Here is an 88,862-nt window from a genome sequence, read left to right as displayed (position 1 = left end):
ATCGCTGCCCGGCGGGACAGGCGCTGACGCATCGCACCACGACCGAACAGCAGGGCCTCCAGATGCGGCGCTATTGGACGAACGCCTGCAAGGCCTGCGCCCTCAAAAGCCGTTGCACCACGGGGCAGGAGCGACGGGTTTCGCGTTGGGAGCACGAACATCTGGTCGAAGCCTCAAATGCCCGACGCCGTAGCCCCGCCGCTCCTATGAGTGTGCGTCGCTCAACGGTCGAGCACCCGTTCGGCACAATCAAGTCCTGGACAGGGCCCTGCCATTTCCTGACACGGCGGCTGAGTGGCGTGGGCACGGAAATGGCGCTGAACGTGCTCGCCTACAACATCAAGCGCATCATCACCTTGGTCGGGGTCAAGGGACTGATGGCGGCAATTCCAGGGTAGATCGGGCCAGCATGGGCTTCCACCGACGGTCAGCTGCGGTTCAAGGCGACTTTTCGAGCCCCCAGACAGGTCCACCACCAAGTTTACGGCCAATCCGAGCTGAAGTCACATCGGCTGTCAAAATCACGCCAGTCGCGGTTCTGATCGCTGAGTTTCCACACAGCCTCCGCCCTTCGCGTCGGTCACCCTAATTGACCCGGCATAGTTGCGTAGCCTCTCGCGAGGCGCACAAGCCCCGCATCCGCCAACGCCCTCTGCAACGCCTTGGCCTCCTTCCAGTCCGCATTGAGCCAGACCTCAATCTCCTCCGCCGTGGTCAGGATCACCGGCATGGCCTTCGGGTGGACACGCTTCACCACGGCATTCGGCTCGGTGGTCAGGAACCCGAACAACTTATGCTCGCCGGGCCGTGGGGTCCGGCCCGATCCGCGCGTCCCGTGCCATGTCGTGCAGATCCCAGCGAAGACGAACAGCGGCTGCATCTCATCCAGTGCGAACCAGCACAGCGGTTTGCGCTTGGTCACGGGATCAGGGGTCTGGCCATATTCCGAGAAGGCAGTCGCAGGGATCACGCAGCGGTTCTCGGGTCCCAGCCAGCGCCGCCAATGTGGGCTTTCGGTATTGCGGATGTTGGTGATGCCGGTGTCGGGCGCATCCGGGGTCTTCAGGAATTGTGGCGGAGTGGGCATGCCCCAGATCATCCGCGACAGTTCCCGACCGTCCTTCGTCTGCCGGACGACCGGTGCCGGACGATCGGGGTAGACGTCGAGGTCGGCCTCCAGATTACCAGCGACGTCATGGGTGATCCGCACGAAGTCGCGGATCGCCTGCTGATTGGTGGTCAGGTTGTAAAGATTGCAGATGGCGCGGCCTCCCTCATGTCCTGACCATAGACTATGGCACACCCCCTGCCCCGGCCAGATCATGATTTCCGCCCGGCGGTTGACTCACGGCCCCGTCAGGAACAAAACAGGAACTATGATTCCCCGTCCCCAACTGGCAAAACCCCCTGCCCCATCATGACCGACATCGTTCCCCGCCCCACCGTTGCGGCGCTCCGCGCCCGCATTGCCCATCTGGAGGGCGCAGAGACGCATGCGCGCGAGGTGCTGCCCTTCGGCGTTGACATGCTTGACCGCCGGATGCCGCAGGGTGGCCTGGCGCTGGGTTGCCTGCATGAGGTCGCGGGCGGCGGCGCCGGAGCGGTAGACGGCGCGGCGGCGGCCTGCTTTGCCGCCGGTATTGCGGCCCGGCTGCCGGGGCCAGTGCTGTGGTGCGTGACCCAGGCCGATCTCTTTGCCCCTGGGCTGGAACAGGCGGGCCTCTCGCCCGACCGGGTGATCTATGTCGAGGCCGGCGACGATACCGCCGTGCTGGCCTGCATGGAGGAAGGGCTGCGCCATGGTGGTTTGGGCGCTGTGATCGCTGACGTAGCGCGGCTGTCGATGACCGCCTCGCGGCGCCTGCATCTGGCAGCCAAGGCCTCGGGCACCACCGGCATCGCTCTGCGGCGGTGGCGGCGGCAGGCGGATGCCAGCGATTTCGGCCAGCCCACGGCGGCGATGACGCGGTGGCGGGTCTCGGTGCTGCCCTCGGCCTCCCTGCCGGTTCCAGGCGTCGGACGGCCCCGCTGGCTGATCGAGCTGATCCGGGCGCGGGCGGGAGAGTCCTTCGATCTCGAGCTGGAGGGTTGCGATGGCACGGGTCATCTCGGTCTGCCTGCCGATGTGGCCGATCGACCGGCGGCAGCGGCAGGCAGACAGCACGCCCTCGGCTGATGCACCGCTGATCCTGGCGGGCCGGGTCGGCAACCGCCGGGTGGTCACCGCCGCCTGCGAGGTGGCCATGGGTCTCGGTCTGCCCATCGGCATGCCGGTCAGCAAGGCGCAGGCGCTGGTTCCTGATCTGCGCATCGAGCCCGCCGACCCCCGCGCCGACCTTGAGGCGCTGGAGCGGCTGGGTCTGTGGCTCTTGCAGCGCATTGCGCCCATCGTGGCCGTCGATCCGCCGGACGGGGTGGTGATCGATGTCACCGGCGCGGATCATCTGCACGGCGGCGAGGAGGCCCTGCTGGAGATGCTGCTGGGTCGCCTGACCCTGTCGGGGATCACCGCGCGCCTCGCCATTGCCGATACCTGGGGTGCCGCTCATGCACTCGCCCGCTTCCATGGCGAGAGCGCAGCCTGCATCGCCCTGCCCGGTTCCACCGAGGCGGTCCTGTCGCCCCTGCCCCTCGCAGCTCTGAGACTGCCACCTGCCATCGTGGCGGGGCTGCAGGATCTGGGCTTCGCCACCATCGGCGATCTGCTGGACACACCCCGCGCGCCGCTGACCATGCGCTTCGGCCCGGAGCTGTGCCGCAGGCTGGATCAAGCCCTGGGCGAGATGGCCGAGCCGATCTATCCCCTGCGCCCCGCCGGCCTGATCGAGGCGCGCCGTAGTTTCGCCGAACCCATTGGCGCCGCAGAGACTATCGCCCGCTATATCGGCAAGCTGGTCGTCGACCTCTGCAGGGCGCTGGAAACCCGGGGTGAGGGGGCGCGTCGGCTGGACCTGCTCTGCTGGCGGGTCGACAATCGGATCGAGACGGTCCGCGTGGGGCTGGCTGTGGCCCAACGCGACCCCAAGCGCCTGACCCGGCTCCTCTGCGACAAGATCCCCGGCATCGATCCGGGCTTCGGTATCGAGATCATGACCTTGACGGCCACCCTGGCCGAGCCGCTGGTCCCCCGGCAGGCCAGCAGCCTGCTGGAGCGGGCACCGCCCGACATCTCGGATCTTGTCGACATGCTGGCCAACCGGGTCGGCCATCGTTCGGTCTATCGCCTCAGCCCGGTGGCCAGCGATGTGCCGGAACGCTCGGTGGCGCGCATCGCCGCGCTGTCGCCGGATCAGGGCTTAGGTTGGCCGGGGCACTGGCCCCGCCCCTCGCGCCTGCTGCCCCGGCCCGAGCCGATCGACACCATGGCGCTGCTGCCCGACCATCCGCCGAACTGGATCTCCTGGCGCGGCATCCGGCACCGGGTCCGCCGCGCCGACGGGCCGGAGCGGATCTTCGGGGAATGGTGGAAGCGCGATACCGAGGCCCGGGCGGTGCGGGACTATTTCCGCATCGAGGACGAGGCCGGGCAGCGCTTCTGGATCTTCCGGGCCGGCGACGGCGAGGATGCCACCACCGGCTCGCATCGCTGGTTCATCCACGGGGTGTTCGGATGAGCTATACCGAGCTGCAGGTCACCTCGCAATTCTCGTTCCTGCGCGGGGCGTCCTCGGCCGAGGAGCTGTTCGCCACAGCCGCCCTGCTGGGCATCCGCACCATGGCGGTGACCGACAGGAACAGCCTCGCCGGCATCGTGCGGGCGCATGAGGCCGCCAAGGAGACCGGCGTGCGGCTGATCGTCGGCTGTCGGCTGGACCTGCGCTGCGGGATGTCGGTGCTGGTCTATCCCACCGACCGCCCGGCCTGGTCGCGGCTCTGCCGGCTCCTGTCCATCGGCAAGGCCCGGGCGGGCAAGGGCAGCTGCCATCTGGACTGGCCCGATCTGCAGGCCCATGCCGAGGGCCTTCTTGCCATCCTGATCCCCGACACGGCGGATGATACCTGCGCCCTGCGCCTGCGCCGGTTGCGGGACACGTTCGGCGACCGGGCGTATCTGGCCCTGACGCTGCGCCGTCGCCCCAACGACCAGCTGCGCCTGCACCAGCTGTCGACCCTCGCCGCCGGGCTGGGCGTGGCCACGGTGATCACCAACGACGTGCTGTTCCATGTCCCCGACCGCCGCATCCTGCAGGACGTGGTCACCGCCATCCGCCACACCACCACCGTCGATGCCCTCGGGTTTCGCCGCGAGCGCCATGCCGACCGCTACCTCAAAGCCCCCGCCGAGATGGCGCGCCTCTTCCCCCGCCATCCCGAGGCTTTGGCCCAGACCCAACAGATCGCCGACCGCTGCCGCTTCTCGCTGGACGAGCTGCGCTATCAATACCCCGAGGAACGCGACGACCCGGCGCTGACGCCCCAGCAGACGCTGGAGGCGCTGACCTGGGCGGGGGCGGTTGACCGCTATCCCGAGGGCCTGCCCGACAGCGTCCGGGCCGCGCTGCACCACGAGCTGCGGCTGATCGCCCGGCTGGATTACGCCCCCTACTTCCTGACGGTGAACAGCATCGTCCGCTTCGCCCGCTCGCGCGGCATCCTCTGTCAGGGCCGCGGCTCGGCGGCGAACTCGGCGGTCTGCTACGTGCTGGGCATCACCTCCATCGATCCGGGCCGCAACGACCTCCTGTTCGAACGCTTCATCAGCGAGGAACGCCGCGAGCCGCCCGACATCGACGTGGACTTCGAGCACGAGCGCCGCGAGGAGGTCATCCAGTGGGTCTACCGAACGTATGGCCGCAGCCATGCCGCGCTGACCGCCGTGGTCATCCGCTATCGCTCCAAGGGCGCCCTGCGCGACGTCGGCAAGGCCCTTGGCCTGCCCGAGGATCTGATCCGCGCCATCTCTGGTCAGATCTGGTCCTGGGGCGAGGAGGGCATCACCGACGATCAGCTCCGTGAGCTGGGCCTGAACCCCGCCGACCGCCGGTTGCGGCTGCTGCTGGATCTGGCCTCGCAGCTGCGCGGCGCGCCCCGGCATCTGTCCCAGCATCCGGGCGGGTTCGTCCTGACCCATGACCGCCTCGATGATCTGGTCCCCATCGAACCCGCCGCCATGGCCGACCGGCAGATCATCGAATGGGACAAGGACGATATCGACGCGCTGAAGTTCATGAAGGTCGATGTGCTGGCGCTTGGCATGCTGACCTGCATGCGCCGGGGGCTGGACCTGATCGCGGCGCACAAGGGCATCCGCTACGATCTGGCCACCATCCCGGCCGAGGATCCGCGCACCTATGCGATGATCCGCAAGGCCGACACGCTCGGCACCTTCCAGATCGAAAGCCGAGCGCAGATGTCGATGCTGCCACGCCTGAAGCCGCGCACCTATTACGATCTGGTGGTGCAGGTGGCCATCGTCCGCCCCGGCCCGATCCAGGGCGACATGGTCCACCCCTATCTGCGCCGCCGGGCCGGGCAGGAGTCGGTCCATTACCCCACCCCGGAACTGGAGAAGGTGTTGGGCAAGACCCTCGGCGTGCCGCTCTTCCAGGAGCAGGCCATGCGGGTGGCCATCGAATGCGCGGGCTTCACGCCCGGAGAGGCCGACATGCTGCGCAAATCCATGGCCACCTTCAAGATGACCGGCGGGGTCTCGAAGTTCCGCGACAAGCTGGTCGAGGGCATGGTCGACCGCGGCTACGATCGCGCGTTCGCCGAGCGCACCTTCCGCCAGCTGGAGGGCTTCGGCAGCTACGGCTTTCCCGAAAGCCACGCCGCCAGCTTCGCGCTGATCGCCTATGCCTCGGCCTGGCTCAAGTGCTGGCATCCCGACGCCTTCTGCGCCGCCCTGCTGAACAGCCAGCCGATGGGGTTCTACGCCCCGGCGCAGATCGTCCGCGACGCGCGCGATCATGGCGTCGAGGTCCGCCCGGTTTGCATCGCCACCTCAGACTGGGACTGCACGCTGGAGCCGGTGGGCGACCCCGGCGATGACCGCTTCGCCGTCCGCCTCGGGTTGCGCATGGTTAAGGGGCTGGCCGAGGCCCACGCAGGGGTCATTCTCGCCGCCCGTGCCACCCGGCCCTTCGCCAACGTCGCCGATCTCTGCCGCCGCGCAGGGGCGCCGATGGCTGCCCTGACTCGCATCGCCGAGGCCGACGGGTTCCTGCCCGCCTTCGGCCTTGCCAGGCGGGAAGCGATCTGGGCCATCAAGGGCCTGCGCAACGACGACCTGCCACTGTTCGCCGCGGTGGAGCAGGATGCACCCGCCCCCATGGGACATGATGACACGTCTTCAGCCCATGACGATGTCGCCCACGAGGATCGCGGCCTGCGTCCCGCCTCATCGCCCACGCCCCATGTCGAGCCCACCGTCACGCTGCGCCCAATGGCCGCCGGGCGCGAGGTGGTCGAGGACTACGGCCACACCGGTCTGACCCTGCGCCGCCACCCGGTCTCCTTCCTGCGCGCCAGTCTCACCACCCGGCGCATCCGCACCTGCGCCGAGGCCATGGCCGCCCCGAACCGCCGCTGGACCGAGATCGCCGGACTGGTCCTCGTCCGCCAGCGTCCCGGTTCGGCCAAGGGCACCATGTTCATCACCCTGGAGGATGAGACCGGCATCGCCAATCTCGTCGTCTGGCCGAAGGTCTTCGAGACCCACCGCCGTGTCATCTTGTCGGCTGGGATGATCGCCGCCGCTGGCCGCGTCCAGCGCGACGGCGACGTCGTGCATCTGGTTGTTTATCGCCTCACCGACTTGTCGGCAGAACTCGCCAGCATCGGTCAGCGGGGCGACGCTTTCCCCCTGCCCCATGGTCGCGGAGACGAGTTTCATCGCGGCGCACCTCCTGCGGATACGCGGGTCCGGGACGCCGATGGCGCTCAAAACGTGATGCCGAAAACGCCACGTCCCCGCGAAATCTACATCCCGGACCTGCGCATCGATGCAATCAAGATGAAGACCCGGGACTTTCGGTGAAGCGTCGACAGACCCGTCCCGTTCTAGAATTGTGGGACCGAGGAAGGAAAGACCTCACTCAGTTCAGTATCTCAGGACAGTCGAGGTCAGATCTTTTGCGATGCCTCGATAAAGAGCGGCGATATCGAGTTAAACTGGACTTTTGCTCTCCCCATTGATCGGTATTGGATGTTATCGAACGCCCAATATAACAATATTGGATGCAACGGCGATGAACGCAACCTGGGAAGAAGCTGTGAAGTACGCGCGTGAGCGTCTAGATGAGGCCCTTGCCGACATCTCGGAAATCGAGAGCATCATGACCAGACACGATATGGACGTCCTTAGGATACTCGCTCGTCTAGGTCAGCTTTGCGCGTCAGATAAGTCTTGGGTCGCCGAAGCTCAAAGGATCGGCGATCTTGTTGCCGAAGGTTTCGCCCATGCGTTCAGAAGAGGGCTGTCGCCTTCCGACAATCCGAGAGACGGAGCCGGTCCTTACATCGGTTATCTCCTGGAAATACTTTCAGCCTCCGCGCGGGACCCAGCCGCCTTTGATGCCATGCGGTTCCATGCAGCCAATTTACTATCTTCCAACATCCCACACTGTTATGAACTAAAAATATTTACAACGGGCGTTTTAAGAGATGAAATCGTTCGTCCCTCCGGCGGCAGGCGCAAACTTCATAAAGCCCGAGATGCAATTTTTCACGCGATCATCAGCGATCTGGCTGACCATTTTGCTGTAAGGCCTACTAAAAACCGTGCGTCGTCTGGGCATATAAGCGCTTGCGACATTCTGGCTGAAGCAATGCCAAGCAAGGCCAATCTACCAAAAAGTTACAGCGCTCTCGAACGCATCTGGTTTCACGGTGAGAAAGCTTGGGAGCGCGAGTTTGCCGACTAAGAATCGGACATGCTTTGACAGGTTATTGCATATGCCATTCGTGCATCGCTCAGCGGCGAAACTCGCAGCAAACGCTGTTCTCAATCTTTCGGGGCACTTTCAAATACAGATCCATGACGGACGCCAGCGGTGATGAGGCAGGACATCGAGCAATCAGAAGCGGTAGGTGCGAACCTCAGTGGAAACCCTGTACATCAAATACACGGGCCCAGATATTGATGTACGACTGCCGTTGATCACTCCGGCACCTTCCACCGTGTTCCAACACGATGCGAAAGGAGTTGAAGATGGCCGAAGAAATCTGGCGGTTGCCTCGCGTAGCGGCGACGATCGGCATGGGCCGCTCATGGATATACCTGGCAGTACAGGAAGGCCGGTTTCCGATGCCGATCCGGATTGGAAGCAGGGCGATTGGCTGGAAAAGCAGCGATGTACTGGCATGGCTGGATAGTCGCCAGCGGAGGGCGCTGTGATGAAGCATCACCTGCAGCCGAAAGCCCTTACCGCAGAAAATATAGAAATAGGTAACGAGACGACGAATTTTGCTACTTGCACCGAACAGTCTTCAGAAGGGCAAAAACTGACCATGCTGGTGCCTGCTAATCGGCAGGCGCGGCGCACGGTACCGGGGAACACTTTAGCAACCGATTGGGCCCATGCTGTGCCGATCCTGCGCTCGACGCAACGGATGCTTTTGCTGGTACTCGCGCGTCATTCGGACCGATATGGCGTCAGCTGGTGTAGCCAAAAAACGCTCGCTGCCGAGTCCGGCTGCTGCGACCGTACAGTCCGCCATCTTCTCAAAGAGTTTGAAGTCCGCGGTCTTGTTCGCCGTGTCGGGCGCCTGAGCTCACAAGGCGCGCAGATCACGGACGTGGTCATAATCGTAGGCTGGCCTGACAGAACACTTATTCCCCACACAGGTCATCCGAACCCTCGGATCACATTGAAGGAGACACGCGAGACGCGGTTTCAGTCAGCAGTGAACCGCGCTCGGGCGCGGACGCAGTTTCCGGGGGGGCCGGAAGTGGCGCCCTACCAGAACAAAGACAATCTAAATACTACTACTACGGCTCAGTTGGATGAAACCCTGGCATCCTGCTTCGACGCGCTTGGGCCTTGGGCTACTGCGGAGAACAGACAGTACCTTTCAGACGATCTTCAAACCCTGCAGAGCTGGAGAGACAAGGGCATCGATTTGCAACTGCACATTCTCCCGGTGCTTGCCGAGAAAGCAAAGATCCATGGAAAAATCCCGCTATTGCGGACCTGGCGGTACTTCGAAGTTTTGATCGGCAGGGCTGTGAACACCAGGCAACCGAACGCCAAGAGCGAGCCTATCGAGGCAAAACGCATACCGGTTAAGGCAGCAGATCGGGAGAACGCGTGTCAGAAGGCCGATGCGCAGCTGCCGATAAACACGCCGGCCCAAGTGCAAAGTTCGGCCCCACAACCGGAGATCCCCTATCCCGCCAGAGGGAAGGAACAGTCCGAGCTCGCGAAGGCGCTCGCTGCGCTTGCGGCAAACCGCAAGCTGCGCGTCCGAGAAGGGGAGGTGTAGCCCGTGCAAATAATGGCTGAAGTCAAGGAAGCGGTGAGCAGCCGACCTCCGATATGCCCCGCCTCCTTGGGTCCTTCCAGCGCGGTTCCGTATGCGGTGGGCTTAGTCCCGCAAAATCTCCAGTTCGACGCAAAAAATCGGGGTTTCCACCTGGGGTTTCCACTTGGGGTTTCCAGGTTTCCACCCCTTGGTGGGCTGCGCTTGCCCCGTCGTTTCGTCGCGCATGTCGGGGGAGCATCCTGACATGACCCGAGGCTCCAACCCCCTGCCGCCGGGCAGGATGACGGCGGCCGAGCGTCGGCAGGAACTGTGCGCCTTGTTGGCGCTGGGCGTGATCCGGGTCCGACTGCGCTCCAGCGACTTTCAGGAGACAGTTCGTCATCACGATGATCTGGCAACTACACATCCGGGCAAAACAGAGCGGAAGTAACCACCATGAACCTGGAGAGGGCAGAAATGACCAACATCGATCCCATCCCCGCACGACTGGCCTTTCTCAAGGCCGCCTCCACCATCGAACTTAAACAGCAGTGGCGCGACCTGTTCGAGACCGCGCCGCCGCCGTTCAACCGTCGCTATCTCGAGAGCCGTCTGGCCTATCGCATTCAGGAACTGGCCTACGGCGGACTGAAGCCAGAGACCCTTCGGCGGCTCGAACAGCTGGGCGAGGATCTGGATGGCGGGAACCGCAAGAAAAGCAGGATCCGGACCGACCTGATGCCCATTGCCGGCACGCGCCTGATCCGCGAGTGGCAGGGCACCGAACAGGTCGTCACCGTGACGCAGGACGGTTTCGAATGGCAGGGCCGACCCTACAGGTCCATCTCCGCCCTCGCCCGCGCCATCACCGGCACGCGCTGGAACGGCTGGGTGTTCTTCGGGCTCAAGAACCATCGGAGCCGGGCATGAACAAACCTGTCATCCGCAAGCTGCGCTGCGCAATCTACACGCGCAAATCTTCCGAGGAGGGTCTGGAGCAGGAGTTCAACTCCCTCCACGCCCAGCGCGAGGCCTGCGAGGCCTATATCGCCTCCCAGCGCTCCGAGGGCTGGGTTCTGGTGCGCGATCAGTACGACGATGGCGGCATCTCCGGCGGCACGCTGGAGCGCCCTGCCCTGCAGCGCCTCATGGCCGACGTTGAGGACGGGTTGGTCGATGTGGTGGTGGTCTACAAGATCGACCGGTTGTCGCGGGCCCTGATGGACTTTTCCCGGCTGGTCGAGGTCTTCGACCGCAACGGGGTGACCTTCGTGTCCGTGACCCAGTCCTTCAACACCACCACCTCTATGGGTCGGCTGACCCTGAACATTCTGCTGAGCTTCGCGCAGTTCGAGCGCGAGGTGACCGCCGAACGGATCCGCGACAAGTTCCGGTCCAGCCGCATGAAGGGGATGTGGATGGGAGGCAACCCGCCGCTGGGTTACGAGGTCAAGGACCGCAAGCTGATCGTCAACGAGGAGGATGCCGCCCATGTGCGCTGGATGTTTGCGCGCTTCCTCGAGATCGGCTCGGCCACCGAATTGGCGCGGGAGGTCGACGTCCGCGGCATCCGCACCAGACGGGGCAACCGGATCGACAAAAAGTCGATCTATCGGATCCTGAACAACCGCGCCTATCTGGGCGAGGCGGTTCACAAGGGGACCAGCTATCCGGGCGAGCATGCCGCCATCATCGATATGGCGACCTGGGACAAGGTGCGCGCCACCCTCACCGACAGCCCGCGCATCCGTGCCGCCCGCACCCGGGCGCAGACCCCTGCCCTGCTGAAGGGGCTGATCTACGGGCCGGACGGCGCCGCCTTCTCGCCCAGCCACACCCGCAAGGGCGGCAGGCTCTACCGCTACTATGTCAGCCAGACGGTGCTGAAGCAGGGCGCAGGGTCCTGCCCCGTCGGCCGCGTGCCTGCCGGTGACATCGAGGCTGCCGTCATCGACCAGCTGCGCGCGGTGTTCCGCCAGCCGGAGATCATCGCCGGCACCTGGAAGGCAGCCCGGGATCAGGATCCTGCACAGCACGCAGGCGTCAGCGAGGCCGATGTGCGCATGGCGCTGGGACAGCTTGATCCGCTTTGGGACGAACTGTTCCCGGCCGAGCAGGCGCGTATCGCCGCGCTGCTGGTCGAGCGCGTCGACATCGCCCCCGAGGGGCTGAAACTCCGCCTTCGGATCGACGGACTCAGCGGTCTTGCGCAGGAAATGCTGGCGACCGACATGGAGTGTGCCGCATGACCTGTACCGTGCCCGCCCCAGCCTCGGAGACGATGACCTTGCAGCTGCCGTTCCGCCTGGTGAAGCGTGGCGGGCGCAAGGAGATCCTGCTGCCAGCGGAGGCACCGCAGGGCCGCCGGAGCGACAGCACCCTCGTCAAGGCGCTGGGCCGTGCCTTTCGCTGGAAGCGCCTGCTGGAGACGGGCGAGTTCGCGACCATCGGAGAGTTGGCCGCGCACGAGCGCATCGCCCATTCCTACATGACCCGGGTGCTGCGGCTGACGCTCCTTGCCCCGGACATCGTCGAGGCCATCCTGAACGGCCAGCAGGGCCCAGAGATGACGCTTCCCCGGGCGCTGGAGCCGTTTCCGGCAGACTGGGCTGCTCAGCGGTCGCACTGGCGTGCAGGGCTGCCATAGCGGCAGGCCCAGCGTTTTCCCCATACCGTCTGCCGGGAAATGACTTCCCACGCAGATGTCCCACGATCTTCGAGGACCGTCGGCACCGCCATTCAGGCGGGTGATGCCCTTCGGCCTTGTGGATGCTCGCCTCTAACCAAACCAAACTGGAGAAATTTGATGACCAGAATACCAAACTTTCCATGGATGAACCCCGATAATACAGGAAAAATGATCCGAAAATATGACCTGCACCTTTTCGGCTGCTTGCATGTTCTGGCAGACATCGCCACGCCCGACGGTGAGATTGCCTACGGCGACGCCGTAGATCGCTTTGCCAACACTCCCGAAGTTGATCAGCAGAAGGCGATCCAGTTCATTTCTCGTCTGCTGGATGCCGGCTGGGTAATTCAGAAAGGTGAGACGCTGTCCATTGTAGGCTATGGAAGCAAAACGCCGCCCGATTACACCCGCTCACGGACAGATTAAAAACGGGAGTTGCTCTACCGGAGCGATCTGCTGACGACCAGGCCGCGCTCACAGGCGGCGCGGCCTGGCATGTCAATGGGCTTCCACCATAGTAATGCCAGTGCAGGGTCTGTCCTCGGGTGGATCCGGTTGATGACCGGCACGTCGGGCCAAGCATTACGCCGTCGGCACCGTCCCCCCATCAATCACATATTCAGTCCCGGTGATGGACGCGGCGCGGTGGGACGCCAGAAAAGCGATCAGGTTGGCAATTTCGGCCGGCTTCGACGGGCGGCCGATGGGAATACCGCCGAGGCTGTCCATGATGATCCGGCGTCCTCCATCCAGATCGGTGCCCGCATCGGCCGCCACGCGTTCGGCCAACCGGACCGAGGCCTCGGTCTCGATCCAGCCCGGGGCCACGCGGACCACGCGCACGCCCTTGGGCGAGACCTCCTTGGACAGGCTCTTGCTGTAGACCGACAGCGCGGCCTTGGTGCTCGCATAGGCGGTGGTCGCCTCGGGCAGCGGCAGGCGGGCCTGGATCGAGGTGACGTGGATCACCACGCCCGATCCCTGCGCGATCATGCCGGGCACCAGCGCGCGGTCCAAGCGAAGGGCGGGCATAAGGTTCAGGGCCAGCTCGGCCTGCCATTCCGCATCGCCCAAGGCCGCAAAGCCGCCACCGGGGGCGGAAGAGCCGCCCAGCATGTGGACGATGATGTCGGTGCCGCCCATCCGGTCCTGCACGGCCTTGGCGACGGTGTCGCATCCCTCGGGCGTCGTCAGGTCGGCGGCAACGAACAGCGCCTCCGGCAGATCGACGGGCTTGCGGGCCGTGGTCAGCACCTGCGCGCCAAGCTGGCGGAACAGCGCCACCGTGGCCGCGCCCGCGCCCTGCGTGCCGCCGGCGATCAGGGCGCGCTTGCCCTGCAGCGTCAGGAACTCCGGCATCATCCGATCTCCAGATCGGTGATGCGGTCGTGGGCCAACCCGAAGGTGAAGGTCAGCACCGCCGGGCTGCCGGGGAAATCGCCGGTCACGGTCGCCCGGACGATGGTCTTTCCACGAGCATGCTCCAGGCCGATCGGCTTTGCATGGTGGCGATACTTGGCCTTGGCGGCCAGCCACCAGTCGCGGATCGCTTGCGGGCCGCGATGGTCGTGGCCCTCGTCATGGACGATGGCATCGGGGGCGAAGACGGCGGCAAGGGCGTCGCCATCCTGTGGTGCGCGGGCGGTGAAAAAGGTCTGGATGGGATGGGGCAATTGCATGGGATCGGTCCTTTCGCGTCTGATGGCATCACCATAGCGCTGGACCGCCATGCGGATAATCAGGATAAACCGGCATCAGGTGATGACAGGATCGGGACAATGGACAACGGGCTGATGAGGCTGGAGGCGGTGCTGGCCATCGCGCGGCGCGGATCGTTCCGGGCGGCGGCGTTAGACATGGGCATGTCCACCACCGCCCTGTCGCACAGCATCGCGCGACTGGAGGCATCCCTCGGCGTGCGCCTGTTCAACCGCACCACGCGCAGCGTCTCGCTGAGCGATGCCGGGCGCGCCTTTGTTGACCGCATCGCCCCCGCCGTGGCCGAGATCCGCGGGGCGATGGAGGTGGTGCAGTCGCAGCGCCAGACGCCATCGGGTCTGCTGCGCATCAACGCCTCGGTCCAGGCGGGACGAGAGATCGCGCCGCTGGTCCTGTCCTTCCTGCGCCGATACCCCGACATGGCAGTCGATCTGGTCACCGAGGGGCGTCTGGTCGATATCGTGGCCGAGGGGTTTGATCTGGGCCTCCGCCCCGCCGATCTGGTGCCCCGCGATATGATCGCGCTGCCCTTGGGCAAACCGCAGCGCTATGCGGTCGTCGCCTCTCCGAACTGGGTCGCGGCCCATGGCGCGCCCCAGACCCCTGCGGACCTGCCGCTGAGGGATTGCCTCCGCGTGCGCCTGCCGAACGGCGCGCTGTTCCGCTGGATGTTCGAGCGGGCCGGAGAGGTGGTGCAGATCGAGGCGCAGGGCCGCCTGACCCTGGACGAAGCCGCCATCGCCCGCATGGCCGTCCTCGACGGCGCCGGCATCGGGTTCTTCATCGAGCAGGACGTGGCGGGTGACATTGCCGCCGGGCGCCTGACCCGCCTGCTGGACGACTGGACGCCGCCCCGCCCGGGCTTCAGCCTGTATTACCCCGGCAGGCGCAACCCGTCGGCGGGATTTGCGGCGTTCTTGAGGATGGTCAGAGATGCCGCCGCACAGGGTGCGACAATCGAAAAATAAGTTAAAGAAAGGCCCATCTCGGCCACTCAGGAGCGCAGCGACGCCGCAAAGCGGCTTTCGCAGACCGGCCATTTATCCATAGCGCCGCCAAAACTTGCCCCCACGGTCTGACAATGGCACTTATTGAGGCAACAGTTCAAACCTGAGACCTGGCGATGGCCCGCAAACCCACCCTGTCCGCTGACACGTTGAAAGACCTCGGAGCCGACAAACTTGCGCAGCTGGTTCTCGAAGAGGCTGAGCGCAATGCCGGGTTTCGGCGGCAGGTCAAAGCAGCGCTGGCCGGCAAATCCGGCCCCGAAGCCATCGCCAAGCTGATCGACCGGCGTTTGTCAGGGCTGGCGCGGGCAAAGAGTTTCATCGAATGGGACAAGGCCCACGCCTTTGCTGACGATCTCCGCAGCCTGACCGATACGATCACTTCAGAGCTTGGTCCTGCGGCCCCGGCGCTGGCCATCGACCGGTTGCTGCGGTTCATCGCCACACATGAGCAGGTGTTCGAGCGCGTCGACGAATCCTCGGGCCGCGTTCAGGATGTGTATTATCAGGCGATTGCCGCTATCGGAGGTCTGGTGCAGAGCCTGACCGCTCCTGATGCGGATCTGCTCCCCGACAAGATCATGGCCGCCCTTGGTGAAAGCACGCATGGCTATCTGGCAGATGTGACCGATGCCGTGGCCCCGCATCTGCCGAAACATAGCCTGGACCGCTGGGATGGTGATCTGACATCCGCTATAGCCGAGAGGCAGGCCGAGGAAGCGGCGCGCAGACCGGATGGTTGGTTCTATTCCATGACATCTCAATGGGCGAGGATGCGCCAGATCCTTGCCTTGGCGCGGGGTGATATCGACCTGCTCACTGCGCTGGAGGCAAAGAAAAAGCCGCATATGCAGGATACGCTGGGGATCGCTGCACAGCTTCTGGAAGCCGGGCGCAATGCAGAGGCGCTGGAATGGGTGCGCAAACCGGGCCAACGCTCGCTTGGCGAGCCCGACGGAGAGCTGTCGCCGGCGCGCGTAAGACTGGAGGCGCGCATACTGGACGCCATGGGCGATAGATCTGCCGCGCAAACCCTGCGCTGGCGTTGCTTCGAGGCGAGACTATCGGCAGATATTCTGCGGGATTACCTCAAGCAACTGCCCAATTTCGAAGATATCGAGGCCGAAGACCACGCCCATGCGCTCGCGCTGGAAAAGGCGGAACCTGAGGGGTCGCTGCAGTTCTTCCTTGACTGGCCCCGCCTCGATCTGGCGGCAAAGCTGATCGTCATGCATCCGGACCGTTGGGATGGGGGGGCTTGGCACAACCTGCCGAAAGTCGCGTCGCTTCTGGAACACGATTATCCCTTGGCTGCGACGATCCTCTACCGGGCGCTTCTCGACGACATTCTGGATCGCGCGCGGTCCAAAGCCTACGGACATGGCGCGAAATATCTTGGGAAACTGAAACTGCTGGCCCGGGAAGCGGATCCTATTCACCCTGACACAATGATAGACCACGCCGCCTATCTTGCCAAACTGAAGAAAGCGCATCCGCGCAAATCAGGCTTCTGGACGCGCGTCGGCGATGATGAGCCAGAGACACGACAGACCAGCGAGTTCCGTGGACCCGTGTGGGTCAGGAAATGACGGCCCTTTGCTGCCTGTCGACGGCATCTCTGCGGACGTCCGATTTGCACCCTCATCCCTGCCGTTCGCGGTCGCGAACGAGCAGGCCGGAAGCAGCCGTTCGCCGCGACATTCACTAAAGTCTGCCAGGGGGCCAAGGCCTGCTTTGGCCGATTGATTACCTTCAACAACCACCAGCGGCCCAACGCCGCCCATGGCGGTCAGCCGCCCGCCGAAGTCTGCTGCACCCACACCGGGACCGATCAGTAGGGGCAGAGAGTAGCTTGAATTACCAAGAAACCTGTCTAAAAACCGGGGAAAAGCGCACTTCGATCAATCCCGTAATTTCATTATCAAGTCGTAATGAATGGAGTAGCCATTATTGAGACCGTAACAGTAGTGTGTGACTGTTGCCGACAGCGATTCGTTACAGATGTTCAAACGCCCCTGACATGACGCCACAGCAGATCATCGAGAACGCGAGAATTCCGGGGACCCAAAGCATTCTCGTGCTGGGGAGTTTTGAGAAGCGCGTCACCGTCTATGCTCAGCAGGTACGAGCGCTCAATCTCGTTGACGCGATGCTTTCGGAGAACCTTGTCCGGCCTAGAGGCGGCAAGGTCGCGATAATTGGCGGAGGCGCTGCGGGCATCACTGCAGCGGTGGCGCTTGCGCGAGCCTGCCCCGATCTCGAATGGCTGGATCTCTTCGAGCGGAGTTCAGGGATCCTTGCGCTGCAGCACGGAAGCCGGCGATTTCTTCATCCGCATTTCTACGATTGGCCTGCGGCGGGATCGGATTCCGAAGATGCAGGCCTTCCAATCATGAACTGGACTGCTGGACCGGCCGGCGATGTCGCTGCAAAGCTGAGAGCTGAGTTCGAGGCAGCGCGGCATAATTCCGTGTTATCGCTGCACCTTGACCAGACCGTCACCAAGCTTGTGCCAAGCAGGCTTGGCCCAACCAGGGTCGTGGTCGACAAGGGTTCTGCCGTTAGGCGAATCTACGATGTCGTCATTCTCGCCATTGGCTTTGGCCTTGAGGCTCATCTTGACGGAGAGACACCGACATACTGGGCACCGTCGGGCCTGGCGGGACCCATCCATACCCAGCTGCAGAACCCGTTGTTATTCGTTTCAGGCAATGGCGATGGGGGCCTGGTCGATTTCCTTATGGCGGCATTCAACGCGCTTGAGCATCACGAGATCAGCGCCATGCTCATGGGTCTTGATCTCGGACCGGCGCGCGTCGAGCTTGAGGCGATCGAGCGGGAGGCCTGGGCAGCAGGAGCGGATGTTGACCTCCTCGCCGCCTATTGCGCCCGCCTTACGCCGATTATGCCCGCGGCTGTATGGCACGCGATTGCCGAAAGGCTGCGCCCTGCAGCGCGCATCCATCTTCATACCCGAGAGCCGCGCCTGCTTCGAAGGACAAGTGCGCTTCACAATCGCTTCGCCGTCTACCTCGTGCTAGAGGCCGACCGCGAGATCGGCGGCAACGCGATCATCGTCACCACAGGCGTAGATTTCGAAGGTGACATACCGAAGCGCGGGGCGATCACCCTGGTCGGGCAGGCTCCGTTCGAGCCATTTCGACGGTTTCTTCGACTTGGCCCCGACTCAGCGGCCAACCTCGATCCCTTCAAGGATGTTCTTGCCGCCTACCCCGGAGCGGTGAGCCCGCCGCTCTCTGCGACCCGACCCGAGTCACCGGCGCTGACGGCAAGCGCTGTAGGGCGGTTTACCGGCTTAGGTCCAGGCCCGGTGGTGGAGCCGGATCCGGCGGCGCCAGCGCCCGCCGCAGGACCTCTGACTATCAGCCTCGCCTCTGGCGCGGCGGGCGCTGTATTCTGGTCTTGTGAGCTCGGTCCAGACGATGCAGGCCAGATCTGGTCGGGAGGAAGGAGCGTCGCGCTCTATAGCGAGATCTCTGCTGTCGATGCTGCTCCGCTCGCCGCGGCGCTCGCTCGGCTCGGAGCCCACGCTTCCGGCTTAACGCTCTACGCGAAGGATACTGCTGGCTGGCGCGCAAGCTTGGGCGCACTTTGCGCCAGCAAGGCTCTGCCGGGCCCTGATCTCGAGATTCGCTGTCCCGTCGCTGAGTGGCAGGATGCTGTAGTCATAGGTCCGGCCGTCCAGCTGACTGCGCGCTTGCTCGCGGCAACTATACAGAGCCGACTCGATCGCGAGACTCTGCGCCAGCTGAACGCCGTTCTTTACGAGATACTCGGTCCCCCGGCGGCTCCTACCGGCTGGCCGATCGAGCCAGCCCTTCGCGCCCGTCTCTGGGATCGATGGAGCGACTGGTATGCCGCGCTCGCGGCCGATGAAGCGCTTTGCCGACGCTTCCTTCGCCTGCTCATCTCGGAGGACGATCGGGAGCTAGCGGCCGAGGCGGCGCTCGTTGGGGTCGGGCCAAAGACACTGCGGCCGTTCATGTCGAAATCGACAATCTTCGCTTTGGCCTTCGCAGTCTGTTCGGGAATGCCAATGTCGCCGACGGGTGTCCATCCGGGCAACGTCGCCTTTGATTCGATGACAGGCCACAGCTGCGGCGTAAGCTGGATCAATGAGCGCAGGCTCAGCACGCGCTACATTAAGGATCAGGCTTGGACCACGGGCTTGGTGCTGCTTTCGCACTTGCACGAGGCGGTACGGATGATGGAAGGTGACCTCAGGATGGATCGGAGCATTTCAGACGCGCCAGCAGTCGGCACCATCTCGGCCAGCGAGGAGCCCCTGATCATCGGCGCGGACGAGGGCTTAGTTTCGGCTCTCGAGGCGGGCGAGCCGGAACTGCGAGAATACTTTCAGTCGATCTTCCGTTGGCGCAATGAGACAGCGGCGCCAATGCTCGAGGAGGTCGCTGATGACGCAGCGTGAGCCTCCTCCGCTGATGCTGCTATTGACCGAGGCCGCGCAAAGCATAGGGACAGTCGTGACGAAAGCCCCTGAGCAGCTCAGCGGATCACGGTTCAATTCGGAGGTACTCAGCGAGCCGATCGCCGGTAGCACAATTGGTCGGCGGGATAGCGATCTCCCGCGGCACGTCGCTGCAGCGACCTTGGACGGCATACCCGTGCTGTTCGGCATGCTAGATGGATCAGCGTTGAAAAGGAGCATTGATCAGCAGATGCGGCGCTATCGCAACCAAGCGACCATCGCCCGTTCGTGGCTTGGCTCCGATGCGCCGAACCTGCAGCTGTTCGTTTCGGCGCCGAGCGGGGCCTTGCGCGATCCAGCATGGCGCCAGCTCGCGGCAGAGATCGAGGCAGACGATCGGACGTGCCGGAAGCTCGTCTGGCTTTTCGAGGGCTCACCCACGCTTGACGACGCCAAAGGCTTTCTAGAACGCACCTTCATCGCTCGGCCTTGGCCAGCCGAGCAGGTCATGCAGCAGCTCGACAGCATGGCCAACATCAGTCTGCCGATCGGATGGGAGGAGGCTATCGAGGATCCTGATCTCGACTTCAGCGGGCTTGTCGAGAGGCTAATCGAGCTTGAGCGGGGAGCGCCGACATGAGCGACCTTTACCTGCGCAGCGTCGAGCTTTCGAACTTCCGCATTTACGGCGACAGCTACGCCTTTGAGCTCCCTGACGGGCCAGGCGTCACGCTGATCACCGGGGCGAACGGCCTCGGAAAGACCAGCTTCTTTGACGGCGTGGAGTGGGCGCTGACCAATCAGGTCAGCCGCTTTCAAGACATTCCGACGGACGCTAGGCGCAAGCAGCTCGATCCACTTACCCGCATCGGTGCGACGGCGAATAGCCACCGGGTGAGCCTGCAGTTCAGCGACGGCGATCCGATTGACCGTGGTGCGGGCTTCGTTCCCGATGAGCGCGCGATCGCGGCACTTCTGAAGCGCCCGGAGTGGGGCGAGATAGCCAATCTCCACGGCTACCTCTCAATCACCCACTTTCTGGGACAGGCAGCGACGCAACGCTTCTCTCTTCGCAAGCCTGAGAAGCAGTGGGAAGCCCTGAAAGGTCCCGCTGGGGTGGACCGCATAAACGCGCTCCGTGAGCGGATGAGTGGTCTCGGCGTGCGACGGGCTTTCACTCGCGCTCTGGAGGACCGGACGAAGAAGCTCGGCGAGGCTTCAGAGGCGCTAGCAGCTTGGACGTCACTGCTTGCCGAGCGCGATCGTGCTAGGCAGCTTTCCTCCTCGGACGAAGCTGTTCCACCCGCAGCGCTGCGCAATGCTATCGAATTGGCGGGCGCTCAAGTCCTCAGGCTGGTGCCTGATATGGATTGGAGCCTGCCGGAACCATCCACGCCTTCGGAGGCGCTGCTTGAGGCACTCGCCGAGCTGCTGCGCGCAATCGAGCAGCGTAGCGTGGCCGACACCGAGGCTGTCAATGCGCTAGCAAAAATTGCGGCTGATTTTGACGCAGCCGGCGCAGAAACGCAGGCTCTCCGGAGCAGAGCCGACGAGATCGAGCAGCGCCGAGCTGCAGCCGTTGAGAAGCTTGCGGAAGCCGATGCTTTGCTCTTGCGGGTGACAGCGAATTTAGCCGCTACCGAGCGCCAAGCTGCACAGGCGAAGGCTCGCACGTTGATCCTGACGCGAATGCGGGCCGCTCTTCGTCAGCTGGAGGATGCGCAATCACGGCGTGGAGACGCGGCTGAGCAGCTTGAGCACTCGCAGTCTGAGCTTGGCCGGATCGAAGTCAGCATCGCTGCTCTGCGGGAGGGCCTTGCGCGCGCGACCGCCCAGCGAGCCGATCGCCGAGCTCTAGCGGACCGAGTCACTCTTGCGCGGCGCAGAGCCGAAATCTCGGGAAAGCTGACTTCGACCCGCGCCGAGATCGACCGGCTGACGCCGCTCATCGCCAGCAGGCAAGCGGCGGACCCGCGGGCGCAGCGCGAAGCTATGGTCGGGCGGGAAACTGCTACTCAGACATTCATCGGGCGCATCAACGCGGATCTGCGCGCGCACGACGACCGCGCGCTGGCTATCTCCGAAGCCGTCTCGGTGATTGCGCATCGGCTGCGCCATAACGACGTCACCTGTCCCGTCTGCGCCTCGGAGTTCCCGCCGGGGCGCCTTGCCGCGCTTGCCACCCAGCAACGCGCCGCTGATGCTCGGCCTGCATCGCAACTGGCCGAGGCGCTGGCAGACGCCCGGCTGGAAAGCGAAGGGCTCCGGCGTCAGATCTTGGATGTCGAACGGGCTATTGCCGAGCTGGAGCAGCTACAGGCATCGATGGCGACCTTGCGTGCACGAGAGCAGAATCTGCGCCAGCAACTTGTCGAAGCGGGTGGTTCGGCAAATGGGGTCTACGATCAGTCCGAGACGCTCTTTCTGGAGCAGGAACTTGTCGAAACTGATGCGAAGCTAGCAGCTAGCGACACTCCAGAGAAGATAGACGTGCAGCTCAAGGAAGCGGAAGCGGTTCTGAAGGCCGAGCTGATGAAGCGTGGCACGCTACAGCAGTCTAGGGATTCAGCCGACGAGGATGTTGAGGTGGCAGGGACCACATTGCGGCAGCATGCCGAGATATGGACTGACGAGATGGGACTACTCGTCGACCTCGACAATGAGAAGGCAGCTATCGAGAGCCAGCTTTCCGACCTCTCCTCACGGATATCCGTCGAACGTGCTGCTGCCGATGAGGCTCGCTTGGCTTGGGACTCCCAACGTGAGGCTGAGTTTCGGGAGACCGAGGCGCAGACTGCGTCCAACGCTCGTCTCGATAGTCTGGCCAACACTCGATCTGCGCTTGTTAAGCGGTGGATGGATGCCGGCCAGAGCGGGGAGCCCGACACAGCACGGGTGTCTCAAAGACGCGCTCGGATAAAGGAACGTTCGGCACAGCTTGAGCAAGTGCGCGCGACGCAGCAACAGCTTGTTGCCGGCTATCGCAAGTGGATGAGCGACGAGCGACTGCGCCGCCTCGAGACGCGGACTGCCGAGATCATGCGCAACGAGAGTGCCGCATCCGATATTGATGTCCTCCGGCTGCTGGAAAGCCGGGTTAAGGAAGCGCGGCGCGAGCTTGAGTTCACGCAACGGGCGCGGGATCGAATTGACACCGTTGGCGGCCAGCTCCTGCAGCGAGCAGATTCCTATGCTGACGATGTATTGGCGCCGCTCAACGCCACGATCCAGCGGTTCGCCCGGACGCTGATGACCTGGGCGGACGCATCGATCATCTACCGCGCCGAGCATCATGTGACCCGTTCCGAACTGCGCCCCGGGATCGTGCGGAGCGAGGCTGACGGATCGGTGACGCAGCTCGAGATGAATCCTAACCTCTACTTCAGCGAGGGCCAGCTCTCGGCGCTGAGCGTGGCCGCCCTACTCGCGGCCAGCACAACGTTCGGATGGTCTCGCTGGCGCGGCCTACTCCTGGACGATCCACTTCAGCACAATGACGTGATCCACGCGAGCGCCTTCATGGACCTGCTTCGGCAGATGGTGCGGCAGCTAGACTATCAGGTTATCCTGTCCACACATGACAGCTCCGAGGCCGAGTTCCTGGGTAGAAAGTGCCGCAGCGCTGGCATTCCGTACTTTGTTCACGAGCTGGTGCCACAAGGAGAAAGTGGCCTAATCTCCAACGTTGCTTAGGCTTCTTACCCAGTTTTGACCGATGGCTGCTCCTAATGACTCGCTGTAAGAAGCTGTCAGTCCGCTGTCGGCCCCCGAACCAGCCATTCGGCATTGCATGGCGAACGTCCGGTCCCCGCCCTACGCGTCGACTAACGGTTATTGTCGCTCGGGACCGACTGATCACCTGCTTTAGCCTTGGCTTCCATGGTCCCCGTAGCTCTACCATCAGCCACCTCCTTAGGAATCCTTGAAAGCACACAAGCAGGTAGTTTTTGAGCACTCAAGGGTGCGCGCAACATCGCCATCGAAAGGAAGCCGAGTTCGCTATCCGCACAAGATTTTCTGGCCGATCTGGTTCGACCGCAGACCCTTCTGTGCGGAAAGCCCTTAAATCCAAACTCAACTTAGCCTTCATAAATATAATTTATAATCAACACCTTATAACCTGAGAACCATCTTGACGCAGTCATCAGCTTCAGAGATTTACGGGCTCTAGAGAGCGTGGGCGACGTTCTTACGCTTCGACTTACCTTCAGGGCCGCCTGCATAACCCTCGAAAACAAAAAGAAAATCCAACCGAAGTCGGATATAAAGAAAGGTTTTCTTATGAATTTTGGCGGAGCGAGAGGGATTCGAACCCTCGAGACGGTTCCCCGCCTACACACTTTCCAGGCGTGCGCCTTCGACCACTCGGCCACCGCTCCGTGGGGCGGGTCTAGCCCGGGTGGCGGGGCGGTGCAAGCCGGATGTCACAGCTTTGAGACGCGCTTTTGCAACTCGGCCAGTTGGCGGCGGATCTCGGCCATGTCGCGGGTGTCGGCGGGATCGGCGGCGGGGGCGTCAGCCTCGGGTTCCGGGCCGGAGGCGCCGCCGCGCCAGCCGCCCATCATCGTCTTCAGAAACATCTGCTGCTGGCGCTGCAGCGCGTCGAAACCCGGCATGGTGGCCATCGGGTTGGGCAGTGCGGTCATGTTTTCCATCAGCTTGGACTGACCCTCGCGCAGCATCTCGAAGCTGGCGGCCAGAAACTGCGGCACGACCGATTGGGCATTGGTGGCATAGCTGCGCACCAGATCGGTCAGCACGTCTAGCGGCAGCACGTTTTCGCCGCGGCTTTCATGTTCGGCGATGATCTGCAGCAGATATTGGCGGGTCAGGTCGTCGCCCGATTTCAGATCGATGATCTTGACCTCTCGCCCCTCGCGGATGAAGCGGGCGATATCTTCCAGCGTGACGTAATCGCTGGTCTCGGTATTATAGAGGCGGCGGCTGGCATAACGCTTGATCAGCAGCGGCGCGGTCGATGCGGCCATCATGGGGTCCTTGCATGCATGTTCCCCTCATGATGAAAGCTGCACCCGCAAAACGCAAAGGAAAAAACCCGAAACTGCGGATGTGCGAAAGGGCGACCCGAGGGCCGCCCTTTGCCGATCTGCGACCAGAGGTCGTGATTACTTGGTTTCGGCGGCCGAGGTGGCCTTCTTGACGGCAGCCTGCGTGTCGCGGGTCGCCTTTTCGGTGACCTTCTGCGCGTCGGCGGCAATGTCCTTGCCAGCGGTCAGCATCAGATCGACCGTGTCCATCTGGACCTTTTTCGCAACTTCGGCATAGGCGGCCATGTGCTCGGCGGCCAGTTCGGCATAGGCCGAGGCGAAATCGCTCATGGCTTTGGCGTAATCCGAGGGTTCCTGCTTGGCCGAGGCCAGCTCACCCATGCGGGCGATCGAATCCTTGGCCCAGTTGGCCGAGATCTCGGTCGAACGCTCGGCGGCGCTCAGCGCGACGCGGGTCAGCTTTTCGCCCAGCACGCCCTGCGATTTCATCGCGTCCTGCATCGAGCTGGTGTCGATGGGGAAATTGGCCATCATGTCCTGCATCGTCTTGGTCATATCGGGGGTCTTCGCCATGTCTTCACTCCTCAAAGATGCAGCGACCGAATGACATAGGGAACGTGTCGCTGCGTTCCATTCCATGCAGCCAATATGAATGCTGCACTGCAGCATTTCAAGATTTATCTTCTGCAGCGCAGCAAAAAATTAACCGCGCTGTTCAGAAACCATGCCGACAGGGCGTCACGCGGGACTAGCCCGCACGCTCGTGGACATAGCGGCCCGGGGCAGGTTCCAGCCCCTCGCCCGCGTCGCGCGCCTCGACCATCGACCCGGCGCGTTCGGCCAGCCAGCGCCCCCAATGCGGCCACCAGCTGCCCTCGGCAAACTGGGCCGCGTCCCGCCAGACGGCATTGTCGCCCGCAAAGCCCGCCTCGCTGATGTAATGGCCGTATTTCTTGCGCGTCGGCGGATTGACGATCCCGGCGACATGGCCGGACTGGGACAGGATGAAGGTCCGGTCCGACCCGCCCATCTGGGCCACGCCCCGCCAGCAATCCTTCCACGGCGCGATGTGATCGGATTCGCAGGCCACCGCGCAGATAGGCACGGTCACGTCCGACACATGCAGCCGATGGCCCAGCAGATCGAACCCTCCGGTGGCAAAGGCGTTCTTCTGGCACAGGCCGCGCAGATATTGCATCGCCATGCGTCCGGGCAGGTTCGTCGCATCGCCGTTCCAGAACAGCAGATCGAAGGCGGGCGGCGTCTCGCCCATCATATAGCTGCGGATGGCCGGGCCCCAGACCAGATCATTGGCGCGCAGAAAGCTCATGGTGCGCGACATCAGGCGGGCGGGCAGCAGGCCGTGGCGCTGCACCTCGGCATCGATGCCGTTGACGAAATCATCCTGCAGAAAGGTTGTGAACTCCCCCTGTTCCGAAAAGTCGGTCAGGGTGGTCAGCAGCGTGGCGGCATTCACCCGCGCATCGCCCCGCTGTTTCAGCAGCGCCAGCGTCAGCGACAAAGTGGTGCCCGCGATGCAATAGCCGACGGCATTCAGGCGGGGCTGGCCCGACAGTTCCAGCACCTTGTCCATCGCCTCGAGATAGGCCGAGACGTAATCCTCCATCCCGATCTCGGCAAAGCTGGCATCGGGGTTCTTCCAGCTGACCACGAACAGCGTGTGCCCCTGATCGACCAGCCAGCGGATCAGGCTGTTCTGCGGCTTCAGGTCCAGAATGTAGAATTTGTTGATCCAAGGCGGAAAGATCACCAGCGGCAGCGCGTGGACCTTGTCGGTCGTGGGCGTGTACTGGATCAGTTCGAACAGCCGCGTGCGAAAGACCACCGTGCCGGGCGCAGTGCCGATATTGTCGCCCACCGTAAAGGCCCGCCGGTCCGCCAGGGACACGATCATCTCGCCGCCATTCTGTTCGACATCGCGGACCAGATTTTCCAGCCCCAGCACCAGACTTTCGCCCTCGGTCTGGACCGCGCGTTCCAGCGCGTCGGGATTGGTGGCCAGAAAATTCGTCGGCGCCATCATGTCGACGATCTGATTGGTCAGCCAGGTGACGCGGCGGCGCGCGACCTCATCGGGCAGATCCAGCCCGCCGGTCGCATCCTTCAGCGCGCGGGCATTGGTCAGGTACTGTTTCTTGATCAGGTTGAAATAGGGATGGCTCTGCCACAGCGGATTGGCAAAGCGCTTGTCGGGCGGGCTGTCATCCTCGGGTGCGGTCAACTGGCCCTGCACCAGCGCCTTCTGGGCGCGGACGTAATTGGCCAGCGTCTCGCCCCAGAAGGCGACCTGCGTCTCGATCACCTTGCCGGGATGTTCGGTCAGCGTCTTCAGCATCGCGCTGGCGGCGGTCATATAAAGATCCGGGCCGGGGGATTCGACGCCCGGATTGGGAGTGGCGCGTTCGGACAAAGCCTGCATCAGGCGATGGCCCAGCACCTCGATCCGCTCGATATTCTCGGCCAGCTTCTGGGCGGTGGGCAGAGGGGTGGCGGTGGGCAGCGCGGTCTGCGTGGGCGCTGACGGCGCGGATTTCGAGGCGCTGTCCGCCACCGGCGCGGGGGTGGCCATGGCCGCAGCCCCGGCCTTGCCAGCGTCGCGGGGTGCCTTGGCCGCGGTCGCCCGCTTGGGCCTGGGTGTTTCCGATGAGACCTTGGTCGTGGACGCCTCCGACGACCGGGCAGAGGCCACAGTCTTGGCCGCGCGCGGTTTCGCAGCCGGAGCCTTGGGCGAAGCGGCTTTCGTGGCCCCCGCCTTCCCATCCGCAGCCTTTCCAGCGCCAGCCTTCGCAGCGCCAGCCTTGGCGGCAACGGCCCTTGTGCCCCCGGCCTTTGAACCCGCCGTCTTTGCGTCCCCAGCCTTTGATCCAGCCACCTTGCGGGCCGCAGCCTTCGATGCCCGGGCCTTCGCCGCAGGTGCATCACCCGCCGCCTTGTCGGGGCCTGCCTTGTCCGCAGCCGCCGCTGTGCTGGCCGCCCGGCCCTTTCCGGATGTTGCCGATCGCGCACGCAAATCCGCAACATTTTTATCGGTCGCCGCCGGCTGCCTTGCCATGATCCTCAATCCCCCCTAGGAATGGGTCGATGATATGCGCAGCGCAGGCAAGGCGTAAACCGGCTTTTTCCCCGTAACGCCGCCTTCCTGTGCCCAGATCATGCCGCAGCGCAGCAAATGGTGGGTTATATGCCGGTCAAGGGTCTCAAGGGCATCATCTCCTATGATGCGATGGAAGCGGTTCGCAACACGAACGAATGGATGGGTGCCACCGCCAAGGCGATGGGGTCATACCCGATGTTCGCGCTGATGCCGAACCCCGCCTTTCACCTGCTCAGCGCATGGGGGCGGGTCACGGAACGCAGCTTTTCGCGCATGGTGGTCAAGCCGGATTGGGAACTGCCCCCCATCGCGGGCGAGGATGGGCAGGACCATGTGGTCTATGTCGAACCGGTCATGCGCCGCGCCTTTGGCGATCTGATCCACTTCCGCGTTGCCCGTCGCGAACCCCTGCCCCGCAAGGTGCTGCTGGTCGCGCCGATGTCGGGCCATTACGCCACGCTGCTGCGCTCGACCGTGACCTCGCTGCTGAACGATTGCGAACTCTACGTCACCGACTGGCACAATGCCCGCGACATCCCGGTCAGCGAAGGCAAGTTCGACGTCGAGGATTACACCCGCTATCTGGTCGATTTCATCCGCCATCTGGGGCCTGACGTGAATGTCATCGCCGTCTGCCAGCCCGCCCCGCTGGCGCTGGCCGCGACCGCCATTCTGGCCGAGGAAGATCCCAACGCCCAGCCCCGCACCCTGACCCTGATCGGCGGCCCGGTCGATCCCGACGCCGCCGCGACCGAGGTCACCGATTTCGGCAACCGCATCACTATGGGCGAACTGGAACATCTGGCGATCCAGTCGGTCGGCTTCAAATATCGCGGCGCGGGGCGGATGGTCTATCCGGGGCTGGCGCAGCTTTCCAGTTTCATCTCGATGAACATGGAGACGCATTCCAAGGCCTTCATCAACCAGATCTTTGCCGAGGCGCGCGGCACCGCATCCGACGCTGACAAGCACAACAAATTCTATGACGAATATCTGGCGGTCATGGACATGACAGCGGAATTCTATCTGTCCACCGTCGAACGAGTCTTCAAGAACCTCGAAATCGCCCAGAACCGGTTCACGGTCGAGGGGCGGCCCGTCGATATCGGCAGGATCACCGAAGTCGCCATCATGACGGTCGAGGGCGCGAATGATGACATCTCGGCGCCCGGGCAATGCGTCGCCGCGCTGGATCTGTGCACCGGGGTTCCGGCGGCGAAAAAGGTCCAGCATCTGGAACCGGGCGCGGGCCATTACGGCATCTTTGCGGGCAAATCTTGGCGGCTGAACATCCGGCCCATGGTGCTGGATTTCATCGATGACAATGCCGCCCTGCCCGACAGCGTCAAACCCAAGCGTCGCCGCAAGCCGGGCGGCGCGATCGCGGATTGCGGCATAAGCGATCCGATCGATTCGGAAAACGTCGCCGTGTAAGGCGGCGCCGGCGTGGGGGGCGGAACCGCCCCCCATGCGCCCTCGTTTTGATCCCGAACGCCGCCTGACGCGGCCCCGAAAGGATCACGACATGACCGATCACACCGACCAGTTCTGGAGCCGCCTCGACGACACCAACAGCGGCATGCTGGGCACGACTGACCATGCCCGTCTGGTGCCGATGTCCCATTACGCCGACCGCGATTCCGGGGTGCTGTGGTTCATCACCGCCAAGGGCACCGATCTGGCGAAAACTGCGATGCAGGGCGCCCAGCCCGCCATCCACGTCGTCAGTGATGGCGGAGAGGGTCTTTATGCCCGCATCCACGGCACCCTGTCCTTGTCCGACGACCGCGCCAAGCTGGACGATCTGTGGAACGCCATCGCCTCCAGCTGGTTCGAGGATGGCAAGCAAGATCCCGACGTGCAGCTGCTGCGCATGGACCTGACCGAGGCCGAGGTCTGGGCCACCGGCGGCAGCCTGTCTTTCATGTATCAGATCGCCAAGTCTAAGATCACCGGCGACAAGCCCGATATGGGCGAACATTACACGCTGACGTTCTGATCAGGTGGACCTTCTGATCAGACGGGCAGATCCTCGATCGTCTGCACGATCAGATCCAGACAGTCGGGCGTGGAAAAGCGGTGATCGGCCCCTTTGACAAGGGTCAGCCGCAGATCCGCGCCCGAGGCATGATCCAGCAGGTCCAGCGCCCATGACATCGGCACGTCAGCGTCCGCGGTGCCCTGCAACATCCGCACCGGACAGCGCAACGACAGGGGGCGGTCCATGATCAGATGATCGCGCCCATCCTCGATCAGGCGGCGCGTCAGCACCAGCGGCGCGCCGTATTCGCTTGGCATCTCGACCCGGCCCTGCTTTTCCAACGCGGCGCGCTGATCGGCGGTGAACCCCGCCCAGAAACCGCGTTCCGTGAAATCCGGGGCGGCGGCGATGGTGACCAGCCCGGCGACCCGCTGCGGCAGGGCGCGTGCCATCAGCAGGCTGATCCAGCCGCCCATCGACGATCCCACCAGCAATTGCGGCCCGTCGGTCAGCGCCTCGATCACGGCGCGCGCATCCTCTGTCCAGTCGCCGATGCAGCCATCCTCGAACCGGCCCGCGCTGTCGCCATGCCCGGAATAATCGAACCGCAGAAAGGCCCGGCCCGCCTGTTGCGCCCAGCTGCGCAGATGCACGGCCTTGGAGCCGCCCATGTCGGACCGGAAGCCACCCAGAAACACCACGCCCGGCCCCTGCCCTGTCAGTCGGTCATAGGCGATGCGCCGCCCCGTGCCCGTCGTCAGATAATCGGTCATCCGCGCCCCCTCTGCTGTGCAACCGGTCCCGCCACAGTGCCGTTCCCGCCGCCGCGCGGCAAGCCCGCCCGGCTTGACAGTCGCCCCGGTGGCGGTCATGCCTGCCGCCGACCATCACTTGCAACCGGGCGTTCCGTGGGCGCCAGACCGACGAGGAGGACTTTGATGTCCCAGATCACCCTGACCTTTCCCGATGGCCATGCGCGCGACTACCCTGCCGGCGTGACGGCGGCCGAGGTCGCGCAAAGCATCGCGCCCAGCCTGGCCAAACGCGCCATTTCCGCCAGCCTCGATGGTCAGCACATCGATCTGGCCTGGCCCATCGCTGCCAGCGGCACCATCGCCATCCACACGATGAAGGATGACGCGCAGGCGCTGGAGCTGATCCGCCATGATTTCGCCCATGTCATGGCCCGCGCCGTGCAGGCGATCTGGCCCGATGTGCGCGTCACCATCGGCCCGGTCCGCGACTATGGCTGGTTCTATGACTTCGACCGCGCCGATCCCTTCACCCCCGAGGATCTGGGCGCCATCGAGGCCAAGATGCGCGAGATCATCAACGCCCGCGACCCCGTCCGGACCGAGGTCTGGGACCGCGACCGCGCCATCGCCCATTACAAGGCGGCCGGCGAGCCGTTCAAGCTGGAGCTGATCGACCGCATCCCTGCGGATCAGGATCTGCGCATGTACTGGCATGGCGATTGGCAGGATCTGTGCCGGGGCCCGCATCTGCAATCGACGGGGCAACTGCCTGCCGATGCCTTCAAGCTGACCCATATCGCGGGGGCCTATTGGCTGGGCGATGCGACGCGTCCGATGTTGCAGCGCATCTATGGCGTGGCCTTCCGCAACCGCGACGATCTGAAAGCCCATATGACCATGCTGGAAGAGGCCGCGAAACGCGACCACCGCAAGCTGGGCCGCGAGATGGACCTGTTCCACATGCAGGAAGAGGCGCCGGGGCAAGTCTTCTGGCATCCGAACGGCTGGAACATCTATGTCGCGCTGCAGGATTACATGCGCCGCAAGCAGCGTGCCGACGGCTATGTCGAGGTGAACACCCCGCAGGTCGTCAACCGCAAATTGTGGGAAGAATCAGGCCATTGGGACAATTATCAGGAGAACATGTTCATCGTCGAGGTGGACGAGGATCACGCCAAGACCAAGACGGTCAACGCCCTGAAACCGATGAACTGTCCCTGCCATGTGCAGGTCTTCAACCACGGTCTGAAATCCTATCGCGACCTGCCCTTGCGCATGGCCGAGTTCGGATCCTGCAACCGCTATGAACCCTCGGGCGCCTTGCATGGTATCATGCGGGTACGCGGCTTCACGCAGGATGACGGCCATATCTTCTGCACCGAGGATCAGATCGAGGCGGAATCGAAGAAATTCATCGACTTCCTGTCGGGCATCTATGCCGATCTGGGCTTTGACCAATGGCGCATCAAGCTGTCCACCCGCCCCGAAAAGCGCATCGGCAGCGACGAAAGCTGGGACCGTGTCGAGGCTGCGCTTGGCAATGCCTGCAAGGCGGCGGGCCATGAGTTCGAGCTGTTCCCCGGCGAGGGCGCGTTCTATGGCCCCAAGCTGGAATTCGTGCTGCGCGACGCCATCGGGCGCGATTGGCAATGCGGCACGCTGCAGGTCGATCCCAATCTGCCCGAACGTCTGGACGCCGAATATGTCGGCCCCGACGGCGCCAAGCACCGGCCCATCATGCTGCACCGGGCGGTTCTGGGCAGCTTCGAACGCTTCATCGGCATCCTGATCGAAAACTCGGCGGGCAAGCTGCCCTTGTGGCTGGCGCCGCGTCAGGTCGTGGTCGCCTCGATCGTGTCGGATGCGGATGACTATGTGGCCGAGGTTGTGGCCGCCCTGCGCGCCGCCGGTCTGCGGGCCGAGGCCGATACCCGCAACGAAAAGATCAACTACAAGGTCCGTGAACACAGCGTCGGCCGCGTGCCAGCGATCCTCGCCATCGGCATGAAAGAGGTGCAGGACCGCACCGTCTCTCTGCGCCGTCTGGATGCCCAAGGCAGCCGCACCCTGACGCTGGCCGAGGTGGTCGCGGACCTGGCATACGAGGCCACGCCGCCCGATCTGCGATAAGCCGCAGCACCCCTGCACAACCATGCCGCGTGGGGGCGTTTTCCCGCGCGGTTCCATCTTGCCTTTTGGTCCGAATCGGGCATCCTCTCGTAGCTGTGAGCAAAGACTTTCTACCGCCTCCCTCTCGACGGGCAGCCGGAAAACCGAAAGCGGGCTGCACGGCCGGACGCAATCCTGCGCCCGGAGGACTTGAAGGAGAGAACGGTTATGGCGACCGGTACGGTGAAATGGTTCAATTCCACCAAGGGCTATGGGTTCATCGCACCCGATGACGGCGGCAAGGATGTGTTCGTGCATATCTCCGCCGTGGAACGCGCGGGCCTGACCGGCCTGCAGGACAATCAAAAAGTCGGCTATGAACTGCAATCGGGCCGCGACGGACGGGCCTCGGCCAGCGACCTGCGCCCGCTCTGATCGAACCGATCCGGGGATGCGACGGCCCGTTCGCGCGGGCCGTTTTTTTGTGACAGGCCGCTTTTCTCTGACGGACCGCGCGCCCAGACTGCACGCCACAGCTCTGGCGCGTCCGGCCCCCGCCCGCTAGACAGGGCCCCGCAACCAGTTCAAGGACCGCCCGTGACCCGTCTGGACATCTTTGCCGACCCCGTCTGCCCGTGGTGCCTGATCGGCAAGACCGAACTGGACCGCGCGCTGGACAGCCGCCCCGGCCATCCCTTCGTGCTGACCTGGCATCCGTTCCGCCTGAACCCCGACATGGCCCCGCAGGGCATGGACCGCATCGCCCATCTGCGCGCCAAGCTGGGCGAGGGTGCCGAACCCGCCATGCGCGCCATGGCCGAGCGTGCTGCGGCACTTGGGCTGGTGCTGAACCCGTCGCCCCGCGAACCCGACACCAGCGACGCGCATCGCCTGATGCATTGGGCCGGGCTCGAGGGCGCGCAGGACCGCGTCATGTCCGGCCTTCTGGACGCGCATTGGCATCAGGCGCGCGATATCGGCGACCCCACCGTCCTGACCGCCATCGCAGCCGATGCGGGCATGGACCCGGACCTGACCGCCCGCCTGCTGGCCAGCGACGCCGATCGCGACGAGGTCGCCCGGCGCGAGGATCACGCCCGTCAGCGCGGCATCACCTCGGTCCCCACCTTCATCGTGGCCGATGCCCATGCCGTCAGCGGCGCCCAGCCCGCCAGGCTGTGGCAGCAGGTCATCGACGAGATCATGACAGCCTCCCCCTAGCGGGACTTGCAGACTGTGCAATTCTGGCCTATTTCAGAACCAGAACCGACAGGCGATCCCCATGACCGACAGCTCCCTTGCTCAGGCCGCGCCCCCGCGCCGCCTGCCCTTGCCCGAATTCATCGCCATGTTGGCGTTCCTTTTCGCGACGATCGCCTTTTCGATCGATGCGATGCTGCCCGCCCTGCCCGATATCGCGGCCGAGCTGACGCCCGACAATGTCAACCGCGCCCAGCTGATCCTGACCGCCTTCGTGGCGGGCATGGGGCTGGGAACGCTGTTCGCGGGCCCGATCTCGGATGCGATCGGACGCAAGCGGACGATCACAATCGGCTTTGGCATCTATATCGCCGCCACGATCGCGGCGCTTTATGCGGACTCGCTGGAATTCCTGCTGATCGCCCGCTTCGTGCAGGGTCTGGGCGCGGCAGGCCCCCGCATCGTCGGCCTGGCGCTGGTCCGCGACCTCTATGAGGGGCGCGAGATGGCCCGGATCACCAGCTTCGTGATGATGATCTTCATCATGATCCCGGCCGTGGCGCCGACGCTTGGCGCGGGGATCATCGCGATTTCCGGCTGGCAGGGCGTGTTTCTGGCCTTCATCGCCTTTGCCGTGGTCGGCGCCCTCTGGCTGAACATGCGGCAAGAGGAAACCCTGCCCCCCGCCGCCCGCCGCCCGCTGCGGATCCCCACCCTCTATGCCGCCGCGCGCGAGGTGCTGTCGGACCGTCAGGTCATGCTGGCCACGCTGATCCTGACGCTTGGCTTCGGACAGATGTTCGGCCTTCTCTCCTCGGCCCAGCAGCTGTTCGGCGAAACCTATGGCAAGGGCGAGAATTTCCACCTCTGGTTCGCGGCCATGGCGCTTCTGTCCGGCTCGGGCACGATCCTGAACGCCACCTTCGTGATCCGCTTCGGCATGCGGCGCATCGCCAAATGGGCCTATGTCATGCAGACGATCGTCTCGGGTGTCGTGCTGACGGCGCTTCTGACGGATATCCTGCCGCAGGCGCTGCGGTTCCCGGCCTTCTTCTTCTGGGCGACCAGCGTGTTCTTCATGGCGGGCGTGACCTTCGGCAATCTCAACGCCCTCGCCCTGCAGCGCATGGGCCATATTGCCGGCATGGCCGCCTCGATCATCGCCGCCATCTCGACGCTGGCCGCCGTCCTGATCGCCGCCCCCGTGGGCCTGCTCTATAACGGCACCGCCATCCCCGCGATCACCGCGACGCTCATCTGCTCCGCCCTCGCATGGGCCCTGATGCGCCGCCTAGACGACTGAACAGGCGGGCCCCCAAAACGACCCCGCCCCCCCATTTCTTCTTCAAAAAAATATCCCGCGGGGGGGCGCCGGTTGGTGCGCCACTGGTCCGAGGACCAGCCGGCGACGGGGCGCGAAGCCCCCCGGCATCCGCGGGACGCAAGTCAGGCCGCAACCCCCTCGGGCAGCCGCGCGCCGGTCATGTAGGACACCGCATCCGACATCGAATGCTCCTTGGGGTCGATCACGCACAGCCGCTTGCCAAGCCGGTGAATGTGGATGCGGTCGGCCACCTCGAAGACATGCGGCATGTTGTGGCTGATCAGCACGATCGGAATGCCGCGCGAGCGCACGTCCTGGATCAGATCCAGCACCCGGCGGCTTTCCTTGACGCCCAAAGCGGCGGTCGGTTCGTCCAGAATGATCACCCGGCTGCCAAAGGCTGCGGCGCGGGCGACGGCCACGCCTTGGCGCTGGCCGCCCGACAGGGTCTCGACCGGCTGGTTGATGTTCTGGATCGTCATCAGTCCCAGTTCGGTCAGCTTGGCGCGGGCAAAATCGTCCATCGCGGGCTTGTCCAGCATGCCCAGCCACTTGCCCATGAAGCCGGGCTTCTTCAGTTCGCGGCCCATGAACATGTTGTCGGAAATGGACAAGGCGGGGGACAAGGCCAGCGTCTGATAGACGGTCTCGATCCCCATCTTGCGCGCATCCAGCGTGCTGGCAAAGCTGACGGGTTTGCCGTCCAGCCGGATCTCGCCCTCATCGGGTTTGACCGCGCCGGAAATCGCCTTGATGAGGCTGGATTTGCCCGCGCCATTGTCACCGATGACGGCCAGAATCTCGCCGGGATACAGGTCGAAATCGGCATGATCCATGGCGGTCACACGGCCATAGCGCTTGACCAGATTGCGGGCGGAAAGCAGCGGCTCGGTCATGACGACACCTTTCTGATCCATTGGTCGATGGCCACGGCAAAGATGATCAGCCAGCCGGTTGCGAACAGCTGCCACAGCACGTCCACCCCTGCCAGCCGCAGGCCGGAATTGAAGACGCCGACGATCAGCGCCCCGATCAGCGGCCCCAGAATGGACCCGCGCCCGCCGAAGAGAGAGATCCCGCCGATCACCACGGCGGTGATGGATTCTAGGTTCGCCTCGAAGAACGAGGTCGGGCTGATCGATCCCACCCGCCCGATGGACGACCAGGCCGCCAGCGCACAGATCACGCCCGCCACCATATAGACCGACATCAGAACGCGTTTCGTCTGGATCCCCGCCAGTGCCGCCGATTCCGGATCGTCGCCCACGGCATAGACCCTGCGGCCCCATGCGGTCTTGTAGAGCGCATAATACAGAACCGCGAACACCACGACCATCAGGATGACGCCATAGGTCAGCACAGCGCCGCCGAACTCGAACCGGGTGCCAAAGAATTTCAGCAGCGGCGCATCGGTATCCAGCGTCTGGCTTCGGATCGTCTCCCGGCCCGACAGGTAATAGTTCAGCGCCAGAAACACGTTCCAGGTGCCAAGCGTGGTGATGAAGGGCGGCAGCTTCAGCCGGGTGACCAGCCAGCCGTTCAGCGCCCCGGTGGCGGCCCCGCAGGCCAGACCCACAAGAATGGCGATGGGCACGGGAATGCCGAAATTCACCGCCAGCTGGCCCATGATGACCGAAATCAGCACCATGACCGCGCCGACCGACAGATCAATGCCCGCGGTCAGGATGACCAGCGACTGCGCCGCCGCCAGCGTGCCCACGACCGCGACCTGCTGCAGCACCAGCGACAGGTTGAAGGCCGAGAAGAAATTCGGAGAGATCAGCCCGAAAGCGATCAGGGACAGAACCAGCACGATGACCGGAACCATGGTGGGATACTGGTGCAGGAAATGCTGCAACCGGTCCAGCGCGCTGCGCTGGCGGTGGTCGAACCGTGCGACGGCGTCGCCCGGATTGCGTTCGACCACGGGATCGGGGGTATCGGACATCGGGATCTCCGTGTGGATGTCGGGAAAGGGCGACGGCGGGGGAACGCCCGCCATCGCCGGTTCTCAGCCCTGCCGCATCGTCGATGCGGCAGCCGGTGGCGATCAGCCCCGGTTCAGCCCCAGCACTGGGCCTGACCGTCGGCCACGCTGATCGAGCTGACGCCCTCGACCGCCTGATCGGTGACCAGATTGACGCCGGTATTCGTGAAATCCAGACCCTCGGTCACCTCGGGCATGGTGCCGTCGGCGGCAAAGGCGGCAATCGCCTCGATCCCCATGGACGCCATCAGCAGCGGATATTGCTGGGCGGTGGCACCGATCACGCCCTCGGCCACGTTCTGCACGCCGGGACAGCCGCCATCGATCGACACGATCAGGGCGTTCTCTTCCATGCCAAAGGATTTCAGCGCCTCATAGGCGCCTGCAGCGGCGGGTTCGTTGATCGTATAGACCAGATTGATGCCCGGATCGATCTGCAGCAGCGCCTCCATGGCCTGACGACCGCCCTCTTCGTTGCCCGAGGTGACCTCGTGGCCGACGATGCGGGCATCGTCCTCGTCGCCGATGACGTTCTCATCGGCCACGTCGATGCCAAAGCCCTCCATGAAGCCCTGATTGCGCAGCACATCGACCGAGGGCGAACTGGCCGACAGATCCAGCATCGCGATCTTGGCATCCGCTGCGGCCTCGCCCATCTGACCGGCGGCCCATGCGCCGATCAGGCGACCGGCCTCGCGGTTGTCGGTGGCAAAGGTCGCGTCGGCGGCGTCGATCGGGTCCAGCGGCGTGTCCAGCGCGATGACCAGAATGCCGGCATCGCGCGCCTGCCCCAGAACATCGGTGATCGCCTTGGTGTCGGATGCGGTGATCATGATGCCCTTGACGCCCGCCGCGATGCAGCTTTCGACGGCCTGCTGCTGGGTCTCGTGATCGCCATCGATCTTGCCCGCAAAGGTCATCAGCTCGACCCCCAGCTCGCCCGCCTTGGCGGTCGCGCCTTCCTTCATTTTCACGAAGAAGGGGTTGATGTCGGTCTTGGTGATCAGGCAGGCCTTGGTGGCCTCCTGCGCCTGCGGGGCGCCTGCCGACAGGGCAAGGGCAGTCAGCGCGACGGACGCACGCAACACAATCTTGATGGTCACTTTACAAATCTCCTCCAGCTCGGCGGTTCCTCGTCCGCCTCTCATTCACAAAGCACCACATAAAGGGACTTGTCAATAAGTCAACTGTATTGATTAATGGCCCTCAGGGAGGACAATCTCGATGCCAGACCACCGAAGCGAGGGGGGTGAATTCACCCCGCCCGGCATGCTCAGCCGGAACGAACGCACGATCCTGTCGCTGATCCGCCGGGGCGGGCCGATGCCGCGTGCGGTGCTGGCGCAACGAATCGGGCTGTCGGCGCAGGCGGTCACCAACCTGACGCGCAAGCTGATGGCGCAGGGCTATCTGGATGCGAACGAGGCGGTGCGCGGCAAGGTCGGCCAGCCCTCGGTCCCGCTGGCTCTGGCGCCGGACGGCGCGTATTTTCTGGGGCTTAAGATCGGGCGGCGGCTGGCCGAACTGGCGCTGGTCGATTTCACCGGACAGGTCCGCATGCACCGCCAGGAGGTGCACAGCCATCCCGACCCCGCCCGCATTCTGGCCTTTGCCCAACAGGGGCTGGAGGCGCTGACCACTTCGCTGAGCGCGGCCCAGCAGGCGCGCATCACCGGGCTGGGCATCGCCGCGCCCTATCGCCTGTGGGACTGGGGGCGGCAGATGCGCGACTGGCTGGATTTCGACCTGCGGCTGGAACTGGCGCGCGATTTGCCCTTTCCGGTCTTTCTGGACAATGACGCCACGACCGCCTGCGGGGCCGAGCTGATCTTTGGCACCACCGCCCTGCCCCGCGATTTCATCCATATCTATGTGGCCCATTTCGCGGGCGGCGGCATCGTGCTGGACGGGGCGCTGCGTCATGGACCGACCCGCAACGCGGGCGCCCTTGGCTCGATGCCCATTCCGGGCAGCGGTGCGGCGGGCGGGCAACTGCTGGACCGCGCCTCGGTCTCGGCGCTGGAACGGCGGATCGGCCATCCCCTTCCCCCCGACGATGCGGGCTGGACCGTCTCGCCCGCCATCGAGGCGGACTGGGTCGAGGAGGCGGGCCGCGCCATGGCCTTTGTCGCGCTGTCGGCGGCGGCGCTGGTCGATCTGCCGATGGTGGTGATCGATGGCGCCGTGCCCGGCCCCACCCGCGCAAGACTGGCCCATGCCACGCGCGAGGCGCTGGCCGCGATGCCCGCTGCAGGCATCGACCGTCCGGTCGTCATCGAAGGCTCGCTTGGCCGCCGGGCGCGGATCCTGGGCGCGGCAGGCCTGCCCCTGTCGCATTTCTTCCAGCCGGACGGGCGACTTGATGCGGGGGATTGGCCTTGACAGCGGACGCCCCCGGCCTGTAGGTGGCCGCTTCATTGGTGTTGGTGGACCCCGCAAGGGGAACCCTGTCAGGCTCCGGCCAGAGGACAACGCCCTTCGCAACGACCTGAAGGAGAACAGCCGTGACCAAACGCACGTCTGCCAAGTACAAACTCGACCGCCGCATGGGCGAGAACATCTGGGGCCGCGCCAAATCGCCGGTCAACCGCCGCGAATACGGCCCCGGCCAGCACGGCCAGCGCCGCAAGAACAAGCTGTCCGATTTCGGCACCCAGCTGCGCGCCAAGCAGAAGCTCAAGGGCCATTACGGCGATCTGACCGAAAAGCAATTCCGCCGCATCTATGCGGAAGCCGAGCGGATCAAGGGCGATACCGGTGAGAACCTGGTCGGCCTGCTGGAGCGTCGTCTGGACGCGGTCATCTATCGCGCCAAGTTCGTCGCGACCATCTGGGCCGCCCGCCAGTTCGTCAACCACGGCCATATCCAGGTCAACGGTCAGCGCGTGAACATCGCGTCCTACCGTGTCAAGGAAGGCGATGTCATCTCGATCCGCGAACGCTCGCGCCAGCTGGCCATCGTGCTGGAAGCCGTGTCGCTGACCGAGCGTGATGTGCCCGACTATATGGAAGTCGACCACAACAAGATGACCGCAACCTTTGTGCGCACGCCGTCCCTGGGCGACATTCCCTATGCAGTGCAGATGGAACCGAACCTGGTCGTCGAATTCTACGCCAAGAACTGATTTCATCGCGACTGCGAGACAGGGGGCCGCATCTTCGGATGCGGCCTTTTTGCGTCCCGCGATGGCCGGGGGCGCTTCGCCCCCGTCGCCGGCTGGTCCTCGGACCAGTGGCGCACCAACCGGCGACCCCCCGAGGATATTTTCGTGAAGAAGAATGTCGCAGGCTTAGGGGTTTTCTTGGGGCTGGCCTTGAGGGCTGGGGGGGATTAGACGGGGGCGGTATCAAGGAGGCCCGTCATGACCCAGACACCCGTGCAGCCCGGCATCATGGAGATCGCGCTCTATGTCAGCGGCGAGAGCCGGCTGGAGGGACATGCCGAGGTGCTGAAGCTGTCCTCGAACGAGAACCCGCTTGGGTCCAGCCCGGCGGCGCAGGCGGCGTTCCGGGCGGCGGCGGGGGATCTGCACCGCTATCCGGCGACCGATCATGCGGGCCTGCGGGCGGCCATCGGCGAGATCTGCGGGCTGGACCCGGACCGGATCATCTGCGGCGTGGGGTCGGACGAGGTGCTGCAATTCGTCGTGCAGGCCTTTGCCGGGCCGGGGGACGAGGTGATCACCACAGAGCACGGCTTTTCCATGTATCCGATTCTGGCGCGGATGGTCGGTGCGGTGCCGGTCACCGTGCCCGAGGCCGAGCGTCGGGTCGATGTCGATGCCATTCTGGCCGCCGTGACGGACCGGACCCGCGTCGTCTTTGTCGCCAATCCGGCCAATCCGACCGGCACCATGCTGGGCGCGGACGACTTGCAGCGGCTGGTGGACGGGCTGCCGCCACAGGTGCTGTTCGTCCATGACGGGGCCTATACCGAATTTGCCGACGGCTTCGACGGCGGCGCGGGACTGGTCGACCGGCATCCCAATGTCATCATGACGCGGACTTTCTCCAAGATCCACGGTCTGGGGGGCCTGCGCATCGGTTGGGGCTATGCCGCGCGCGAGGTGATCGACGTGCTGAACCGCATCCGCCAGCCCTTCAATCTGTCCAACGCGCAGATGGCCGCCGCCGAGGCCGCGATCCGCGACACCGCCTTTACCGCCCGCTGCACGGATCTGAACGCCCGGATGCGTGACCGGATGCGGCAATCGCTGATCCAGATGGGGATCGGCTGCGACGAGAGTTTCGCCAATTTCGTGCTGGCACGGTTCGACAGCCCTGATATCGCCGCCGCCGCCGACGCGGCGCTGCGGGCGGACGGCATTCTGGTGCGGCGCGTCGGCGGCTATGGCCTGCCCGCAGCCTTGCGCATCACCGTGGGCGACGAGGCGGGCGTGACCCGGGTGCTGGATTGTCTGGGCAGCTTCATGGCGTCGGGGGACGCAAGGTGAGCGTGATCTATGACAAGGTGGCGCTGATTGGGCTGGGGCTGATCGCGGGCTCGATGGCCCATGCCATGCGCGAGGGCGGGCTTGCAGGCCACATCACCGGCTTTGCCCGCAGCCCCGAGACCCGCGACACCGCGCGCCAGATCGGGCTGTGCGATCAGGTCTTCGACAGCGCGGCCGAGGCTGTGGCGGGCGCCGATCTGGTCGTGCTGGCCGTCCCCGTGGGCGCGATGGGCGATGTCATGGCCCAGATCGCGCCGCATCTGGCGCCGGGCGCCACGATCACCGATGTCGGATCGGTCAAGCAATCGGTCATCGCCGCCGTCGCGCCTCATGTCCCGCCGGGCGTGCATTTCATCCCCGGTCATCCGCTGGCGGGGACCGAACATTCCGGCCCCCGGTCGGGCTTTGCCAGTCTGTTCCGCAACCGCTGGTGGCTGCTGACGCCGCTGCCCGATGCCGATGCCGATGCCGTGGCGCGGCTGGACCGGCTGATCACCGCGATGGGCGCCAAGACCGACCGGATGGAGGCCGCGCATCACGATCTGGTTCTGGCCGTGACCAGCCATGCACCCCACCTGATCGCCTATACGATGGTGGGGGTGGCCGATCACCTGCGCAGGGTCACGGATGAAGAGGTGATCCAGTATTCCGCCGCAGGCTTTCGCGATTTCACCCGGATCGCGGCCAGCGACCCGACCATGTGGCGCGACGTGTTTTTGCACAATCGCGAGGCGACCCTGGATATCCTTGGCCGCTTCACCGAAGAGCTGTTCGTGCTGCAGCGCGCGATCCGCATGGGCGATGGGCAGCAACTGCATGATTACTTCACCCGCACCCGCGCCATCCGCCGGGGCATCATCGAGGCCGGTCAGGATACCGAGGCCCCCGATTTCGGGCGCAGCCCCGGCGCCCGCCCTCCCGAATGACCGTCCCCCGCCGGGTGACCGTTAAAGCAGCGGCGCTGCGCCGATGCTGACGCCGCCAAGGCTGAGCTGGCCGTCGCGCATGGTGATGGGCAGGCGCAATTCGCCCTCCGCAGGGTCGGGAAAGACCGGGCCGGGCAGGCCCTGATCCATCGGCGCCCGCGACAGCTGCGACAGCCCCGCGCGCAGCAGCATCTGTGCCTGTCCCGGGATCAGCCCCAGCCCCGCCGCCATCGCGATCATCGCATCCGCGTCAGTGGAATAAAGCGCCAGCTGCCCCTCGGCGCGGCCCTGATCGTCGCGCGACAAGCGGCCCACAAGGCGCAGGCCGATATCGCCTGCCTGCAGCGACAGACCCTCGGTCTGCCAGCCGGTCAGGCGCGGCGCGGCCCCGCCGGTGACCGAGGGCGCGTCATCCAGCCAGATCCGCAGCGGCCCGCTGGCACTGACAGGCCCCGGCATCGGGCCGGGATCAAGGCCAAGCCGCACCAGACCATCCGTGCTGAGATCACGCAGCGACAGCGTCAGATCATAGGCGGCGCGGGCGGTGGCGGGGGCGTCGGGGGCCAGATCGACCAGCCGCCCCTGCACCGTCAATCCACCGGCCAGCGGCGCGCCGTCCAGCGTCATGGCGCCAAGCGACAGATCCAGCCGGTCGGGGGCCATATTGCTCAGCGGCGCCAGCGACAGGCTGGCCTGCGGGTCGCTCAGCCCCAGATCCATGATCTGGCCCCCGGCGCTCAGCTGACCCTGTTCGGGCAGGTCCAGCCGGGCGGTCAGGGGCGACAGCGGCGACAGCGACAGCCGCGCCCAGGGCAGGCTGAGGCTGATCGCCGGGTCGCGGAATTGCGGCTCGGTTACGGTGATGCCCAGGGCGCGCGGATCGCGCAGCGGCCGGACAGCCGCCGCCTGCAGGGCCGGGTCAGCGTCGAACAGCGCCGCCACCTGCCGGCTGGCCATGCTTTCCGCGCCCAGCCAGCCCCCTGCCAGCAGCGCCAGCACAAGCCCCGTTCCGATCACCGTTCTGCGCATGGCTGGCCCTTTTGTCCGCGTCGCGCATGTCATAGCCTGTCCGGACAGGCGACGGAACGGACAATGGAACGCATCGATTGGGTCTTCGGCTATGGTTCGCTGATCTGGGATCCGGGGTTTTCCCCGGCCGAGACGGTGCCCGCGCGGCTGTCGGGCTATGCCCGCAGCTTTTGCCTGAAATCGATCCAGCATCGCGGGACCGAGGCGCTGCCCGGGCTGGTGCTGGGGCTGGACCCGCAGGACGGCGCCCTGTGTCAGGGGCTGGCCCTGCGCATCGCACCCGCCGATCATGACCGCGTGCTGGCCGATCTGCGCGCACGCGAACTGGTGACCGATGCCTATCGCGAGGCGATCCTGCCGCTGGCGCTGGATGACGGGCGCCGGGTGCAGGCGCTGGCCTATGTGATGCGGCGCGATCACTGGCAATATGCGGGCGGGTTGCCCGCCGATGAACAGGCCCGCATCATCGCCCGCGCCCATGGCGGGCGCGGGCCGAATGCCGATTATCTGTTCAACACCGCCGCTCATCTGGCGCAGATCGGCATGGCCGACGATCATCTGGATGCCCTGTCGCAGGCTGTCAGGGCGCTGCTGCCGCCGCCGGGCTGAGCGCCGCACCCGGAATGCTTGGCAACCGGGGCGGGCCGCCCTACAGTCGGGCAAAAGCATCGACGGGACGGGGATTTACCGGTGAGCGATCCGACCAATGGCGACCCGCAGCGACCCTCGCGGCAGACACTGACCAACCGGCGCATCTCGGCCACCCGCGATCAGGCGCTGACCGGGGCGGGCAGCCCGCCGCGTTTCTCTCAGCCGGTGCGGCAGATCCTTTTGATGCTGACGGTGCTGGGGCTGGTGCTGGCGGGCGGCTGGTTCGCCTATGGCCGCATCCTGTCGATCTTTGACGCGAACCGCTGGCTGAACGGGCTGATTCTGGGCGTCTTTGCCCTGGGTGTGCTGGCCTGTTTCTGGCAGGTGGCGCAGCTGACCGGTTCGGTCAGCTGGATCGAGCGTTTTGCCGCCCGGCGCAGCAAAGCCGACAAGACCCCCGGTTCGGATGACGCGGCCCCGCGCCTGCTGGCGCCTCTGGCGGCGCTTCTGGGATCGCGCGGGCCTGCCGGGGGGGCGATCAGCGCCAGCTCGGCCAGCTCGATCCTTGATTCGGTGGCGGCCCGCATCGACGAGGCGCGCGATGTCACCCGCTATCTGGCGAACCTGTTGATCTTTCTGGGCCTTCTGGGCACGTTCTATGGGTTGGCCACGACCATTCCGGCGGTCGTCGACACAATCCGCGCGCTGGCCCCGCAGGATGGCGAGACGGGACTGGATGTCTTTGACAAGCTGATGACCGGGCTGGAATCGCAGCTGGGCGGCATGGCCACGGCGTTCTCATCATCGCTGCTGGGGCTGGCGGGGTCGCTGGTCGTGGGCCTGCTGGAGCTGTTCGTGACCCATGGTCAGAACCGTTTCTATCGCGAGTTGGAGGAGTGGATGTCGGGCTTTACCCGGCTCAGCATCGCCTCGGGCGAGGGGGACGGGGTCGATCAGGCGGCGCTGGCGGGGTTTCTGGAACAGATGGCCGGACAGATGGAACGCCTGCAGGCCTATCACATCGAACGCGATGCCATGCGCGACGAGGCCGCGTTGATGGCCGACGAACGCGTGGTCGTCATGGCGCAGGCCATCGACGCGCTGGTCAACGAGGCGCAGGCCGAACGCGACGCCGCCAGCGGCCAGTCCGATCAACTGACCCGCGCCCTGAACCGTCTGGCCGACGGGCAGGCCCATACTGCCCCCGTGGCCCCTGCCCCGCCGCCCGATCTGTCGCGGCTGGAGACGGCGTTGCAGCGCCTGTCGGCCGATCTGACCGAGGGGCGCGACCAGATGCATGCTGAACTGCGCTCTGACATTCTGGTGCTGACCCGCGCGGTGCGGGCGGCGCGGTTTGGCGATCCGGTCGCCGATCCGCGTCACGGGGCGTAAGGCAGATGCGCCTGTCCCGGTCGTCCCAGCAGCGTTTTTCATCGACCATCTGGCCGGGCTTCGTCGATGCGATGACGGCCCTGCTGATGGTGCTGATGTTCGTGCTGACGATCTTTACCGTCGTGCAATCGGTGCTGCGCGAACAGATCACCACGCAGGACGGCACGATCACCGGGCAGGATCAGATCATCTCGCGCCAGCAGCAGCAGCTGGAGGGGCTGGGCCGTCAGGTGGCGGCCCTGGGTCAGGCACTGGACGCCTCGGAGACCCGCGAAACCGCACTGGCCCGCGATCTTGAGACCGAGGCCGAACGCGCCGCCCGGGCCGAGGCCGAGGCCCGCGACCGCGCTGCCCGCATCGCCCGCCTGACCAGCCAGCTGGCGCAGGGCGAGACCGAACTGGACGCCGCCCGCACCCGCCTGACCGATTTCGAGGCCGAGGTCGCGGCCCTGCTGGCCGAGCGTGCGCAGGGGCAGTCACAAGTCGCGGCACTGGAAACCCGGCTGGATCAGGCCGAAACCCGCGCATCGGCGGCCGAACTGGCCATCGCCTCGGCCCGCGCGGAAACCGACGCGGTGGCCGAGGCCGCGCGTCTGGCTGCCGCCCGCCGCGACGCACTGGAGGCGCTGGCCGCCGATCTGCGCGCCCGCGTCGATCAGCAGGACACCGCGCTGGCGCAGGCCCAAAGCCGCCTCGACTCAACCACCGCCCGCCTGACCGAGGCCGAGGAAACCCGTCTGGCCGAAGCCGAGGCCGCCCGCCTGCTGCGCGAGCGCCTGCAAAGCGCGGACGCCGAACTGACCGCCATGACCCTGGCGCTGGAAGAACGCCGCCGCGAGGCCGAGGAAACCCTGACCCTGCTGGCCGCCGCCAATGCCGCCCGCGATCAGGCCGTGGCCGAGGCGGACACCCAACTGACCGAGGCCGAACGCAATGCCGCGCTGCTGGCCGCCGCGCAGGCTCAACTGGCCGAACAGGACGGTCTGGCCGATGACGGGCAGCGCCGGGTCGCGCTGCTGAACGAACAGGTGGCGCAGCTGCGCGCGCAGCTGGGATCGCTGCAGGCCCTGCTGGATGCGGCGGGCGAGGAACAGCAGGATGCCGAACTGCGCGTCTCGGACCTTGGTCAGCAACTGAACGCCGCGCTGGTCCGGACCGCCGAGGAAACCCGCGCCCGCCTTGCGCTGGAGGAAGAGGCCCGGCTGCGCGCCGAGGCCGAGGCACAGGATCTGACCCGCTATCGGTCGGAATTCTTCGGAAGGCTGTCGCAGATCCTGTCGGGGCGCGAGGGCGTGCAGGTGGTGGGCGACCGCTTTGTGTTTCAGTCCGAAGTGCTGTTCGCGCAGGGCGAGGCGACCCTGTCCGATGCCGGGCGAACCCAGATCGCATCGCTGGCGCAGCTGCTCACTGACATCTCGGACGAGATCCCGCCCGAGATCGACTGGATCATCCGCGTGGACGGCCATACCGACGGGCTGCCCTTGTCGGGCGCAGGGCGCTATGCCGACAACTGGGAACTGAGCCAAGGCCGCGCGCTGGCCGTCGTGCGCTATCTGATCGACGATCTGGGCTTTCCGGACAACCGGCTGGCGCCTACCGGCTTTGCCGATACCCGCCCCATCGCGCCCGAGGACACGTCCGACGGCCGCGCCCTGAACCGCCGGATCGAACTGAAGCTGACTGAACGGTAAACCCCGCGCCTCAATGTCCGACGGTGCGTGAAAAGACGTTGATCACCACCACGCCGGTGACGATCAGCCCCAACCCCAGCACGGCGGGCAGATCCAGCCGCTGGCCAAAGACGACCAGTCCGATCATCGCGACCAGCGCGACGCCGCAAGCGCTCCAGATCGCATAGGCGACGCCCAGGGGCAGCACCTTGAGGCTGACCGACAGCAGATAAAAACTGGCCAGATAGCAAACCGCCATCCCCACCGTCGGGGCCAGTCTGGTGAACTGTTCCGATCGCTGCAACAGCGTGGTGCCCAGCACCTCCAGCGCGATCGCAATCCCGAGGGGCAGATAGGGCGAGACGGCCATCAGGATTTCGGCTCTTTCCGTTGCGGACGCTGGTCGGGCAATCCTGCCATATGCTTAAGATGGCGCTCAAGCTCGGAATTGATCTCGGCGCCGATCAGCACGATGGTTGCGTTCAGCCACAGCCATGTCATCAGCGCGATGACGGCCCCGAGCGAGCCGTAGGTCTCGTTGTAATTGCCGAAACTGGCCGCATACCACGAGAACAGGATCGAGATCGTCACCAGCAGCAGCGCCGCCACGACCGCGCCCGGCGAGATCCAGCGCCAGCGCGACTTGGGCGCCGCCGGTCCCCACCGATAGACCGCCGCCAGCGCCGCGATCAGCACCGCCAGCATGATCGGCCAGCGGATGACGCTGACCAGGGTCTCGCCACCCCAACCCATCGGCAGCATCCGCAGCAATGCGGGAATGACGGCGATCACCACCAGCATCAGCGCAATCAGAATCAGACCGCCCAAGGTAAAGCACATCGCCACGATATTCAGGCGGACGAAACTGCGCGTCTCGCGCTGGAAAAAGGCGACGTTCAGGGCCGATAGCAGCGCCTTCATCCCGCCATTGGCCGACCAGAAGGCCATCAGCAACGCCATGACCCCTGCCAACGACAAGGCCCCGGTGGGGGCCGAGGCGATCGAGGTGACCTGCGTCGCGATGATCTCGAACGCACTGTCGGGAAGCAGGGCCTGCAGCATCTGCAGATGCGACTGGATGGTCATCGGATCGGCCATCAGCCCGTACAGCGACACAAAGGCCGTGATCGCCGGAAACAGCGACAGAAGACCAAAGAACGTGATCCCCCCCGCGACCGACGTGACCCGATCATCGCCGATCTGCGTCATCAGCGCCTTGCCGACCGTCAGCCAGTCACGGCGATGCATGTCGCGCAGGCCGGGCACCGGACCCGCAGGACCGGCATCGGTCGCACCGCCATCAGGCGCGCTCAGCCCGAACCTCTGTCGCGTCTGGTCGTCCAAGGGATCGAGAAGCGCCCCGAGGACGCCGGTTTTCTGCTGCATTCCCGGCCTTTCATGGTCGGTCAAGGATCAGGCCCGATATCAGGGCCGGGTGCGGTCATCGTCGCGCATCGGGCGCGCGGGATCCGTCGTGCGCGACCCCGGCTGCGGACCGGGTGCGCCGTTCAGGATTGCGCGCAGCTGGTCGGCAGCGGCGACGAAATCGCCCACGATGCTGGTCGCCTGATGCGAGACGCCGCGGAACGACTGAAACGCGCCGACCAGCGATTGGGCGACGCCGTTCAGCCCCTGCGACAGATCGGTCGCGGTGCGGGTCAGATCCTTGGCGATGTTGCCGCCCCGGCCGCGACCGGCCTTGGCGCGCACCTGCGCTGCATAGCGGCTGTCGTCGCGGGCCTGCGCGCGGACGCGGCGACGCACGGCCTCGCGCTCTTCCTCGTCCAGATCGGCAAAGCGCGGCGCAACGGGGCGCGGGCCATCGCGATAGGGGGAATGATGGGGCCGTTCGGGGGCGCGGTCATCGCCGCTCAGCGCGCGCACCGCCAGCGAGGTCGCCGCAGCGATCCCCGCCATGCCCAAGGCGACACCGCCCCAGACCACGATCTTGGCGGTCGTCGACGGCTCTCTTCCCTCAAGCCCAACCCGACGCGCAGCCTTGCCGGCATCCATCCTGCGATGAACAGAGGCGGCGGTCTTATGCCCCTCGGGGACCGGGCGCGGGCCAAAGCGGGTCTGGCTGGTGCGGTCGGCGTCGGTCAGCGGGGGTTGGGCATCATGGGGACGGCGCATGGGATTCTCCGATCGGATGTCAGGTCTTGTTGGCACCCAAACCCGCCGCCCGTGCGGAATGTTCCGCCCCAAAGCCACGTGGATGCATGAAAACTTGCCCCCGGCCCCCGGTCCCGCTATGCCCGCGCCAACCGCAAAGGAGCCCCCGATGATCCCGCGTTACAGCCGCCCCGACATGGTCGCCATCTGGTCACCCGAAACGAAATTCCGCATCTGGTACGAGATCGAGGCCCATGCCTGCGACGCGCAGGCCGATCTGGGCGTGATCCCGCGCGAAAATGCCGAGGCCCTCTGGCGCGCCAAGGACGTGCAGTTCGACGTCGCCCGCATCGACGAGATCGAGGCCGTGACCAAGCATGACGTCATCGCCTTTCTGACCCATCTGGCCGAACATGTGGGTGCCGATCAGGCGCGCTTCGTGCATCAGGGCATGACCAGCAGCGATGTGCTGGATACGACGCTGAACGTGCAGCTGGTGCGCGCCAGCGATCTGCTGCTGGCGGGCATGGACCGCGTGCTGGCGGCGCTGAAGACGCGCGCCTTCGAACACAAGGACACCGTCCGCATCGGTCGCAGCCATGGCATCCATGCGGAACCGACCACGATGGGCCTGACCTTCGCCCGCTTCTACGCCGAAATGGCGCGCGGCCGTGCCCGTCTGGAACGCGCCCGCGACGAGATCGCCACCGGCGCGATTTCCGGCGCCGTCGGCACCTTCGCCAATATCGACCCGGCGGTCGAGGAACATGTCTGCGCCAAGCTGGGCCTGCGCCCCGAACCGATCAGCACGCAGGTCATCCCCCGCGACCGCCATGCGATGTTCTTCGCCACGCTTGGCGTGATCGCCAGCAGCATCGAAAACATCGCCATCGAGATCCGCCACATGCAGCGCACCGAGGTGCTGGAGGCCGAGGAATTCTTCAGCCCCGGCCAGAAGGGCAGCTCGGCCATGCCGCATAAGCGCAACCCGGTCCTGTCGGAAAACCTGACCGGCCTTGCCCGTCTGGTGCGCATGTCCGTGGTTCCCGCGATGGAGAATGTCGCCCTGTGGCATGAACGCGACATCAGCCATTCCTCGGTCGAACGCGCGATCGCGCCCGACACCACGATTACGCTGGATTTCGCGCTGCACCGTCTGGCGGGGCTGGTCGAAAAGCTGGTGATCTATCCCGAAACGATGCTGGCCAACATGAACAAGTTCAAGGGTCTGGTCATGTCGCAGCGGGTGCTGCTGGCCCTGACGCAGGCGGGTGTGTCGCGCGAGGACAGCTATCGTCTGGTTCAGCGCAACGCCATGAAAGTCTGGGAAAAAGGCGCCGATTTCAAGACCGAGCTGTTGGCCGACCCCGAGGTGACCGCTGCCCTGTCCCCCGCCGAGATCGAAGAGAAATTCGATCTGGGCTATCACACCAAACATGTCGACACGATCTTTGCGCGGGTTTTCGACGCGACGCCGCTTTAAGGGCGCGCGCGTCAATCCGATCTTAGGATTTGCCATGGCAAGATGCCCCCTGAACGCATGCGACGGGGGCAAGCTATGACCGGCCAGATCGGACTGAGCCAAAGGCAAAAGGCGGCGGTGATCGTCCGCGTCTTGCTGGATGACAAGGAAATGGGCGGGCTGGACCAGCTGGACAGCGACAGCCAGACCCTGCTGGCGCAGGAAATGGTCGGGATGGAGGTGATCGACCTGCAGACCCGCGACGCGGTGATCACCGAATTCTGCGACCGTCTGGAATCGGTGGGCGTCACCTTTCCGGGAAATCTGGACGGCACGCTGGCCTTGCTGGGCAAGCGGTTGTCCGATGTCAGCTCGGACCGGCTGCGCCAGCGCGCCGCGATCACCGGTCAGGCCGACCCCTGGCCGCGGCTGTGCATCCTGCCCCATGACGCGCTGATCAAGCTGGCCAATTCGGAATCGGTGGAACTGGTCGCGCTAATGATGTCCAAGCTGCCGGTCGAGGCGGCCTCGGCGGTGTTCGTGGCCCTGCCCCGCGACCGGGCGCGGGTGGTGGCGCAGGCGATGTCGATGACCTCGGGCGTGACGCCTCCGGCGCTGAAACGCGTGGGGCTGGTGCTGCTGCAGGCGGCAGAGACGCAGCCGAAACCGGCGATCGCCATTCCCGCCGCCGACCGGATGGGGGCGATCCTGAACTTTGCCACCGCCGATCTGCGCGACGATGTGCTGGGCATGCTGGACGAACGCGACGCGGAATTTGCCGCCGGAGTGCGCAAGGCAATCTTCATCTTTGCCCATATCCCCACCCGTCTTGAACCGCGCGACGTGCCCCGCCTGACGCGCGAGGTGGACCAGGCGACCCTGGTGCGCGCCCTTGCCGCCCCGCAAGAGGCCGATTCGGCGGCTGCCGATTTCATCCTGTCGAACCTGTCACAACGCATGGCCGAAACGCTGCGCGAGGCGCGCGAGGCTTTGGGAAATCCCCGCCCCAAGGATATCGAGGATTCCATGACCGAGGTGGTCGCCGCCATCCGCCGGTTGGAGGAAACCAACCAGCTGATCCTGAAGCTGCCGCAGGACGACGCCTGACCTCCTGTCCGTTCAGAGGCCCCGGGCGACAGGGTTCGCTGACCAGAGCGCCGCGCCTGTGCGGCAAGCTGCGGGGCGGGCCGGTTGGTCGGTCCGGGGCCGGCGGCAGGGGCGGACGGGCTTGCCCCCGCCGCCGCACCGCGCGATACAGCACCGACCGGAGGCGCCGATGACCAACCAGATCGCCATTGCCCTGCTGCTGCTGATTTTTGCGGTGTTCGCCATCGACCAGATCTGGCTGGGCGGGGGACTGCCCCTGCAGGCCGCCAAGACGATGGCCGCCTTTATCGAATATGTCAGCTTCTGGCGGTAGGCGTTCCGGGGCTGGCCGTTCCCGGGGGTGCCCTTTGCGACCGGGACGGGCCTCTGCCCCGTTAGCGCTGGACAGCCTTTCCGCGTTTGCATCAGGCCTGTCGCCACGCTAGACAACCCCCAACCATTACCTGTTCAAGAGGGATACCCATGGCAGTCAAGGTCGCCATCAACGGCTTCGGCCGGATCGGTCGCAACGTCCTGCGCGCAATCATCGAATCGGGCCGCACCGATATCGAGGTCGTTGCCATCAACGATCTGGGCCCGGTCGAGACCAACGCCCATCTGCTGCGCTATGACAGCGTGCATGGCCGCTTTCCGGCGAAGGTCACGGTGGACGGATCGTCCATCGACGTGGGTCGCGGTCCGATCGCGGTGACCGCCATCCGCAATCCCGCCGAACTGCCCTGGGGCCATGTCGATGTGATCATGGAATGCACGGGCCTGTTCACCTCCAAGGACAAGGTGCAGGCGCATCTGTCCACCGGGGCCAAGCGTGTGCTGATCTCGGCGCCGGGCGAGGATGCCGACAAGACCATCGTGTTCGGCGTCAACCATGACACGCTGACCAAGGACGATCTGGTCGTGTCCAATGCCAGCTGCACGACGAACTGCCTGTCGCCGGTGGCCAAGGTTCTGAACGATACGATCGGCATCGATCGCGGCTTCATGACCACGATCCACAGCTATACCGGCGATCAGCCGACGCTGGACACGATGCACAAGGATCTGTACCGCGCCCGCGCCGCAGCGCTGTCGATGATCCCGACCTCGACCGGGGCGGCCAAGGCCGTGGGTCTGGTGCTGCCGGAACTCAAGGGCAAGCTGGACGGCGTCGCCATCCGCGTGCCGACCCCCAACGTGTCGGTCGTCGATCTGGTGTTCGAAGCCAGCCGCGACACCTCGGTCGCCGAGATCAACGCGGCCATCAAGGCCGCCGCCGACGGTCCGCTGAAAGGCGTGCTGGGCTATACCGAGGAATCGCTGGTCTCGTCGGATTTCAACCACGATCCGCATTCCTCGATCTTCCACATGGACCAGACCAAGGTCATGGAGGGCCGGATGGTCCGCATCCTGACCTGGTACGACAATGAATGGGGGTTCTCGAACCGCATGTCGGACACGGCTGTCGCCATGGGCAAGCTGATCTGATTTCGCCCAAACGGACGACGATAAAGGGCCCCCGCATCCGGGGGCCCTTTTGCATGTTCGATCATCGCGGTGACGGGTTATTTCACCACGGTCAGCCTGCGGGAATTGGCACGGGTGCGACGACCATAGGGGCGCATGCCCGCCGACAGCATCCGTTCGGTGCTGTGGCCGCGCATCCCGGCGCTGGCCATGGCATAAAGCGCCTCGGACGCGGCGGCCTGCTTTTCGGCTATCATCAGGAAGGGCTCGCCAGGGGCCTGGGTCATCAGGCCCATCATTCCCGCCATGCGCAGACCGATCACCATCTGCGCCTCGATCGCGATGCGGGCGAACTGGCTGACCAGTCGGATCTGCGCGGCAGGCGGAATCATCGGGTTCATCGGAGTCATGGGAAAGCCTGCTTTCTGGCAACAGCACGGTCTTCGTGCGTCATGGCCCAGAATGGGGTCCGGGCTGCCTTGGGACAACCACCACTTTCCGTCATGGTTCCTGAATTATGACCAAGACAACTTGGCAATCATCCCCTGCCATGTATAGAGGCACCCTCATGACACAGACGCTGACCCTCCGCCGACCGGACGACTGGCACCTGCATCTGCGCGACGGCGCGATGCTGAACGCTGTCGCGCCGCATTCCGCAGGCTTTGGCCGCGCGATCATCATGCCCAATCTGGTGCCCCCGGTGGTCACCGGTGCGCAGGCCGCGGCCTATCGCGACCGCATCCGGGCCGCCCTGCCTGCTGGCGCCGCCCTGGACCCGCAGATGGTGCTGTACCTGACCGACACGACCGATGCGGCCGACGTGATCGCGGCCTTTTGGGACGGCATCATCCGGGCGGTCAAGCTGTACCCGGCAGGCGCCACCACCAACAGCGCTTCGGGCGTGACGGACTTTGACCGCGTCCGCCCGGTGCTGGAGGCGATGGCCGAGGCCGGTGTGACGCTGTGTGTGCATGGCGAGGTGACCGACCCCGCCGTCGACATCTTCGACCGAGAGGCCGTGTTCATCGATACCGTGCTGGACCCGCTGCGCCGCAAGGTGCCGGGCCTGCGGGTGGTGATGGAACATATCACCACATCGCAGGGCGTGGCCTATGCCCGGGCGGGCGGGGATGATCTGGCAGCGACCATCACCACGCATCATCTGGTGATCAACCGCAACGCCATTCTGGCGGGCGGCATCCGGCCCCACTACTATTGCCTGCCGGTCGCCAAGCGCGAATCCCACCGGCTGGCGCTGCGCGAGGCCGCGACCAGCGGCGATGCGGGGTTCTTCCTGGGCACCGACAGCGCCCCCCATACGGATGCCGCGAAACTGCAGCCCTGCGGCTGCGCGGGCTGCTTTACCGCGCCCAACACCCTGTCGATTCTGGCGCAAGTGTTTCAGGACGATGGCGCGCTGGACCGGCTGGAGGCCTTTACCAGCCTTAACGGCGCGGCCTTCTATCGCCTGCCCCCGAACGAGGGCCGGATCACGCTGACCCGCCGCGACACGCCCGCAGCCTATCCCACCCATATCACCGCAGGCGATGAGACGGTCACCGTCTTCGACCCCGGTTTCCCCCTCTATTGGCATCTGGAGGACGCATGAGCCTGACCTTCCCCCCCCGCGAAGAGATCGCCCGCCTGACCGCGCGGATGCTGCTTGAGATCAGGGCCGTCGATTTCAACGCCGACATGCCCTTTACCTATGCCTCGGGGCTCAAGGGACCGACCTATGTCGATTGCCGCCGCATCATCAGCTTTCCGCGCGTGCGCGCCACGCTGATGGATTTCATGGCGGCCACCGTCATGCGCGATGCGGGCTTCGAGGCCTTCGACAACGTGGCGGGCGGTGAAACCGCAGGCATCCCCTTTGGTGCGCTGATGGCCGAACGGCTTGGCCTGCCGATGACCTATGTGCGCAAGAAGCCCAAGGGCTATGGCCGCAATGCCCGGATCGAGGGCGTGATGACCGAGGGTCAGCGCGTGCTGCTGGTCGAGGATCTGACCACCGATGGTGGCAGCAAGCTGTCCTTCGTCGATGCGATCCGCGAGACGGGGGCCAGTTGCGCCCATACGGCGGTGATCTTCTATTACGGCATCTTTCCGGAAACCACGCAGCGGCTGGCCGATCACGGCGTCGCCCTGCATCACCTGTGCACCTGGTGGGACGTCCTGGCCGAGGCGCGCGCGCAAGGCGCGTTCGACGCCGCCACCCTGACCGAGGTCGAGGCGTTTCTGACCGATCCGCGGGCATGGCAGGCGGCAAACGGCTGAAACCGGCTTATCCACAGCCTGTCCACAGATCCATCAACCGAAAATGCGGGGCGGGGCGATACCCCCGCCCTGCCCTTTGCGCTAGACTGGCCCGAACAACAAGAAAGCAGGCATCGACATGAGCGGATTGCGCGTGATCATCCCCGGCCAGACCGAAGGCGAGGACGACAAACAGGCGATCCCCTTCTCGCTCGAGGCGGAACAGCAATTGCTGGGCGCGCTTTTGACGAACAACGACGTCTTCGACCGGGTCAGCCAGATCATCAAGTCGGACCATTTCTATCATCCCGTCCATGCCCGCATCTTCGACATCTGCGCCGAACGCATCCGCCGCAACGCGCTGGCCAGCCCGGTCACGATCAAGGCGTTTCTGGACAATGACGACGGGCTGAAGGAGCTGGGCGGCCCCGCCTATCTGGCGCGCATGGCGGCCTCGGCGATCAGCGCCTATGCGGCGCGCGACTATGCCCAGATGATCCGCGAATTCGCCCTGCGCCGCGAGTTGATGCTGCTGGGTCAGGACATCTCGGCCCGCGCCTCCTCGGTCGAGGTCGGCGACGATGCCGAGGAACAGATTAAGGCCGCCGAACAGACGCTCTACAAGCTGGGCGAGGCCGGGGTGGCCGAACGCGGGTTCCAGTCCTTTCTGAAAGCCGTGACCGGCGCCGTGCAGGTCGCCAATGCCGCCTATCAGCGCGACGGCAAGCTGTCGGGGATTTCCACCGGGCTGATCGATCTGGACGGCAAGATGGGCGGGTTGAACAATTCCGACCTGATCATTCTGGCCGGGCGCCCGTCCATGGGCAAGACCGCACTGGCCACCAACATCGCCTTCAACATCGCCCGCACCCACAAGCTGGGCGAAAAACCCGATGGCACGCAAGGATCCGTGGAGGGCGGCGTCGTCGGCTTCTTCAGTCTGGAAATGTCAGCCGAACAGCTGGCCGCCCGGATCCTGTCCGAGGCCGCCGAGGTGCCAAGCGAACGCATCCGGTCCGGCAATATGGACGAGGGCGAATTCCGCCGCTTTGTCGAGGCCGCGCATGCCTTGCAGAACTGCCCGCTGTTCATCGACGATACCCCGGCGCTGCCGATCAACCAGCTGGCGGCGCGGGCCCGGAAACTCAAGCGCACGCATGGGCTTGACGTGCTGATCGTCGACTACCTCCAGCTGTTGAAGGCCGCCACCGCCAAGGACAGCCGCGTCAACGAGGTCAGCGAGATCACCCAAGGGCTGAAAGCCGTGGCCAAGGAACTGAACATCCCGGTCATCGCCCTGTCGCAGCTATCCCGCCAGGTCGAAAACCGCGAGGACAAGCGCCCACAGCTCAGCGATCTGCGCGAATCCGGCTCGATCGAACAGGACGCCGATATCGTGATGTTCGTCTTCCGCGAGGAATATTACAAGGAACGCGAAAAGCCCTCGGACAGCGATCTGGACGCCATGGCCCGCTGGCAGCAGGTGATGGAAAACGTCCATGGCAAGGCCGAGGTGATCCTGGGCAAACAGCGCCACGGCCCCATCGGCACGGTCGAACTGGCCTTCGAGGGGCAATTTACCCGCTTCGGCAACCTCGCCCGCGACCGACAGACCCAATGGGACTGAACCTGCCGATCCCGGTCGCCACAGTCGGCCTGCTGCTGGCCTCGAACATCTTCATGACGGTGGCCTGGTACGGCCATCTCAAATTCAAGACGGCACCGCTGGTCACCGTCATCTTCATTAGCTGGGGCATCGCCTTCTTCGAATATCTGATGCAGGTTCCCGCCAACCGCATCGGTTATGGCTATTTCAGCGCCGCCCAGCTGAAAACCATTCAAGAGGTCATCAGCCTCTCGGTCTTTGCCATCTTCTCCTGGGCCTATCTGGGCGAGAAGATCGGCTGGCAGCACGGCGTCGGCTTTTCGCTGATCTGCCTTGGCGCCTGGTTCATCTTCCACGATTTCGGCTGACCACGCCGCCCGGTCTTTCATCTTGGCCCAAATATCCCCGCCAGAGGCTCCCGCACCGCCCCCGACGAACGCTCCTTCGATCCGACCACCAAGGGGGGTGCGGGGGGCCGGCCCCCCGTCCGTCGCGGGATGCAAATCCACCGCCCGCTCTGGTGCAGGGCCAAGCCGCGCGCTATGACCGCGAAGGCGGGCCATTCTGCACATGATGCAATCCTCCCGCGATCAGGAGGTTTCATGCCACGCACCCCGCCCCACCTGCTGACGCTGGTCGCTCTGTCGGGCGTCTCGGCCCTGTCGATGAATGTGTTTCTGCCCTCGCTGCCGGGCATGGCGCGGGATTTCGGGGTGGAATACGGGGTGATGCAGCTTTCCGTCTCGGCCTATATCGGCGCCAGCGCGGTCCTGCAGCTCTTGGGTGGCCCGCTCAGCGACCGCTTTGGGCGGCGGCCCGTGGTGATCTGGGGGCTGGTGGGGTTTCTGCTGGCGACCATCGGCACGCTGCTGGCCACCACGGCCACGACCTTCCTGATCTTCCGCCTGCTGCAATCGGTCATCACCGTCTGCATGCTGGTGCCCCGCGCGGTGGTGCGCGATCTGTATGACGGCGACCGCGCGGCCTCGATGCTGGGTTATGTCACCATGGGCATGGCGGTGGTGCCGATGATGGCGCCGGTCTTTGGCGGGCTTCTGGATCAGGCCTTCGGCTGGCAGGCGAATTTCGCGGTCATGGGCGCCTTGGGCATCGCCGTCCTTGCCCTGTCCTGGCATGACATGGGCGAGACGGTGCGCGACGGCGGCCTGTCCTTGCGCCGGCAATGGGCGAATTATCCGATCCTGGCGCGCTCGCACCGCTTCTGGGGCTATTGCGGGGCGGCGACGCTGTCCTCGGGGGCGTTCTTCGCCTATCTGGGCGGCGCGCCCTTTGTCGGCGATCAGGTCTTCGGGCTGACGCCCGCGCAGGTGGGATACTGGTTCGCGGCCCCCTCGCTTGGCTATGTCACCGGCAATTTCCTGTCGGCCCGGTTTTCGCCGCGTTTCGGGCTGAACCGGATGATCCTGTGGGGCACCATCACCTGCGTCATCGGTCTGTCGCTGGCGCTGATCGCCGATCTGGCGGGGCATGTGCGCCCGCTGATCTTCTTTGGCGCCATCGCGGTGATGGGCCTGGGCAATGGCATGGTGCTGCCCAATGCCAATTCCGGGATGATGAGCGTGCGCCCCGAACTGGCCGGTACCGCCTCGGGTCTGGGCGGCGCGCTGGCGGTGGGCGGCGGGGCCGCGCTGTCGGCGCTGGCCGGGAACCTGTTGCAGCCGGGCAGCGGGGCGACGCCGCTGTTGCTGATCATGACCGCCTCGGCAGTGGGGTCGCTGCTGGCCATCGCATGGGTTTTCCGCCGCGAGGCACAGCTGGTCCGGCAAGGCTAGGCCTCTTGCCCCGCAGGCTTTGCAACCGCTAAGATCGGGTTTGCAAATGGGGGGTGCGCGACATGGCCACGCAAAAGATCTATGCAGGTCACGCGTTGCGCGAAACCCGCGCCCGGGCCGCGCTGACACAGCGGCGCTTTGCCGAAAAGCTGGGCGTCTCGCTGCCCTATCTGTCGCAGATGGAAAACAACCACCGGCCGATCAGCGCGGGTGCCCTGCTGCGGATGGCGCAGGAATTCGGCACCGACCTGACGACGCTGGCGGCGGGCGACGCCGAACGCATGGTCATCGACATGCAAGAGGCGCTGGCCGATCCGCTGTTCGATGCCGCCCCGCCTCTGGCCGATCTGCGGCTGGCGGCCAGCAATGCCCCGGTGCTGGCGCGGGCGTTTCTGGATCTGTACCGCGCGCATCGCGACGGGCAGGAACGGCTGGCGGCGCTGGATCAGGCAATCGGCGCGGCCGGTCAGAACAGCCTCAGCACACCTTGGGACGAGGTGCGCGATTTCTTTCATTACTGCGACAACTATATCGACGCAGTCGATCTTGCCGCCGAACGCTTCGCCTGTCCGGGCGGCACGCGCGGCGACCCATGGGCCTTGGCCGTGGCGGCGCTGGCGGCGCGCGGTCTGCGCGTCCAGCTGACCGAGCTGCCCGCAGCGGCAGTCTTTCGCCGCGACGGCGACCGCCTGCTGGTCAATGCCGCCGCCGAAGCCCCCACCCGCCTGTTCCAGCTGCTGCATCTGGTCGCGCTGGAACATCAGGGCGATCTGCTGGAGGCCACGCTGGATCTGGCCCGCTTTCGCAGCCCCACCGCCCGACAGATCGCGCGGCTTGGGATGGCGAACTACTTTGCGGGTGCCGCGCTGATGCCCTATCGCGCCTTTCTGGCCGCGGCAAAGGCCGAGCGTCACGATCTGGAACGTCTGGCGCATCTGTTCGGCGCCTCGCTGGAACAGGTGGCGCACCGGCTGTCCACGCTGCAGCGTCCCGGCGCCAAGGGCGTGCCGTTCTTTTTCGTGCGCGTCGATCAGGCCGGCACGATCACCAAACGCCATTCCGCGACCCGGTTGCAATTCGCACGTTTTGGCGGTGCCTGCCCGCTGTGGAACGTGCATCAGGCCTTTGAACAGCCGGGCCGCTTTCTGCGCCAGCTGGCCGAAACGCCGGACGGGGTGCGTTATCTGCTGCTGTCGCGCGACGTGTCGAAACATGCGGGCGCCTTCAACGCGCCGGTCCGCCGTTTCGCCATCGGGCTGGGGGTCGAGGTGAACCACGCGACCGGCATGGTCTATGCCGACGGGCTGGATCTGACCCGCCATCAGGCGTTCGAACCGATCGGGATTTCCTGCCGGATCTGCCCGCGCCGGGCCTGCCACCAGCGCTCCGTGCCGCCTATTGATCGGGCATTGCGTATTCCGCAGGATCGGGACGGCCCGTTGCCCTATGAAATCGCTTAAATATTTACGATTCGTTTACACTTTTCGGCGGATCACCGCCGACCAAGGCAGGGTTCCGCCAATGAACGGAACCGTATGCCCGGGGGATGTTGCCATGAAGGCACAGCTGCTGTTTACCCAAGGCTGAACGGAACCAACGCGCCTCGCCTTCAGAAAACGGCGTGCCTTCGGGGGACAGAATCTGACAATGACGGTGATGGATCGACTGAACGCGTCGCTTGAAAAGTGGCTGCCCGAGCAACGGCTTTTCCTTCGGTCCGATGACACCACGCGCTTTGTCCGCCTGCGCCCGGTCACGCAAGCAGTTGGCATCAGTGGCATCACGCTGGTCTTCGGCTGGACGCTGGTCGCCAGCTCGTTTCTGGTGATCGACGCGGTAAGCTCGGGCAATTCCCGCGATCAGATGCAGCGCAGTCAGGCTGCGTTCGAGGAGCGTCTGGAACAGCTGCAGGCCGAACGCGACGCCCGCGCGGCCGAAGCGCTGGCCGCGCAGTCGCGCTTTGCCGTCGCGCTGGATCAGGTCTCGCAGATGCAGACGCAGTTGCTGACCTCGGAAGAGGGTCGCCGCGAACTGGAAACCGGTCTGGCGGCCGTGCAATCCACCCTGCGCGACACCATCGCCGATCAGGATCCGGCGCTTGCCAGCACCACCGATGCCGCCGGCCCCGACCGGGCCGAGGAATTCTCGGTCGCGCTGGACATTCTGTCGGGCGAGTTGCGCAGCGCCGCCGATCAGCGGGTCGAGGCGGAACATCAGGCCGAAACCGCCAAGCTGGCCGCGCAGGAACTGACCGTCGAACGCGACCAGATCCTGGCCCGCAACGATGAGATCCTGACCCAGCTGGAGGACGCGGTGACCGTGTCCGTCGCGCCGCTGGACGATGTGTTCCGCAGCGTCGGCATGAACCCCGACGAAGTGCTGCGCACCATCCGCAGCGGTTATTCCGGTCAGGGGGGCCCGCTGACGCCGATGTCCTATTCGACGCGCGGCGACGCGGCGCTGAGCCAGGGCGAGACCAAGGCCCGGCAGATCATCGTGACGCTGGACCAGATGAACACCTATCGCATCGCCATCGAAAAGCTGCCGCTGGCGATGCCGGTGACCGACAGCTTCCGTTACACGTCGGGCTTCGGGCGCCGGTGGGGCCGGATGCACGAAGGCATCGACATGGCGGGTCCGGTCGGCACGCCGATCCATGTGACCGGCGACGGTGTCGTGACCTTTGCCGGTCGTCAGGGCGCCTATGGCAATCTGATCAAGATCCGCCACGAACTGGGCACCGAAACCCGTTATGCCCACCTGAACCGCATCCATGTGAAAGTCGGCGATCGGGTGTCGCAAGGCGACCGGATTGGTGATATGGGGAATACCGGACGTTCGACCGGTCCGCATCTGCATTACGAAGTGCGGATGAACGGTCGGGCCGTGGACCCGATGAGCTTCATCAAGGCAGCAGACAATGTTCAGTAAGACCCGCGTGACCGAAAACCGCCCCAGCCAGACCCCTGCCCCGCAGGACGCCGCCACCGCCCCGCAGGCAGCCCCCGAACGCAGCGCCGAGACCGCGACCCCCGCAGCGGCGCCGCGCGCCCGCGTGTCGCCCTCGGTCCTGTCGCCCGATCTGACGGTGACCGGCAATATCAAGACGCAGGGCGACATCACCATCGAAGGCACGGTCGAGGGTGATATCCGCGCCCACCAGCTGACCATCGGCGAATCGGCCACCATCAAGGGCGAAATCGTCGGCGATGATGTCATCGTGCATGGCCGCGTCGTGGGCCGCGTGCGCGGGCTCAAGGTGCGGCTGACGGCTTCGGCCCGGGTCGAAGGCGACATCATCCACAAGACCATCGCGATCGAATCGGGCGCTCATTTCGAAGGCTCGGTCCAGCGTCAGGAAGATCCGCTGAACAATGGAGGCACCAAGAAACTGGCGCCGCCCGTTTCGGAATAATTTCCGACCACTGCCTGCAAGGCCCGCTTTGGCGGGCCTTTTTCATGGCTGGGTCTGCAAGGCCCGCCCCTGCGGGCCTTTCGCATGATCCGCGACGCTCAGCCGTAGCGGCGCATCAGCGCCTCGGCGATGGGGGGCGTCACGAATTTGGACACATCGCCGCCAAGCCGCGCGATTTCCTTGACCAGCTTGGACGCGATGGCCTGCCGCCGCGCATCGGCCATCATGAAGACCGTCTCGATGCTGCTGTCCAGCGCACGGTTCATGCCGACCATCTGGAATTCATATTCGAAATCGGCCACCGCCCGCAGCCCGCGCACGATGATCGTCGCACCCACATCGCGGGCGCAATCGATCAGCAGATTCTCGAACGGATGGACCACGATCTCGCCGCCGGTCTTGGCGACGATGGCATCGCATTCGGCCTGAACCATCGCCACGCGCTGTTCCAGATCGAACAGCGGGCCCTTGTCGCGGTTGATCGCGACGCCGATCACCAGCCGGTCGACCAGCGCCATCGCGCGCTGGATGATGTCGATATGCCCAAGGGTGATCGGGTCGAACGTGCCGGGATAAAGGCCGATGCGCATAAAGATCGCGTCCTTGGGTCATGGTTTCGTTGCACAGGCAAAGCGCATTTGCGCCCCGATTGCAAGTTTGCGCCCACGCAGCGCGGCCCGAGACCCCGCGTCAGGCGCCCATGATCATGCCGGTCAGGGCCTCTTTCTCGGCCGCCAGCTCTTTCAGCCGCCCGCTGACCGCGTCCCCGATCGAGATCACGCCCAGCATGTCACCCTGACCATCCACCACCGGCATGTGACGGAACCGCCCCTCGGTCATGCGTTCCAGAATCGTCAGCGCATCTTCGCCGGTTGTGCAGGTCTGCACGGCGGTGGTCATCACCCCGCCGACGGGCTGGGCCAACACCTCGGGGCCGTGCTTGCCCAATTGCCGCACGATGTCGCGTTCCGACAGGATCCCGTCGGGCCGCCGCCCGTCACGCGACACGACCACCGCGCCGATGCGCTTTTCGGCCAGCAGCCGCGCAGCCTCGCCCAGGGTCGTCTCGGGCAGGATCGTCACGATCGTCCCCGAATCGATCCACGGCTTGGATACATCGGATTTCATCGTCAGCAATTGCTTGACCAGCATGATCGGCCCCCTCCGGCTTGTACAGGTTCATCCTTTTCGCCGAATCGGCCCGCGTCAAGTCCCACGAACGGGGCACGCATCCCCGACCCCCTCCAGCCGCGCCAATTCCGCCCGGATGCCCTGCGCCACAGCCTCTGCCAGCAACGTCAGCCTGCGCGAGGCGCGGTCATCGGCATGCCGGATCATCCAGAAGCTGCGCCGTAGCGCAAAGCGGTCCATCAGCACCCGGCGCACGCCCGGCGCAGAGGGCACGGCAAAGTCATGCACGATCCCCAGCCCCGCCCCCGCCCGCACCGCCTGCATCTGCACCGCGACGGAATTGCTGCTGATCTGCGACGCCTCGACCCCGGTGGCCGACAGGTAATCCAGCTCGCGGTCAAAGATCATGTCGGGGATATAGCTGATCATCCGATGGCCGCGCAGATCGTCCAGATCGCGCAGCGGCGGATGGCGGGCCAGATAATCGTCATGACCCGCCAGATGCAGCCGGTAATCGGCCAGCCGCTGCACCATCAGCCGTCCCGTATCGGGGGGCGAGACGGCAATCGCCATATCCGCCTCGCGCCGGGTCAGGTTGACGACACGCGGCAGGGCGACGATCTGCACCTCCAGGCCCGGATGGGCCTCGCACAGATCCCGCGCCACCTGCGGCAACAGGTAATTCGCACAGCCGTCGGGCGCCCCGATGCGCAGCTGCCCGGTGATCCCGGCCTCGCGCGCGACCCCTTCGGCTGCGGCAAGGGCGGCCTGTTCGGCGGCCTCGGCAGGGGCCACCAGCCGCGCCCCCTCGGCGGTCAGCGTATAGCCCTGCGGCGTCTTGGCAAACAGCGCCGCCCCGATGGCCCGTTCCAGCCGCGCCACCCGCCGCCCCACGGTCGAGGCGTCCATGGCCAGCCGCCGCCCCGCCCCCGACAGGCTTTCCGCCCGCGACACCGCCAGAAAGATGCGCAGATCGTCCCAGTCCATCGCTGACTTACCTTTGCAAAAACGCAAAACCCTTTTGCCAGCATTCCCCTTTATTCCGCAATTGTGCAAGACTACCCTGCCCCCAACAGCTTTCAGGAGGATGCGATGGACGAAATTCACCACTGGATCGACGGCAAGGACCACAAGGGCAGCTCGGGCCGCTTCGCCGATGTCTTCAACCCCGCCACCGGAGAGGTTCAGGCCCGCCTGTCGCTGGCCACCAAGGCCGAGATGGACCACGCCATCGACCGCGCCGCCATCGCTCAGGTCAAATGGGGCGCGACCAATCCGCAACGCCGCGCCCGGGTGATGATGGCCTTTGTCGGGCTGATCAACCGCGACATGGACAAGCTGGCCGAGGCGCTGTCCTCGGAACATGGCAAGACCTTCGTGGATGCCAAGGGCGATATCCAGCGCGGGTTGGAGGTGATCGAATTCTGCATCGGCGCGCCCCATCTGCTGAAAGGCGAATTCACCGACAGCGCCGGTCCCGGCATCGACATGTATTCCATGCGCCAGCCGCTTGGCGTGGTCGCGGGCATCACGCCCTTCAACTTTCCCGCCATGATCCCCTTGTGGAAGATGGGCCCGGCCTTGTCGGCGGGCAATGCGATGATCCTGAAACCGTCCGAGCGCGATCCTTCGGTGCCGCTGATGCTGGCCCGCCTTCTGCAAGAGGCCGGCCTGCCCGATGGCGTGCTCCAGGTCGTGAACGGCGACAAGGACAGCGTCGATGCGATCCTCGACAGCCCGGTCATTCAGGCGGTGGGCTTTGTCGGATCGACGCCGATCGCGCAATACATCTATGAACGCGCGGCCGCGACGGGCAAGCGGGCGCAATGCTTCGGCGGCGCCAAGAACCATATGATCATCATGCCCGATGCCGATCTGGATCAGGCGGCGGATGCGCTGGTGGGCGCGGGCTATGGCGCGGCGGGCGAACGCTGCATGGCGATTTCGGTCGCGGTGCCGGTGGGCGATGAAACCGCCGACGCGCTGATCGCTAAGCTGATCCCGCAGATCGAGCGGCTCAAGGTCGGTCCCTGGACTGCAGGCGACGATATCGACTATGGCCCGGTGGTCACCAAGGCCGCCAAGGACAATATCCTGCGTCTGGTGCAGACCGGCGTGGATCAGGGCGCCGAACTGGTCGTCGACGGGCGCGACTTCAACCTGCAGGGATACGAGGACGGCTTCTTCGTCGGCCCGCATCTCTTCGACCGCGTGACCCCCGACATGGACATCTACAAGACCGAGATCTTCGGCCCGGTCCTGACCACCGTCCGCGCCAAGACCTATGAAGAGGCGATCGGTCTGGCCATGGACCATGAATATGGCAACGGCACGGCCATCTATACCCGCGACGGCGACACTGCGCGCGACTTTGCCAGCCGCATCAATATCGGCATGGTCGGCATCAACGTGCCCATCCCGGTGCCGCTGGCCTATCACACCTTCGGCGGCTGGAAGAAATCCGGCTTTGGTGACCTGAACCAGCACGGCCCCGACGCGTTCCGTTTCTACACGCGCACCAAGACCGTGACCGCGCGCTGGCCCTCGGGGATCAAGGAAGGAAGAGAGTTCAACTTCAAGGCGATGGACTGAAACCCTTTCTTCTTCACGAAAATATCCCGCAGGGGGTCCGGGGGGCGCGCAGCCCCCCGGCGCTCGCGGGACGCAAAACCCAAGGCCTGCCACGCAAGGTCACGGTCCCGCATCCACAGGGCCCCGCATGACACAAGACCCCGAATTCACCCTCGGCATCGAGGAAGAATATCTGCTCGTCGACACCAAGACCTGCCAGCTCGCCGCCGCCCCCAAGGCGCTGATGGCGGCGCTGGAGGCTGATCTGGGCGATCAGGTCAGCCCTGAATTCCTGCGCTGCCAGATCGAGATCGGCACCCCCGTCGCCCCCGATATCCGTCAGGCGGGCGAGCGTTTGCGCCATCTGCGCGCGACGGTGGCGGCCCGTGCGGCGGAGCACGGGCTGGCGCCGGTCTCGGCCTCGTGTCACCCCTTTGCCGATTGGCGCGATCAGGACCATACCGACAAGGACCGCTACAACCAGCTGTCGCGCGACATGGGCGGGGTGGCGCGGCGGATGCTGATCTGCGGGATGCATGTCCATGTGGGCATTGCCGATCCTGCGCAGCGGATCGATCTGATGAACCAGTTCGCCTATTTCCTGCCGCATCTCCTGGCGCTGTCGGCCTCCAGCCCGTTCTGGATGGGACAGGATACCGGGCTTGCCTCCTATCGCACCACGGTCTTTGGCGACATGCCCCGCACCGGCCTGCCCCCGGCCTTTGGCAGTTGGGCGGAATTCGAACGCTCGGTCGATGCCCTGACCGGGCTGGGCATCATCGAGGACGGGTCCAAGATCTGGTGGGATCTGCGGCCCAGCAGCAAATATCCGACGCTGGAAACCCGCATCTGCGATGCCTGTCCGCGCGTGGCCGATGCGTTGACGCTGGCGGCGCTGATCCAGGCCACCCTGCGCATGCTGTGGCGCCTGTCGCGCAGGAACCAGCGCTGGCGGCAATACGAGCCGTTCCTGTTGAACGAAAATCGCTGGCGCGCCGCCCGCTATGGCACGACCGAGGGGCTGATCGATTTCGGCGCCCATGCGATCCTGCCCTTTGACCGGATCGCCGCAGACTGGCTGGATCTGATCGCCGAGGATGCCGATGCGCTGGACAGCCAGCCCTTTGTCGCCCGCCTGCGCGACATGGTGGCCGGCGGCACGGCCGCACAGGCGCAGCGTCATGTCCATGCCCGCGCCCGCGCCGCCGGTGCCAGCCCGCCCGAGGCGATGCAGGCCGTCACCCGCCACCTGATCGCCGAGTTCCGCCGCGACCTGTAAGGCCCGGAACGGTTGCAACATTGTCGCAACATCTGGCACTTACAGACACAGACGTCACAAGCGCTCCGGGGAGGGATGCCGCATGGATTTCGCATTGACCGAGGAACAGCAGGCCATATTCGACATGGCCCGCGATTTCGGCGCCACCCGCATCGCGCCCCATGCCCGCGCATGGGAGGCTGACGGCACCATCCCCCGCGATCTGTGGCCCGATGTGGCGGCCCTTGGTCTGGGCGGCATCTTCGTGCCCGAAGAGGATGGCGGCAGCGGCCTGTCGCGGCTTGACGGCACCCTGATCTTCGAGGCGCTGTCGATGGCCTGCCCCTCGGTCGCGTCGTTCCTGTCGATCCACAACATGTGCGGCGGCATGATCGCGCGCTATGGCTCGGATACGGACAAGGGGCGCTGGCTGCCCGATCTGTGTTCCATGACGAAAATCTTCAGCTATTGCCTGACCGAACCGGGCAGCGGCTCGGACGCGGCCGCACTGCGCACCCGGGCGGTGGCCGGGGACGATGGCTGGCGGCTGAACGGGACCAAGGCCTTCATCTCGGGCGGCGGCTATTCGGACGCCTATGTCACGATGGTGCGGACCGGCGCGGACGGGCCCAAGGGCATCAGCACCGTGATCGTCGAGGATGGCACCCCCGGCCTGTCCTTTGGCGCCCCCGAGGACAAGATGGGCTGGCGTGCCCAGCCCACCGCGCAGGTCCAGTTCGATGATTGCCTGATCCCTGCCGGGAACCTGTTGGGCGACGAGGGGCGCGGCTTTTCCTATGCGATGGCCGGGCTGGACGGGGGGCGGCTGAACATCGCGGCCTCGGCCCTTGGCGGGGCGCAGGCAGCGCTGGACGCGACGCTGACCTATATGGGCGACCGCAAGGCGTTCGGCCAATCGCTGGACCGGTTTCAGGCCCTGCAGTTCCGGCTGGCCGAGATGGAGACTGCGCTGCAATCCAGCCGCATCTTTTTGCGGCAGGCCGCATGGAAGCTGGACCACGCCACCCCGGATGCCAGCACCTTCTGCGCCATGGCCAAGCTGCATGTGACCGACCGCGCCTTCGAGGTGGCCAACCAATGCCTGCAGCTGCATGGCGGCTATGGCTATCTGGCCGATTACGGGATCGAAAAGATCGTCCGCGATCTGCGGGTGCATCAGATCCTGGAAGGTACCAATGAAATCATGCGCGTGATCATCAGCCGCGCGCTGCTGGCCGGAAGGGCATAAGATGGACGAATTGCAGATCCGCAAGACAGGCCGCGCGGGCCGCATCACGCTGACCCGCCCGCAGGCGCTGAACGCGCTGTCCCATCCTATGGCGCTGGCCATCCACAAGGCGCTGGACGACTGGCGCGACGATGCCTATGTGGCGCTGGTCGTCATCGACGCCTTGGGCGACCGGGCCTTTTGCGCGGGTGGCGATATCGCAGCAGTCTATCACGCCGGGCGCGCGGGCGATCACGGCGTGGGCCGGGATTTCTTTCGCGACGAATACCGCATGAATGCGGCCATTGCCGATTTCCCCAAGCCCGTCGTGGCCCTGATGCAGGGCTTTGTGATGGGCGGCGGCGTGGGGGTGGGCGGTCATGCCAGCCACCGCGTGGTGGGCGACACGACCCGCATCGCCATGCCCGAAAGCGGCATCGGTCTGATCCCCGATGTGGGCGGCACCTGGCTTTTGGGTCGCGCACCGGGGCGGATCGGGGAATATCTGGCGCTGACCGGCGCGCGGATGGGACCGGGCGATGCGATCCATGCGGGCTTTGCGGATCTGTATATCCCCGAGGCGGACTGGCCCGGCCTGATCGCCACGCTGGAAGAGACGGGCGATCTGGGCTGCCTTGCGGGCCATCCTGCCCCCGCCGCCACGCTGGATCGGCGCGACCTGTCGGCCTTTGGCGGGCGCCATGTCGCCGATATCATCGCGGCGCTGGAACAGGCGGGCGATGCGGACACGCTCAACGCGCTTGGCCGGAACTCGCCTTTGTCGATGGCGGCGGGGCTGGCGATGGTGCGGGCGGCGCGCGCCGATACGCGGATGCAGCAATCGCTGTCGCGCGAATACCGCTTTACCGCCCGCGCCACCGCCGAGAGCGACTTTCTGGAGGGCGTGCGCGCCCAGATCATCGACAAGGACCGCCGCCCGGACTGGCAGGCGGATGCGGGGCCGGACGCGCTGCGCGCCATGCTGGCGCCGCTGGAACAGGATGAATTGCTGTGGGAGGGTGCGGAATGAAGATCGGATTCATCGGTCTGGGAAATATGGGCGCGCCGATGGCCGCCAATCTGGCGGCGGCCGGGCATCAGGTGACGGGCTTTGACACTGCCGCCGGGGCGCCTGCGGGCGTCACCATGGCGGCCGGCGCCGAAGACGCCGCGCGGGACGCTGAACTGGTCATCACCATGCTGCCAAGCGGCGCGATCCTGCGCGCGGTGGCAGGCCAGGTCATCCCGGCCATGCGGCCCGGTGCGATCCTGTGCGATTGCTCGACCGTCGATGTGGACAGCGCCCGCGCGGTGACCGATCAGGCCCGCGCCGCCGGTCTGGGCGCGCTGGACGCCCCCGTCTCGGGCGGGATCGGCGGCGCGCAGGCGGGCACCCTGACCTTCATGGTCGGCGGCAGCGTGGGGGATGTGGCCCGCGTGCAGCCCCTGTTCGACGTGATGGGGCAAAAGACCGTCCATTGCGGCGACAGCGGTGCCGGTCAGGCCGCCAAGATCTGCAACAACATGATCCTGGGCGTAACAATGATCGCCACCTGCGAAGCTTTTGCGCTGGCCGACAGTCTGGGGCTGGACCGGCAGAAGATGTTCGATGTCGTATCCACCAGCTCGGGGGCCAGCTGGTCGATGACCACCTATTGCCCGGCGCCGGGGGTGGGCCCCGTCTCGCCCGCCGATCACGGCTATAAGCCCGGTTTTGCGGCGGAACTGATGCTGAAGGATCTGGATCTGTCCCAGCAGGCGGCAGGCTCGACCGGGGCCGACACGCCGATGGGGGCGCTGGCCCGGCAGCTTTACAGCGACTTTGTTCAGCACGAGGACGGGCGGGGGCGTGACTTTTCTGCCATGCTGCCGCGTTTCGAGGCCCGCCGCTCCTAGAGGGCCGCTGCTAGAGGATTGCCCACCCGGGCGGAACGATTTAACATTTGTCTAGTTGGGGGATCGCGAACGGGATCAAAAAGGCGGACCAGATGAACAGCCGGAACGTCATCGCATGCGGGATATGCGCAGTCGCGATGATTGCCTTCACGTTGTTCACCGGACCCGTCGGCGCCCCGGCCGAGGCCGGGGACCATGTCCGCGCCGCCGTCGCCCTGCCGATGGTCGGCGACATTCCCGACAGCACAACCATTCAGATGATCGACAATCTGGGGGCGGTGGGGCTTGGTCCCGACCTGCCCGGCAGCCGCTATGCGGTCGTGGGCGGCCATCTGGTCCGGATCGAGGCGGCCAGCGGCAAGATCCTGTCCGTCCTGCGCCCCCTGCCCCGGATGCCCGACTGAACCCCCGCCCCACTGCCTGATTGACAGGCGCGCAGGTCATTGCATGACCGCCATGCGCCGATGACGGGGAACCCAAAGCACTGCCTCGGGTTGGCAGGGCATAACCACCCGAGGATATGATGACCCCGCTGCACCCCTTTGCCGCTGCGGCGGCAGGGGCCATGATGGGTCTTGCCGCACTGACAGCCCCCAACACACCATCGCCGCGCGGGCTTGACGCGCTGGTGGCCTGCACGATGGACTGTGCCGGTCCCGCGCGGCCCCTGCCCGCCGTGGGTGCCGTCGCGCCGCAGGGCCAGACGCACCGCGTCACCCGTCCGGGTCGCTATGGCCTGTCCGAGCCGCCCGAGGGCGAGATCTATGCGGTGCTTCACGGCCAACTGGTCCGAATCGAGGCGGCCAGCGGCATTATCCGGTCGATCCTGCGCCCGGCGGGCAAGATCCTGGACTAGGGCTCAGCCGTCCAGCAATGCCCGCGCGGCCTCGGTCGCGGCACCTGTCACCCGGTCACCTGCCAGCATCCGCGCGATCTCGGCGACGCGATCGGCCTCGGACAGCGCCACCACGGTCGATGTTGTCATGCCGTCGGTCACCGATTTCGACACCCGGAAATGGACCGCCCCCAAGGCCGCGACCTGCGGCGAATGGGTGATGACCAGAACCTGCGCGCCATTGGCCAGATTCTGCAGGCGACGACCCACGGCATCGGCGGTCGCCCCGCCGACACCCCGGTCGATCTCGTCAAAGATCATCACCAGCGCGTCATTGCCCTGCGCCAGACAAACCTTCAGCGCCAGCAGGAACCGCGACAGCTCGCCCCCCGAGGCGATCTTGTCCAGCGGACCCGAGGGCGCGCCGGGGTTCGTGGCGACGGTGAACGCCACCGTATCGCGCCCGTCCGGCCCCGGATCGGACGGCGACACCACGGTCAGAAACACCGCGCGTTCCATCTTCAGCGGCACCAGTTCGGCGGTCACGGCGGCATCCAGCCGCACTGCTGCAGCGGTGCGGGCGGCGGTCAACGCGGCGGCGGCGGCGTCATAGGCCTGATCCGCGGCACGGGCCTCGGCCCGCAGCGTGGTCATCTGCGCCTCTCCGGCATCGATGCGGCCAAGGCGGTCGCGCAGCTGCTCGCCCAGCCCGGCCAGATCATCGGCCAGAACGTCATGCTTGCGGGCCAGCGCGCGCAGGGCGAACAGCCGCTCCTCGGTGTTTTCCAGCGCCGAGGGATCGAAATCCAGCGCCTGCAGAGTATCCTCAATGCCCTGCGTGGCCTCGCCCAGCTCGATCAGGGCGCGCGACAGGGCCGCCAAGGGTTCGTCCAGCCGCCCCTCGGCCTGTTCGGCGGCGCCTTCCAGCCAGCGGGCGGCATCGACCATCGCGCTTTCGGCGCCATCGCTGCCCAGCATCTGCAGGGCACGGGCCACGTCGTCGCGAATGCGTTCGGCGCCCTGCATGGCGCGCCGCGCGATGTCCAGACGCTGTTCCTCGCCCGGTTCGGGCGCCAGCTTGTCCAGTTCGGCCACGGCGTGGCGCAGATATTCCTCTTCCTGACGGGCGGCGGTCAGGGCGGCCTCGGCCTCGGTCAGCGCGCGGTTCGCCTCGCGGCGGGCGGTCCATGCGGCGCGGACGGGGCCTGTGTCCAGCGCGCCGAATGCGTCCAGCAGCACCCGGTGGCCGCGCGGATTCAACAGACCCCGGTCGTCATGCTGGCCGTGCAGTTCGACCAGAACCTCGGACAGTTGCCGCAGCACCTCGCCCGACACGCGGCGGTCGTTGACCCAGCCCGTCTTGCGCCCGTCCAGACCGTTCACCCGGCGCAGGATCAGCTCGCCCTCGTCGATGGTGATCCCGGCCTCGGACAGGATGGCATGGGCGGGATGGGCGTCGGGCAGATCGAAGACCGCCTGAACCTCGCCCTGCTGGGCGCCCTGACGGACCAGTTCGGCGCGCGACCGCCAGCCCAGCACAAAGCCCAGACAATCCAGCAGGATCGACTTGCCCGCCCCGGTCTCGCCGGTCAGCACGTTCAGGCCCGGTCCAAAGGACAGGTCCAGCCGCTGGATCAGCAGCATGTCGCGGATGTCCAGCGATCTCAGCACGGGGCGGCGCAGTGCCGGGACTGCATTACAGCCAGCGTCCCTGAACGGTCTGGCGATAGACATTGGTCAGCCAGCTGTCACCCTGCACCTCGGCCGACAGACCCCGTCCGCGCAGCTGGCGGAAGGCGTCGTCATAGAAGGGCGAGGACTGGAAATTGTGGCCCAGAATCGCGCCCGCCGTCTGCGCCTCGTCCAGCAGGCCAAGCGCCAGATAGGCCTCGACCAGACGCAGCAGCGCCTCGGGGGTCTGGGTGGTGGTCTGGAATTCCTCGACCACGACGCGGAAGCGGTTCACGGACGCGGCGTAATGACCCTGTTTCAGGTAATAGCGCCCGATCTCCATTTCCTTGGCGGCCAGATGGTCAAAGGCCAGATCGAATTTCAGGATCGAGCTGCGCGCATATTCGCTGTCGGGATACTGTTCGATCACCGTTCGCAGCCCCTGCAGCGCCTGAAAGGTCAGGCCCTGATCGCGGCCCACGTCGTCGATCTGGTCGTAATAGGACAAGGCCAGCAGATATTGCGCATAGGCCGCATCCTCGTCACCGGGATAGCTGTCCAGAAAACGCTGAGCCGCGCCCCGCGCCTCTTCGTAATTGCCCGCGCGATGGTTGCCATAGGCCTGCATGATCAGCGCCCGCTTGGCCCATTCGGAATAGGGATACAGCCGCTCGATCTCGCTGAAATAAAAGACCGCGTCTTCGGGTTTGCCGCTGTTCTCCAGCTCGAACTCGCCGCGCTTGTAGATGTCCTCGGCGGTGTATCGGTCCAGATTCTCTCTCAGGCCCGAATCGCGGTTGCCTGCGCAGCCTGCCAGAACAAGACCCGCCAGCGCCGCAGCCATCACCCGAGCCGAGATTTTTGCGCCCGCCATATTCACCCTGCCCTACGATTGTCGCCGCCCTGCATCCCCAGAGGTCCGCAGTGCCGGCATCCTCTAGCACAGAACATCAGGGGGCGCAAAATGGCAATCTGTTGAATTCCGCCGGCAAGGAAACGCCCCGGCGCCGCAGGGCGGCCGGGGCGGATGACAGGGCACGGCACCTTATTCGGCGGCGATGGCGATGGCCACGCTGTCGCGGGCGTAATCGGCCACGCCCGCGCCGGGCAGGCGACCCTCCAGCTCGGGGGTGCACAGTTCCCACCGCCAGGCGGTCGGATCGGCAAACAGCGCCCGCAGCAGGCGGTTGGTCATCGCATGACCCGCACGGTGGCCGGTATAGCGGGCCAGCAGCGGCGCGCCCGCCAGCGCCAGATCGCCGGTGGCGTCCAGCATCTTGTGACGCACGGCCTCGTCCGCGTGGCGCAGACCGCCGGGCGTCAGGATCTGTTCGCCATCGACGACGACGGCGTTCAGATAGGTGCCGCCAAGCGCCAGGCCGTTGCGGCGCATGATCTCGACATCCGAGGCGCGGCAGAATGTCCGGCTGTCGGCCAGTTCGCGCAGGAAGGCGCCATTGGCCATGTCCAGCCGCTTTTCCTGATGGCCGATGGCCGCATCGGTGAAATCGATCTGGAAATCGATCTGCAGATGGTCGGCGGGCGACAGGCGGGCGAACGCCTCGCCCTCGCGCACTTCGACCGTGCGCAGAACGCGGATCGCCCGCAGCGGGGCCGACTGACGCTGGATGCCGGTCTCCATGATGCCATCGACGAAAGGCGCGGCAGAGCCGTCCAGGATCGGGATCTCGGGGCCGTCCACGGTGACCAGCGCATTGTGGATGCCGGTCCCGGCCAGCGCGGCCATCACATGTTCGACGGTGGACAGGGTCACGCCCTTGCCATTGTCCAGCAGCGTGCACAGCTTGGACGGCGTCACATGATCCCACATGGCGGGGATGTCGACGGCAGGGGTCAGGTCGGTGCGGCGGAAGACGATGCCATGGCCGGGACGCGCGGGGTGAATGGTCAGCCGGACAGAGGCGCCGGAATGCAGCCCCACGCCCGTGAATGTCACCTTGTCTTTCAGCGTCGCCTGCATGATCTGCCTGCCTTCCGGATAAGTCGTCTGTCGGCATCGTGCCGCGTCTCAGTTCAGCTAGGCCCGCCGGCCCCCGCATTCAATTAACGTTTTGTGACGGGGTGAAACATTCCCCCCCGGCCCTGCAACAATCCCCCGACCATCTGGCGCAAATCCCGGCAAACAAACGAAAAAGGGGCCGCGTGACGCGGCCCCTTTCGGGTTGGGATGTGCCGGTTTCGTGAACCGGATCAGTTGGCCTGACGGCGCAGAAAGGCCGGGATCTCGACATTGTCCTTGCCGCTGTCGGGGCTGGCTAGATCGTCGAAATCGGCATCCTGCTGGCGGGCGCGGGTCGCCACACGCTCGTTCACGCGTTCCGCGATGGACGAGGCGCCGGGCTTTTGCCCGCCCGATTCCCCGTGACCGGCCATGCGTTCCAGCATGCGGCCCAGACCGCTCATGCGGCTGTTGGGGGCCGGTGCGGGCTGCGGCGCCTGCGGGGCGGCGGCGGCGGGCGTGCTGCGACCGTGATTGTCCACCGCGCGGCGCAGACGCTCCATCACCTCGGGGGCGGGCTGACCGGCACGGGCGCCGGTCGAGCGGGGCGCGACGAAGGCCGAGGCATCGTCATCGATCCGCACCGCCGTCTGACGCGCCGTGTCGCGCGGCTGATAGGCGGGCTGGGGCATGTCCTCTTCGGCGCGCGACGCAGGCGCCTGCGCTTCCGAGGGGATGGCGGGTGCGGGCACGCGGCGGGGCGGCATCTGCGGCTCGTCCTGCCCTGCATGGGCGACCGAGGGGTTCTGCGTCAGCGGCGCCGCCATGCTGCGACGGGGCGAGGGCGTTTCGGCAACCGCCACAGCGGCATCGATGCCGGTGGCCACGACCGAGACGCGGATCGCGCCGTCCATATCCGGATCCAGGGTCGAGCCGACGATGATGTTGGCATCGCTGTCGACCTTGTCGCGGATGACATTGGCGGCCTCGTCCAGCTCGAACAGGGTCATGTCATAGCCGCCGGTGATGTTGATCAGCACGCCACGGGCGCCGTTCAGGCTGATCTCGTCCAGCAGCGGGTTGGCGATGGCGCGTTCGGCGGCTTCCTGGGCGCGGTTCTCGCCCGAGGCTTCGCCGGTGCCCATCATCGCCTTGCCCATCTCGTCCATCACCGCGCGCACGTCGGCAAAGTCCAGGTTGATCAGGCCGGGACGCACCATCAGGTCGGTCACGCCCTTGACGCCCTGATACAGCACGTCATCGGCCATCGCGAAGGCATCGGTAAAGGTGGTTTTCTCGTTCGCCAGCCGGAACAGGTTCTGGTTGGGGATGATGATCAGCGTATCGACGACCTTCTGCAGGGCTTCGACGCCCTCTTCAGCCTGACGCATCCGCTTGGTGCCTTCGAACTGGAAAGGCTTGGTCACGACGCCGACGGTCAGGATGCCCATCTCGCGCGCGGCCTGCGCGATGATCGGGGCGGCACCGGTACCGGTGCCGCCGCCCATGCCGGCGGTGATGAAGCACATATGCGCGCCCATCAGGTGATCAACGATGTCCTCGATGGTCTCTTCGGCGGCCTTGGCGCCGATCGTGGGCTTGGCGCCCGCGCCCAGACCCTCGGTCACCTTCGGACCCATCTGGATGCGCGAGGTCGCCCGCGACTGCTGCAGGGCCTGCGCGTCGGTATTGGCGACCACGAATTCGACCCCGTCGAGCTGCTTCGAGATCATGTTGTTGACCGCGTTGCCGCCCGCACCCCCGACACCGAAAACGGTGATGCGCGGCTTCAGCTCTTCTTCGTCGTTCATCATCAGATTGAGGTTCATGTTGTCCGCCTGTTTTCGCTGCTTCGGCTTGGGGCGCGGGTGTCCCGCTCGAATCCCTTTGTTTAACTGTCATGCTACTCATTCGGGCCGGTTGCGTCACCCGAAAAGGTTAAGAAATCGCAAAATATGGGCCTGATATGCGCGAGTATAGGCGGTATCTTGCCATAGCCGCTGAATATGGTGGCGACTGCCCCACGGACCCCTATTCGCTGAAATCGAACTTACCAGTTGTTTTTAAACCACCTATAGGCGCGGCGCAGGCTGCGGGCCGGATAGCGGTCGGCGGGCATTTCGAAATCCCACCATTCGTCCTGTGGATGGGCCGCGAACAAAGCCAGCCCCACGGCGCTGGAAAAGCTGGGATCGGTCAGCTGATGGGCCAGCCCGTCGATGCGCATGGGCCGTCCGCAACGGACATTCGGCCCCAGGATTCGCGCCGCCAGCCCGTCCAGTCCGGGGATCTGGCTGGCACCGCCGGTCAGCACGATCTGCTGGCTGGGCATCCAGTCAAAGCCCGCCGCATCCAGCACCTCGCGGACATGTTCCAAAATCTCCTCGACCCGCGGGCGCATGACGCCGATCACGTCGGCGCGGCTGACCTGACGGCGGTCGGCCTCCCAATCGCCGGTCTCGCCGCCGACATCGATCATGTCGCGATCGTCGCGGCCCGTCGCCTCGACCCCGCCATTCAGGGTTTTCAGCCGTTCGGCCATCGGCAGGCTGACCCGCAACCCCTGAGAGATGTCCTGCGTGACCAGATTGCCGCCGATCGGCACATGGTCCGAAAAGATCATGTGCTTTTTGATAAAGATCGACACGCCGGTGCCGCCGCCGCCGAAATCGATGCAGGCGGCGCCCAGTTCCTGTTCATCCTCGACAAGGCTGGCGCGGGCCGAGGCATAGGGCGCCGAGGCGATGCCCGCCAGTTCCAGATCGCAGCGCCGGATGCATTGCACCAGATTGCCGATCGCATCGCCATCGACCGTCAGCACATGCATGTCGCAAAACAGCTTGTTGCCCAGATGGTCGCGCGGATCGGCCAGATTGCTGCGGTTGTCCACGGCGAAATTCACCGGCTGCGCGTGCAGCACCTCGCGGCCGCGCCCGAAATCGGGCGGCTCGCAGGCGGCCAGGGCCTGCGCGATGTCATGTTCGCCGACCTTGCCCGAGGCCAGCGTGATCTCTCCGGCCAGCCCATAGGAGGCGGGGCGCCCGCCCGACAGGCAGGCGATGACGTGATCGACCCGCACGCCCGCCACCTTCTGCGCGGCGGCGACGACGGTGCGGATCGCACGTTCGGTTTCGGCCATCGTCTCGATCTCGCCGCGCCGCATGCCGCGCGAGCGGGTCGAGGCCGCGCCGATCACGCGGAAATTCACCTGTCCGGCCATCGGACCGACGCCATCGGTTTCCCGGAATGTGCCGGTGCCGTCGAAACGCAGCACCAGACAGGCGATCTTGGACGTGCCGATGTCCAGAATGCCGATGACGCCCCGCTGCAGGGCGGCCCGGCGCATGTTCCGCATGGCGCGTTGCGTGTGATACAGATCTGTCATTCGCCGTTCCCTCCCTTGTCTCTCTCAGCCTTCGGTCTCTTCGGGCAGCACGCTGCCATCCGGCCCCAGCAGGGGCAGGCCGCGCGCGGTCCGGATCGTGTTGCGCGCGTCGATCCCCAGCCTCAGGACCGGGCGCTGCGGATCGCGCAGATCGACGGCGACGATGTCGCGGCCCAGCATATCCTCGGCCCGGTCCATCGCGATGGCGGCCTCCAGCGCGATCACGGCGCCCTTTTCGGGCAGCATGATGCGCTGGCCGAAGTCCAGCACCAGATCCCACCGCCGTTCGCCTCGCCGGACCAGCCCGCGCACCCGGGGCAGGATCGGCCCGGCCGCATCGAACAGGGCCATCGCCTCGGCAGTGGCCAAATCCGCCCCCTCGCCCGAGATCATCGGCAGCTCGGGGCGCACCTCGCGCGAGGTGACCGACGCCACCCGGTGGCCGCCCGCGTCCAGCATGTCGATGCCGCGCGCATGGCGCCACAGGATCGCGGGTTCGCGTTCCTTGACCACCGCCGACAGAATGCCGCCCGGCTTGATGCGCAGATCGATCGTCTCGATCGCATCCAGCTGCATCACCTGCAGGCGCAGGGCCGCCAGATCGATGTCAAAGCTGGAGGCCGGCAGATCGACCGGCAGCATCGCCCGCAAGGCCCGGTCCACGACAGGCGAGGCACCCTCGATCGTCATGACCCGGACCTGAAATTCGTCGCGGCTCTGAACCTCGGCCACGACCGAGCCGACACTGTCGGTCAGGGTGGCGCGGCGATCCTCGTCCGACAGCCAGACGCCTGCGATCATCGCCACCACAAACGCGGGCAGGCCAAGCCGCAGCACCCGGCGGTAAAAGGGCTTCAGCCACATCCGCTCCAGCCGGTATTTCAGCCGCGAAGGGGCCGGATCGCGGCGCAGGCGGGGGCCCGGCGGGGTGATCTGCTTGCCGGGGCGGTGGTCGATCACGATCGGCACAGCGCATCCTTTACCATCCACGCCATCAGGGCGGGAAAATCGATGCCCGCATGGGCGGCCTGTTCGGGGGCAAGGCTGGTGGGCGTCATGCCGGGCTGGGTGTTCACTTCAAGGATGATCAGACCGGCCAGCCCGCGCGCCTCGTCCCACCGGAAATCGGTGCGGGTCAGGCCGGTGCAGCCAAGCGCCCGATGCGCGCGCAGCGCCATGTCCAGACAGGCGGCGCGGATCTCGGCGGGAATGTCGGCGGGGATCACATGGCGCGACCCGCCGACCGTGTATTTGGCGGCGTAATCGTACCAGCCATCGGTCTGGATCTCGGTCACGTCCAGCGCGCGGTCGCCCATGACCGTGGTGGTCAGTTCGCGGCCCGGCGCATAGGTTTCGACCATCACCCGCGCGGGCATGTCGGCGGCCAGATCGGGCGGCGCATTCGCCCCGTCATGGACGATATAGACGCCGACCGACGATCCCTCGTCATTGGGCTTGACCACATAGGGCGGCGCGATGACATGACGGCGGCGGACATCGGCTGCCTCGGCGATCACGCTTTCCACCACCGGCAGGCCTGCGGCGCGAAAGGCTTCCTTGGCGCGGGTCTTGTCCATCGCCAGGGCCGAGGCCAGAACCCCGGAATGCGTATAGGGGATGTCCAGCCATTCCAGCAGCCCCTGCACGCAGCCATCCTCACCCAAGCGGCCATGCAGGGCGTTGAAGACAACATCGGGGGAAAGCTCTGTCAGGCGGCGGACGATCTCGTCCCCGCGCGCCGCGCCGAGGATCACCTCGGTCACCTGATATCCTGCCACCCGCAGCGCATCCGCGCATTCGCGCCCCGAGGACATCGACACCTCGCGTTCAGCCGAGGGTCCGCCCATCAGAACGGCAACCGAGTGGGCTGTCCTGCTCGACCTGCCCGTCACGTGTTCGCCTTTCGCGCCCGGTTGATCCGGGCTTCATATCGTCCGCGCCCCCTTGGTCGGGGACGTCATATAAGGAAACGATACAGGCAAAGCCCTGTTCGCAAAAGCCGGAATCCGGGGGGCCGGTCAGAATGTTGGGCAAGATGCCGCCACCTTGCGCAACAGGCGGCAATCCGTCGGGCTCGTCAGTCGGTGTCCGGGGCGGGATCACCGATGCGGATCACCTCCCATTGCAGGTCATGGCCGCTGTCTTCCAGCACGCGGCGACGGACCAGTTCGCCCAGGGCCTCCAGCTCGGCGGCGGTGGCGCCGCCGGTGTTCAGCAGGAAATTGGGGTGCTTGTCCGACATCTGCGCGCCCCCCCAGCTGTGACCGCGCAGGCCCGCCCGGTCGATCAGCGACCAGGCCTTGAGATCATGGGTATCGTCAGCCTCGCCCGTCGAGCTGAAGCCCGCCGGATTGCGAAAAGTCGAACCGGCGCTGCGTTCGCGGGTCGGCTGGCTGGCATCGCGGCGGGCCAGCTGATCGGCCATCCGGGCATGCAGCGCATCGGGATCGCCGGGCGCCGCGCGCAGGCGCGCCTGCGTGATCACCCAATCGGGCGGCAACTGCGTTTCGCGATAGCCGAAGGCCAGATCGTCTGGCGTCAGGGTGACGATCCGGCCATCGCGGGTGACCGCCTCGGCATCGATCAGGTGATCGGCCAGATAGCTGCCATAGCAGCCCGCGTTCATCCGCACCGCGCCGCCGATGCTGCCGGGGATGGTGCGCAGAAAGGTCAGGTCCAGCCCCGCCTCGGCGGCGCGGCGCGCGACCTGCGCATCCAGCGCGGCGGCGCCTGCGGTGACGATGCCACCTTCGGCCTCGACGCTGTTGAAGGCACGGCCAAGGCGGATCACCACGCCCCGGATGCCGCCATCGCGCACGATCAGGTTGCTGCCCACGCCCATCGGAAAGACCGGGACGGCAGGATCGAGTTCGGCCAGAAACTGCGCCAGATCGGCGGTGTCGGCGGGCTGGAACAGCCAGTCGGCCGGCCCTCCGACGCGCAGCCATGTCAGGCTGTCCAAAGAACGGTCGGGGGTCAGGGTGCCGCGCGGGCTGGGAAGATCGATGCTCATGATCCAAGGGTGGTAGCCAGCCCTGCCCCGCCCGTCAACCGAACGCGCGTCAACCGACCGCCCGTCACCCAAACGGCGCGGCGCGCGGCGTCACAGCACGAAGGTGTCGGCCTCCAGCATCAGGGTACCGGCCAGCCGGATGACCATATCGGCCTGCCGGTCGCCATCCAGATCGACAGTGACATGGGTCTGCCCACCCACATGATCCCAGCTGATCGATCCGGGACCGGACGGCGCGCCCCGGCCCCCAAAGCGCAGGTCCATGGCCTGCAGATCCAGCCGGTCGGCCAAGGGGTCAAAATCGATGATCAGATCGCCGGCGCCACGCGCACTGTCGGCGACACTGAAAAAGCGAAAGACGTCGGCGCCGATCCCCCCCGCCATCGTGTCCGATCCCATGCCGCCCACCAGCGTGTCATTCCCCTGATGGCCCGACAGAAGATCCGCGCCCGCCCCGCCACGCAGCAGGTCGTTGCCCTCGTTGCCCTCCAGCGTGTCATTGCCCAAGGCGCCATCCAGCGCATCATTGCCCAGCCCCCCGATGAGCCTGTCCCAGCCAAAGCCACCATTCATGACGTCATGGCCCCAGCCCCCATGGGCAGTGTCATTGCCCGGCCCGGCAAGGATCGTATCCGCACCGATGCCGCCAAAGATCAGGTCGTCCCCGGCCCCGCCATCCAGCAAGTCATGGCCCGCATCGCCCTGCAGCGTATCGCGGCCCGCGCCTGCGATCAGACGGTCCTGCCCGGCCCCGCCCGACAGCAGGTTGTTGCCGATCATGTCCGACAGCTGATCGTCGCCGTCACCGCCAAACAGCCAGTCGTGCCCCGCACCGCCCCACAGGGTGTCATGGCCCCGTTCGCCATGCAGGCTGTCATTGCCCGTCATCCCGGTCAGAACGTCACGGCCAGCCCCGCCCCGCAGCAGGTTGCCGACGCCATTCCCCGTGACGACATCATTGCCTGCCCCGGCGACAAACCCCTCGATCTGGGTTCCTTGCGTGATCTGCAGGTTGCCGGTCAGCCCATAGATGTCCGACACGCCCCCCGGTCGCAGGTCGACCCGCTGGCTTTGCGCGTCGTTGCGAAAGTCCAGGACATCGAACCCGTCCCGGTCATGGATGGTCATCGCAACCGACCGCGCATCCCTGACGCCCGCGACCCCGACACTGCCCTGCGCGGTGAAGACCCGCCCCAGCCAGCTGTCGCCAAGCGTGTGGCCGACCCCATAAGTGGTGCTCCCGGCGCTTAGCGATCCGGCGCCCGGGGCGCCGTACAGCATCTGGATCGCCATGATATCGGCAGGCATCAAGGTCGCCACGAAGGCTTGCGAGGCGGTGACATTGGGATTTTCGTCCTGCCCGAAATAGGACATGACCGAGGCCTGCCAGCTGTCATTGGCAAACCGCGCGTCCATCGCAAAGGAACCGCTGCCGTTGTAATTGCCCTGATGGCCCAGACCGATGGCGTGGCCGACCTCGTGCAGATAGGTCTGAAACCCATAGGTGCCGATCGCCGCGCCGTAATCGGACAGCCATCCGCGGTCGATATTGATCGCCGAGGACAGGATCCGGCCGTCTTGTGTCGTGGACTGGGCATAGGCGCCCGAATTCTCGTCGTCGAACTGGATGTCGGCGGTCTGGTTCGTTTCGCGAAACCGGATATCGGCGACGGCGGACCATGCGGCCAGCGCATCGCGGGCCAGCGCGCGCCCGTCGGGGTCCAACTGGGTCAGGTTCACGGTGATCTCGCGGTCGCCCGACAGATCGAAAGCCCGCGCCTCTTGCCAGTTGTCGCGCCAGAACCCCTCGTGCAGATAGCGGGCCAGTTCCAGCGTCGAGGCGGGCCGGGCGGGCGCAAGTTCCTGCGCGGTCATGTGATAGCTGCCGGTCTGTCCGCCATAGCCCGAGGCACCCAGAAAATAGGTGCCGGTCACCTGCGCCCTGAAGGTCAGGCCGCTGTCCAGACTGGCATTGATGTCATCATTCGCCGCCAGCAGACGTCCTGATCCGTCATACAGCGCCAGCATCGGATCGGACAGGGCATCGCCGGTCACCGCGATCTGATAGGTCGTGCCAGCCTCCAGCCGGATGCCGACCCAATCCTCGTCGGAACCCGAGGCGATGATGCCCCTGAACACGTCGTCCGGACCCATGCGATACGGGGTGCGGGTGTTGTCGGGGGCATCGCCCGCCTCGCGCAGGGTCGCGGCCAGCCGGTCGACCGCGGTGCCGGTGAATTCGCTGAGCGCGCAGGTTTTTTCCATCGGGCGCAGGGCGGCACAGATCTGGCACATGGGCCGGTCCTTATGGCTGAAGCAGCCCGAACCTCAGCAGGTCGCGGGCAAAAAGTTGAAAATCATCGGGGGTCAGGGCGCGATCCATGACCGAAAATTCCAAGGCCGGGCCAAGGCGCGGCCCCTGATCCGTCAAAAGGTCCAGCCGCGCGCCAAGCGCCGCAGGCCCGGTCGTCAGAACATGCAGGCGCAGAGGCGGGCCGTCATGCTGATTGCGCAGCGCGTCGCACAGGGCCTGGCCCGGGGCGGGGTCGGTGCCGTCGGCCATGGTGCAAACGACCCGCGCTGTCCCACCACCGGCCCACGCGCCAGCCAGCAGCAAGGGCGCCATCGCCAGCAAAAGCACCAAAGACCGGGCAGATTGCCGCATTAGGCGCCCTATCCCCGGCTGGAGCTGAGAAAACCCTCCCGGCCAGCCGGGATCACGTCACAACCCTAGGGTGTACCAGAGCGTCGGTAAAGACGCTGCAAGCCGGGTCTGGAACGAATGCAGGTGGGCAGAGGCATCGCTGCCACCGAAGGGCCGGGCCATCCCGTCCATTCGGCGGCAGCAGACAGCCGTCGCGGATCAGAACCCGAACGAGAACCGGCGCGTCACGCCGAGGCGCAGCGAGGGCTGGTATTCATCCTGCACGACCGGCGAATCGGCGGCGTCGCCGATCAGCTTGCCATAGCGCACCTGCCCCAGCAGGGCGGTGGTGTCGTTCAGGGCATAGCGCGCCTCGAACGTGATCGCGGCTTCGTTGAAGCCGCCGCCGGGCGCGCTGGCGGGCAGGCCGCTGGTCACGCTTTCGGTGGGGGTCACGCCGAAATAGGTGTCGTTGAAATCGTCATTGCCGTAACCGACCTCGGCGCCCGACCACAGGGTCACGCGATCCGACAGCTCGGTGCGGTATTTCGCCCCGATCTCGCCGGTCAGCCCTTCGTGGCCGTCGAAACCGCGGCGCAGGCTGCCATAGGCGGTGATGGGGCCGGTGGCATAGCTGGCGCGCAGGCCTAGCTCATAGGCGCGGTCGATGTCGTTCAGGCCGGTCAGCGCCGCCTCGTCGCTGCTGTCGCGCTTGCCCACCGTATTGAAGGACGGGGCCAGCGAGAACCCCTGCGCAGGCGCCTGCCCGACCGGGCCGAAACCGGCATCGCGAAAGATCAGCCAGGGCGCGACCTCGGCCTCTTCGCCGCCGGGATAGGCCGGGCCGACCTTGGCACCCAGCCCCAGATCGAACGAGAACACCCGGTCCCCCGTCAGGCCGAAGTCCTGCGCGGCAACCGGCGTGGCGAAAAGAAGGGCGAAGGCCAGGGCATATTTCATCGGGTCGTTCCGGTCCAAAGGGCGTTGAGGCCATCTAATCCCGCCCATCACGGCGCACAACCGGCGCAAGGCAGCATCGCGATGGCCTTGGCATTTTCGCCACAGCCCGATGGGGTCAGGCTTTCTCGGCTGCGTCAAGCTTTTCCAGCGCACCCATCCACAACTCTTCGGCGAAAGCCAGCGCACGCACGGCCTCGGCCCGCTTCTTGCCCCATTTCTCGGCCTCGTAGGGATCGTTGTACAGACCCGGATCGGCCAGCTTCTTGTCCAGCTTGCCCATCATCTCGGTCAGTTTCTGGACCCGCTCCTCGGCCTTGCGGACATCGGACCGCATCGCCAGCACCGCATCGCGGTTCGGGCGCTTGGGCGGGGCAGGCTTCGGCGTCTCGGGCGTCTTCTCGCCGGATTTCTCGGCGGGCACGTCGCCCGACAGCAGGAACCGGCGGTAATCGTCCAGATCGCCCTCATAGGGCGCCACGGCGCCGTCCTTGACCAGCCACAGCCGGTCCGCGACCAGCCCCAGCAGGTGCATGTCGTGGCTGACCAGCACCACGGCGCCGGTGTAATCGTTCAGCGCCTCGGACAGAGCCTCGCGGGATTCGATATCAAGGTGGTTGGTCGGTTCGTCCAGAATCAGCAGATGCGGCGCGTCGATGGTGGCCAGCAGCAGCGACAGCCGGGCCTTTTGGCCCCCCGACAGGGCGCGGACCTTGGTCTCGACCTGCGCCTCCATCAGACCGAAACCGGCCAGACGGGCGCGCTGGCGGGCCTGCATCTCGTTCGGGCGCACGGCGCGGATGTGATCCAGCGGCGTCTCGTCCAGCGACAGCTCGTCCACCTGATGCTGGGCGAAATAGCCGACGCGCAGCTTGTTCGACACCACCACCTTGCCCGCCATCGGCGCCAGCCGGTCGGCCAGCAGCTTGGACAACGTCGATTTGCCCTGCCCGTTGCGACCCAGCAGCGCGATCCGGTCGTCCTGATCGATGCGCAAACCAAGGCGCGACAGCACCGCACGGTCGCCATAGCCGACCGAGACGCCCTCCATCGCGACGATGGGGGGCGACAGTTCCTCGGGCTGGGGAAAACTGAAGCGGAAGAACTTGGCCTCTTCCGGGGCGGTGATCGGCTCCATCTTGGCCAGCATCTTGACGCGGGCCTGCGCCTGACGGGCCTTGCTGGCCTTGGCACCGAAACGGTCCACGAAACTTTGCAGATGCGCGCGCCGTTCGGTCTGCTTCTTGGCCTCGGCCGCCTGCAGCGCGCGTTTTTCGGCGCGGATGCGGGTAAAGCTGTCATAGCCGCCGGTATACAGTGTCAGCTTGCGATCCTCGACATGCAGGATGTGGCCGACGGCGCGGTTCAACAGGCCGCGGTCATGGCTGATGATGATGACGGTATGGGGATAGCGGGCCAGATAGGTCTCCAGCCACAGCGCGCCTTCCAGGTCCAGATAGTTGGTCGGTTCGTCCAGCAGCAGCAGGTCGGGCTGCGCGAACAGCACCCCGGCCAGCGCCACCCGCATCCGCCAGCCACCGCTGAAATCGCTGGTCGGGCGCTGCTGGTCGTTGGTGTCGAACCCCAGACCGTTCAGGATCGTCGCGGCCCGCGCCTCGGCGGACCAGGCGTCGATATCGGTCAGGCGGGTCTGGATGTCGGCGATGCGATGGGCGTCGGTCGCCGTCTCGGCCTCGGCCATCAGCGCGGTGCGTTCCAGATCGGCGTCCAGCACCGTGTCCAGAACCGACCGGTCGGTGGCCGCCGATTCCTGCGCCACGCCGCCGATGCGGGCGCGGGTCGGCAGGCTGATGGCGCCGCCGTCCAGACCCAGCTCTCCGCGGATCAGCTTGAACAGCGTGGTCTTGCCAGCGCCATTGGGACCGACAAGGCCCACCTTGTGGCCTTCGGGGACAGAAGCCGAGGCGCCGGTAAACAGCGGGCGGCCCTGAATGGAATACGAGATGTCATCGATATGCAGCATGCGCGCGGCATGGCCCATCGGGCGCGGGGCGTCAATGCTTTGCGACGCGGCGCGCAGCGGATTGGACCAGTGGATGGGGGCTCCGCAAAACGGGGTTGATCGTCGTTATGTAATACTATTACAGTAACGACCAGGCTTCCCGCCAACCGCCGCCCCCGAGGATCCCATGACCCCAGACACCCGCCTTCCCGTGACCGTGCTTTCCGGCTTTCTGGGCGCCGGCAAGACGACCCTGCTGAACGCCCTGCTGAACAACCGCGACGGCCTGCGCATCGCCGTCATCGTCAATGACATGTCCGAGGTGAACATCGACGCCGATCTGGTCCATGCCAATCTGAACGGCCCCGATGCCGGCATGACCCGGACCGAGGAAACGCTGGTCGAAATGTCCAATGGCTGCATCTGCTGCACCCTGCGCGAGGATCTGCTGCTGGAGGTGCGCAAGCTGGCCCAGGCCGGGCGGTTCGATTACCTGCTGATCGAATCGACCGGGATCAGCGAACCCCTGCCCGTCGCCACGACCTTTGAATTTGCCGACGAGGGCGGCGACAGCCTGTCGGATGTGGCGCGGCTGGACACGATGGTGACGGTCGTCGATGCGGTGAACCTGACGGCGGATTTCTCCAGCCATGATTTCCTGTCCGACCGGGGCGAGGTGATGGGCGATCAGGACGAACGCACGCTGGTCGATCTGCTGACCGATCAGATGGAATTTGCCGATGTGATCGTGCTGAACAAATGTGCAGATGCGGGGCCCGTGCGTGTCGATGCGGCGCGCAAGATCATCCGCGCCCTGAACGCCGATGCCCGCATCATCGAGACCGATCACAGCCGCGTGGCGCCGCGCGACATCCTGAACACCGGTCTGTTCGATTTCGACCGCGCCCATACCCATCCGATGTGGGCCAAGGAACTGTACGGCTTTGCCGATCACACCCCGGAAACCGAGGAATACGGCATCGCGTCCTTCGTCTATCGTGCCCGCCTGCCCTTCGAGCCGCGCAAGATCCACGAATTGCTGAACGGCCCCCTACCCGGCGTGATCCGCGCCAAGGGCCATTTCTGGATCGCCAGCCGCCCCGATTGGGTGGCCGAGTTCTCGCTGGCGGGCGCCCTGTCCTCGGTCCGTCCGATCGGGCAATGGTGGGCCTCGGTGCCGCGCGACCGCTGGCCGACGCAGCCGCAGGGCCGCGCCTATCTGGACCAGCACTGGGCCGAACCCTATGGCGACCGGCGGCAAGAGCTGGTCTTCATCGGCGCGGGCATGGACGAGGATCGTCTGCGCGCCCGTCTGGATGCCTGTCTGCTGGGCGAGGAATGGGGCGAGGCGCCGCAGGGCTGGGCGCGCCTGCCCGATCCTTTTCCCGCCTGGCGCCGCGCGGATGAGGTCGCGGCATGACCCCCGCCCTGATGCGGCAGGCCGACCCGGCCCTGCGCCCGGCCACCGCCATGAACAGCGCCGCCGATCCCCGCGTGCTGGGCACCATCGCGATGCCCGGCGTGGCGGTGGCCCTGTGGCAGCGCCAGCCCGACCCCGGCTTTCAGGCATGGCTGGACGCTCTGCACCCCGACCAGCTGCCGCGCCTGCGTCAGGTGCTGCGCCCGCAGGACGCACCCGCGGCGATCGCGCCAGCCTGTGACGCCAGCGCCCTGCCCCATGGTCCGCACCGTCAGGCGCTGACCGACCAGATCGCCGCCCTGACCACACAGGCCGCCAGCCATCTGGGCGCCCTGCTGGTCACCCTGCGGATCGAGGTGACGGCGGGCCAGACCTGCCCCAAATGGCACATGGACGGGGTCCGCGCCCGGCTGATCTGCACCCTGCGGGGGCCGGGCACGCAATTCGGCCCCGCCTCCGGCCCCGACGATGTCGCCCATATCCAGCAGATGCCCACGGGCCATGCCGCTTTGTTCCGGGGCCGCGCATGGGGGAACGGGGCGACCGGCATCCTGCATCGCTCTCCGCCCGCTCAGCCGGGCCGGACGCGGCTGGTCGTGGTGGTGGACCCGGTGGACGAGGCGGCCTCATGCTAGCCCGCATCCCTGCCGCAGCTCCTGCGTCTCGCCCCGCCCCCCGCCATAACGGCAATCTGGGCGCGACCGCGCAACGCCCGCGCAGCCGCAGCCGCGATCCGATGGCGGCCTATGACGCGCTGCCCGAAGCGCTGCGGCTGTGGCTGGCAGGCGCGGCGCTGCCATGGTCACCCGCATCCGTTCTGCGCTTGTGGCGGCGGCTGCGCGCCGGGGGCGCCACCCCCGCGCAGACGCTGGCCGCGCTGGACCGGGCCGAGGCGATGGCCCTGCGCCGCGAGGCCCCGCG

Annotated in this window: 81 protein-coding genes and 1 tRNA gene; 51 read left to right on the top strand and 31 right to left on the bottom strand. The window is 65.7% G+C overall.

Annotation, left to right across the window (positions count from 1 at the left end; translation table 11 throughout):
* Window positions 1-398 (top strand): transposase (locus tag EG885_RS05045; RefSeq protein ID WP_207392203.1); only part of this gene is annotated, 398 nt, incomplete at its 5' end.
* A gap of 182 nt (window positions 399-580) precedes the next feature.
* On the opposite strand, the gene EG885_RS05040 is transcribed toward EG885_RS05045, so the two are convergent.
* On the bottom strand, window positions 581-1,324 hold the full coding sequence (locus EG885_RS05040) for an SOS response-associated peptidase (RefSeq protein WP_242679505.1): 744 nt from the start codon (window positions 1,322-1,324) through the stop codon (window positions 581-583).
* Between the two features lie 93 nt (window positions 1,325-1,417).
* Here EG885_RS05040 and EG885_RS05035 point away from each other — a divergent pair, with 93 nt between their 5' ends.
* The 10 genes from EG885_RS05035 (at window position 1,418) to EG885_RS04985 (ending at window position 12,520) form a co-directional block, all read left to right on the top strand.
* On the top strand, window positions 1,418-2,176 hold the full coding sequence (locus tag EG885_RS05035) for an ImuA family protein (RefSeq protein WP_131573390.1): 759 nt from the start codon (window positions 1,418-1,420) through the stop codon (window positions 2,174-2,176).
* Window positions 2,094-3,614 (top strand): Y-family DNA polymerase, encoded by a 1,521-nt coding sequence (locus tag EG885_RS05030; protein ID WP_131573389.1) that lies wholly within the window; start codon window positions 2,094-2,096, stop codon window positions 3,612-3,614. The genes EG885_RS05035 and EG885_RS05030 overlap by 83 nt, the downstream gene beginning before the upstream one ends.
* On the top strand, window positions 3,611-6,979 hold the full coding sequence (locus tag EG885_RS05025; protein WP_131573388.1) for an error-prone DNA polymerase: 3,369 nt from the start codon (window positions 3,611-3,613) through the stop codon (window positions 6,977-6,979). The genes EG885_RS05030 and EG885_RS05025 overlap by 4 nt, the downstream gene beginning before the upstream one ends.
* A gap of 211 nt (window positions 6,980-7,190) precedes the next feature.
* Entirely contained in the window at window positions 7,191-7,865 is a 675-nt protein-coding gene (locus EG885_RS05020) for a hypothetical protein (RefSeq protein ID WP_131573387.1), read from the top strand.
* 287 nt (window positions 7,866-8,152) lie between these two features.
* Entirely contained in the window at window positions 8,153-8,338 is a 186-nt protein-coding gene (locus tag EG885_RS05015; RefSeq protein WP_131573386.1) for a helix-turn-helix transcriptional regulator, read from the top strand.
* Complete coding sequence (locus tag EG885_RS05010) at window positions 8,338-9,426, top strand: helix-turn-helix domain-containing protein (protein ID WP_131573385.1); 1,089 nt, start codon at window positions 8,338-8,340, stop codon at window positions 9,424-9,426. The genes EG885_RS05015 and EG885_RS05010 overlap by 1 nt, the downstream gene beginning before the upstream one ends.
* A gap of 456 nt (window positions 9,427-9,882) precedes the next feature.
* Complete coding sequence (locus tag EG885_RS05000; protein WP_131573383.1) at window positions 9,883-10,335, top strand: DUF2924 domain-containing protein; 453 nt, start codon at window positions 9,883-9,885, stop codon at window positions 10,333-10,335.
* Window positions 10,332-11,654, top strand: a complete 1,323-nt coding sequence (locus tag EG885_RS04995; protein ID WP_131573382.1) for a recombinase family protein — start codon at window positions 10,332-10,334, stop codon at window positions 11,652-11,654. Before EG885_RS05000 ends, EG885_RS04995 begins: the two co-directional genes overlap by 4 nt.
* Entirely contained in the window at window positions 11,651-12,052 is a 402-nt protein-coding gene (locus EG885_RS04990; RefSeq protein ID WP_341352751.1) for a hypothetical protein, read from the top strand. Before EG885_RS04995 ends, EG885_RS04990 begins: the two co-directional genes overlap by 4 nt.
* 159 nt (window positions 12,053-12,211) lie before the next feature.
* On the top strand, window positions 12,212-12,520 hold the full coding sequence (locus EG885_RS04985; protein ID WP_131573381.1) for a hypothetical protein: 309 nt from the start codon (window positions 12,212-12,214) through the stop codon (window positions 12,518-12,520).
* A 156-nt stretch (window positions 12,521-12,676) separates the two neighbouring features.
* Here EG885_RS04985 and EG885_RS04980 read toward each other — a convergent pair whose 3' ends face one another.
* Together EG885_RS04980 and EG885_RS04975 are read right to left on the bottom strand one after the other, a co-directional pair.
* The gene (locus EG885_RS04980; RefSeq protein ID WP_242679504.1) at window positions 12,677-13,456 is read right to left on the bottom strand and encodes an SDR family oxidoreductase; all 780 of its coding nucleotides are present in this window, start codon (window positions 13,454-13,456) and stop codon (window positions 12,677-12,679) included.
* On the bottom strand, window positions 13,453-13,773 hold the full coding sequence (locus tag EG885_RS04975) for a nuclear transport factor 2 family protein (RefSeq protein WP_131573380.1): 321 nt from the start codon (window positions 13,771-13,773) through the stop codon (window positions 13,453-13,455). Before EG885_RS04975 ends, EG885_RS04980 begins: the two co-directional genes overlap by 4 nt.
* A gap of 99 nt (window positions 13,774-13,872) precedes the next feature.
* On the opposite strand from EG885_RS04975, the gene EG885_RS04970 reads away from it, so the two are divergent.
* From EG885_RS04970 to EG885_RS04950, 5 genes are all read left to right on the top strand, one after another.
* Window positions 13,873-14,781, top strand: coding sequence for a LysR family transcriptional regulator (locus tag EG885_RS04970; protein ID WP_131573379.1), 909 nt, complete (start codon window positions 13,873-13,875; stop codon window positions 14,779-14,781).
* 155 nt (window positions 14,782-14,936) lie between these two features.
* On the top strand, window positions 14,937-16,409 hold the full coding sequence (locus EG885_RS04965; RefSeq protein ID WP_131573378.1) for a DUF6880 family protein: 1,473 nt from the start codon (window positions 14,937-14,939) through the stop codon (window positions 16,407-16,409).
* Window positions 16,410-16,840: 431 nt separating this feature from the next.
* Window positions 16,841-19,270 (top strand): ABC-three component system protein, encoded by a 2,430-nt coding sequence (locus EG885_RS04960; RefSeq protein ID WP_131573377.1) that lies wholly within the window; start codon window positions 16,841-16,843, stop codon window positions 19,268-19,270.
* Window positions 19,257-19,910 (top strand): ABC-three component system middle component 1, encoded by a 654-nt coding sequence (locus EG885_RS04955; RefSeq protein ID WP_207392202.1) that lies wholly within the window; start codon window positions 19,257-19,259, stop codon window positions 19,908-19,910. The genes EG885_RS04960 and EG885_RS04955 overlap by 14 nt, the downstream gene beginning before the upstream one ends.
* Complete coding sequence (locus EG885_RS04950) at window positions 19,907-22,963, top strand: AAA family ATPase (RefSeq protein WP_131573376.1); 3,057 nt, start codon at window positions 19,907-19,909, stop codon at window positions 22,961-22,963. The genes EG885_RS04955 and EG885_RS04950 overlap by 4 nt, the downstream gene beginning before the upstream one ends.
* Before the next feature lie 596 nt (window positions 22,964-23,559).
* On the opposite strand, the gene EG885_RS04945 is transcribed toward EG885_RS04950, so the two are convergent.
* The 4 genes from EG885_RS04945 to EG885_RS04930 form a co-directional block, all read right to left on the bottom strand.
* Window positions 23,560-23,649 (bottom strand) — tRNA-Ser (locus tag EG885_RS04945).
* 45 nt (window positions 23,650-23,694) lie between these two features.
* Window positions 23,695-24,258, bottom strand: a complete 564-nt coding sequence (phaR, locus tag EG885_RS04940; protein WP_131573394.1) for a polyhydroxyalkanoate synthesis repressor PhaR — start codon at window positions 24,256-24,258, stop codon at window positions 23,695-23,697.
* Window positions 24,259-24,396: 138 nt separating this feature from the next.
* Entirely contained in the window at window positions 24,397-24,852 is a 456-nt protein-coding gene (locus tag EG885_RS04935) for a Phasin (RefSeq protein ID WP_131573375.1), read from the bottom strand.
* A 175-nt stretch (window positions 24,853-25,027) separates the two neighbouring features.
* Window positions 25,028-26,869: a PHA/PHB synthase family protein gene (locus EG885_RS04930; protein WP_242679503.1), complete on the bottom strand. Its 1,842-nt coding sequence runs from the start codon at window positions 26,867-26,869 to the stop codon at window positions 25,028-25,030.
* Between the two features lie 612 nt (window positions 26,870-27,481).
* On the opposite strand from EG885_RS04930, the gene phaZ reads away from it, so the two are divergent.
* Together phaZ and EG885_RS04920 are read left to right on the top strand one after the other, a co-directional pair.
* Entirely contained in the window at window positions 27,482-28,828 is a 1,347-nt protein-coding gene (phaZ, locus tag EG885_RS04925) for a polyhydroxyalkanoate depolymerase (protein WP_131573373.1), read from the top strand.
* 91 nt (window positions 28,829-28,919) lie between these two features.
* Entirely contained in the window at window positions 28,920-29,393 is a 474-nt protein-coding gene (locus EG885_RS04920) for a pyridoxamine 5'-phosphate oxidase family protein (protein WP_131573372.1), read from the top strand.
* Window positions 29,394-29,410: 17 nt separating this feature from the next.
* On the opposite strand, the gene EG885_RS04915 is transcribed toward EG885_RS04920, so the two are convergent.
* Window positions 29,411-30,148: an alpha/beta hydrolase gene (locus EG885_RS04915; RefSeq protein WP_131573371.1), complete on the bottom strand. Its 738-nt coding sequence runs from the start codon at window positions 30,146-30,148 to the stop codon at window positions 29,411-29,413.
* Window positions 30,149-30,313: 165 nt separating this feature from the next.
* Here EG885_RS04915 and thrS point away from each other — a divergent pair, with 165 nt between their 5' ends.
* From thrS to EG885_RS04895, 4 genes are all read left to right on the top strand, one after another.
* On the top strand, window positions 30,314-32,260 hold the full coding sequence (gene thrS / locus EG885_RS04910) for a threonine--tRNA ligase (RefSeq protein WP_131573370.1): 1,947 nt from the start codon (window positions 30,314-30,316) through the stop codon (window positions 32,258-32,260).
* A gap of 207 nt (window positions 32,261-32,467) precedes the next feature.
* Entirely contained in the window at window positions 32,468-32,674 is a 207-nt protein-coding gene (locus EG885_RS04905) for a cold-shock protein (RefSeq protein WP_131573369.1), read from the top strand.
* Window positions 32,675-32,836: 162 nt separating this feature from the next.
* Window positions 32,837-33,460, top strand: coding sequence for a DsbA family oxidoreductase (locus EG885_RS04900; RefSeq protein ID WP_131573368.1), 624 nt, complete (start codon window positions 32,837-32,839; stop codon window positions 33,458-33,460).
* Window positions 33,461-33,521: 61 nt separating this feature from the next.
* Window positions 33,522-34,742: a multidrug effflux MFS transporter gene (locus EG885_RS04895; protein ID WP_242679502.1), complete on the top strand. Its 1,221-nt coding sequence runs from the start codon at window positions 33,522-33,524 to the stop codon at window positions 34,740-34,742.
* Between the two features lie 143 nt (window positions 34,743-34,885).
* Here the strand turns inward: EG885_RS04895 and EG885_RS04890 are convergent, their stop codons facing one another.
* The 3 genes from EG885_RS04890 to EG885_RS04880 form a co-directional block, all read right to left on the bottom strand.
* Window positions 34,886-35,659 (bottom strand): ATP-binding cassette domain-containing protein, encoded by a 774-nt coding sequence (locus tag EG885_RS04890; RefSeq protein WP_207392201.1) that lies wholly within the window; start codon window positions 35,657-35,659, stop codon window positions 34,886-34,888.
* Window positions 35,656-36,711, bottom strand: coding sequence for an ABC transporter permease (locus EG885_RS04885; RefSeq protein ID WP_131573366.1), 1,056 nt, complete (start codon window positions 36,709-36,711; stop codon window positions 35,656-35,658). Before EG885_RS04885 ends, EG885_RS04890 begins: the two co-directional genes overlap by 4 nt.
* Before the next feature lie 113 nt (window positions 36,712-36,824).
* Complete coding sequence (locus EG885_RS04880; protein WP_242679501.1) at window positions 36,825-37,853, bottom strand: sugar ABC transporter substrate-binding protein; 1,029 nt, start codon at window positions 37,851-37,853, stop codon at window positions 36,825-36,827.
* A 121-nt stretch (window positions 37,854-37,974) separates the two neighbouring features.
* Here EG885_RS04880 and EG885_RS04875 point away from each other — a divergent pair, with 121 nt between their 5' ends.
* The 4 genes from EG885_RS04875 to EG885_RS04860 all read left to right on the top strand — a co-directional run bounded on the left by EG885_RS04875 (window position 37,975) and on the right by EG885_RS04860 (window position 42,130).
* Window positions 37,975-39,132: an ROK family transcriptional regulator gene (locus EG885_RS04875; RefSeq protein WP_131573364.1), complete on the top strand. Its 1,158-nt coding sequence runs from the start codon at window positions 37,975-37,977 to the stop codon at window positions 39,130-39,132.
* A 122-nt stretch (window positions 39,133-39,254) separates the two neighbouring features.
* Window positions 39,255-39,875, top strand: a complete 621-nt coding sequence (gene rpsD / locus EG885_RS04870; protein WP_131573363.1) for a 30S ribosomal protein S4 — start codon at window positions 39,255-39,257, stop codon at window positions 39,873-39,875.
* Between the two features lie 237 nt (window positions 39,876-40,112).
* On the top strand, window positions 40,113-41,204 hold the full coding sequence (hisC, locus tag EG885_RS04865) for a histidinol-phosphate transaminase (RefSeq protein ID WP_131573362.1): 1,092 nt from the start codon (window positions 40,113-40,115) through the stop codon (window positions 41,202-41,204).
* A complete protein-coding gene (locus EG885_RS04860) occupies window positions 41,201-42,130 on the top strand; it encodes a prephenate/arogenate dehydrogenase family protein (protein WP_131573361.1) in 930 nt (309 codons plus the stop codon). Before hisC ends, EG885_RS04860 begins: the two co-directional genes overlap by 4 nt.
* Before the next feature lie 21 nt (window positions 42,131-42,151).
* Here EG885_RS04860 and EG885_RS04855 read toward each other — a convergent pair whose 3' ends face one another.
* Window positions 42,152-43,159 carry a DUF2125 domain-containing protein gene (locus EG885_RS04855; RefSeq protein WP_165571039.1) on the bottom strand — a complete coding sequence of 336 codons (1,008 nt, stop codon included), beginning with the start codon at window positions 43,157-43,159 and terminating at the stop codon, window positions 42,152-42,154.
* Window positions 43,160-43,222: 63 nt separating this feature from the next.
* Here EG885_RS04855 and EG885_RS04850 point away from each other — a divergent pair, with 63 nt between their 5' ends.
* The 3 genes from EG885_RS04850 to EG885_RS04840 all read left to right on the top strand — a co-directional run bounded on the left by EG885_RS04850 (window position 43,223) and on the right by EG885_RS04840 (window position 46,833).
* Window positions 43,223-43,768, top strand: a complete 546-nt coding sequence (locus tag EG885_RS04850) for a gamma-glutamylcyclotransferase (protein ID WP_131573359.1) — start codon at window positions 43,223-43,225, stop codon at window positions 43,766-43,768.
* An 81-nt stretch (window positions 43,769-43,849) separates the two neighbouring features.
* Window positions 43,850-45,142, top strand: coding sequence for a biopolymer transporter ExbB (locus tag EG885_RS04845; RefSeq protein ID WP_341352750.1), 1,293 nt, complete (start codon window positions 43,850-43,852; stop codon window positions 45,140-45,142).
* 5 nt (window positions 45,143-45,147) lie between these two features.
* The gene (locus tag EG885_RS04840; protein WP_131573358.1) at window positions 45,148-46,833 is read left to right on the top strand and encodes a peptidoglycan -binding protein; all 1,686 of its coding nucleotides are present in this window, start codon (window positions 45,148-45,150) and stop codon (window positions 46,831-46,833) included.
* A gap of 10 nt (window positions 46,834-46,843) precedes the next feature.
* On the opposite strand, the gene EG885_RS04835 is transcribed toward EG885_RS04840, so the two are convergent.
* The 3 genes from EG885_RS04835 to EG885_RS04825 are packed head-to-tail and all read right to left on the bottom strand — an operon-like array spanning window position 46,844 to window position 48,945.
* Window positions 46,844-47,182 carry an SMR family transporter gene (locus EG885_RS04835; protein WP_131573357.1) on the bottom strand — a complete coding sequence of 113 codons (339 nt, stop codon included), beginning with the start codon at window positions 47,180-47,182 and terminating at the stop codon, window positions 46,844-46,846.
* Window positions 47,182-48,198: a YihY/virulence factor BrkB family protein gene (locus EG885_RS04830; protein WP_131573356.1), complete on the bottom strand. Its 1,017-nt coding sequence runs from the start codon at window positions 48,196-48,198 to the stop codon at window positions 47,182-47,184. The genes EG885_RS04835 and EG885_RS04830 overlap by 1 nt, the downstream gene beginning before the upstream one ends.
* Before the next feature lie 39 nt (window positions 48,199-48,237).
* Window positions 48,238-48,945 carry a hypothetical protein gene (locus EG885_RS04825; protein WP_131573355.1) on the bottom strand — a complete coding sequence of 236 codons (708 nt, stop codon included), beginning with the start codon at window positions 48,943-48,945 and terminating at the stop codon, window positions 48,238-48,240.
* 148 nt (window positions 48,946-49,093) lie between these two features.
* Between EG885_RS04825 and purB the strand changes: the two genes are divergently transcribed.
* The 4 genes from purB to gap all read left to right on the top strand — a co-directional run bounded on the left by purB (window position 49,094) and on the right by gap (window position 52,957).
* Complete coding sequence (purB, locus tag EG885_RS04820; protein ID WP_131573354.1) at window positions 49,094-50,407, top strand: adenylosuccinate lyase; 1,314 nt, start codon at window positions 49,094-49,096, stop codon at window positions 50,405-50,407.
* A gap of 75 nt (window positions 50,408-50,482) precedes the next feature.
* On the top strand, window positions 50,483-51,493 hold the full coding sequence (locus tag EG885_RS04815) for a FliG C-terminal domain-containing protein (RefSeq protein WP_165571038.1): 1,011 nt from the start codon (window positions 50,483-50,485) through the stop codon (window positions 51,491-51,493).
* Window positions 51,494-51,662: 169 nt separating this feature from the next.
* Entirely contained in the window at window positions 51,663-51,806 is a 144-nt protein-coding gene (locus EG885_RS22635) for a hypothetical protein (RefSeq protein WP_165571037.1), read from the top strand.
* A 149-nt stretch (window positions 51,807-51,955) separates the two neighbouring features.
* Window positions 51,956-52,957 (top strand): type I glyceraldehyde-3-phosphate dehydrogenase, encoded by a 1,002-nt coding sequence (gap, locus tag EG885_RS04810; protein ID WP_131573352.1) that lies wholly within the window; start codon window positions 51,956-51,958, stop codon window positions 52,955-52,957.
* A gap of 77 nt (window positions 52,958-53,034) precedes the next feature.
* On the opposite strand, the gene EG885_RS04805 is transcribed toward gap, so the two are convergent.
* The gene (locus EG885_RS04805) at window positions 53,035-53,346 is read right to left on the bottom strand and encodes an antibiotic ABC transporter (RefSeq protein ID WP_131573351.1); all 312 of its coding nucleotides are present in this window, start codon (window positions 53,344-53,346) and stop codon (window positions 53,035-53,037) included.
* A gap of 158 nt (window positions 53,347-53,504) precedes the next feature.
* Between EG885_RS04805 and pyrC the strand changes: the two genes are divergently transcribed.
* The 8 genes from pyrC to EG885_RS04765 all read left to right on the top strand — a co-directional run bounded on the left by pyrC (window position 53,505) and on the right by EG885_RS04765 (window position 62,009).
* Complete coding sequence (pyrC, locus tag EG885_RS04800) at window positions 53,505-54,548, top strand: dihydroorotase (RefSeq protein ID WP_131573350.1); 1,044 nt, start codon at window positions 53,505-53,507, stop codon at window positions 54,546-54,548.
* Window positions 54,545-55,216: an orotate phosphoribosyltransferase gene (locus EG885_RS04795; RefSeq protein WP_131573349.1), complete on the top strand. Its 672-nt coding sequence runs from the start codon at window positions 54,545-54,547 to the stop codon at window positions 55,214-55,216. The genes pyrC and EG885_RS04795 overlap by 4 nt, the downstream gene beginning before the upstream one ends.
* Before the next feature lie 118 nt (window positions 55,217-55,334).
* Window positions 55,335-56,822 carry a replicative DNA helicase gene (locus EG885_RS04790; RefSeq protein WP_131573348.1) on the top strand — a complete coding sequence of 496 codons (1,488 nt, stop codon included), beginning with the start codon at window positions 55,335-55,337 and terminating at the stop codon, window positions 56,820-56,822.
* Window positions 56,813-57,169 carry a DMT family protein gene (locus EG885_RS04785; protein WP_131573347.1) on the top strand — a complete coding sequence of 119 codons (357 nt, stop codon included), beginning with the start codon at window positions 56,813-56,815 and terminating at the stop codon, window positions 57,167-57,169. Before EG885_RS04790 ends, EG885_RS04785 begins: the two co-directional genes overlap by 10 nt.
* Before the next feature lie 234 nt (window positions 57,170-57,403).
* Window positions 57,404-58,594, top strand: a complete 1,191-nt coding sequence (locus tag EG885_RS04780) for a multidrug effflux MFS transporter (RefSeq protein ID WP_131573346.1) — start codon at window positions 57,404-57,406, stop codon at window positions 58,592-58,594.
* A gap of 62 nt (window positions 58,595-58,656) precedes the next feature.
* Window positions 58,657-60,054 (top strand): helix-turn-helix domain-containing protein, encoded by a 1,398-nt coding sequence (locus EG885_RS04775; protein WP_131573345.1) that lies wholly within the window; start codon window positions 58,657-58,659, stop codon window positions 60,052-60,054.
* A 187-nt stretch (window positions 60,055-60,241) separates the two neighbouring features.
* The gene (locus tag EG885_RS04770) at window positions 60,242-61,525 is read left to right on the top strand and encodes a M23 family metallopeptidase (protein ID WP_131573344.1); all 1,284 of its coding nucleotides are present in this window, start codon (window positions 60,242-60,244) and stop codon (window positions 61,523-61,525) included.
* Window positions 61,515-62,009, top strand: coding sequence for a bactofilin family protein (locus EG885_RS04765; RefSeq protein WP_131573343.1), 495 nt, complete (start codon window positions 61,515-61,517; stop codon window positions 62,007-62,009). Before EG885_RS04770 ends, EG885_RS04765 begins: the two co-directional genes overlap by 11 nt.
* A gap of 98 nt (window positions 62,010-62,107) precedes the next feature.
* Here EG885_RS04765 and coaD read toward each other — a convergent pair whose 3' ends face one another.
* From coaD to EG885_RS04750, 3 genes are all read right to left on the bottom strand, one after another.
* Window positions 62,108-62,599 carry a pantetheine-phosphate adenylyltransferase gene (gene coaD, locus EG885_RS04760; RefSeq protein WP_131573342.1) on the bottom strand — a complete coding sequence of 164 codons (492 nt, stop codon included), beginning with the start codon at window positions 62,597-62,599 and terminating at the stop codon, window positions 62,108-62,110.
* Between the two features lie 100 nt (window positions 62,600-62,699).
* Window positions 62,700-63,161, bottom strand: coding sequence for a CBS domain-containing protein (locus tag EG885_RS04755; RefSeq protein WP_131573341.1), 462 nt, complete (start codon window positions 63,159-63,161; stop codon window positions 62,700-62,702).
* A 54-nt stretch (window positions 63,162-63,215) separates the two neighbouring features.
* Entirely contained in the window at window positions 63,216-64,127 is a 912-nt protein-coding gene (locus EG885_RS04750) for a LysR family transcriptional regulator (RefSeq protein ID WP_131573340.1), read from the bottom strand.
* 105 nt (window positions 64,128-64,232) lie between these two features.
* On the opposite strand from EG885_RS04750, the gene EG885_RS04745 reads away from it, so the two are divergent.
* The 7 genes from EG885_RS04745 (at window position 64,233) to EG885_RS04715 (ending at window position 70,949) form a co-directional block, all read left to right on the top strand.
* On the top strand, window positions 64,233-65,732 hold the full coding sequence (locus EG885_RS04745; protein ID WP_131573339.1) for a CoA-acylating methylmalonate-semialdehyde dehydrogenase: 1,500 nt from the start codon (window positions 64,233-64,235) through the stop codon (window positions 65,730-65,732).
* A 127-nt stretch (window positions 65,733-65,859) separates the two neighbouring features.
* Complete coding sequence (locus tag EG885_RS04740) at window positions 65,860-66,990, top strand: carboxylate-amine ligase (protein WP_131573338.1); 1,131 nt, start codon at window positions 65,860-65,862, stop codon at window positions 66,988-66,990.
* 82 nt (window positions 66,991-67,072) lie between these two features.
* Window positions 67,073-68,218 (top strand): acyl-CoA dehydrogenase family protein, encoded by a 1,146-nt coding sequence (locus EG885_RS04735; protein WP_131573337.1) that lies wholly within the window; start codon window positions 67,073-67,075, stop codon window positions 68,216-68,218.
* Window position 68,219: 1 nt separating this feature from the next.
* Window positions 68,220-69,227: an enoyl-CoA hydratase/isomerase family protein gene (locus EG885_RS04730; RefSeq protein ID WP_131573336.1), complete on the top strand. Its 1,008-nt coding sequence runs from the start codon at window positions 68,220-68,222 to the stop codon at window positions 69,225-69,227.
* Window positions 69,224-70,093 carry a 3-hydroxyisobutyrate dehydrogenase gene (gene mmsB, locus EG885_RS04725; protein ID WP_131573335.1) on the top strand — a complete coding sequence of 290 codons (870 nt, stop codon included), beginning with the start codon at window positions 69,224-69,226 and terminating at the stop codon, window positions 70,091-70,093. Before EG885_RS04730 ends, mmsB begins: the two co-directional genes overlap by 4 nt.
* Before the next feature lie 92 nt (window positions 70,094-70,185).
* The gene (locus EG885_RS04720) at window positions 70,186-70,497 is read left to right on the top strand and encodes a hypothetical protein (protein ID WP_131573334.1); all 312 of its coding nucleotides are present in this window, start codon (window positions 70,186-70,188) and stop codon (window positions 70,495-70,497) included.
* A gap of 119 nt (window positions 70,498-70,616) precedes the next feature.
* Complete coding sequence (locus EG885_RS04715; RefSeq protein WP_165571036.1) at window positions 70,617-70,949, top strand: RcnB family protein; 333 nt, start codon at window positions 70,617-70,619, stop codon at window positions 70,947-70,949.
* A gap of 3 nt (window positions 70,950-70,952) precedes the next feature.
* Here the strand turns inward: EG885_RS04715 and recN are convergent, their stop codons facing one another.
* The 12 genes from recN to EG885_RS04655 all read right to left on the bottom strand — a co-directional run bounded on the left by recN (window position 70,953) and on the right by EG885_RS04655 (window position 86,542).
* The gene (recN, locus tag EG885_RS04710; protein ID WP_131573332.1) at window positions 70,953-72,599 is read right to left on the bottom strand and encodes a DNA repair protein RecN; all 1,647 of its coding nucleotides are present in this window, start codon (window positions 72,597-72,599) and stop codon (window positions 70,953-70,955) included.
* A 25-nt stretch (window positions 72,600-72,624) separates the two neighbouring features.
* Complete coding sequence (locus tag EG885_RS04705; RefSeq protein WP_131573331.1) at window positions 72,625-73,473, bottom strand: outer membrane protein assembly factor BamD; 849 nt, start codon at window positions 73,471-73,473, stop codon at window positions 72,625-72,627.
* A 171-nt stretch (window positions 73,474-73,644) separates the two neighbouring features.
* Entirely contained in the window at window positions 73,645-74,580 is a 936-nt protein-coding gene (gene lpxC, locus EG885_RS04700) for a UDP-3-O-acyl-N-acetylglucosamine deacetylase (RefSeq protein WP_131573330.1), read from the bottom strand.
* Between the two features lie 230 nt (window positions 74,581-74,810).
* The gene (ftsZ, locus tag EG885_RS04695; protein ID WP_131573329.1) at window positions 74,811-76,388 is read right to left on the bottom strand and encodes a cell division protein FtsZ; all 1,578 of its coding nucleotides are present in this window, start codon (window positions 76,386-76,388) and stop codon (window positions 74,811-74,813) included.
* A gap of 221 nt (window positions 76,389-76,609) precedes the next feature.
* Entirely contained in the window at window positions 76,610-77,944 is a 1,335-nt protein-coding gene (gene ftsA / locus EG885_RS04690; protein ID WP_131573328.1) for a cell division protein FtsA, read from the bottom strand.
* Between the two features lie 24 nt (window positions 77,945-77,968).
* Window positions 77,969-78,913 carry a cell division protein FtsQ/DivIB gene (locus EG885_RS04685; RefSeq protein WP_242679500.1) on the bottom strand — a complete coding sequence of 315 codons (945 nt, stop codon included), beginning with the start codon at window positions 78,911-78,913 and terminating at the stop codon, window positions 77,969-77,971.
* A complete protein-coding gene (locus EG885_RS04680) occupies window positions 78,901-79,836 on the bottom strand; it encodes a D-alanine--D-alanine ligase (protein WP_131573327.1) in 936 nt (311 codons plus the stop codon). Before EG885_RS04680 ends, EG885_RS04685 begins: the two co-directional genes overlap by 13 nt.
* A 185-nt stretch (window positions 79,837-80,021) precedes the next feature.
* Window positions 80,022-80,957: a UDP-N-acetylmuramate dehydrogenase gene (gene murB, locus EG885_RS04675; RefSeq protein ID WP_131573326.1), complete on the bottom strand. Its 936-nt coding sequence runs from the start codon at window positions 80,955-80,957 to the stop codon at window positions 80,022-80,024.
* Between the two features lie 90 nt (window positions 80,958-81,047).
* Window positions 81,048-83,252, bottom strand: coding sequence for a M10 family metallopeptidase C-terminal domain-containing protein (locus tag EG885_RS04670; protein WP_131573325.1), 2,205 nt, complete (start codon window positions 83,250-83,252; stop codon window positions 81,048-81,050).
* A gap of 10 nt (window positions 83,253-83,262) precedes the next feature.
* Window positions 83,263-83,622 (bottom strand): hypothetical protein, encoded by a 360-nt coding sequence (locus EG885_RS04665; RefSeq protein WP_131573324.1) that lies wholly within the window; start codon window positions 83,620-83,622, stop codon window positions 83,263-83,265.
* 198 nt (window positions 83,623-83,820) lie between these two features.
* Complete coding sequence (locus tag EG885_RS04660) at window positions 83,821-84,561, bottom strand: MipA/OmpV family protein (protein ID WP_131573323.1); 741 nt, start codon at window positions 84,559-84,561, stop codon at window positions 83,821-83,823.
* 115 nt (window positions 84,562-84,676) lie between these two features.
* Window positions 84,677-86,542, bottom strand: coding sequence for an ABC-F family ATP-binding cassette domain-containing protein (locus EG885_RS04655; protein ID WP_131573322.1), 1,866 nt, complete (start codon window positions 86,540-86,542; stop codon window positions 84,677-84,679).
* A gap of 166 nt (window positions 86,543-86,708) precedes the next feature.
* Here EG885_RS04655 and EG885_RS04650 point away from each other — a divergent pair, with 166 nt between their 5' ends.
* The 3 genes from EG885_RS04650 to EG885_RS23505 all read left to right on the top strand — a co-directional run.
* On the top strand, window positions 86,709-87,941 hold the full coding sequence (locus tag EG885_RS04650) for a GTP-binding protein (RefSeq protein ID WP_131573321.1): 1,233 nt from the start codon (window positions 86,709-86,711) through the stop codon (window positions 87,939-87,941).
* On the top strand, window positions 87,938-88,576 hold the full coding sequence (locus EG885_RS04645; RefSeq protein ID WP_131573320.1) for a DUF1826 domain-containing protein: 639 nt from the start codon (window positions 87,938-87,940) through the stop codon (window positions 88,574-88,576). The genes EG885_RS04650 and EG885_RS04645 overlap by 4 nt, the downstream gene beginning before the upstream one ends.
* On the top strand, window positions 88,570-88,862 hold a 293-nt coding region (locus EG885_RS23505; RefSeq protein WP_131573319.1), incomplete at its 3' end, for a DUF6525 family protein. The genes EG885_RS04645 and EG885_RS23505, both read left to right, overlap by 7 nt.

The organism is Paracoccus nototheniae, from assembly GCF_004335005.1.
In the GTDB taxonomy this organism is placed as follows: Bacteria; Pseudomonadota; Alphaproteobacteria; order Rhodobacterales; family Rhodobacteraceae; genus Paracoccus; species Paracoccus nototheniae.
The sequence above is the reverse complement of the archived record's forward strand: the minus strand, read 5'-3'. Positions and strand labels throughout refer to the sequence as shown.

What these genes read in the sequence shown, in the direction of transcription:
- EG885_RS04655 (WP_131573322.1), bottom strand. Translation starts at nt 86,542, where the DNA reads ATGCTGCATATCGATGACATCTCGTATTCCATTCAGGGCCGCCCGCTG.
- lpxC (WP_131573330.1), bottom strand. Translation starts at nt 74,580, where the DNA reads ATGCAGGCGACGCTGAAAGACAAGGTGACATTCACGGGCGTGGGGCTG.
- EG885_RS04905 (WP_131573369.1), top strand. Translation starts at nt 32,468, where the DNA reads ATGGCGACCGGTACGGTGAAATGGTTCAATTCCACCAAGGGCTATGGG.
- EG885_RS04770 (WP_131573344.1), top strand. Translation starts at nt 60,242, where the DNA reads ATGACGGTGATGGATCGACTGAACGCGTCGCTTGAAAAGTGGCTGCCC.
- EG885_RS04645 (WP_131573320.1), top strand. Translation starts at nt 87,938, where the DNA reads ATGACCCCCGCCCTGATGCGGCAGGCCGACCCGGCCCTGCGCCCGGCC.
- EG885_RS04650 (WP_131573321.1), top strand. Translation starts at nt 86,709, where the DNA reads ATGACCCCAGACACCCGCCTTCCCGTGACCGTGCTTTCCGGCTTTCTG.
- EG885_RS05030 (WP_131573389.1), top strand. Translation starts at nt 2,094, where the DNA reads ATGGCACGGGTCATCTCGGTCTGCCTGCCGATGTGGCCGATCGACCGG.
- EG885_RS05025 (WP_131573388.1), top strand. Translation starts at nt 3,611, where the DNA reads ATGAGCTATACCGAGCTGCAGGTCACCTCGCAATTCTCGTTCCTGCGC.
- EG885_RS04885 (WP_131573366.1), bottom strand. Translation starts at nt 36,711, where the DNA reads ATGTCCGATACCCCCGATCCCGTGGTCGAACGCAATCCGGGCGACGCC.
- EG885_RS04670 (WP_131573325.1), bottom strand. Translation starts at nt 83,252, where the DNA reads ATGTGCCAGATCTGTGCCGCCCTGCGCCCGATGGAAAAAACCTGCGCG.
- EG885_RS04830 (WP_131573356.1), bottom strand. Translation starts at nt 48,198, where the DNA reads ATGCAGCAGAAAACCGGCGTCCTCGGGGCGCTTCTCGATCCCTTGGAC.
- EG885_RS04720 (WP_131573334.1), top strand. Translation starts at nt 70,186, where the DNA reads ATGAACAGCCGGAACGTCATCGCATGCGGGATATGCGCAGTCGCGATG.
- EG885_RS22635 (WP_165571037.1), top strand. Translation starts at nt 51,663, where the DNA reads ATGACCAACCAGATCGCCATTGCCCTGCTGCTGCTGATTTTTGCGGTG.
- EG885_RS04995 (WP_131573382.1), top strand. Translation starts at nt 10,332, where the DNA reads ATGAACAAACCTGTCATCCGCAAGCTGCGCTGCGCAATCTACACGCGC.
- EG885_RS04730 (WP_131573336.1), top strand. Translation starts at nt 68,220, where the DNA reads ATGGACGAATTGCAGATCCGCAAGACAGGCCGCGCGGGCCGCATCACG.
- EG885_RS04835 (WP_131573357.1), bottom strand. Translation starts at nt 47,182, where the DNA reads ATGGCCGTCTCGCCCTATCTGCCCCTCGGGATTGCGATCGCGCTGGAG.
- purB (WP_131573354.1), top strand. Translation starts at nt 49,094, where the DNA reads ATGATCCCGCGTTACAGCCGCCCCGACATGGTCGCCATCTGGTCACCC.
- EG885_RS05015 (WP_131573386.1), top strand. Translation starts at nt 8,153, where the DNA reads ATGGCCGAAGAAATCTGGCGGTTGCCTCGCGTAGCGGCGACGATCGGC.
- EG885_RS04705 (WP_131573331.1), bottom strand. Translation starts at nt 73,473, where the DNA reads ATGGCGGGCGCAAAAATCTCGGCTCGGGTGATGGCTGCGGCGCTGGCG.
- EG885_RS04755 (WP_131573341.1), bottom strand. Translation starts at nt 63,161, where the DNA reads ATGCTGGTCAAGCAATTGCTGACGATGAAATCCGATGTATCCAAGCCG.
- EG885_RS04990 (WP_341352751.1), top strand. Translation starts at nt 11,651, where the DNA reads ATGACCTGTACCGTGCCCGCCCCAGCCTCGGAGACGATGACCTTGCAG.
- EG885_RS04955 (WP_207392202.1), top strand. Translation starts at nt 19,257, where the DNA reads ATGACGCAGCGTGAGCCTCCTCCGCTGATGCTGCTATTGACCGAGGCC.
- EG885_RS05020 (WP_131573387.1), top strand. Translation starts at nt 7,191, where the DNA reads ATGAACGCAACCTGGGAAGAAGCTGTGAAGTACGCGCGTGAGCGTCTA.
- coaD (WP_131573342.1), bottom strand. Translation starts at nt 62,599, where the DNA reads ATGCGCATCGGCCTTTATCCCGGCACGTTCGACCCGATCACCCTTGGG.
- EG885_RS04875 (WP_131573364.1), top strand. Translation starts at nt 37,975, where the DNA reads ATGCCAGACCACCGAAGCGAGGGGGGTGAATTCACCCCGCCCGGCATG.
- EG885_RS04815 (WP_165571038.1), top strand. Translation starts at nt 50,483, where the DNA reads ATGACCGGCCAGATCGGACTGAGCCAAAGGCAAAAGGCGGCGGTGATC.
- EG885_RS05000 (WP_131573383.1), top strand. Translation starts at nt 9,883, where the DNA reads ATGACCAACATCGATCCCATCCCCGCACGACTGGCCTTTCTCAAGGCC.
- EG885_RS04780 (WP_131573346.1), top strand. Translation starts at nt 57,404, where the DNA reads ATGCCACGCACCCCGCCCCACCTGCTGACGCTGGTCGCTCTGTCGGGC.
- EG885_RS04825 (WP_131573355.1), bottom strand. Translation starts at nt 48,945, where the DNA reads ATGCGCCGTCCCCATGATGCCCAACCCCCGCTGACCGACGCCGACCGC.
- EG885_RS04805 (WP_131573351.1), bottom strand. Translation starts at nt 53,346, where the DNA reads ATGACTCCGATGAACCCGATGATTCCGCCTGCCGCGCAGATCCGACTG.
- EG885_RS04850 (WP_131573359.1), top strand. Translation starts at nt 43,223, where the DNA reads ATGGAACGCATCGATTGGGTCTTCGGCTATGGTTCGCTGATCTGGGAT.
- murB (WP_131573326.1), bottom strand. Translation starts at nt 80,957, where the DNA reads ATGAGCATCGATCTTCCCAGCCCGCGCGGCACCCTGACCCCCGACCGT.
- EG885_RS04890 (WP_207392201.1), bottom strand. Translation starts at nt 35,659, where the DNA reads ATGACCGAGCCGCTGCTTTCCGCCCGCAATCTGGTCAAGCGCTATGGC.
- EG885_RS04795 (WP_131573349.1), top strand. Translation starts at nt 54,545, where the DNA reads ATGAGCCTGACCTTCCCCCCCCGCGAAGAGATCGCCCGCCTGACCGCG.
- EG885_RS04965 (WP_131573378.1), top strand. Translation starts at nt 14,937, where the DNA reads ATGGCCCGCAAACCCACCCTGTCCGCTGACACGTTGAAAGACCTCGGA.
- EG885_RS04765 (WP_131573343.1), top strand. Translation starts at nt 61,515, where the DNA reads ATGTTCAGTAAGACCCGCGTGACCGAAAACCGCCCCAGCCAGACCCCT.
- EG885_RS04980 (WP_242679504.1), bottom strand. Translation starts at nt 13,456, where the DNA reads ATGATGCCGGAGTTCCTGACGCTGCAGGGCAAGCGCGCCCTGATCGCC.
- EG885_RS05035 (WP_131573390.1), top strand. Translation starts at nt 1,418, where the DNA reads ATGACCGACATCGTTCCCCGCCCCACCGTTGCGGCGCTCCGCGCCCGC.
- EG885_RS04920 (WP_131573372.1), top strand. Translation starts at nt 28,920, where the DNA reads ATGACCGATCACACCGACCAGTTCTGGAGCCGCCTCGACGACACCAAC.
- hisC (WP_131573362.1), top strand. Translation starts at nt 40,113, where the DNA reads ATGACCCAGACACCCGTGCAGCCCGGCATCATGGAGATCGCGCTCTAT.
- EG885_RS04790 (WP_131573348.1), top strand. Translation starts at nt 55,335, where the DNA reads ATGAGCGGATTGCGCGTGATCATCCCCGGCCAGACCGAAGGCGAGGAC.
- gap (WP_131573352.1), top strand. Translation starts at nt 51,956, where the DNA reads ATGGCAGTCAAGGTCGCCATCAACGGCTTCGGCCGGATCGGTCGCAAC.
- ftsZ (WP_131573329.1), bottom strand. Translation starts at nt 76,388, where the DNA reads ATGAACCTCAATCTGATGATGAACGACGAAGAAGAGCTGAAGCCGCGC.
- thrS (WP_131573370.1), top strand. Translation starts at nt 30,314, where the DNA reads ATGTCCCAGATCACCCTGACCTTTCCCGATGGCCATGCGCGCGACTAC.
- EG885_RS04785 (WP_131573347.1), top strand. Translation starts at nt 56,813, where the DNA reads ATGGGACTGAACCTGCCGATCCCGGTCGCCACAGTCGGCCTGCTGCTG.
- EG885_RS04985 (WP_131573381.1), top strand. Translation starts at nt 12,212, where the DNA reads ATGACCAGAATACCAAACTTTCCATGGATGAACCCCGATAATACAGGA.
- EG885_RS04775 (WP_131573345.1), top strand. Translation starts at nt 58,657, where the DNA reads ATGGCCACGCAAAAGATCTATGCAGGTCACGCGTTGCGCGAAACCCGC.
- EG885_RS04840 (WP_131573358.1), top strand. Translation starts at nt 45,148, where the DNA reads ATGCGCCTGTCCCGGTCGTCCCAGCAGCGTTTTTCATCGACCATCTGG.
- EG885_RS04970 (WP_131573379.1), top strand. Translation starts at nt 13,873, where the DNA reads ATGGACAACGGGCTGATGAGGCTGGAGGCGGTGCTGGCCATCGCGCGG.
- EG885_RS04930 (WP_242679503.1), bottom strand. Translation starts at nt 26,869, where the DNA reads ATGGCCACCCCCGCGCCGGTGGCGGACAGCGCCTCGAAATCCGCGCCG.
- EG885_RS05010 (WP_131573385.1), top strand. Translation starts at nt 8,338, where the DNA reads ATGAAGCATCACCTGCAGCCGAAAGCCCTTACCGCAGAAAATATAGAA.
- EG885_RS04735 (WP_131573337.1), top strand. Translation starts at nt 67,073, where the DNA reads ATGGATTTCGCATTGACCGAGGAACAGCAGGCCATATTCGACATGGCC.
- EG885_RS04975 (WP_131573380.1), bottom strand. Translation starts at nt 13,773, where the DNA reads ATGCAATTGCCCCATCCCATCCAGACCTTTTTCACCGCCCGCGCACCA.
- EG885_RS04895 (WP_242679502.1), top strand. Translation starts at nt 33,522, where the DNA reads ATGACCGACAGCTCCCTTGCTCAGGCCGCGCCCCCGCGCCGCCTGCCC.
- EG885_RS04715 (WP_165571036.1), top strand. Translation starts at nt 70,617, where the DNA reads ATGACCCCGCTGCACCCCTTTGCCGCTGCGGCGGCAGGGGCCATGATG.
- EG885_RS04740 (WP_131573338.1), top strand. Translation starts at nt 65,860, where the DNA reads ATGACACAAGACCCCGAATTCACCCTCGGCATCGAGGAAGAATATCTG.
- EG885_RS04745 (WP_131573339.1), top strand. Translation starts at nt 64,233, where the DNA reads ATGGACGAAATTCACCACTGGATCGACGGCAAGGACCACAAGGGCAGC.
- EG885_RS04950 (WP_131573376.1), top strand. Translation starts at nt 19,907, where the DNA reads ATGAGCGACCTTTACCTGCGCAGCGTCGAGCTTTCGAACTTCCGCATT.
- EG885_RS05040 (WP_242679505.1), bottom strand. Translation starts at nt 1,324, where the DNA reads ATGATCTGGCCGGGGCAGGGGGTGTGCCATAGTCTATGGTCAGGACAT.
- phaZ (WP_131573373.1), top strand. Translation starts at nt 27,482, where the DNA reads ATGCCGGTCAAGGGTCTCAAGGGCATCATCTCCTATGATGCGATGGAA.
- EG885_RS04935 (WP_131573375.1), bottom strand. Translation starts at nt 24,852, where the DNA reads ATGGCGAAGACCCCCGATATGACCAAGACGATGCAGGACATGATGGCC.
- ftsA (WP_131573328.1), bottom strand. Translation starts at nt 77,944, where the DNA reads ATGACAGATCTGTATCACACGCAACGCGCCATGCGGAACATGCGCCGG.
- mmsB (WP_131573335.1), top strand. Translation starts at nt 69,224, where the DNA reads ATGAAGATCGGATTCATCGGTCTGGGAAATATGGGCGCGCCGATGGCC.
- pyrC (WP_131573350.1), top strand. Translation starts at nt 53,505, where the DNA reads ATGACACAGACGCTGACCCTCCGCCGACCGGACGACTGGCACCTGCAT.
- EG885_RS04915 (WP_131573371.1), bottom strand. Translation starts at nt 30,148, where the DNA reads ATGACCGATTATCTGACGACGGGCACGGGGCGGCGCATCGCCTATGAC.
- EG885_RS04665 (WP_131573324.1), bottom strand. Translation starts at nt 83,622, where the DNA reads ATGCGGCAATCTGCCCGGTCTTTGGTGCTTTTGCTGGCGATGGCGCCC.
- EG885_RS04960 (WP_131573377.1), top strand. Translation starts at nt 16,841, where the DNA reads ATGACGCCACAGCAGATCATCGAGAACGCGAGAATTCCGGGGACCCAA.
- EG885_RS04855 (WP_165571039.1), bottom strand. Translation starts at nt 43,159, where the DNA reads ATGCGCAGAACGGTGATCGGAACGGGGCTTGTGCTGGCGCTGCTGGCA.
- EG885_RS04750 (WP_131573340.1), bottom strand. Translation starts at nt 64,127, where the DNA reads ATGGACTGGGACGATCTGCGCATCTTTCTGGCGGTGTCGCGGGCGGAA.
- phaR (WP_131573394.1), bottom strand. Translation starts at nt 24,258, where the DNA reads ATGGCCGCATCGACCGCGCCGCTGCTGATCAAGCGTTATGCCAGCCGC.
- EG885_RS04660 (WP_131573323.1), bottom strand. Translation starts at nt 84,561, where the DNA reads ATGAAATATGCCCTGGCCTTCGCCCTTCTTTTCGCCACGCCGGTTGCC.